Source organism: Roseburia sp. 1XD42-69, assembly GCF_003612565.1.
Taxonomy (GTDB): domain Bacteria; phylum Bacillota; class Clostridia; order Lachnospirales; family Lachnospiraceae; genus Roseburia_B.
The window spans coordinates 1-115,343 of record NZ_RAZG01000003.1 but is presented as its reverse complement, the minus strand read 5'-3'; the positions used below and the strand labels follow the sequence as shown (position 1 = coordinate 115,343).

95 protein-coding genes, 1 tRNA gene, 1 pseudogene and 1 CRISPR repeat array (1 of these 98 running past the window's edge) are annotated in these 115,343 nt (G+C 44.1%); of the genes and pseudogenes, 13 read left to right on the top strand and 84 right to left on the bottom strand.

From position 1 onward, the window contains the following. Positions 1 to 635, bottom strand: the start of a protein-coding gene (locus D7Y06_RS02690) for a glycogen operon protein GlgX (protein ID WP_147415569.1). 1,228 nt of this gene lie to the left of the window's left edge; only the first 635 of its 1,863 coding nucleotides appear in the window; the start codon lies at positions 633 to 635; its stop codon lies off the left edge, out of view. 205 nt (positions 636 to 840) lie between these two features. Between D7Y06_RS02690 and D7Y06_RS02685 the strand changes: the two genes are divergently transcribed. Then, positions 841 to 1,146 carry a DUF1292 domain-containing protein gene (locus tag D7Y06_RS02685; RefSeq protein WP_120406293.1) on the top strand — a complete coding sequence of 102 codons (306 nt, stop codon included), beginning with the start codon at positions 841 to 843 and terminating at the stop codon, positions 1,144 to 1,146. A 1-nt stretch (position 1,147) separates the two neighbouring features. On the opposite strand, the gene D7Y06_RS02680 is transcribed toward D7Y06_RS02685, so the two are convergent. The 8 genes and pseudogenes from D7Y06_RS02680 to D7Y06_RS02640 all read right to left on the bottom strand — a co-directional run bounded on the left by D7Y06_RS02680 (position 1,148) and on the right by D7Y06_RS02640 (position 14,057). After that, positions 1,148 to 2,980 carry an ATP-dependent helicase gene (locus tag D7Y06_RS02680; RefSeq protein WP_120406292.1) on the bottom strand — a complete coding sequence of 611 codons (1,833 nt, stop codon included), beginning with the start codon at positions 2,978 to 2,980 and terminating at the stop codon, positions 1,148 to 1,150. Between the two features lie 18 nt (positions 2,981 to 2,998). Then, positions 2,999 to 4,453: a glutamate--tRNA ligase gene (gltX, locus tag D7Y06_RS02675; RefSeq protein WP_120406291.1), complete on the bottom strand. Its 1,455-nt coding sequence runs from the start codon at positions 4,451 to 4,453 to the stop codon at positions 2,999 to 3,001. A 123-nt stretch (positions 4,454 to 4,576) separates the two neighbouring features. Further along, positions 4,577 to 6,813: pseudogene (gene feoB / locus D7Y06_RS02670) on the bottom strand (ferrous iron transport protein B). A 10-nt stretch (positions 6,814 to 6,823) separates the two neighbouring features. Continuing rightward, entirely contained in the window at positions 6,824 to 7,279 is a 456-nt protein-coding gene (locus D7Y06_RS02660; protein WP_199714609.1) for a C-GCAxxG-C-C family protein, read from the bottom strand. Between the two features lie 18 nt (positions 7,280 to 7,297). Further along, the gene (locus tag D7Y06_RS02655) at positions 7,298 to 8,497 is read right to left on the bottom strand and encodes a hypothetical protein (protein WP_120406287.1); all 1,200 of its coding nucleotides are present in this window, start codon (positions 8,495 to 8,497) and stop codon (positions 7,298 to 7,300) included. An 18-nt stretch (positions 8,498 to 8,515) separates the two neighbouring features. Then, positions 8,516 to 9,244 carry a hypothetical protein gene (locus tag D7Y06_RS02650; protein ID WP_120406286.1) on the bottom strand — a complete coding sequence of 243 codons (729 nt, stop codon included), beginning with the start codon at positions 9,242 to 9,244 and terminating at the stop codon, positions 8,516 to 8,518. A 19-nt stretch (positions 9,245 to 9,263) separates the two neighbouring features. Then, a complete protein-coding gene (locus tag D7Y06_RS02645; protein ID WP_120406285.1) occupies positions 9,264 to 10,484 on the bottom strand; it encodes a DUF5716 family protein in 1,221 nt (406 codons plus the stop codon). Between the two features lie 21 nt (positions 10,485 to 10,505). Then, the gene (locus D7Y06_RS02640; RefSeq protein ID WP_120406284.1) at positions 10,506 to 14,057 is read right to left on the bottom strand and encodes a DUF5717 family protein; all 3,552 of its coding nucleotides are present in this window, start codon (positions 14,055 to 14,057) and stop codon (positions 10,506 to 10,508) included. A 140-nt stretch (positions 14,058 to 14,197) separates the two neighbouring features. Here D7Y06_RS02640 and D7Y06_RS02635 point away from each other — a divergent pair, with 140 nt between their 5' ends. The 4 genes from D7Y06_RS02635 (at position 14,198) to D7Y06_RS02620 (ending at position 17,238) form a co-directional block, all read left to right on the top strand. Further along, complete coding sequence (locus D7Y06_RS02635) at positions 14,198 to 15,292, top strand: pyridoxal phosphate-dependent aminotransferase (protein ID WP_120406283.1); 1,095 nt, start codon at positions 14,198 to 14,200, stop codon at positions 15,290 to 15,292. 79 nt (positions 15,293 to 15,371) lie between these two features. Continuing rightward, positions 15,372 to 15,740, top strand: coding sequence for a GntR family transcriptional regulator (locus tag D7Y06_RS02630; protein WP_120406282.1), 369 nt, complete (start codon positions 15,372 to 15,374; stop codon positions 15,738 to 15,740). A 2-nt stretch (positions 15,741 to 15,742) separates the two neighbouring features. After that, positions 15,743 to 16,441: an ABC transporter ATP-binding protein gene (locus D7Y06_RS02625; protein ID WP_120406281.1), complete on the top strand. Its 699-nt coding sequence runs from the start codon at positions 15,743 to 15,745 to the stop codon at positions 16,439 to 16,441. Continuing rightward, the gene (locus tag D7Y06_RS02620) at positions 16,435 to 17,238 is read left to right on the top strand and encodes a hypothetical protein (RefSeq protein ID WP_120406280.1); all 804 of its coding nucleotides are present in this window, start codon (positions 16,435 to 16,437) and stop codon (positions 17,236 to 17,238) included. The genes D7Y06_RS02625 and D7Y06_RS02620 overlap by 7 nt, the downstream gene beginning before the upstream one ends. Before the next feature lie 60 nt (positions 17,239 to 17,298). Here the strand turns inward: D7Y06_RS02620 and gltA are convergent, their stop codons facing one another. The 14 genes from gltA to D7Y06_RS02550 form a co-directional block, all read right to left on the bottom strand. Further along, positions 17,299 to 18,684 carry an NADPH-dependent glutamate synthase gene (gene gltA, locus D7Y06_RS02615; RefSeq protein ID WP_120406279.1) on the bottom strand — a complete coding sequence of 462 codons (1,386 nt, stop codon included), beginning with the start codon at positions 18,682 to 18,684 and terminating at the stop codon, positions 17,299 to 17,301. Next, the gene (locus tag D7Y06_RS02610) at positions 18,684 to 19,571 is read right to left on the bottom strand and encodes a sulfide/dihydroorotate dehydrogenase-like FAD/NAD-binding protein (protein WP_120406278.1); all 888 of its coding nucleotides are present in this window, start codon (positions 19,569 to 19,571) and stop codon (positions 18,684 to 18,686) included. Before D7Y06_RS02610 ends, gltA begins: the two co-directional genes overlap by 1 nt. Before the next feature lie 51 nt (positions 19,572 to 19,622). Continuing rightward, positions 19,623 to 21,254, bottom strand: coding sequence for an N-acetylmuramoyl-L-alanine amidase (locus D7Y06_RS02605; RefSeq protein WP_120406277.1), 1,632 nt, complete (start codon positions 21,252 to 21,254; stop codon positions 19,623 to 19,625). A gap of 144 nt (positions 21,255 to 21,398) precedes the next feature. Continuing rightward, a complete protein-coding gene (locus D7Y06_RS02600) occupies positions 21,399 to 22,340 on the bottom strand; it encodes a TIGR03943 family putative permease subunit (protein ID WP_120406276.1) in 942 nt (313 codons plus the stop codon). A 20-nt stretch (positions 22,341 to 22,360) separates the two neighbouring features. Then, positions 22,361 to 23,506: a GTP-binding protein gene (locus D7Y06_RS02595; protein ID WP_120406275.1), complete on the bottom strand. Its 1,146-nt coding sequence runs from the start codon at positions 23,504 to 23,506 to the stop codon at positions 22,361 to 22,363. A gap of 263 nt (positions 23,507 to 23,769) precedes the next feature. Further along, complete coding sequence (locus tag D7Y06_RS02590; protein WP_120406274.1) at positions 23,770 to 24,234, bottom strand: hypothetical protein; 465 nt, start codon at positions 24,232 to 24,234, stop codon at positions 23,770 to 23,772. After that, positions 24,231 to 24,839: an ABC transporter ATP-binding protein gene (locus D7Y06_RS02585; RefSeq protein WP_120406273.1), complete on the bottom strand. Its 609-nt coding sequence runs from the start codon at positions 24,837 to 24,839 to the stop codon at positions 24,231 to 24,233. Before D7Y06_RS02585 ends, D7Y06_RS02590 begins: the two co-directional genes overlap by 4 nt. After that, a complete protein-coding gene (locus D7Y06_RS25600; protein ID WP_158591196.1) occupies positions 24,836 to 26,602 on the bottom strand; it encodes a hypothetical protein in 1,767 nt (588 codons plus the stop codon). The genes D7Y06_RS02585 and D7Y06_RS25600 overlap by 4 nt, the downstream gene beginning before the upstream one ends. A gap of 272 nt (positions 26,603 to 26,874) precedes the next feature. Next, positions 26,875 to 27,321 (bottom strand): mediterrocin family bacteriocin, encoded by a 447-nt coding sequence (locus D7Y06_RS02575; RefSeq protein ID WP_120406271.1) that lies wholly within the window; start codon positions 27,319 to 27,321, stop codon positions 26,875 to 26,877. Between the two features lie 326 nt (positions 27,322 to 27,647). Next, entirely contained in the window at positions 27,648 to 28,958 is a 1,311-nt protein-coding gene (locus D7Y06_RS02570) for an ABC transporter substrate-binding protein (protein ID WP_120406270.1), read from the bottom strand. Continuing rightward, the gene (locus D7Y06_RS02565) at positions 28,937 to 31,528 is read right to left on the bottom strand and encodes an ATP-binding response regulator (RefSeq protein ID WP_120406269.1); all 2,592 of its coding nucleotides are present in this window, start codon (positions 31,526 to 31,528) and stop codon (positions 28,937 to 28,939) included. The genes D7Y06_RS02570 and D7Y06_RS02565 overlap by 22 nt, the downstream gene beginning before the upstream one ends. A gap of 68 nt (positions 31,529 to 31,596) precedes the next feature. Then, positions 31,597 to 33,330 carry an ABC transporter ATP-binding protein gene (locus D7Y06_RS02560; RefSeq protein WP_120406268.1) on the bottom strand — a complete coding sequence of 578 codons (1,734 nt, stop codon included), beginning with the start codon at positions 33,328 to 33,330 and terminating at the stop codon, positions 31,597 to 31,599. A 43-nt stretch (positions 33,331 to 33,373) separates the two neighbouring features. After that, positions 33,374 to 35,143, bottom strand: a complete 1,770-nt coding sequence (gene argS, locus D7Y06_RS02555; protein WP_120406267.1) for an arginine--tRNA ligase — start codon at positions 35,141 to 35,143, stop codon at positions 33,374 to 33,376. A 19-nt stretch (positions 35,144 to 35,162) separates the two neighbouring features. Then, positions 35,163 to 35,468, bottom strand: a complete 306-nt coding sequence (locus D7Y06_RS02550) for a hypothetical protein (protein ID WP_120406266.1) — start codon at positions 35,466 to 35,468, stop codon at positions 35,163 to 35,165. Positions 35,469 to 35,586: 118 nt separating this feature from the next. Here D7Y06_RS02550 and sigG point away from each other — a divergent pair, with 118 nt between their 5' ends. Beyond that, complete coding sequence (gene sigG, locus D7Y06_RS02545) at positions 35,587 to 36,366, top strand: RNA polymerase sporulation sigma factor SigG (RefSeq protein ID WP_120406265.1); 780 nt, start codon at positions 35,587 to 35,589, stop codon at positions 36,364 to 36,366. Here the strand turns inward: sigG and D7Y06_RS02540 are convergent. From D7Y06_RS02540 to D7Y06_RS02440, 21 genes are all read right to left on the bottom strand, one after another. Then, positions 36,363 to 37,967: an MBL fold metallo-hydrolase RNA specificity domain-containing protein gene (locus tag D7Y06_RS02540; RefSeq protein WP_120406264.1), complete on the bottom strand. Its 1,605-nt coding sequence runs from the start codon at positions 37,965 to 37,967 to the stop codon at positions 36,363 to 36,365. The genes sigG and D7Y06_RS02540 overlap by 4 nt on opposite strands. A gap of 66 nt (positions 37,968 to 38,033) precedes the next feature. Continuing rightward, positions 38,034 to 38,771 (bottom strand): RNA polymerase sporulation sigma factor SigE, encoded by a 738-nt coding sequence (gene sigE, locus D7Y06_RS02535; protein WP_120406263.1) that lies wholly within the window; start codon positions 38,769 to 38,771, stop codon positions 38,034 to 38,036. Between the two features lie 21 nt (positions 38,772 to 38,792). After that, entirely contained in the window at positions 38,793 to 39,578 is a 786-nt protein-coding gene (locus D7Y06_RS02530; protein ID WP_120406262.1) for a sigma-E processing peptidase SpoIIGA, read from the bottom strand. Between the two features lie 153 nt (positions 39,579 to 39,731). Next, positions 39,732 to 40,967 carry a cell division protein FtsZ gene (ftsZ, locus tag D7Y06_RS02525; protein ID WP_120406261.1) on the bottom strand — a complete coding sequence of 412 codons (1,236 nt, stop codon included), beginning with the start codon at positions 40,965 to 40,967 and terminating at the stop codon, positions 39,732 to 39,734. A 194-nt stretch (positions 40,968 to 41,161) separates the two neighbouring features. Next, entirely contained in the window at positions 41,162 to 41,929 is a 768-nt protein-coding gene (locus D7Y06_RS02520) for a cell division protein FtsQ/DivIB (RefSeq protein WP_120406260.1), read from the bottom strand. A gap of 3 nt (positions 41,930 to 41,932) precedes the next feature. Further along, entirely contained in the window at positions 41,933 to 43,048 is a 1,116-nt protein-coding gene (locus tag D7Y06_RS02515; protein WP_120406259.1) for an FtsW/RodA/SpoVE family cell cycle protein, read from the bottom strand. A gap of 4 nt (positions 43,049 to 43,052) precedes the next feature. After that, positions 43,053 to 44,414 (bottom strand): UDP-N-acetylmuramoyl-L-alanine--D-glutamate ligase, encoded by a 1,362-nt coding sequence (gene murD, locus D7Y06_RS02510; RefSeq protein WP_120406258.1) that lies wholly within the window; start codon positions 44,412 to 44,414, stop codon positions 43,053 to 43,055. 11 nt (positions 44,415 to 44,425) lie between these two features. Then, on the bottom strand, positions 44,426 to 45,379 hold the full coding sequence (gene mraY, locus D7Y06_RS02505) for a phospho-N-acetylmuramoyl-pentapeptide-transferase (RefSeq protein ID WP_120406257.1): 954 nt from the start codon (positions 45,377 to 45,379) through the stop codon (positions 44,426 to 44,428). 143 nt (positions 45,380 to 45,522) lie between these two features. After that, the gene (locus D7Y06_RS02500) at positions 45,523 to 47,283 is read right to left on the bottom strand and encodes a peptidoglycan D,D-transpeptidase FtsI family protein (protein ID WP_120406256.1); all 1,761 of its coding nucleotides are present in this window, start codon (positions 47,281 to 47,283) and stop codon (positions 45,523 to 45,525) included. 67 nt (positions 47,284 to 47,350) lie between these two features. Further along, the gene (locus D7Y06_RS02495) at positions 47,351 to 49,387 is read right to left on the bottom strand and encodes a peptidoglycan D,D-transpeptidase FtsI family protein (protein ID WP_120406347.1); all 2,037 of its coding nucleotides are present in this window, start codon (positions 49,385 to 49,387) and stop codon (positions 47,351 to 47,353) included. Positions 49,388 to 49,478: 91 nt separating this feature from the next. Then, positions 49,479 to 49,988: a hypothetical protein gene (locus D7Y06_RS02490; RefSeq protein WP_120406255.1), complete on the bottom strand. Its 510-nt coding sequence runs from the start codon at positions 49,986 to 49,988 to the stop codon at positions 49,479 to 49,481. A 46-nt stretch (positions 49,989 to 50,034) separates the two neighbouring features. Continuing rightward, positions 50,035 to 50,973 carry a 16S rRNA (cytosine(1402)-N(4))-methyltransferase RsmH gene (gene rsmH, locus D7Y06_RS02485; protein WP_120406254.1) on the bottom strand — a complete coding sequence of 313 codons (939 nt, stop codon included), beginning with the start codon at positions 50,971 to 50,973 and terminating at the stop codon, positions 50,035 to 50,037. Positions 50,974 to 51,005: 32 nt separating this feature from the next. Further along, positions 51,006 to 51,437 (bottom strand): division/cell wall cluster transcriptional repressor MraZ, encoded by a 432-nt coding sequence (gene mraZ, locus D7Y06_RS02480; RefSeq protein ID WP_120406346.1) that lies wholly within the window; start codon positions 51,435 to 51,437, stop codon positions 51,006 to 51,008. 220 nt (positions 51,438 to 51,657) lie between these two features. Continuing rightward, positions 51,658 to 51,972: a DUF1540 domain-containing protein gene (locus tag D7Y06_RS02475; protein ID WP_120406253.1), complete on the bottom strand. Its 315-nt coding sequence runs from the start codon at positions 51,970 to 51,972 to the stop codon at positions 51,658 to 51,660. Between the two features lie 173 nt (positions 51,973 to 52,145). Beyond that, positions 52,146 to 54,110 (bottom strand): threonine--tRNA ligase, encoded by a 1,965-nt coding sequence (thrS, locus tag D7Y06_RS02470; protein ID WP_120406252.1) that lies wholly within the window; start codon positions 54,108 to 54,110, stop codon positions 52,146 to 52,148. 362 nt (positions 54,111 to 54,472) lie between these two features. Then, a complete protein-coding gene (locus D7Y06_RS02465; RefSeq protein WP_120406251.1) occupies positions 54,473 to 54,973 on the bottom strand; it encodes an SEC-C metal-binding domain-containing protein in 501 nt (166 codons plus the stop codon). Continuing rightward, complete coding sequence (locus D7Y06_RS02460; protein ID WP_120406250.1) at positions 54,936 to 55,133, bottom strand: hypothetical protein; 198 nt, start codon at positions 55,131 to 55,133, stop codon at positions 54,936 to 54,938. The genes D7Y06_RS02465 and D7Y06_RS02460 overlap by 38 nt, the downstream gene beginning before the upstream one ends. 119 nt (positions 55,134 to 55,252) lie before the next feature. Then, the gene (locus tag D7Y06_RS02455; protein ID WP_120406249.1) at positions 55,253 to 56,875 is read right to left on the bottom strand and encodes a spermidine synthase; all 1,623 of its coding nucleotides are present in this window, start codon (positions 56,873 to 56,875) and stop codon (positions 55,253 to 55,255) included. Then, complete coding sequence (locus D7Y06_RS02450) at positions 56,872 to 57,843, bottom strand: alpha/beta hydrolase family protein (RefSeq protein ID WP_147415567.1); 972 nt, start codon at positions 57,841 to 57,843, stop codon at positions 56,872 to 56,874. The genes D7Y06_RS02455 and D7Y06_RS02450 overlap by 4 nt, the downstream gene beginning before the upstream one ends. A gap of 59 nt (positions 57,844 to 57,902) precedes the next feature. Continuing rightward, the gene (locus D7Y06_RS02445) at positions 57,903 to 58,385 is read right to left on the bottom strand and encodes a Uma2 family endonuclease (RefSeq protein WP_243119044.1); all 483 of its coding nucleotides are present in this window, start codon (positions 58,383 to 58,385) and stop codon (positions 57,903 to 57,905) included. A 149-nt stretch (positions 58,386 to 58,534) separates the two neighbouring features. Then, positions 58,535 to 58,978, bottom strand: a complete 444-nt coding sequence (locus tag D7Y06_RS02440; protein WP_120406247.1) for an Hsp20/alpha crystallin family protein — start codon at positions 58,976 to 58,978, stop codon at positions 58,535 to 58,537. Between the two features lie 242 nt (positions 58,979 to 59,220). Here D7Y06_RS02440 and D7Y06_RS02435 point away from each other — a divergent pair, with 242 nt between their 5' ends. Continuing rightward, positions 59,221 to 59,421: a hypothetical protein gene (locus D7Y06_RS02435; protein WP_120406246.1), complete on the top strand. Its 201-nt coding sequence runs from the start codon at positions 59,221 to 59,223 to the stop codon at positions 59,419 to 59,421. Between the two features lie 294 nt (positions 59,422 to 59,715). Further along, positions 59,716 to 60,676: direct repeats of the CRISPR family, unit length 32 nt; unit sequence GTCACTCCCCGTGTGGGAGTGTGGATTGAAAT. A gap of 259 nt (positions 60,677 to 60,935) precedes the next feature. On the opposite strand, the gene D7Y06_RS02430 is transcribed toward D7Y06_RS02435, so the two are convergent. The 8 genes from D7Y06_RS02430 to D7Y06_RS02395 form a co-directional block, all read right to left on the bottom strand. Then, positions 60,936 to 62,231: an adenylosuccinate synthase gene (locus D7Y06_RS02430; protein ID WP_120406245.1), complete on the bottom strand. Its 1,296-nt coding sequence runs from the start codon at positions 62,229 to 62,231 to the stop codon at positions 60,936 to 60,938. 28 nt (positions 62,232 to 62,259) lie between these two features. Continuing rightward, the gene (locus D7Y06_RS02425; protein WP_120406244.1) at positions 62,260 to 63,135 is read right to left on the bottom strand and encodes a DegV family protein; all 876 of its coding nucleotides are present in this window, start codon (positions 63,133 to 63,135) and stop codon (positions 62,260 to 62,262) included. An 84-nt stretch (positions 63,136 to 63,219) separates the two neighbouring features. Beyond that, positions 63,220 to 64,812, bottom strand: coding sequence for a glucosyltransferase domain-containing protein (locus D7Y06_RS02420; protein WP_120406243.1), 1,593 nt, complete (start codon positions 64,810 to 64,812; stop codon positions 63,220 to 63,222). A gap of 48 nt (positions 64,813 to 64,860) precedes the next feature. After that, the gene (locus tag D7Y06_RS02415; protein WP_120406242.1) at positions 64,861 to 65,532 is read right to left on the bottom strand and encodes a flavodoxin family protein; all 672 of its coding nucleotides are present in this window, start codon (positions 65,530 to 65,532) and stop codon (positions 64,861 to 64,863) included. A gap of 93 nt (positions 65,533 to 65,625) precedes the next feature. Continuing rightward, complete coding sequence (locus tag D7Y06_RS02410) at positions 65,626 to 65,994, bottom strand: hypothetical protein (RefSeq protein WP_158591195.1); 369 nt, start codon at positions 65,992 to 65,994, stop codon at positions 65,626 to 65,628. An 11-nt stretch (positions 65,995 to 66,005) separates the two neighbouring features. Next, positions 66,006 to 66,200, bottom strand: a complete 195-nt coding sequence (locus tag D7Y06_RS02405; protein ID WP_120406240.1) for a hypothetical protein — start codon at positions 66,198 to 66,200, stop codon at positions 66,006 to 66,008. Positions 66,201 to 66,211: 11 nt separating this feature from the next. Further along, entirely contained in the window at positions 66,212 to 66,670 is a 459-nt protein-coding gene (locus D7Y06_RS02400; RefSeq protein WP_120406239.1) for a hypothetical protein, read from the bottom strand. Between the two features lie 69 nt (positions 66,671 to 66,739). Then, positions 66,740 to 67,096: a LytR/AlgR family response regulator transcription factor gene (locus D7Y06_RS02395; protein ID WP_243119043.1), complete on the bottom strand. Its 357-nt coding sequence runs from the start codon at positions 67,094 to 67,096 to the stop codon at positions 66,740 to 66,742. A gap of 206 nt (positions 67,097 to 67,302) precedes the next feature. On the opposite strand from D7Y06_RS02395, the gene D7Y06_RS02390 reads away from it, so the two are divergent. From D7Y06_RS02390 to D7Y06_RS02380, 3 genes are read left to right on the top strand one after another with little or no spacing between them, the layout of a single operon-like run. Next, a complete protein-coding gene (locus D7Y06_RS02390) occupies positions 67,303 to 68,001 on the top strand; it encodes a response regulator transcription factor (RefSeq protein WP_120406237.1) in 699 nt (232 codons plus the stop codon). After that, positions 67,998 to 68,234: a hypothetical protein gene (locus D7Y06_RS02385; protein WP_120406236.1), complete on the top strand. Its 237-nt coding sequence runs from the start codon at positions 67,998 to 68,000 to the stop codon at positions 68,232 to 68,234. Before D7Y06_RS02390 ends, D7Y06_RS02385 begins: the two co-directional genes overlap by 4 nt. Continuing rightward, on the top strand, positions 68,234 to 68,989 hold the full coding sequence (locus tag D7Y06_RS02380) for an ABC transporter permease (protein ID WP_120406235.1): 756 nt from the start codon (positions 68,234 to 68,236) through the stop codon (positions 68,987 to 68,989). The genes D7Y06_RS02385 and D7Y06_RS02380 overlap by 1 nt, the downstream gene beginning before the upstream one ends. A 114-nt stretch (positions 68,990 to 69,103) precedes the next feature. Here D7Y06_RS02380 and D7Y06_RS02375 read toward each other — a convergent pair whose 3' ends face one another. From D7Y06_RS02375 to D7Y06_RS02280, 19 genes are all read right to left on the bottom strand, one after another. Beyond that, the gene (locus tag D7Y06_RS02375; protein ID WP_120406234.1) at positions 69,104 to 70,597 is read right to left on the bottom strand and encodes a glutamate synthase subunit beta; all 1,494 of its coding nucleotides are present in this window, start codon (positions 70,595 to 70,597) and stop codon (positions 69,104 to 69,106) included. 13 nt (positions 70,598 to 70,610) lie between these two features. Continuing rightward, entirely contained in the window at positions 70,611 to 75,164 is a 4,554-nt protein-coding gene (gltB, locus tag D7Y06_RS02370) for a glutamate synthase large subunit (RefSeq protein WP_120406233.1), read from the bottom strand. A gap of 281 nt (positions 75,165 to 75,445) precedes the next feature. Continuing rightward, positions 75,446 to 76,195 carry a CAP domain-containing protein gene (locus D7Y06_RS02365; protein WP_120406232.1) on the bottom strand — a complete coding sequence of 250 codons (750 nt, stop codon included), beginning with the start codon at positions 76,193 to 76,195 and terminating at the stop codon, positions 75,446 to 75,448. A 140-nt stretch (positions 76,196 to 76,335) separates the two neighbouring features. Next, positions 76,336 to 77,355 carry a DUF6033 family protein gene (locus D7Y06_RS27845; protein WP_330566334.1) on the bottom strand — a complete coding sequence of 340 codons (1,020 nt, stop codon included), beginning with the start codon at positions 77,353 to 77,355 and terminating at the stop codon, positions 76,336 to 76,338. A 214-nt stretch (positions 77,356 to 77,569) separates the two neighbouring features. After that, the gene (locus D7Y06_RS02350; protein WP_120406231.1) at positions 77,570 to 78,355 is read right to left on the bottom strand and encodes a CPBP family intramembrane glutamic endopeptidase; all 786 of its coding nucleotides are present in this window, start codon (positions 78,353 to 78,355) and stop codon (positions 77,570 to 77,572) included. Position 78,356: 1 nt separating this feature from the next. Continuing rightward, positions 78,357 to 79,004 (bottom strand): HAD hydrolase-like protein, encoded by a 648-nt coding sequence (locus D7Y06_RS02345; protein ID WP_120406230.1) that lies wholly within the window; start codon positions 79,002 to 79,004, stop codon positions 78,357 to 78,359. 1 nt (position 79,005) lies between these two features. Further along, complete coding sequence (locus D7Y06_RS02340; RefSeq protein WP_120406229.1) at positions 79,006 to 80,301, bottom strand: hypothetical protein; 1,296 nt, start codon at positions 80,299 to 80,301, stop codon at positions 79,006 to 79,008. Next, on the bottom strand, positions 80,282 to 81,571 hold the full coding sequence (locus D7Y06_RS02335; protein WP_120406228.1) for a bifunctional folylpolyglutamate synthase/dihydrofolate synthase: 1,290 nt from the start codon (positions 81,569 to 81,571) through the stop codon (positions 80,282 to 80,284). The genes D7Y06_RS02340 and D7Y06_RS02335 overlap by 20 nt, the downstream gene beginning before the upstream one ends. Before the next feature lie 13 nt (positions 81,572 to 81,584). Next, positions 81,585 to 83,825 carry a DNA gyrase/topoisomerase IV subunit A gene (locus D7Y06_RS02330; RefSeq protein WP_120406227.1) on the bottom strand — a complete coding sequence of 747 codons (2,241 nt, stop codon included), beginning with the start codon at positions 83,823 to 83,825 and terminating at the stop codon, positions 81,585 to 81,587. Between the two features lie 76 nt (positions 83,826 to 83,901). Further along, the gene (locus D7Y06_RS02325; RefSeq protein ID WP_120406226.1) at positions 83,902 to 85,824 is read right to left on the bottom strand and encodes a DNA gyrase/topoisomerase IV subunit B; all 1,923 of its coding nucleotides are present in this window, start codon (positions 85,822 to 85,824) and stop codon (positions 83,902 to 83,904) included. A 141-nt stretch (positions 85,825 to 85,965) separates the two neighbouring features. Continuing rightward, a complete protein-coding gene (locus D7Y06_RS02320) occupies positions 85,966 to 86,463 on the bottom strand; it encodes a pyridoxamine 5'-phosphate oxidase family protein (protein WP_120406225.1) in 498 nt (165 codons plus the stop codon). 81 nt (positions 86,464 to 86,544) lie between these two features. Then, on the bottom strand, positions 86,545 to 86,742 hold the full coding sequence (locus D7Y06_RS02315) for a PTS ascorbate transporter subunit IIC (protein WP_120406224.1): 198 nt from the start codon (positions 86,740 to 86,742) through the stop codon (positions 86,545 to 86,547). 1 nt (position 86,743) lies between these two features. Then, positions 86,744 to 87,769 carry an SPFH domain-containing protein gene (locus tag D7Y06_RS02310; RefSeq protein ID WP_120406223.1) on the bottom strand — a complete coding sequence of 342 codons (1,026 nt, stop codon included), beginning with the start codon at positions 87,767 to 87,769 and terminating at the stop codon, positions 86,744 to 86,746. 80 nt (positions 87,770 to 87,849) lie between these two features. Next, complete coding sequence (locus D7Y06_RS02305; RefSeq protein WP_120406222.1) at positions 87,850 to 88,830, bottom strand: hypothetical protein; 981 nt, start codon at positions 88,828 to 88,830, stop codon at positions 87,850 to 87,852. Positions 88,831 to 88,884: 54 nt separating this feature from the next. Continuing rightward, positions 88,885 to 90,252, bottom strand: a complete 1,368-nt coding sequence (locus D7Y06_RS02300) for a sensor histidine kinase (RefSeq protein WP_120406221.1) — start codon at positions 90,250 to 90,252, stop codon at positions 88,885 to 88,887. Between the two features lies 1 nt (position 90,253). Beyond that, the gene (locus tag D7Y06_RS02295; protein WP_120406220.1) at positions 90,254 to 90,904 is read right to left on the bottom strand and encodes a response regulator transcription factor; all 651 of its coding nucleotides are present in this window, start codon (positions 90,902 to 90,904) and stop codon (positions 90,254 to 90,256) included. Between the two features lie 58 nt (positions 90,905 to 90,962). Beyond that, complete coding sequence (locus tag D7Y06_RS02290; RefSeq protein WP_120406219.1) at positions 90,963 to 91,382, bottom strand: hypothetical protein; 420 nt, start codon at positions 91,380 to 91,382, stop codon at positions 90,963 to 90,965. Positions 91,383 to 91,476: 94 nt separating this feature from the next. After that, positions 91,477 to 91,560, bottom strand: a tRNA-Leu gene (locus tag D7Y06_RS02285). Positions 91,561 to 91,646: 86 nt separating this feature from the next. Beyond that, entirely contained in the window at positions 91,647 to 92,300 is a 654-nt protein-coding gene (locus D7Y06_RS02280) for a YesL family protein (protein ID WP_158591194.1), read from the bottom strand. Between the two features lie 228 nt (positions 92,301 to 92,528). Between D7Y06_RS02280 and D7Y06_RS02275 the strand changes: the two genes are divergently transcribed. Both D7Y06_RS02275 and D7Y06_RS02270 read left to right on the top strand, forming a co-directional pair. Next, the gene (locus D7Y06_RS02275; RefSeq protein WP_120406217.1) at positions 92,529 to 94,508 is read left to right on the top strand and encodes a methyl-accepting chemotaxis protein; all 1,980 of its coding nucleotides are present in this window, start codon (positions 92,529 to 92,531) and stop codon (positions 94,506 to 94,508) included. A 24-nt stretch (positions 94,509 to 94,532) separates the two neighbouring features. Continuing rightward, a complete protein-coding gene (locus D7Y06_RS02270) occupies positions 94,533 to 95,000 on the top strand; it encodes an FMN-binding protein (protein WP_120406216.1) in 468 nt (155 codons plus the stop codon). Between the two features lie 34 nt (positions 95,001 to 95,034). On the opposite strand, the gene D7Y06_RS02265 is transcribed toward D7Y06_RS02270, so the two are convergent. The 8 genes from D7Y06_RS02265 to D7Y06_RS02230 form a co-directional block, all read right to left on the bottom strand. Beyond that, on the bottom strand, positions 95,035 to 96,084 hold the full coding sequence (locus D7Y06_RS02265) for a DUF5692 family protein (RefSeq protein WP_120406215.1): 1,050 nt from the start codon (positions 96,082 to 96,084) through the stop codon (positions 95,035 to 95,037). A gap of 418 nt (positions 96,085 to 96,502) precedes the next feature. Further along, positions 96,503 to 97,219: a DNA/RNA nuclease SfsA gene (gene sfsA / locus D7Y06_RS02260; protein WP_120406344.1), complete on the bottom strand. Its 717-nt coding sequence runs from the start codon at positions 97,217 to 97,219 to the stop codon at positions 96,503 to 96,505. Then, the gene (locus D7Y06_RS02255; RefSeq protein ID WP_120406214.1) at positions 97,216 to 97,602 is read right to left on the bottom strand and encodes a hypothetical protein; all 387 of its coding nucleotides are present in this window, start codon (positions 97,600 to 97,602) and stop codon (positions 97,216 to 97,218) included. The genes sfsA and D7Y06_RS02255 overlap by 4 nt, the downstream gene beginning before the upstream one ends. 31 nt (positions 97,603 to 97,633) lie before the next feature. Next, positions 97,634 to 97,972 (bottom strand): hypothetical protein, encoded by a 339-nt coding sequence (locus tag D7Y06_RS02250; RefSeq protein ID WP_120406213.1) that lies wholly within the window; start codon positions 97,970 to 97,972, stop codon positions 97,634 to 97,636. 3 nt (positions 97,973 to 97,975) lie between these two features. After that, positions 97,976 to 100,504, bottom strand: a complete 2,529-nt coding sequence (locus D7Y06_RS02245; protein WP_243119042.1) for a YfhO family protein — start codon at positions 100,502 to 100,504, stop codon at positions 97,976 to 97,978. 12 nt (positions 100,505 to 100,516) lie between these two features. After that, positions 100,517 to 102,286: an LTA synthase family protein gene (locus D7Y06_RS02240; RefSeq protein WP_120406342.1), complete on the bottom strand. Its 1,770-nt coding sequence runs from the start codon at positions 102,284 to 102,286 to the stop codon at positions 100,517 to 100,519. 81 nt (positions 102,287 to 102,367) lie between these two features. After that, positions 102,368 to 104,272: an FN3 associated domain-containing protein gene (locus D7Y06_RS02235; protein WP_158591193.1), complete on the bottom strand. Its 1,905-nt coding sequence runs from the start codon at positions 104,270 to 104,272 to the stop codon at positions 102,368 to 102,370. Between the two features lie 169 nt (positions 104,273 to 104,441). After that, positions 104,442 to 106,859 carry an Ig-like domain-containing protein gene (locus D7Y06_RS02230; RefSeq protein ID WP_120406211.1) on the bottom strand — a complete coding sequence of 806 codons (2,418 nt, stop codon included), beginning with the start codon at positions 106,857 to 106,859 and terminating at the stop codon, positions 104,442 to 104,444. Positions 106,860 to 107,082: 223 nt separating this feature from the next. On the opposite strand from D7Y06_RS02230, the gene D7Y06_RS02225 reads away from it, so the two are divergent. After that, the gene (locus tag D7Y06_RS02225) at positions 107,083 to 108,795 is read left to right on the top strand and encodes a methyl-accepting chemotaxis protein (RefSeq protein WP_120406210.1); all 1,713 of its coding nucleotides are present in this window, start codon (positions 107,083 to 107,085) and stop codon (positions 108,793 to 108,795) included. 42 nt (positions 108,796 to 108,837) lie between these two features. Here the strand turns inward: D7Y06_RS02225 and D7Y06_RS02220 are convergent, their stop codons facing one another. From D7Y06_RS02220 to D7Y06_RS02200, 5 genes are all read right to left on the bottom strand, one after another. After that, positions 108,838 to 109,512, bottom strand: a complete 675-nt coding sequence (locus tag D7Y06_RS02220) for a 3'-5' exonuclease (RefSeq protein WP_120406209.1) — start codon at positions 109,510 to 109,512, stop codon at positions 108,838 to 108,840. A 92-nt stretch (positions 109,513 to 109,604) separates the two neighbouring features. Further along, complete coding sequence (locus tag D7Y06_RS02215) at positions 109,605 to 110,933, bottom strand: MATE family efflux transporter (RefSeq protein WP_120406208.1); 1,329 nt, start codon at positions 110,931 to 110,933, stop codon at positions 109,605 to 109,607. 169 nt (positions 110,934 to 111,102) lie between these two features. After that, positions 111,103 to 113,142, bottom strand: a complete 2,040-nt coding sequence (locus tag D7Y06_RS02210; RefSeq protein WP_120406207.1) for an ABC transporter permease — start codon at positions 113,140 to 113,142, stop codon at positions 111,103 to 111,105. Then, complete coding sequence (locus tag D7Y06_RS02205; RefSeq protein ID WP_120406206.1) at positions 113,135 to 113,911, bottom strand: ABC transporter ATP-binding protein; 777 nt, start codon at positions 113,909 to 113,911, stop codon at positions 113,135 to 113,137. Before D7Y06_RS02205 ends, D7Y06_RS02210 begins: the two co-directional genes overlap by 8 nt. A 327-nt stretch (positions 113,912 to 114,238) precedes the next feature. Continuing rightward, entirely contained in the window at positions 114,239 to 115,132 is an 894-nt protein-coding gene (locus D7Y06_RS02200) for a tyrosine-type recombinase/integrase (RefSeq protein WP_120406205.1), read from the bottom strand. Between the last annotated feature and the right edge of the window lie 211 nt (positions 115,133 to 115,343).

The window sequence follows — 115,343 nt, the reverse complement described above, 5'->3', positions numbered from 1 at the left end:
TTAATTTTATCCCTTTTTTTCTCCTGCCATTCCAGATACTCTGGAAATTCCGGGGACTCCAGCCTTTCCAACTCCTCAAATTCATACACCGGCATAAATTCCACCGTTGTAACTCCCAAAGATTTCAAATAGGGAATTCTTCTGGTAAATCCCCGGAAAGTCCCCCTGTCCGGCACATGCTCCGGCAGTCCTTTCGTAAATCCCCGGACATGCAGCTTGTACAAAACCATATCTCTCCTGGCAATATTTACTTCCCTGTCACTGCGCCAGGAAAATCCCTGGTTTTCCATCCTGCACTTTAATCCCCTGCCTAAAAATTCCACTCTCTTCTCATCTGCCCAGGTCTCTCTTCCCACAATACGCCGGGCATAGGGGTCTAAAATCTCCGCCCCGTCTATCTCGAAGGTATAATCATACGCCTCCATATTTATCCCATATACTTTTACTGCCCGAAGATTCCCCCTGCTAAACTCCTGCGGCACCGGAATCTGCACCTTCTCCTCTGATTTCTCCCGGGGATACAAAAGGATGGCACACTCCGACTCTCTTCTGCACTCAATGCAGAAATTTACAAACCCCTTTCCCTTTACTGCTCCGATTGGTGAAAAATCACCTTTTTTTACGCTATACTCCATGGTCATCCCGCCTTTTCTTTCCTGTACACAGAGAAAACAATTCATTCTGCGCTCTCAACTAGCATTACTCTGTTATATTATAGCTTTTTTTTCCACATTTGTATATATTTTTCTTCATGCATTGACTTTTTTCCATGTCCCTGTTACTATTTAATTAGAAATAATGTAGAACCTGTCAGGATCTTTTTAGAGAAGGAGGCTGCTTATGGCAAAACCCGATAATAAAAATGACCAGGACGATATTCTTGTAACTCTTGATATGGATGACGGTTCCCAGGTGGAATGCGAAATTTTAACGATTTTTGAAGTGAAAGGCCAGGATTACATCGCTCTTTTGCCTTTGGATGAGGAGGGAAATCCCAATGCTGAGGGAACGGTTTACACTTACCGGTATTTTGAGGACGATGAGGGGAATCCCTCCCTGGAAAACATTGATAACGACGAAGAATATGAGGCTGTTGAGGAACGGTTTGACGAACTGTTAGACGAAGCAGAATGGGAGGAGGATTAATTTACTCCTCCTTTTTTCCTGCCTCAAAAAGAAACCGGGAAAGTTCTGTCTCATGGTTGTTGTAATACCTTACTGCATATAAATAAAGTTCCTCCCTTGCCCTGGTAAGGGCCACGTAAAACATGCGCCGCTCCTCCTCCATCTCCGGGAGCAGGGATGCCTTTTTATATGGGGTAATCCCTTCGTTTACCTCCATAATATGCACACAGTCAAATTCCAGGCCCTTGGCGCTGTGAAAAGTGGCAAGGGTCAATGCATCTTTTTTGTCCTGAGTGTTCTCCCACATACGCTCCGTTTCCCTCTTATAATTCTCGATATGCAAAAACCAGTCCTCAAAAGATAAAAACCCCCGGGTGCTCTCCTGCAGTTCCTCCATTACCCCAAAAAGGTCTTCCGCCCTGATATTCCTGTATTCTGCGTACTCTTTTAAAAATTCATCATATCCCACCGCTTTGCGAATGTAATTTATTGCTGCAAAGGGCCTTAAGGTCTTTATGGTATTGATATCCTGCCAGAGCTTGTCAATTCTGTCCATCATCCAGGACTGCTCACTGTAAAAGTTCTGCCATACGTCAAAGGCCACTGTGTCATTTTCCAGGCTTTCCCTGCTCAGATAGCGTTTGGGGCGGTTCATAATCATGAGAAAATCCCGCCTTTGACGGCTTCCCCGGGCAATTCTGATATAGGCGTACATATCTTTTGCAATCCAGTGCTCATAGAGATTCGGCACTCTATCCTTAGCAGTAAAAGGAATATTATACTCTAAGAGTTTTTCCATCAATGGCCTGGCCTGGAGATTAGTGCGAAACAGTACAGCTGTTTTATTCAAAGGGATTTTTTGATTTCTTAAACGTTTTATTAACTTTTTATTTTCCTCCCCCACCCGGTCAAAAACTTCAAAGGTTACAGCATCTTCCTTTCTTTTTCCGGCAGTTATATTTTTCTCAAACCGCTCTTTATTATTTGCGATAATTTTCGATGCAATTTCCATCACCCTGCTGGGACAGCGATAATTTATTTCTAATTTAATTATTGAAAGATTTTTATACTGTTCTGGCATATGAAGCATAATTTCCGGTCTGGCTCCCCGAAAACGGTAAATAGACTGGTCATCATCCCCCACCACAAAAAGATTGTTCTTTGGAGCAGCAAGCATTCTCACAATGTCATATTGAAGCTGGTTTACATCCTGGAATTCGTCAATTAAAATATAGCGGTATTTGTTCCGCCAGGCCGAAAGAATATCTTTTCTCTGGGAAAAAAGCTCATAGGTATAAACCAGCATATCGTCAAAATCTATCTTTCTGTACTTTTTTAAAAAATTGTGGTATTCCCTGTACACCTGCAAAAATACTTCTCTGCTGCAGGAGATGGAATAATAGTGGGAAAGGTCAATTCCCGTATTTTTTACCAGGCTGATTTCCCCTAAAATATTCTGGACAAGTTCATTCTCATCTTCACAGTCAAGCTTCATGGAATGAATGCTTTCCCGCATCCAGCGGAGCTTTTCTTCTTCTTTTATGACGCAGTCCCCGGAAAAATTATAAGCATGTTTTAATATCATAAAAAATACGGCATGGAAAGTGCCGAAAGTCACAGTGCTTCTCTCCCCAGGCATACGCCCTAAGAAACGCTGCTTCATTTCCCCTGCCGCCGCTTTTGTAAATGTAATCACCAAAATATGGGAGGGGTTCACCCCTCTCTCCCGTATCAGATATTCAATTCTTCTTGTAATCACGGTGGTCTTGCCGGAGCCGGGCCCGGCAAGGACCATCACCGGGCCGTCCCCATGGCGTATTGCCTGAAGCTGGCCCTCATTTAACTTTTGTTCCATACCTTTTCCATATCTCTATTAAATCTGGCTGAGTTTCTCAATCCCTGTGCGTATTCTTTTCAGAGACTCTTCCTTGCCTAAAATCTCCATAAGTTCCGTAGCCCCTCCCGGGGTCATCTGCTTTCCTGATACCGCTGTGCGGATGGGCCAGAGCACATATCCGTTTTTATATCCTTTTTCCTTTACAAAACCGGAAATCCCTTCATATAAAGCATCATTGCTGTAATCTGTCATCTCCTCCAAAAGGGGCAGGATTTCTTTTAATAGGGTAAGGCTGGTCTCCTCATTTGTCTTCATTTTTTTGTGGGTGTACATGGATGTGTCATATTCCGGCAATTCCTCAAAGAAATCAATATGTCCTTTAATATCCGGGAAAATCTCAATCCTAGTCTTTACCATGGCCGCAATTTTCTTTAAATCCAACTCTTTTGTAATGACTTCTTTCATATAGGGCTCGGCAATCTCATAAAATGCGTCAAAGTCCATAGCCTTTATATATTCTCCATTCATCCACTTTAATTTTGTGATGTCAAACACCGCTGAAGATTTGCTCATATGGCGGTAATCAAAGGCTTCCACCAGCTCTTGTAAGCTGAAAATCTCCTGATTATTTTCAGGGCTCCACCCTAAAAGGGCCACAAAATTTACCACAGCCTCCGTTAAAAAGCCCTGGGCGATTAAATCCTCGTAGGAGGAGTGACCGCTTCTCTTGCTAAGCTTTTGGTGCTCCTCATTGGTAATTAAGGGACAGTGGACATAGACCGGAACCTCCCAGCCAAAAGCTTCGTAGAGACGGTTGTATTTCGGGGAGGAAGATAAGTACTCACACCCTCTCACCACATGGGTGATGCTCATTAAATGGTCGTCCACCACATTTGCAAAATTGTAAGTTGGATAACCGTCGGATTTTATGAGAATCATATCGTCAAGTTCCTCATTGTTTACCGTAATTTCCCCGTAAATTTCATCCGTAAAGGTGGTAGTCCCTGTCCTTGGGTTATTCTGGCGGATAACATAGGGAAGTCCGGCATCAAGCTTTGCCTGTACTTCTTCTTTGCTTAAATTCAGACAGTGCTTGTCGTAAATCACAATCTCTTTTCCCGCAATGGTCTGTTTTAAACTCTCCAGCCTCTCTTTGTCACAGAAACAATAATATGCCTCACCTTTTTCCACAAGTTTTTTTGCATATTCCAGGTAAATTCCCTGCTTTTGCCTTTCGCTTTGGACATAAGGCCCTACGCCCCCGTCCTTATCCGGCCCTTCATCGTGGATTAAGCCTGTCTTTTCCAGGGTACGGTAGATAATGTCCACCGCTCCCTCCACATAGCGCTCCTGGTCCGTATCTTCTATTCTCAAAATAAAATCCCCCCCTGCATGTTTGGCAATGAGGTAGGCATATAAAGCCGTCCTTAAATTTCCCACATGCATCCTTCCTGTAGGGCTGGGGGCAAATCTTGTCCTTACTCTGCTCATTTTAGTTCTCCTCTGCTCTTTTAAAATCTTTTCGGCACTTTTCCGCCACATACTATACTAACAAAAACAAGACGCTTCGGCAAGGGAGAGTTTGGGATTTTTTGTAAATTGCAGGCCGAAAGTTTATATTCCCACAGCCAGACACAGCCGGTAGGCCAAAAAGGCTGCAACCCATGCCACGACGCACTGCATCACCACCACAAACACCGCCTGCCTCTTCCCTCCAAGCTCCCTTTTAATGGCCGCAACTGCAGCCACACAGGGGGTATAGAGAAGGGTAAAGATTAAAAAACTTATGGCGGAGGATAAGGTAAACATCCCGGATAATTCCCCGGCAAGATTCGCCGTGTTTGTGCCAAGCAAAATGCTCATGGTGCTGATTACCGCCTCCTTTGCAGAAAATCCGGTGATAAGGGAGGTGGAAATCCTCCAGTCCCCAAATCCCAAAGGCACAAAAACCGGTGCGATAAGCCTGCCCAGGGTGGCTAAAAGGCTGTCTCCGCTGTCCACTACCACGTTAAACCTTGCGTCAAAAGTCTGTAAAAACCAGATAAGGATAGTGGCCAGAAAAATAATGGTAAAAGCCCTCTGGATAAAGTCTTTTGCTTTATCCCACATTAAAAGCAGCACACTTTTTACTGAGGGCAGCCTGTAATTGGGAAGTTCCATCACAAAGGGGATGGAATTGCCCCGAAATGCCGTTCGGTTTAAAATCAGGGCCGCAAGAACTCCTACTGCCATCCCCAGACAGTAGAGGACAAGCATCATAAGGGCAGGATTCCTGGGGAAAAATGCCGCCGCAAACACTCCATAAATGGGAATTTTGGCGGAACAGCTGATAAATGGCACCAAAAGTATGGTCATTTTCCGGTCTCTCTGGGAGGAGAGGGTACGGCAGGACATCACAGCCGGAACGCTGCACCCAAAGCCTATCAGCATGGGAACAAAACTTTTGCCGGAAAGCCCGATTTTTCTTAACAGCTTATCCATGACAAAGGCCACCCTGGCCATATATCCGGAATCCTCCAGTATGGATAAGAAGAAAAACAGGGTGACGATAATGGGCAGGAAGCTAAGGACTGAACCCACTCCGGCAAAAATTCCGTCAATAATCAGGCTGTGCATCACTGGGTTAATCCCATAGGCCGTCAATGCCTGGTCGGTAAGATTGGTCATCCAGTCAATGACCCTGCTTAAAGCATCGCTTAATACCACCCCGACGACATTAAAGGTAAGATAAAAAATCATAAGCATAATTCCAATAAACACAGGGATTGCCAGATATTTATTGGTAAGGACGCTGTCAATTTTCACGCTTCTTACATGCTCCCTGCTCTCTTTACAATGAATAACGGTTTTATCGCAGACCTTCTCGATAAACTGATACCGCATATCCGCCAAGGCCGCATTCCTGTCCATGGAGTGGTCTGTCTCCATCTCCTCCACGCTGTGCTCCATCATCTCAAACTCGTTTTGGCTTAAGGACAGCCGTTCAATAATCTCCGTATCCCCCTCCACAATTTTCGTAGCTGCAAACCTGGGAGACATGCCGATATTTGCCGCATGGTCCTCCACCTGGTGGGACACGGCGTGGATACACCGGTGTACCGGGCCTTTTTCGCAGAAATCTTTAACTTTCGGCTTTATCCTCTTGCCGGAGACATTTAAAATCGCAGATATTAAATCTTCTATCCCCTCGTCCTTGGAGGCGCTGATTGGAATTACGGGAATCCCCAGACGCTTTGACATTTCCTCCACGTCTATGGAGCCCTTATTGTTCCTCACCTCATCCATCATATTAAGGGCCAAAACCATAGGGATATCCATCTCCAAAAGCTGCAGGGTAAGATAAAGATTTCTCTCAATGTTTGTGGCATCCACAATATTGATAATCCCTTCCGGCTTTTGATTTAATATAAAATCCCTGGTGACAATCTCCTCGTTTGTGTAGGGCCTCAAGGAATAAATTCCAGGCAAATCTACCACCTGGCAGTTCTTTTCCCCCCGGATAAAACCCGCTTTCTGGTCCACTGTCACACCGGGAAAGTTACCCACATGCTGGTTGGAACCCGTGAGCTGATTAAACAGTGTTGTCTTTCCGCAATTCTGATTCCCCACCAATGCAAATGTCATGACAAATCCTCCTCCACTTCAATCTCTTTTGCCTCCTCTTTCCTTAAGGTAAGCTCATACCCCCGAAGGCGGATTTCGATGGGGTCTCCCATAGGGGCAATTTTTTTCACCACTACTTTTGTTTTGGGGATAAGCCCCATATCCAAAAGACGGCAGCGCAAGGCCCCCTCTCCCCCCACTGCTGTGATAACTGCATCTGTGCCGATTGGCAGTCTGTCTAAGGTCATATTGTCTCTCCTATCTGTAAGGGTTTTCCCTGATATACTCCTCTAAGATATCCCCTGCCAGTTTTGCCATATCCGGGCAGGGACGCTTTTCATAATACTCTTTTGTGCGCTCACTTGGTGTGGGGGATGTATCTTTTCCCTCCAGCCCTAATAGTTCCCGGCACACAATACTTCCCGTCTCTTCCCGGAAACTTTTTGCCAGTTCCTGTATCCTTCCGTAAAGTTCCTTTTTTGCCTCAAAATTTTTCGGCTCATCGTAGCCGTAGAGTACCCCTGTCACAAAAAACATGCCGGAAACGGTTCCGCACACTTCCCGAAGCCTTCCCATGCCTCCTCCGAAGGAGGAAACCATCTTCACCACGGTTTTAAAATCCATACCCATTTCCTCTGCAAAGGCTCCCGCCACCGCCTGGCAGCAGTTGTAGCCTTCTAAAAACAGTTCCTTTGCTTTTTCTCCATGTGTCATAATCCACCTCTTATATTCTTACTGGGGTCCGCCTAACTGGTCAATAGAATCAATAATCTCTTTGATTTCCGGCGTATACAGATGTTCTTTCTGTAACAGTTTGTTAATCTGGGCCCTGCGCTCTTTTATGTTATTTGTTGTATACTCGATTCTGGAACGGAGTTTCTGCCTTCTCACCAAAAGGTTATGCTTTACTTCCACCATCTCCCGGTTGTCAACCAGGGCGGAGGACTGGTTCATCCACACCTGGGAATCATAAAGCCGGTAACGCTTTAACTGTTTGACCAGCTTGTCGGAAAAATAATCCAAATCCTCATTCATCTGCCGGAACTTCTCCCGCTTCTTCACCTCGTTTAAATACTGTTCCCAGAGATAATTCAGCTCGTAGGCATTTTTAACATGATATTTTTCTCTGGCGTAGTCCACAGCATTTGTCACATTCACATATTTAAATTTCATCTTATTTAACAGTACAATGGCATGATTGATATTGACTTCCGACTGCTTAATTTCCATCTGATTGGAATTCATCCGAAGAAAAATCAAAAACCCGCTTACAGCCGCCACAAAAATCACAAACATCCAGGCATACCTGGTATCCGCCCCGTATCCCATCTGCACCACAAGAAGCACTGCCGTACAAATTACAAAAATAGAAAACAGCATAAGGGAGAGGGTTTTTAAGATTTTCTGCTGATGCAATAAATCCATTTTATTATAATACCACTCCGTCTTTTCCCCCTCCAGGTAGTGCATATCTTTTTTCACCGCATTCTGATATGCCTCGTTGGCCTGAAGTTTTTTTATAGCTTCCGGTATCACGTCCTCCTCCTGCTGCATCTGGACAAACTGCATGTCAGAGATATGACGTTCCGCATTGTGGTACTCATCCCGAAGTTTATCCAGCTTCTGAACGCTCTCCGCGGCAGACTTAATCTCATTCATATCCTCCGCCGGCATCTCCTCAAGCATCTGGATATCATTTAGATATTCTGTCACGATGCGGTATTCCGCCTTCTCCTCCTCCAGCTCCTTGGATGCCTCAATAATCTCCTCGCAGCTCTGGATGATAAAGTGCTGGAGCTTTTTTCCGTCCTTCATCTCCTCAGGAGAGATTTCATAGCCGGAAATCCCGCTCTCTATGGCCTCCTGAAGCTTTTTCGCCTCCTCCTGCCGCTTTTCTTCTTTTCTCTTCCTCACATTCCTAAATAATGCCATTGTTATTCCCTTCCGCCGCTATCTGCAGCTTCTCCTGTATTCTTCTCTCCACTGGCCCAAAAGGTTATCTGCCACCGCCAGATTTCCAATACCCACCTGGAAAAACATTTCTCCCGGCTCCTCACCAGGGAGTACCTCCCTGTATTTTTCCAGCTCCCTGGCCGCTTTCGCCTGGGTTAAGGATTCCTTCCTGTTATTTTTCTCATAGGCCCTCTCAAAACACTGGGCCGCCTCCTGGAAGAAAAACAGCCCTGCGTAGGCGGTCCCTAAATTATGCCAGAGATTCCCCTCAAAGGCAATGCCCTCCTCTTTCAAATCCTCCCGCAAGAGAAGCTTTTTGTACTCTAATATGCATAGATAATACCTTTTTTTCATCAAAAAACGGTCCGCCCGGATTTTGGCACATTCCGCCTCGCTTTTATTCTCAAAATCCTCCAGGGCTTTTCGGATATCTAAAATCTCATCCTTTGTGCAGTAGTCACAGCCCTGTAAAAGAACGGTGATAAAAGCCACAAATCCCTGGCCCTCCTGTATAATCCGGGAAAGCTTATCCGCCAGGGAATTCATTTTAAGCTCCTGGCGTATCCACTCGCAGAGCTCCCCATCCATAAATTCCGGCTCCACCACCTCGATATTGTGTTTCAGGTAATAACAGATTTCCTCCAGGGAATACACATTCAGGGAAACCGTATCAATATAGTAAGGTATGGACGCCAGTTCCCGGCTGCAGAGCAACAATTCTCCCATAGATTCCTCCTATCCTTCCTTAAAAAGTCATAACATACTCCCATGTCTTTTCGGAACTTTTCACAATCTCCCCAAACCCCATATCTTTAATGGTTAGTTTTACTTTATTCCTGGCCACAGGCTCCGCCAAAATCCGCAGCCTGGTGGTTCTCCCCTCCCGCTCCGGAAGGTCATTTAATTCCAGACGGCGGACTGCTGTCTCCCTGGAATCCGGAGGCTGTAAATAAAAATCAAGGCAGGTATCCTCCCCCAAAATCACTTCGCATTCCCCTGTTTCCTCATACCAGCTCTCCCCCGCTGTAATCAGGGTAAAAAACTGGCTTTTTCCCCTGTGCAGCACTTTTAAACTGATATTCATGCGGATTTCGTTATCCCCCAGATACACATATTTCCAGGAGGAGGGATCCGCCTTTACAGACGCCCCGTAACAGGCTCCCTTACAAAATAAATTTTTCCCCATAAAAGCCCGTTTTCCCCGGCACACAACTGTGAGAGAACGTTTCATCCAATCCCCGTCAAATCCGTCCCCGATTAGGTACACCGAAGAAATAATCTTTCCCCCCAGGGTAGATTCCGCAAACTGGCAGAATGCCCCGTCCCGGTTTCCTGCGATAGAGTGATAATTTTTTTCCTCTATGGACACCACCTGGGGAAGGGTGCGCTTATCCCGGGTGAGATGCCAGAATTTCAGCTTTCCCCCTGCGTAATAATACAGGGCCGCCCCGTGCTGGTACAGCTCTTTGGGCTGGCTTAGGGCGTAATAGTAAAAGCTTTCCCTGTAATCCAATAGGGTGAAACGCTTGGGGGATATATCCATATATTCCCCAAAAAGCAGAATCAGCTTCCGGATTTCCTGGTTCATATGTTCTGTGACGATGGCCAGCCTGTCGCTCTCCTTTATTCCCCCGGCCTGGAGTGGCAGGGAGATAAGCCTTTTTAAATAGAGGAAAAAGAGCTTGGCGGTATCGTATATCCTTCCCTCCAATTCCACCTGCTCCCCGGCAAGGGCTTTTTTAAAAAGATTTTCCACGCATACTGTGCCCTTGGAAAGGGCATATTTTCTGGCGTCCTCCCCGTAAAGCCATTGTTCCATCCCCTTCCGCTTACAGATGCAGAGGGGAATCTGGTATACCTGGGAACCCGTCACCATACTGAAAGTACTGGGCTCCGACATTCCCTCCATATAATAACTTACCATTGCATATTTTTCACTTAAGTCTATTCCAATTGTTCTTCCCATGTACATTCACTCCGGTTCCGCTTAAAGTATGGTAAACATTTCCTCTGTCTTCTCCAAAAGGTTCCTGTAGTGCTGCATCTGTTGTGCCAGGCCCTTGGTGCTCCCCTGCTCCCTGAGATAAAACAGCTCGTTTAACCTTCCGTAGCGTCCCTCCTCCATAAAGCTGCCATGTTTCTCCCCTGAAATCGTGCCGCTTTGGGTGACAACCATCTCCCCGTCCTGTTTCTCTGAAATGTAATACTGGATACTCTCCCCAAAAAACAGGATAAATTCTTTTACATAAATCCCCTCATACATCTCCGCCATCTCTTCCGTCACATAAATATCCTGATTTTCCCTGGACTTGTAGCGCATCTGTACCTTTTTCCCCGGAATGCTTTTATATTCCAGAAAATATTTGTCAAACAACTGGTATTTCATTTTCATATGGGGGCTTAAATTCCCGTAAAAAGCAAAGGAAATCCCCTGGTACACATACTTTTGCAGAATGGACTCCAGTATCTCTTCCTCATCGCTTCCCCGGGTCCCCCCCTCCGCCAGGCGGCGCAAAAGGGCAAGCTCGCACACCATGGGAAGCTCCCCTTCTTTTTTCATCTGCTGCATTAATTTTGTAAAGAGATGGGCCGGCGGAACCATGTCATTGATAAAATTGGTGTAGGAAAAATAGTTCAGGTAAGCCCTCTTTATCTTTTTGTCCCCGGCAGCCTCATAACTTTCATATATTTCAGAACAGGAATCCAAAAACTCTGTTGTGTAAAGCATCTGGACTAAAATCCGCTCCTCTAAAGCCCCTGTTTCTAACCGAAGCTCTCTTGCCTGCCTCCAAACCGCTTCCATATTTTTTGTGGATCCCTCATAGTACCTGGCCAGATATTCAATGATTACAGAATCTTTCACATCCTGGAAGAAAAGTTCTGCGGCAAATTTTAATAATGCCTCATTTTCCCCAAATTTCATCTCCCTGATTTGATGGGAAACACATTCCCCCCAGCCGGGGAGGGGGCAGGATTCACTGCCGTAGACAACCATTAGCTTATATGCCTGGTCAAACATTTTATGGCTGATTAAAGTATCTGTGATACACTCCCTGTCCTCCCTGGGAAGCTTCCCATAATCGATTTTTTCCAGACAGCGGTTTATCTCCCCTGTGTTCCCCATGGTGTGGAGAAGGCGTATCATTTTTGCCCCCAGCCAAGCGTGGTAAGAATCGCTGACTTCCTTTGAACCCATAGCCAGACGGAAATAATCCAAATCCTTCTCCTCAAAGTAACGCACCGCCCTGCGGCTGGAAAAATAGTACAGAATATAGGAAAGTTCCTGGGGAGCTAAGGCCATGCAGTCCCTTAAATATTTTCCCGGATACATAAGCTTTTCCAACTGGTAAGAAATACTTCCGTTGTATCGGTTTCCTCTCCCATCCTCAATAAAAATGGAGTATTCATTGGAATACAGGTTGAAATACGCTGTTCCCCCCGTCAAGGGAATCACCTGCACTTCCTTCAGGGCGCTGTCGCTTACAATGACACGCAGGGCCCGGGGATCCAGGCAGGTTAGCTTGTGGACAAACATCACATTGGATAAGACCTCCGCCAGTTTCGGGGAATGTACCCCCTCCCGGATCACTTCATTGTAGATGACCGCCAGGTTATCGTCCATGTGGGAAAGCTCCATCTGCTCGTAGGCAAAAACTTCCATGGACTGGCGGTAAGGTTCAAATTCCTCGGGCTTTTTCTCCCTGTTTGCTATGAGATTTACATACAAAACGGATTTTCTCCTGTAATCTAACTGGCTGTTATACTTAAAGTACATAAGAATAATCTTAGGCACTTCCATTACCGACCTTAAGTCCATAGACAAGAGATACGCTTCGTAAAGCCCTGTCATCCGAAGCTTTTCCAGTACCCCTTTTTCATACCAGGGGAAATAGGCTTTTCCGTATTTCTGGTTTTTAATGAGGTAACTGCACACAGCAGTCAAAGCCCCATCGTCCCCCAACACATCATAACAGTCTTTTAAGAGCAAAAACACAGTGTGCTTATACCCCATCCTCTCAGGGAATATTTTAAGAATCTGCCTGGCAATGTCTCTGCTGATAAGATTTTGCTTTCTTCCCCAGTTTAACACCTCAAGCTCAAACTCCCCCATCCGTCCGAAGAGCAAAGGGTCGTTTCTCATAAGGCAAAAGCTTTCCGCATACAAAAGAGGGCTTTTATACCCCTCACGGACGCGTCCCTCCAGGGATTTTAACTTCCTGAAATCATCTTTTGAATACTCTCTCTCCATAAACAAAAGACAAAAGAACAGTATGGGGTTTTCCCTGTGCTTTACAAAAATCTTTTCAATTTCCATGGTAAGTTTATCCACATAAACTTCTTCCCGCTCCATAAGGGTGCAGATGTAGAGATAATACCCCCACTGGGGACTATTTTTATCCTTCCACTCCCTTTTAAACTCATTTAAGATCCATTCCGTCTCCTGCCTCTGTCCGTTTAGGAAAAAGACCTGTGCCTTCATCAGGCCATACCAGGATTCCTCCGGGAGTTTCTCCCCCAGTTCATCCAAAAGGGCAATCGACGCTTTCGCCCACTTACCCGTTACAATCTTTTTCAAACGGTAATCCGTGTAAAGTTTTATAAGTTTTACATAAATCTCTTTGATTTCCCGGTGCTCCCCCCCTGTGGAAATCCCCTGGGGTTTCCGGGAGGCACAGATTTTTACCTCAATGCGCTGGCTCACGCTCTCAAGACTAAGGACGGCAAAATTTTTCCCGGGATGCATCTTTTCCGGCACAATATAATAATTTACGATACAAAGGCTTCCCACAAAATCCTGGGTGGTAATTTTTGCTTTTTCCGGCTGAAGAAAAGCACAGTCGCTTTTTACCGTAAATTCCAGATATCCCCAGGTATTTCTTGTTAAATGTACCTGGTACTTTAAGTCCTCCGAAACTTCATAGTAGGAAGCCTCATTGGTATCGCAGGTACACACCGCCTGCTCCTTTAAATGACAGGCCAGGAAAAATTCTTCCATATTCAGGTCACTTGGCCTGCCCTTCGAGAGCCCTTGGTAGAGGAGGGACTTATTTCCCGCCTTTTCCCCCAGGATATTTTTAAAACAGGAGGAATAAAATATTTTTTTTGCCTCCTCCCAGTTTTCCTGGGCAAGGGCTGTAAAGTCCTTAAGGTTCCTCACAGGCCCCATGGAGGTGTCCGCATAGAGCTTTACAATAGTCACAACAAAAGAAAGGTTATATTCTGCCTGGTTTAAGACGATAAAAAAATCGCCTTTTTGAATATCCCCTTCCATTAATCCTTCACTGTGGAATTCATATTTTATCCGAACGGATTCTCCTTCAAACTGGGGTGTGAGACATTCCATCCTGGAATTGGAGGAATAGACCCTTCCCCTAAGAGGAAGGGAATTTTCGCTTTTCATCTCAAACTCGCCCTGACAGGTTCTTCCCTCTAAAACCTGAAGCTCTACTCGGTCTGTGGAAAATGCCATCATCGGTTCTGCACAGGAAAACCTGCCTCTGGCAAGCTCATCAATCCTTTTTCGCACGATGCCACCCATTTTCACTTTCTATTGCTTTTTCACTGATTATGATTATAATGATTATAAATTATAAACTATTTAAAGTACAAATTCAACATTTTTAAGACAGTTGTGCCAAAGGGCAAAACTGGCTATCTTTCAGAAACGAGGTATCTATTATGATTAAACACAAAGACCATTTTCACGGAAGTGATTTGGAAAAAATTGAGGAAGTTTATAAAATCCCAAAGGAGAGTATTATCAGCTTTTCCGCCAACGTAAACCCCCTGGGCATCTCCCCCAGCTTAAAAAACACTTTGTCACAGCACTTAGACGCCATCACCGCCTACCCTGACAGGGAATATACTTCCCTGCGCACCTGCATTGCAAATTATGTCCGCTCGGAGGCGGAAAATATTATTGTGGGAAACGGCTCCACGGAGTTAATCTCCCTCTTTATTCAGATAGAGCGTCCCAAAAAGGCCATGATTATCGGCCCTACCTACTCTGAATATGAACGGGAAATCTTTTTGGGAGGCGGCACTACCCACTACTATCCCTTAAAGGAAAAAGATGACTTTAGGCTGGATTTAGAAGATTTTAAAGAGCACTTAAACGAGAGCATTGACCTTTTAGTTATCTGCAACCCCAACAACCCCACTTCCTCCGCCATAAGCAGGAAGGAAATGCGGGGAATTTTAGATGTGTGCAAGCAGTACGATATTTTTGTGATGGTGGATGAAACTTATGTGGAATTTGCAGACAATGTAGGGGACACCACATCTATCCCCTTAACCAACTACTACAACAACATTATAATCTTAAGGGGAACCGCCAAATTCTTCGCAGCCCCGGGACTTAGGCTTGGTTACGCCGTAACGGGAAACCACGATTTAATCAAAGCCATTAACACCAGGAAAAATCCTTGGACTATAAACTCCCTGGCTGTGATTGCAGGGGAATTAATGTTTACAGACCAGGAATACATCGAAAAAACAAGGGAATTAATTTTAGCGGAGCGGAAACGGATTTATAAAAAATTTGCTGAAAGCGGCATGTTTAAAGTCTACCCTCCCAACGCAAATTTTCTCCTGGCAAAAATCTTGAAAGACGATATCAATTCCCAGGACTTATTTGACCGGGCCATCCGCAGGGGAATGATGATAAGGGACTGCTCCACCTTCCCATTTTTAGACCAGAAATACATCCGTTTTTGCTTTATGATGCCGGAAGATAACGACAGGCTTTCCCTCTGCCTGCTGGAAAACCTGTAAAAAGTCTTGCCTTTTCTCCCTGTATGTGATATTGTATTATTAATCTAATACAGTAGTTAATATGGAAAGAGGTGATAAAATGCCATGGAATCTCACAAGTGACCGCCCTATTTTTTCCCAGATTATGGATATCATTTTCCAAAACATTATTTCAGGGAAATATGCCCCGGGAGAAAAGCTTCCATCGGTAAGGGATTTGGCCGCCCAGGCTGCCGTGAATCCCAACACTATGCAAAAAGCCCTCTCAGAGCTGGAAAAAACCGGAGTGGTATTTGCAAAACGCACCAGCGGAAGATATATTACGGAGGACACTGCCATGATACAGGAGTTAAAATCCCATATGGCCTTAGAAAAGATACAGGAGTTTTTAAAGAGCATGGAAAACCTTGGGATTAGCAATGAGGAGACAGCAGTTTTGCTGACAGAAATTTTGGAAGGGGAAAAATAAGCATGAGTACACTTTTAGAATGTAAGGGCCTTTTTAAGTCCTACAGCGGCAGGCCCGCCCTTAAGAATGTAAACCTAGCCATTGAAAGCGGCCACATTGTAGGGCTTTTAGGCCCCAACGGAAGCGGGAAAACTACTTTGATAAAGCTGATTAACGGGCTTTTAACCCCAACCCAGGGAGAGCTTTACATTAATCAGAACCCTGTGGGAGTGGAGAGCAAAAAGATTGTGTCCTATCTTCCTGACCATACATATTTGGATATGAACCTTAAAGTTCGGGATATTATCAGCTACTTCATGGATTTTTATGAAGATTTTGACGAAAAGAAGGCATATGACATGCTCTCGAAGTTAAGGATTAACCCCGGGGATAAGTTAAATACCATGTCCAAGGGTACAAAGGAAAAGGTGCAGCTTATCCTTGTAATGAGCCGAAGGGCAAAACTTTATGTGTTAGACGAGCCCATTGCCGGGGTGGACCCGGCAGCCAGGGATTACATTTTAGACATTATTTTAAGCAATTATGAGGAGGATGCCACAATTTTAATTTCCACCCACTTAATTGCGGATATTGAAAATATTTTAGACCAGGTGATTTTCTTAAAACATGGTGAAATTTCCCTGATATCTTCTGTAGATGATATTAGGAGCGGCCAGGGAAAATCGGTAGACGCACTGTTTCGGGAGGTATTCAGATGTTAGGAAAATATATGAAACATGAATTTAAGGAAACGGGAAAATTGATGATTCCCTTAAACCTTGTAATTTTAGTCTTTACCCTGCTGGGGATGGTTATGCTGGGAAGCCGTCTTCTCTCAACCCCTGCTATGGCATTGATTGGCATTGCCTCCCTGACACTTTACATTTTAACCCTTTTTGCCATTTTTATTGTGGTCTATGTGTATTTTACGGTGCGGTTCTACAAGACGATGTACCAAAGCCAGGGATATTTGACCCACACACTCCCCCTGTCCACGGGAAGCATTGTAAACACAAAAGTGTTTGTATCCCTGTTCTGGGTAACGGTCACTGTCGTATTTACAACTTTATCCATCATCGCTTTGGTTTACACTGCAATGGGGCAGGAATGGGGAAAAATGGCCGTAGACAGTGATATATCTTTCCTCAAAGAACTTTTATTCTCCTTCTTGCTCCCCTGTTTCTCTCTCACTATATTGGGGTGCTTAGAGCAGCTTCTTATGATTTATGCCTCCCTGGCCATCGGACAGCTTTTCAGACAATACCGGGTACTGGCATCCATTGGTACATTTTTTGTCTTTTACATTGCTCTTCAGATATTGGGAACCCTTACTATGTTTTTTACACAGTTTTTTTCCATGGACAGACTTTTCCACATATCTGAAAATATATCAGGTGATTCCTTTATCCCGTTTTACCGGCAGCTATTCTCCGTGTCCACCATAGAGGTCATTGTATTTTGTATTGTGTTCTATATCTTGTGCTACTGGCTAACTGACAAAAAATTAAATTTAGAATGAATATTGTGTTCTATATAAAAAAGGAATCTCTCCTGGGAGATTCCTTTTTTATATCAGGATTTATTTATTTGACAAATACTCATGTATTCCCTTTGCCGCAGCCTTTCCTGCCCCCATGGCAAGAATAACCGTTGCCGCTCCTGTCACAGCGTCCCCTCCGGCAAATACTCCAGGTTTAGATGTGGCGCCATTTTCTTCCTCTGCCACAATACATTTTCTCCTGTTTGTATCAAGCCCTTTGGTGGTGGAAGAAATTAAGGGGTTTGGAGAAGTCCCCAGGGACATAATCACCGTATCCAGCGCAATGTCAAACTCGGAGCCTTTGATTTCCACAGGGGAACGCCGTCCGGATTCATCCGGCTCCCCCAGCTCCATTTTAATACAGGTCATGCCCTTTACCCAGCCTTCCTCATCCACATGGATTTCCACAGGATTGGTGAGAAGGTTAAAGATAATGCCCTCCTCTTTGGCATGATGCACTTCCTCCACCCTGGCGGGAAGCTCCTCCTCGCTTCTCCTGTACACAATATGTACCTCTGCCCCTAACCTTAAAGCAGTTCTGGCCGCATCCATGGCAACGTTTCCGCCTCCCACAACAGCCACTTTCTTTCCCCGCATAATGGGGGTGTCATACTCTTCTTTAAAGGCTTTCATCAGGTTATTTCTGGTTAAAAACTCGTTGGCTGAAAATACGCCGTTGGCCTGCTCCCCAGGGATTCCCATAAACCGGGGAAGCCCTGCCCCGGAACCGATAAATACTGCCTCAAATCCCTCTTCCTCCATAAGTTCATCTATGGTGGTGGATTTTCCGATTACAACGTTTGTCTCGATTTTCACCCCAAGGGCCTTTACATTTTCCACTTCTTTTGCTACCACATCCCCTTTGGGCAGACGGAATTCCGGAATACCATAAATCAATACTCCTCCCGGCTCATGAAGGGCCTCAAAAATCGTAACTTCGTAGCCTAATTTTGCCAAATCCCCTGCACAGGTAAGGCCTGCAGGGCCGGAACCGATAACAGCCACTTTATGTCCGTTCACCTTCTCCGCTTTCTTGGGCTTTATGCCATTCTCCCTTGCCCAGTCAGCCACAAAACGCTCTAACTTACCGATGGATACCGGCTCTCCCTTAATACCCCGGATACATTTTCCCTCACATTGGCTCTCCTGGGGGCAAACCCTGCCGCACACTGCGGGAAGGGCGGAGGATTCACTGATAATCTGATACGCTTTCTCAAAATTACGGTTCTTTACCTCATTGATAAATGCGGGGATATCGATAGATACAGGACATCCCTTGATGCACTGGGCATTTTTACAGTTTAAGCATCTCTCAGCCTCGGCAACCGCTTCCTCCTCATTATATCCCAGACACACTTCCTCAAAGTTTTTTGCACGGACTTTGGGGTCCTGCTCCCTCACCGGCACTTTTTCCAATATATTCATTATTCGTCACCTCCGCAATGTCCGCATCCGCCGTGGTGAGTATCCCCCTCCACAAGCTTTAACATAGCTCTTCCTTCCTCTGTCTTGTAGGTCTGCTGGCGTTTCATGGCCTGGTCAAAATCTACCAGATGCCCGTCAAACTCCGGCCCGTCCACGCAGGCGAATTTCACTTCCCCGCCTACGGTAAGACGGCAGGCGCCGCACATGCCGGTTCCGTCCACCATAATGGGGTTCATGGACACAATGGTGGGTATCCCCAGCTCTTTGGTGAGCTTGCAGACGAATTTCATCATAATCATAGGCCCGATGGCGATACACAAATCATAGTGTTTCCCCTCATCTACCAAAGCCTGCAGCTGATTTGTGCCCATGCCGTGGAATCCGTAGCTGCCGTCGTCTGTAGTGACATAGAGGTTTGTGGCTACTTTTTTCATCTCCTCCACATAGATTAAAAGGTCTTTTGTCTTAGAGCCCATAATCACATCACAGTCAACACCGTGGTTATGTAACCATTTTACCTGGGGATATACCGGGGCGGTTCCCAATCCCCCTGCAATAAAGATGATTTTTTTCTTTTTCAGCTCCTCTAAATCTGTGTGGATCATCTCAGAGGCACATCCCAAGGGGCCCACAAAATCCATCAGGTTCTCCCCCGCCTGTAATTTTACCATGCGCTCCGTAGATGCCCCTACGGTCTGGATCACTATGGTGACACTGCCCTTTTCCCTGTCATAATCGCAGATGGTAAGTGGAATGCGCTCTCCCACTTCATCTGTTTTTACGATTACAAACTGCCCTGGCTCACATGCTTTTGCTACTCTTGGCGCCTCGACCTCCATAAGATAAATCTTATCCGCCAATTTTTCGCTTCTTAAAATTGGGTACATCTCTTTCCTCCTGTTTTCTATCATGATTATTTACAAAAGACTTTTAAAAATCTACTGTAATATATCCGTGTACAATGCAAATTCATATCCTAACTCCCTTGCCTTGTCAATAAACTGCCCCAGCACATTAGTATTTGTCCAGGACTCTGCGTGGAGCAGATAAATTGCCCCAGGATGAAGTTTATCTATCATTTTCTGTAAGGATTCCGCCTCGTTGGGCTGGTTGTTTACATCATAGTCCAGATATGCAAAACTCCAGAACACGCTGCGGTAACCACAGTTATTTAACACGGCCAAAGACTGCTCGCTGAATTTTCCCGCCGGGAAACGGAAGAGGAACATATCATAGTTAAAATTCTTCTTGATAAACTCATGATTTCCCATAACCTCCTGCTCCTGGTCAGCCAAAGACAGACTTGGAATCCCTGCAGAGGGATGGGTGACAGAATGGTTTCCCAGGATATGCCCGTCGTCTATAATCTGCCGCACCAAATCCGGGTCTTTCTCCGCATAGGGCTTTGTGACAAAAAACACTGCCTTAACATCTTTTTCTTTTAAGGTACTTAAAATGGAGGGGGTGCATCCATACTCGTACCCTTCGTCTAAGGTGAGATATATTTTTTTGTCTGAGGTTGCAGTGGGAATAATAAAATCGGCGGAGTAATCTTTATATTTCTCCTGATAGCTTAAGGTTCCCGCCGGGCGGTTAAACTCATCCACATTGCTGCCCTGCCCCCAGTTTAAAATTTCAGAACTTAAGGCGCTTACGTTGTCAATCTTAGGATTATTCAGAGTCATTCCTGTAAAGAGGCCGTCTCCCCCCTCTTCCGTGCTCTCTAACTCCTCCGTGGAAAGCTCGCCGGTGGGGCCGTAGGCGGAGTAGGTGTCTTTTACCGCCTGGGTGATTGCCTTTGCATACTCCTCCATTTTGCTGTCGTAAAGATTATTGTCCTCCCCATTATTGATAAATCCGATTTCCAACAGACAGGCAGGCATATTCGTATTGTTCAGCACATAGTAGTCGGAATCCTCACCGGTGTCTGTCCCCGCCTTGATGCCTCTGTCCCTGGAAACTCCCGCTTCCACCACCGCATTATGGACATTGCTGGCAAGGTCGTCTACAATTTTGCTGGAATTCGCCGCTTTCCATGTCTCATTGCCGTATCCGTCCCCCAGATTTCTGTGAAGGGAGATATAGTAATCTGCGTCGGAACTGTTGGCAATGGCCACACGCTCTTTTAAAAATACCTTTGTGTCATTGTCCTCCCTTGTCATCACCACTTTAATTCCTTGGGCTTCCATCTCTTTTTTCACCGCCTGGGCTAACGCCCAGGTATCATCTTTTTCTAATCTTCCATCAGAATCACACCCGGGGTCCGTGCCTCCATGCCCTGGGTCTAAACAAACTGTAAGCACATGGGGCTCTATCATGGGCTGGGTTTCCGTCTCCGGCACCTTTTCCCCTGTATCGCCTTCCTCTATGTTGGACACAGTACTCACAATCTTATCCATTAGCTTTCCGTCATCCAGCTTTTTATCTAAAAATATGCACAAAAGAACCGTTAAGCACAGTACGCTGATACATACCGACCACTTTAACACCGCCTGGATCATCCATACCCTGGTGTGCTTTTTCTTTTCCACAATTATGCGTTTTCCGTCTTTTTCCCTGATATATTTCATTTTTCCTCCTTATGTTGTAACGCCCCCTCTCACCCTAGGTTCGGCGGCACTTGCCACAAGAAGGGACCCGCTTGCGGGAAGATTTCTTGTGGCTCTAAATCGTCAGAAGGCATCCTAAGAAATGCTTCGCATTTGCCTTCTTCCTCAGGAAAAATAGACCAACTCATCCATTGGCTCTTTGGCCTCCTCTATGGAAATGGGATAGAGCACCGGTCCTTTTCCCCTGTATTCTTTTGCAAACTCTACCCGGATTTCTGCCAGAATCTTTATCCACGATTTGTGGGGAATACTCTTGGAATCAGCATATTTGCACTTAAATCCCAAAAACTGTACATCCTCAATGCAGCAGGTCATAGCAAACCTTCCCGGTACCATAATTCCCTTTTTCATCTTCTCTGGATTGTATACCAACCCTAAAAATTCAATTTTCTTCCCGTCGTATTTCTTATAATTTTCCTGGGCATCCATATACCAAATGGCATAGTCCGCATCGGAAATCTCAATCACATCCTGATTGATGTCAAAGGGAAGTTCCTCCTCCCTCTCATCAATGCTCCCATCGGCCCTCTCATATACAATTTGGGCCGGACGGTTCACCGCTTTAATGGCACGGCGGAATTTTCCCCTGGGGGTATCGTCATCACAGCGGTTAATTATTACAACATCCGCCCGAAAGAGCTGTTCCATAATCATGGCCCGCATATTGCTTAAATACATGTCAAAAGTTGTGCCGTCCACCGTTGCTAAGGACTGGACGAAAATCCACCCTTTTGGCAGCTTCATCTCCAGCAATTTATCCATTTTCCAGGTTCCGTTGTACTCAATAAAAACCTGGTCCGGAAGATACTGAACATTGATGTTTTTAAGGAGGGTTTCGTTAAAATCTTCCTCCTTTTCCACCATCAGCATTTTTGTATTTGCCTCTTTCAGTTCCTCCTCATCATACTCCTCATCCCCGTCCTCGCAGACAATTAAAAGGGTTTTTGCCCCGTCTCCGAAGTTTTCCTCCAATAAGGTCTGACGAATCAGGCTTGTCTTGCCGCTGTCCATAAAACCGGTAAACAGATATACTGGTATCTCTTCCATGTGATTTCCTCCGCTATCTCTTATGCAATGCCAAATAACTTCTCTAATTCATGCTCTTTTATATCTGTGCCAATCACGCAGAGACGTCCGGTGTAATCCGGCTCTCCCTGGCGGATTTCATACTCCCCGGGAACCATGTCAAAATAAATCCAGCCCCCTTCTGTACTTTCCACCATGCCCTTTGCCCGCAAAACAGAACCGTACTCTTCCGTTTCCGCCAAAGTTTTAACCGCTGTCTCTATCTGCTCTTTTGTGAATTTCCGGGGCGTCTCTTTCCCCCAGCTTGTAAAGATGTCGTCCGCATGGTGGTGTCCATGGTCGTGATGGTGATGTTCATGGCTGTGCCCCTCATGCTCATGGCCGTGATGTTCGTAATCATGTTCTTCGCTGTCGTGATGATGGTCGTGCTCATGCTCTTCATGGTCGTGCCCGTGATGGTGGCCGTGCTCATGCTCTTCATGGTCGTGCCCGTGATGGTGGCCGTGCTCATGCTCTTCGTGGTCATGATGGTGGTGCTCCGCCTCATGCCTTCTGTGCTCTTCCTCCGCCAATACTTTCATCTCCAGGGAATCCTGCCCTTCCACCACTTTCAAAATCTGCTCCCCGGATATGTCGTCCCAGGGGGTGGTGATAATTGCCGCCTTTTCGTTTAATTCCTGCATCTTTTTTACACAAAGCTCCAACTGCTCCGAAGAAGTATTCTGTGTCCTGCTTAAGACAATGGTGGTGGCAAATTCAATCTGGTTATTAAAAAACTCCCCGAAAGCCTTCATCTGCTTTAAAGTCTTTTTTGCATTCACCACTGTCACCAGGGCATTTAGCTTTACGTCCTGCTCTTTTTCAATGTCGATAACAGACTTCATCACATCCGAAAGTTTCCCCACGCCGGAAGGCTCAATGATAATCCGATCCGGGTGGTAAGTGGAAATCACCTCATTTAAATTCCTGCCGAAATCCCCCACCAGGGAACAGCAGATACACCCGGAATTCATCTCTGTAATATTCACGCCGGAATCCTTTAAAAACCCTCCGTCAATCCCCACTTCTCCAAACTCATTTTCTATGAGGGCAATTTTTTCATCTCTATATACTTCATCTAACATTTTTTTAATAAAAGTCGTTTTTCCTGCCCCTAAAAAGCCGGAAATAATATCAATTTTTATCATGACTGCTCCTTCTTTCTTTTTGCTGATTAATATATTGATTTTTTTATGGACATACGGTTTTATTATAGACATAAAAAGAAGGTTTGTCAAACCGCAGATATGTGGAAATTGCTGTTAAACGCTTACTTTTTATAAGTTTTTTTATTTTTAAGAAAATCTTAAAGAATACGACCCGGCCTTCTTTCGTATAAAAAGGGGGGTGCACACTAATTACCCAGTGCGACACCCCCATCTATTCACCATAAAGTGATTTTTATATGTATTTAATCCATCAAACAGTCAAAATCTTCTCCCCATCTCTCAGAAGCTTTTTGAAATAAATTTTCTATTTCTTCCTTGTATTCCTCTGTTGCTTGTTTTTCATATTCCTCTAAGGCAATCCCGTTTTTATCAATCATTATACTTTGAATTGAATTTCCCACGGCTGGAAGCATAACCCCAAATTCTGTTTTTTTAAATCGGGAAGGCCATATCAATAATGAAATATCATTATCTCCCACTTTCGCAGATACAGCAAGATTTCCGGTAAAATAGAGATAAGCAGGAAACATCACATCATATATATAGCCATCTTCAAAAGCATCATAATACGAAAATTTTTTGGTTTCCTCCATTCCTTCCGTAAATTTTGTATACAATAAAAAGTTGTAAATCCAACATCCATGATAAATAATAATAAATATCCCTACAAATGCAATAAACATTTTTTTTACTTTCTTTTTCTTCATAATTCAATCACCCTCCCTCCCTGCTGTTTTAATTCTTCGCTGTGGGTGACAAGAATAATGGTAGTTCCCTTCTCATTCATCTGTTTTAGTATAGACATTACCTTTTTAGCATTCTTTTCATCTAATGAACCTGTAGGTTCATCCGCCAAAATCAAATCACATTTTTTCACCATAAGCCTGGCTAAAGCTATTCTCTGCTGCTCTCCGCCTGAAAGGGTATATACTTTAGCGTTTACAAAATCTGACATTCCTACTTTTTCCAGTGCTTCCTGAATTGATATCGTAGAACGATTGCCTTTGCGAATCATATTTAGATTTTGATATACTGTTTTCTCTTCCAAAAGAACAAAGTTCTGAAACAAAAAACCCACCGTGTTCCGATAGTAGCTTAACTGATTCCTTCTTCGCATAATATCAATTCCCTCTACAGTAATCTGTCCAGAATCAATACGTTCCAAGGCTCCTATCATATTTAGAAGCGTTGTTTTTCCACTGCCGCTTTCCCCTGAAATTACCACAAATTCTCCTTTTGCAATGTGTAGATTATAATTGGAAAACAAAACTTTATCTCCATACTTTTTATTTACATTGTTTAATTCTATCATAATATACCGCCTTTAAAAACTTTGCTTATGTTTACATGATCCAACTTGTGAGAATATTCTGCTACAAATAAATGTTCCATTACTAGAATAAAAATTCCTCCCGCCATAACATAAAAAGTAGAAGAGAAACTCATGGCAATACATAATAAAACAGAAATGGCCAAACTGAGCCAACCACCTATTAAAATAGTAATAGCCTTTCTTTGACGAAATACAAAAGAATCTCCATGAATTTTACTTAATAATAACTCCTTTGCATTTATTTGATATTCGTATTTCAATATATTTTTCAAAACAAGCCCTTCCAGCAACATAAGAATGATAAAAAACAAAATACCCATAATCATACTACGTTTTGTAGTTTCCCATGTATAAAGATAAGTCTCATAGGCATTTGTTTTATAATGTTGCTCGTGAAAATCATTTTCCAATGCAATGTTTTCAAACTCTTCATCAGAAAAAGAAAACAATGTACCATAACTTATATAAAGAATATTTTGAATCGGCACTTCCTTTGTAATGCTGGGATTAAAGATAACTACCGGATTTTTTTTCAAACTGCTGTTTACCTGCCCAGTATCGGAAATCGCCATCACCCACCTGTTCCGTTCATATTCTACTATTTCATATTCTTCCATTTCTAAATAAGAAAATCCAATGTCTTCTAAATCCTCCAGAAAACCGGCTTTCCTTTGATAGCCTTTTGGAACTAAGCAATACATTCTATCTTCCCATGATTTTCCCTGTATTTCTGGTATTATAGTGGATAAATAATCGTAAGCTCCCTTGTCTGCAAATATGTATTCCACCTCCGTACCCCAGTTCCCTAAATCTACCAGTGAAACAGTTTTTCCTGACTGAAGCCCATTCCTGTAATATGCTTGCATTAAATTCTTATCCTCTTCAAAATCTGCACCTCCTACCACCACATAAAAGTAATCTTTTTTTGTCTCAAAAAAATCTCTTTGTCTGTAACAGTCTATCCCCTGGAAGATTAATTCCATACATCCTGTCATAAGAATCACGACAAAAATAGATGTCACCATTTTAAAAACATAGCTAATCTTTAAAATATTTTTTGCACTTACTTTTGTCTGAATGTCTTTTTTATAATCTGTAAATAACATGCTAAAATATGCCAGTGAATTGACAGCCAAAAAAGTCAAAAAAATAATTATTGAAATCTGTTTCAGATAAAATGCATTGGTATAGATACTTAAAATTCCTAAGATAAAAAGAAACATTCCACTATACACCAATATATCCCATAAAATCTGCTTCAAAACATAATACAATATTTGTTCCCCTATAGTAATCCGCAATACTATATTCTTTTTCTTCTGTGCTATCTCATAAAAAGTTAAAAGCAACAAAAACAAAGTAACACAAATCCACACCACTCCAATGGATCGCCTGCTGTTTATCTCCTGATATCCTTCCTTAGGAAATGCACCTGCATATTTATCAACCAGATTCTGTTTAAATTTTGTGATACATTCTTCCTTTCCTATCACATAATAATTCTCTATTTTCCCAATCTCTGGTATCTCTTCCCAAGGATGAAATAGAACATATACATTTCCCAAAAAAATACTTTTAAATTTTCCTTCTCTTATATCAGATTTTTTTGCAAGAGATTCAAAAGCAGATTTGCTAGTAGCATAAATATCTAACTTTTCAGAAAATAAAGATGTTACTTCACAATTTACAATAAAAACCTCCACCTTTTCTTTTTCTGCTTCTTTTTGGATATCTTTCATCATTTCTGATTCTGTGGTATCTTCCTGTATATAAAACGTCACATACTTATATTCGCTTTCAAAACTGTCCAAGTTCCATACATAAATTTCTCCTACAAAAGTAAATGCCAGGAGAAACAATAAAAAACCCGTTACATACTTAATTTGTTTCACAATATCCTCCGTTACTTTATAATACTCTAAATTGCTTTTAAAATATTCCGAAAGCTTTTTCGGTAAAATAAATAAAGAAGAGTAAAGTCTGGTAAAAACCAAATTTTACTCTTCCAATTAGATTAATACCCTGTATTTTGATATTGTATATAACTTCCTTTATGCCTTACTTCTATTTTAGCTGTTTTCTTTTTTTTCTTTTTTGAAGACATAAAAGCCCCTCTTTTATTACTCACAATGGCAGAATGTTCTCTTTTTGAATGATAAGCCCATGCAAAATCTTCGTTTATCAAAACAGTATTATAACCATATGTTAATTTAGAATCTTTGCCATATTTCGTTAATTTCCAATCAGATTTAAATGTTTGTTCACCATTATCAACATAAATATATCCTTTTATACCACCAGCACCTTTTGGATTCACTCTTGATACTGTGCCTGTTGTTGACGTTGCAACGGGAGTTTTTGATGCCGTTTTTGATGCCGCAAAAGTATTAAATGGTGAACTGCAAATTACAGTCCCTGCTGTTAAAAGCATTATAAATCCTGTTTTTACTCTTTGATTCATTTCATATCTCCTTTTATTATTTATGTTTGATGCTTAATCTTCCAATTCTAATTTTGAAATATAGCTTCACCTCTTCCCAGCAATTTTTCAAACAATAAAAGTATATGATTATATGTATAACTTTGCAATACATCTTGTATGAACGACATTTTTTTGTATGAACGACATTTTGTTATTGTAATCTAAACACTATATTCCGCAAAATATATACCTCTTATGACAAAATAAAGCATATAAATTTTAAACAATATGCCTTAATGTTTTCGTTATAATTAGTTTGTCAAACCGCAGATACGTGGAAATTGCTGTTAATACAGGGCTGTTTCTTAATTCTTTTTTAAGGTTTCTTCCTGAAGCCTGTCAAACTCCGCCATACAATCATCCACAGTATCACCCTTTAGGAGCTGCTGCACAATCAGGCAGGTATTTCCCCACTGCTCCAGCTTCATGCCCGCATTGGAGCCAAGAACATAAACATTTTCCTTGATTCTGTCATTTAAGGGTTTTAATGCGGGAACACAGTCCCCCTCCACATTTTTGGAGGGGGAAATCACCTTATTTGTCTCCGTGTACACCTGCAGTGCCTGATCGGAGGTCATAACATCCAGAGCCTTCATGGCATCCTCCCTGTGCTCTGCGTTCACACCTACCCCAAAACCCGTAATTGGCACAACAGGCATTTGTCCCCGGCTGCTGGGAAATCCGATGACAAGCATCCTAAAATCCGTTTTCCCGTAAGCTGTCTCCGTGTTTGCCGCACCCCAGTAGGCCATGACAATCGGCGTCTTCTGGTTTAAAAAATCTTCCCCTTCCCCCTCAATGGCCTCGCTCACATAGGCTTTTTTTGCATCAATGTATCCCTTGTCAATCATCTCCTGTAAAAATTCAAAACCGGGGCGCATATAGTCGCTGTACTTCCTCTCCCCGCTGTTTAACGCCGCTATCTCCTCTTTGGTATTTCCCCCGTTATAAAGGTCTGCATAGGCCTGGGCCAGCACAAAAGTCTCCAGCCACCAGCGGTTTGCCCCCACCGGCGTCTCAATGCCCTTCTCTTTAAAAACCCTGCAGCACTCCAAAAATTCCTCCGGCGTCTCCGGCAGCTCTAATTTATACTCATCAAACATATCTTTATTAATAAAAAGGCCGTAGGCCACCACCTCCTGGGGAATTGCCACCAGTTTCCCGTCTATGGTATTTGCCGTCTTTACCACATCCCTGAGATTTTTTGCGCTGTCAAGGCCGGAAAGGTCCATAAGCTTTCCCTCCTCCCCAAGAGTTTTAATGGTATCCGGATTTAAAAGATACAGATCGTCCATATCATTTCTCGCCCTGTCAAGAGTCACATCATCGTAGGTTTTCTCCTGGTAATTCTCCGCCGTATAGGTTCTGTAAGCCATTGTAATGCCAAGATCCTCCTCCGCCATAATCACGGTTTTATCCGATGCGCTTCTGGCCGTATTCTCCACCCCCGGATCTGTCTTTTCCATAGGGCTGAAAAGATTTACCACCTTCTCATTTTCCTCCCCGGAGGTGATAAGATTAAATTCTTTCTCCTTGAGCCCGCAGGAAGAAAGCATACTTGGAGCCAAAAGGCCCAGCAGCAAAACAGCCAGCCCTATTCCCTTTCTCTTCCCCATATCCTATCCCCTTTCTTTACATGCTCCCTAATAACCCTTTTTAATAATTCCATGTCAATGGGCTTTGCCACATGGACATTCATTCCCGCATCCAGTGCGGCTTTTTCGTCTTCCGCAAAGGCATTGGCGGTCATTGCAATAATGGGAATCTCCCCTGCATCCTCCCTGTCCAAAGCCCTGATGTTTCTGGTGGCTTCATAGCCGTTCATCACCGGCATCTGCACATCCATGAGTATTGCATCAAATTCCCCTTTTTCTGATTTTTCAAATCGTTCCACCGCCAGACGGCCGTTTTCCACAATCTGGCAGCCTGCACCTTCCATCTCCAAAATTTCCTTTAGAATTTCCGCATTAATCTCATTATCCTCTGCGGCAAGGAAATTAAGGCCTGACAGGCCGGAACTCTCCTCCTCTTTCTGCGCACTCTCTTTCTCTGATCCTTCCAACAAATTTTTTACTTTCTCCTTTAAGGCAGACACAAAGAAGGGCTTTGTCATAACTTCCCCATTCTCCATCTCAAGGGCTTTCTCTAAAAACTCTGCATCCCAGGATGCCAGAAATACAATGGGAATTTCCGGCAGCAGTTCCCTGATTTTTTCCGCCCCATGGATACTCTCCTGATTCGGCAGGTCAAAATCCAGAAGGACAATCTGATAAGTCTCTTCCGTATCCCTTAAAAACTCCATGGCTCTGGCAATTCCAGACACCGTATCCACAGTAACCCCGAAATCTTTCATAGATATCTCAATATTCCTGCAGATTTCCTCATCCGCCCCCACAGCAAAAATCCGGGTAATCCCTTTTTCTTCCCAGAAAAGCATATCTTCCCTGTCTTCCGGTATCCTGCACTCTAACTCCACCTGAAAAACAGTCCCCTTATCCACCTGGCTGGAAACTTCTATGGTTCCCCCCATAAGTTCCACAATGTTTTTTGTAATAGCCATGCCAAGGCCGGTGCCCTGGACCTTGTTGGTAGTACTGTTTTCCGCTCTGGTAAAGGCGTCAAAAATCGTCTCAAGATATTCCGGCGTCATTCCGTAACCGTTGTCCTCCACCTCAATCCGAAAATGTTCGTACTGGGGAGAGCGCTGTTTCAACCCAAGGATACGGAAATAGATACGCCCTCCCCTCTGGGTATATTTAACCGCATTGGAGAGAAGGTTAATTAAAATCTGGTTTATCCTGGTCTCATCCCCCACAAGAATCTCATGGGCAACCCCTGTTACCTCCACATAAAAATGCTGTTCCCTTTCCTGGGCCATAGGCCGTATAATGGCATCCACGGAAGACACCAGGTCACTTAAGGTAAACTTTTCATAGTTTAAAACCACTTTTCCGCTCTCAATTTTAGACACATCCAAAACATCGTTAATCAGGCTCAAAAGATGCTTGCCGGAAGCCGTAATTTTTTTGGTGTATTCCCTGACCTTCACAGGATTTTCCGCATCCATGGCAAGGAGGGTGGTAAAACCTAAAACAGCATTCATAGGGGTCCTGATATCATGGGACATGTTGGAGAGAAATGTTGTCTTGGACTCACTTGCAATCTGGGCAGCCTTAAGGGCCTCCGCAAGCTGTTTATTGTGCATCTCCCGTTCCGTCTCCCGCTCTCTTCTAAGTTTTTCCTGCTGTCTCTGATTTAAATAATACAAAATGAAACAGAGGAAAAAGGCTATGAGCATGGAGAGGACCACAAGGAAGATATTCTGGTTTACCGATCTGCCCTCCTGCTGGATTTCCTCCACAGGCACATAACCGATGAGATAAATCGATCCCCCGTTTAGGGCCCACATATAATTTAAAGCGCTTTTTCCCAGGATATCATGGTAGAACATAATATTCTCCCCATTGGAAATGCACAGGGAAACTTCTTCCTTAAGCTTTTGTTCCGTGATAGCATTTGCCCGGTAAAAATCCTCCAAGTTCAAATGCCCTGCGCTGCGCTCTCCCATTCCCTTGGGTTTTAGCACAAGTTTCTGGCTCCTTGCATCCATCACATAGAGCATGGCTTTTTGATTGTAAAAACCCTTAGGCAGGGACTTGTCAAGGGAATCATACACATATTCCACATAGAGCATTCCTATTTTTTCCCCACCCCTCTCCACAGGGCACACCATGGAATAAGCCCATGTTCCCATGTAATTCAGATAGGACTGGGAAATTTCCAGTCCCTCCGCTGTCCCCTGGGAGGAAAAATTCAACTCTTCCGCAGTGAAAATTTCCCCGGTATTGGAAATTCCTTTCTCCTCACCTGCAGGGATATAAGAAATTTTTGTCATAGACGGACTTTTCTTATAGGTGAGAATATATTCTTTTGGATCATCCTCCCGGGCAATTTCCCCCGCCATAAGTTTTTGATATTCCGCATCCTTTTTTAACATGGACTCTATGGTACATTTTATCAAATCCAGGCTTTCGCTTAGATTCTGAATAGCCGATGCGGACATGTCCGCAGAGATTCTCCGTGCAACGGAAAATACAATCACTCCTAAAACACTAAATAGAAGTATCATAGAAAGAAGCAAATGTATTCCTTTGTCCTTTCTGCTTCTGTTCTTTTTTTGTTTCATCCTTACTCTCCCATTCCCCTGTCTGTCCCAAAGACAGGGGCACCCCTTAAATCTCAATTTATCATACGCTACATATTGTGCATATGATACAGTTTTTCGTAAATTCCTCTTTTGGCTAAAAGTTCCTCATGGCTTCCCTCTTCCTCAATCCCCTCCTCTGTGAGCACAAGAATCCTCTTTGCGTTTTTGATGGTGGTAAGCCGGTGGGCAATCACAAAGGTAGTGCGGTTCCTTGCCAGTTTTTCCAATGAGTCCTGAACCACTTTTTCACTTTCATTGTCCAATGCAGAAGTAGCCTCGTCAAATATCAGTATGGGGGGATTTTTTAAAAATACCCGGGCGATGGAAAGCCTCTGCTTCTGCCCTCCGGAAAGCTTTATGCCCCGCTGGCCGATGTCCGTGTCATACCCTTTTGGAAGGGACATAATAAAGTCGTGGGCGTTGGCGTTTTTGGCAGCCGCAATCACCTCGTCCCTTGATGCCTCCGGTTTTCCGTAACGGATATTGTCATAAATTGTCCCCACAAAGAGATACACATCCTGCTGGACAATGCCGATGTGATCCCTTAGGCTCTTTAACTGGATCTTGCGCACATCCACGCCGTCAATGAAAATCTTTCCACCGGTCACGTCATAAAACCTGGGAATCAGACTGCACAGAGTACTCTTTCCCGCCCCGGAAGAGCCCACAAGGGCCACATACTCCCCGGCGTCCACATGGAAGTTAATGTTACTTAACACCGTCTCCGTGTTATCCTCATATTGGAAGGAGACATGGTTAAAATCAATCACGCCTTTCACTTCCTCTAAAGCCACGGCATCCTTGTCATTTTCAATATCAGGCTTTATGGCCATAATCTCCCGGAACCGCTCAAACCCTGTGTAGCCGTTTTGAAACTGCTCTGTAAAATCAATGAGAGTCTTAATGGGCTCCGTTAAGATGTTAATGTAGAGAAGGAAGGTGATTAAATCCGTCACCCCAACACTTCCACGTGAGATGCCAAGTGCCCCTGCCACAAGCACCACCACGGTAATAAGCATGGAGAAAGATCCAAGGCCCGCATGGTATCCTCCCATATAAAAATAACTGTTTTTCTTGGCCTTTAAAAATCCCTGGTTTCCCGCCTGAAACTTCTGCTCTTCTATCTCTTCATTTGCAAAAGATTTCACCACCCGGATTCCGGAGAGATTGTCCTCTATCTGGCTGTTAATTTCTGCAATCTTCACCCTGTTTCTCTTAAAAGCCCCCTTCATCTTCTTAAAAAACAACAGGGCGTACACAAACATCACAGGCACTAAAAGAAAAGCCGCCAAGGTAAGCCTTGGGCTGATACACAGCATAATCACCAAGGCCCCTATGATCTTAATAAGAGATATCACAATATTTTCCGGCCCGTGGTGCAAAAGTTCTGTAATGTCAAATAGATCCGTGGTAATCCTTGACATTAAGGCCCCCACCTTCTGGTTATCGTAAAAGGCAAAGGACAATTTCTGGAAATGGGCAAAAATCTCTGCCCGCATATCGTACTCGATTTTCGCCCCCATCACATGGCCGTAATTGGAAATAAAATAGTTACAGTAACAGGAAATCCCCACCAAAACAACCATAAGGCTTCCCAGGTACAATACCTGCCTTACCATTTCCTCCTGCTCCATATAGATAACGGTTGAAGTGACATACCGCACAATTAAAGGTATCACAAGGGCGATAAGGGATGCCAGCATAGCAAAAAACATATCCGCAAAAAATACCCTGCGGTAGGGCCTGTAGTAGGAAATCATTTTCTTTAGATTCTCACTCATTTTTTTCTCCGTCTAATGATAAAACAGCAGCGGACAGAGCATATCACATGCGGTCAGGAGCGGAAAATCCCAAAAGTCCGATACATTTTTCCAAAACTCCCTTGGTAAGCTTTAAAAGGGAGATATAACCTGCCTGTCTGTTTTCGTCTTCCTCCGCCATAATTTTTGTACCGTGATAAAAACTGTTGAAAGCATTGGCAAGGTCATACATATAGGCGCAGACTTTGTGGGGGGCAAGCTCCTCCCAGGCAAGCTCCATTGCCCCGGAAAACCTGCTAAGCTCCAACATTAATCCTTTCTCATGTTCCGTCTCCGCAGGAAGCAGCTTCGCATCTCCCGCCTTTTTTCCCAAAGCTTCATACTTTGCCAAAATAGACTTCATCCTCACAATGGTATATAAAATATAAGGCCCGGTATTCCCCTCAAAAGAAGTAAACCGCTCCACGTCAAAAATATAATCTTTCGACGCCTGGTTGGACAAATCTCCGTACTTTACAGCGGAGAGGGCCACAGTTTTTGCTGTCTCCCTTGCCGCACCCTCCTCCATGGTGTGGTTCTCGGAAATCTTTTTGTACATCTCATCGTTAATCTCAGCCAGAAGGCTCTCCAGGCGCATCACGCCGCCTTCCCTTGTCTTAAAAGGCTTTCCGTCCTTGCCGTTCATGGTTCCAAAACCTAAAAAGGTAAGCTTAGTCCCATCCTCCACCAAGCCTGTCTTTCTGGCGCACCGGAAGACCTGGGTAAAATACAGTTCCTGGCGCTTGTCCACCACATAGATAATATGGTCCGGGTGATAGTCCCTCATACGCCACACAATGGTAGCCAGATCCGTGGTATTGTAAAGGGAGGCCCCGTCAGATTTTAATATCATGCAGGGGGGAATTTCCTTTGTATCCCCCTCCTCCTTCACATCCACCACAAGGGCCCCCTCACTGATGTAGGCATGTCCCTCCGCCTTCATCTTTTCCACCATATCCGGAATAAATGGCTGGGCATCGCTTTCCCCTTTCCACAAGTCAAAGGACACATTTAACTTCTCATAATTTTTCTTAAGGTCCGTCACTGACACATTTAAAATATGGGACAAAAGGGCCTGGTAACCTTTCCGTCCATGCTGAAGCTCAAAAGTGGCCTCCATAGCCGCATCTTTATACGCTTTATCCTCCTTGGACTTTCCGCTGGCAGTTGGATAAATTTCCTCCAGTTCCGAAATGGTAAAAGGTGGATCCAAAGGATAGTCCCCGGTATAAGTTTCATCAAAATACACTAAATCCGGTTTTCTCTCTTTTAATTCCGTAATAATCAGCCCCATCTGAAGGCCCCAGTCCCCCAGGTGCACATCCCCAATCATTTCATAGCCCATAAAACGCCCCATGCGCTTTATGCTCTCCCCGATAATGGCGGAGCGCAGGTGCCCCACATGGAGGGGCTTTGCCACATTGGGGCCGCCGTAATCAATCATAATCCTCTTTGTTTCCTCCGCTTTTTCACAGCCGAAACGCTCTTTATCCTTTAACATATCAAAGAGATATTCCGCAAGAAAAGCCTCATTCACTTTTAAATTCAAAAAACCTGGTTTCACAGACTCCACAGAGGAAAAAACGCTGTTTCCCTTTAAGGCTTCCGCCACTTCATCAGCAATCAGAAACGGTGCCTTCTTGTACGCTTTTGCCGCAGCCAAGGCACCGTTGCACTGGTATTCACATAAATCCGGGCGGTTCGATAAGGTAACACGCCCGTAACTTTCCTCATATCCCTGGGATGCAAATCCCTTCTTCACTTCTTTTGTGATAATATCAAGTATCTTTTCCATTTCCTGTAAATCCTTTCCACTACTGCTGTTTTATCTCATCCAACATCTGGTTGTACTGCTCTTCCCTCTCCCCTAAAATTTTTGCAATCTGCTCCTGGGTTACAGGGTCAGAAGAATCCTGTTCCTCCCCCTCTAAAGTCTCCGTCTCCTGGGCTTTTTCCGGCTCCAAAACAGGGGCGGGGGCAGCTTTTTGCTCTTCTTTCTGCATTTTTTGCCTCTCCCGCTCCGCTAACTCCTCCGGTGTCATATAATGCACATTATATCCCTTTACAATACTCCGGCTGCTGCGTTCTCTATCATTTCTTTCGTCAATCATATCTCTCATACAAATTTTCCTACCCTTTCTGTTTCTATTTTCTGGCAAATGATACATGAATAAAAACCATGAAAATAGAGAATGATTTTAATATCAAATTATTACTTAAAGAAACTGGAGGTCCCTTATGGCTGTCTACAAAGTCGAAATCTGCGGTGTAAACACTTCCAAACTCCCTATCTTAAAAGAGGAAGAAAAAGAAGCTCTTTTTAAACGTATCAAAGCTGGCGATACCGCCGCCAGGGAAACGTATATCAAAGGCAATCTCCGCCTTGTCCTAAGCGTAATCAAACGCTTTTCCGGCAACAACGAAAATGTAGACGATCTGTTTCAGATTGGCTGCATTGGCCTCATTAAATCCATTGACAACTTCGATGATACCATCGGAGTAAAATTTTCCACCTACGCAGTTCCCATGATTATCGGGGAAATCCGCCGCTACCTTCGGGATAACGCCTCCTCCATCCGTGTGAGCCGTTCTCTGCGGGATACTGCCTACAAGGCTATCCACGCAAAGGAAGAATTGTCAAAAACTTCCTTTAAGGAACCCACCATTCAGGAAATCGCCGATTCCACAGGAATCCCCAAAGAGGATCTGGTATTTGCCTTAGATGCCATCCAGAGCCCCCTTTCCCTCTATGACCCTGTGTACACCGACGGAGGGGATACCCTCTATGTCATGGACCAGGTAAAGGACAAGAAAAACAAGGAGGACAACTGGGTGGAATCCTTAGCTGTAAACGACGCCATGAAGCGTCTCAACGAACGGGAAAATTATATCATAAAACTCCGTTTTTTTGAAGGAAAAACTCAGATGGAGGTTGCGGAGGAAATCCACATCTCCCAGGCCCAGGTCAGCCGCCTGGAAAAATCCGCCTTAAAAAGCATGAGGAATTATCTCTCTTAGCGTTCCCATTTGTCACACAGGGAATTCACCTGGTCTGCAAACCTTCCCAGTTCTTTGTTGGGCATCCCTTCACAGCGGTGAATAACAGTAATAAGACGCTGTCCCGCTGCAAGGAGCCTTGCAAAAATATTGGAGGATGCCCGCATGGGTTTTTCTTTCCGCTTTTCCGCCAGCATACGGCTTCCCTGCTCCACCTGCTCCCCGGTGAACAAGTCAAATCCGTCCCCGCTGTAGGGAGCATAAGCCTCCACCCCAAGCTCACTGCTTACATACTCCGCAAAGGCATCGCAAACCTTGTCGTCTCCGTGGACCACAAATATTTTTTTCGGTTTTTTCCGAAAAGCTTTTGCCCAGGCCAAAAGATGGTCTCTGTCCGCATGCCCGCTGATGCCCGGCATATTTCTGATTTCCGCCTGGACGTTGATTGTCTCACCAAAGAGCCTCACCTCCTTGGCTCCCCCCAAAAGGGCGTTGCCCAGAGTACCAGGCACCTGAAATCCCACAAAAAGAATGGTGGATTCCTTTCTCCAAAGGTTATGCTTTAAGTGGTGCCTGATACGCCCTGCCTCACACATACCGGAGGCGGAGATAATAACGATGGGTTTTTGGATAAAATTCACCATCTTTGACTCATCGCTTGTCACCGCAACTTTAAGCCCCTCAAATCCAATGGGATTGATACCTTTTTTCACCAACTCCAAGGCTTCCCCGTCAAAACATTCCGCCACGCTTTTGTGGAATATATTGGTGGCCTCGATAGCTAGCGGGCTGTCGATATACACCTCAAAATCCAAAAAGCGGTCCAGAAGTTTATCCGTCTTGATTTTCCTCAGGAAATACAAAAGTTCCTGTGTCCTGCCCACGGAAAAAGCAGGAATCACAAGATTCCCCCCCCTTGCAAAGGTCGTCTCTATGGCCTGGGCAAGTTCCCTTGCAAAATCTACGGAAGCAGCATGATTTCTGTCTCCATAGGTGGATTCCATCACCACAAAGTCCGCCTCTTCTATGTAGGTGGGATTTTTAATCAAAGGCTTTCCCTCATGTCCGATATCCCCGGAAAAGACGATTTTTACTTCCTTCCCCTCTTCTCGCACCCACATTTCAATGCTGGAAGAACCCAAAAGATGCCCGGCGTCCACAAACCGCACCGCAAGATTTTCTTCCACCTGCACTTTTTCATCGTAACTGCAGGGAATGAAGTGTCCCAGTACCCCCATAACATCATCCATGCTGTACAAAGGCACAACTTCCGGCAGCCCGGCTCTTTTCGCCTTCCTGTTTTTCCACTCTGCCTCAAACTCCTGGATATGGGCACTGTCCTTTAACATAATGTTACACAGTGAAACCGTGGCATTTGTGGCAAACACCTGGCCTCTGAACCCATGGCTGTAGAGAAGCGGCAAAAGCCCGGAGTGGTCGATATGTGCATGGGTGATAAACACATAGTCAATATCCGAGGCATTTACAGGAATTTCCTGATTTACATATAAATCAGGCCCCTGTTCCATGCCGCAGTCTACCAAAAGATTTTTGTCCCCAAATTGCATAAAATGGCAGCTTCCAGTTACCTCATGATCTGCCCCTAAAAAATTCAGCCGCATCCCTTATCCTCCTTTGTGAAAGACTTTTTTTTATTGTACCATATATTGTGGTAAATTTCATCCTTTTTATTCCAGACGCACAATTTCTTTTTTCAGCCGGCGCATGATTTTTTTCTCAAGCCTTGAGATATAGGACTGGGAAATTCCAAGCTTATCCGCCACCTCTTTCTGGGTCAGTTCCCTGCCCCCCCTGTTTCCAAGGCCGTAGCGCATTTCCACAATCATCCTTTCCCTGCCGGAGAGTTTATCAATAGCTTTCCCCAAAAGATGATGCTCCACCTCCGTCTCAATGTCTTTGTAGATGACATCCTCATCCGTTCCCAAAATATCCGAGAGCAGAAGCTCATTGCCGTCCCAATCCACATTTAAGGGCTCGTCAATGCTGACCTCCATGCGGGTCTTGCTGTTTCTCCTCAAATACATTAAAATTTCATTCTCAATGCAGCGGGAGGCGTAGGTAGCCAGTTTAATATTTTTTTGGGGATTAAAGGTGTTAATGGACTTAATCAGCCCAATGGTCCCTATGGAAATCAAATCCTCCACGCCGATACCCGTATTGTCAAATTTTTTTGCTATGTACACCACCAGCCTTAAATTGTGCTCTATCAGCCGATTTTTTGCTGCATCTTCCCCGTCTTCCTCCAAGCGTTTGATGCACTCCGCCTCCTCACCGGCATCTAAAGGCGGGGGCAAAACTTCCGCGCCTCCGATATAGTGAACTTCCTCCGTCTCCTCCTGACGTTTTTTTAAAGACGCAAGAAAAGAGATTCTCATCTGTTTCGGAACATTGACTTTTAAATACATAATAACCTCCAAATTTTAATTTTACTCCCTGTGATTCGCCACGCTGCCGTGCAATATCATCTGATAGCTCTTATTTTGAAACAAAACATTCTCCCCAAGACCCACCACCGCCGGGGAAATCACCGTATCCTCTTTGCTGCGGCGCACCCGTAATTTCTCTACGGTGAAAACTTCTATCATGCCCTCAGGTTTCCCCAGGGAATGAAACGGGACCAGCCTTCCCGGCATCTCTATTCCAAGCTTCTCCCTCATTCCCTCCGCCAAAATATGTACCGGCTCTTTTGTGTAAGGATCCACCAGACGGTTCCCTGTATCCAAAAGGGCACATACCTTTACCTCCCTGCCCTTGTGGGAGACAAAAGCATCATAGTGAATCTTCACACTTTCCCTTTTCCTGCGTATGATATAAGTAAACACCAGAACGGGAATGCCGGTGAGAAGAAGACAGATTTCATAATATCTCCCCCCTGTTAAGGTGCCGTATAACCATTGCATACTTCCACCAAGCATCAGCAAAACAAAGTACGTGAGCAGATATGCGTGAAAATAACTTCTTTTTTCCGCCGGAAAAAAACAGAACACTGTGATTACCGGATTTACTATAAAATGTATACTTAACAAATAAATATCATAATGGCTGAGTGATAGAAAGAGAATACAGCCAATGAGGCTGCTTATGGCAGCCCCTGACAGAAAACGGAGTATCCGTTTTTTCTTTCCCAGGATTTCACTTACCGCGTAGAATGCCAGAAAATCTAAATAGAAATTGGTCAGGAAAAATACATCCGCATAAAATTCATACTTCACTTTTCACCTCCCAAAGATTTGCTGATGCTATTATAAAAGAAACCAGATTAGTTTTTTGTCAAAGAAAGTTCCGATTTACCATAAATTCATCCTCATAAAAAGACAAAAAAAGACCCTGAAAGCCATGCTTTCAAGGTCTTTTGTCTTTCGTCCTTAACGTTTTGTATTTTTCAAAAATTCTGGAATCTTAATGTCCCTCTGGGGAACGCTGCTCTCCGGTTTCTGAGGCTTTTTAATACCGCCGTAATTAAAAGGAGTTGCATTTGTATTCAACCCTGCTCCTGCCTGGGCAGTTCCCGTATTAAGCCCGGCGCTGTGTAATCCGCTTCCTGTTCCCGCTGAAGGGGTTGGAGCAGGCCTTGACACCGAAGACATGGGCCTGTTTGGAGAAGTATTGCTCTGATATTTCATCCCTGGTATAATTTTATTTGTGTGAGCCGGGCTCTCAAGCCCTGTGGCAATTACCGTAATGGTAGCCTCATCCGTCATATTCTCATCAAATTTTGCACCAAATATAATATTGGCATTGTCCCCTGCCAAATCCTGGACATAGCTTGCCGCATCATTGGCATCCATAAGGGAGATATCCCCGGAAATATTGATAATGACATGGGAAGCACCAGTGATGGTTGTCTCCAAAAGTGGACTTGCAACGGCAAGTTTCACCGCCTCGATAGCCTTGTCGTCCCCGTTTGCACTTCCGATTCCGATATGTGCCATACCCTTGTCCTTCATAACGGTCTGCACATCCGCAAAATCCAAGTTGATAAGTGCGGGAACATTAATCAGATCCGTAATACCCTGCACCGCCTGCTGAAGCACCTCGTCCGCTTTCTTCAAGGCGTCGGGCATGGTTGTCCTTCTGTCCACAATCTCTAAGAGCTTGTCGTTTGGAATGACAATCAAGGTATCTACGCTCTCTTTTAAACGGTCTATGCCGGAAATAGCATTTACCATTCTTGTTTTTGCCTCAAATTTAAAGGGTTTTGTCACAACCCCTACCGTGAGGATTCCCTGCTCTTTGGCAAGCTTGGCCACCACAGGAGCAGCACCTGTCCCTGTTCCTCCTCCCATGCCGCAGGTAACAAATACCATATCCGCGCCTTTCACTGCCTCCGCCAAATCCTCTGCGCTCTCCTCTGCGGCTTTCTGGCCCACTTCCGGCTGGGCTCCCGCCCCAAGTCCCTTTGTGAGTTTCTCCCCAATCTGAATCAATGTGGGAGCCTTGCAAAGCATCAGAGCCTGCTTGTCCGTATTAATCCCCACAAACTCCACGCCGCCGATGCACTCGTCAATCATTCTATTTACCGCATTATTCCCAGCGCCCCCCACACCGATCACAATAATCTTTGCACTGGAATCACTCTCTGTATTCATTATCTCAAGCAAGGTATTTCCTCCTTTTTTCTCTACCCTTTTTTGTCTGAATTCCAATCTAACCAAATATATGTAAAAAGTTTCTATGCAATCCACAATATCTTGTATCATTCAGAGCACAAACAAACTCATATAGACTATAATATAATCTTTTGCAAAATTAATCAATAAGAAAATCAAAATTTTTTCATGAAATCTCCAATTTATTACTTTTCCTGGTCAAAAATAATGTCGGTGGTGTTCTCTGTCCAGTTTTCCACATGGAGAACGCCTTTTTTTCCCTCAATCTGTGGAAGTATGTAGGAAAGCCGCAAAATTTTATTGGTGAGCTTGTCCCCTCCCCCCAGCAAAACTTTAATATTTCCATAGGTAAGGCTCAAATCCCCGTTTTCCCCAAACTGGATTTCATCCGGCACAATCCCGTTTTTCTTTAGGGACTGGCTGGCGGCAAGAAGGCTGCGCAGGATATCCTTGTCCTTAATGGGAAGTTTCTCATACAAAACTACCTGGTCGCAGTTTAACCCGTCCACTCTGGGAATCCCTTCTATCATCTCCTTGGAGGTCTCCACCACAAATCCGTCCTTGTCAAAAAAAACGTTCTGATCGATGGAGGCAATGTAGAGATACCCGATAATCTCTTTCTCATAGACAAATATTTTAAGGGTTTTAGGGTTTTCCAGGGAAACCTCCATAGTATCCACAAAGGGAATCTGCTCCATTTCCATAAACCGGTATTTTAAATACACGTATAAGGAATTCCAGGAGTACTTATCATCCAGGACAAATTTCTCTATCTGCTCCTTGGAATAGTGCTCATTTCCCTCCACCTTCACTTCCCCCACCCGGTAAACCTGCCAGATAATCAGGGCGGATAATCCTGCTGTGAGCAGAAAAACCAAAAAAACCGCAAACCTTATCTTTCGTCTCTTTTTCTTTCTGCGCTTTTCCCGCAGCAGTTCCTTGTCTCTTGCCATAAATTACACCACCTCTAGTTTAATTCCTCTGGAAACGCTTAAGGCCAGCCCCATTTCCGTTAAAAGAATGGCCACGGAGGTTCCCCCGTAACTGATGAAAGGAAGGGTGATTCCTGTGTTTGGAATACTGTTGGTGACAACGGCAATATTTAGAATTACCTGAATGGCAACATGGGCCATAATCCCTACCACAATCAGGGCCCCAAAAAGATCTGAGGCATTGTTGGCAATCACAAGAAATCTCCAGATTAAAAGAAGGAATAAAAGAATCACGCACACCGCCCCGAATAACCCCAGTTCCTCGCAGATAATAGAAAAAATCATATCGTTTTGGGCCTCCGGGAGAAAGCCGAGTTTTTGCATACTCTCCCCTAAGCCTTTTCCAAAGAGCCCTCCGGAGCCAATGGCATAAAGTCCCTGGAGGGTCTGATATCCCTTTTCAAAATCTTCGGGATGCCGCCAGATTTTAATACGTTCCGCCCGGTAGCCTTCCTTCATAATAAACATTGCGCCAAATCCCACCACCCAAAAAGCCATAAGAAAAAAAGGCTTATATTTGGGACTTGCCACAAAGGTAAGGCACACGGCAATCCCCAGAATAATAATGGCGGTACTTAAGTTTGTCTTTGCCACCACCCCGACAATTGGAACCGTTAAAATCATAATCTTCATAATGGTAGACATTTTTCCCATCTGCTTTGGCATCTTATTTATAACAGTTGCCAGAAAGAGGATGGTTGCCACCTTGGCAATCTCCGAAGGCTGCACGCTCAAAGGGCCGATTTTCAGCCATCTGGTGGAGCCGTTATAATTTTCTCCGCTAAAAATAACAAGGACACAGAGAAAAAGGGCAAAAACATAGGCAAGGCCGCTTAATTTCATCCAATAGTGATAGTCAATATGGGCAGCCACAAACATTCCGAAAAAGCCCACAGCTGTGGCAAACACCTGTTTCTTTAAATACCATGCGGAATCTTTGAATTTCAGCTGGGCATTGTAAGAACTGGTGCTGTAGAGCATCACAAGGCCGAAGCCTACCAAAAATATTATGATAAACAGCATGGTATAATCAAAATATTTAATTGGCTTCTCCCTGTTCTTTTCCGGTCTTCGGCTCATGCCCTCACTCCTTTAAGCTATTTACTATCTCTTTAAATACTCTGCCCCGCTCCTCATAGTCGGTAAACATGCCCCAGCTTGCACAGGCGGGGGACAAAAGCACCGCATCCCCGCTCTTGGCATGTTCATAGCACAACTTTACTGCCTCTTCTAAGGTATCTTTTAAAATAATATTGGTAAAGCCGTGTTTCCTGGCAGTCTCTGCAATGGCTTCTCTCGTCTGTCCGATAAGAACCAGCTCTTTTACTTTCCCCTCAAAGGCATCAATCCACTCCCCGTAAGCAGACTGTTTATCATAGCCTCCCCCGATTAAAAATGTGGGGCGCACCATGGCACGAATCCCCTGTATGGCGGCATCGGGGTTTGTTCCCTTAGAGTCATTGTAAAATTTTACGCCTCTTTTTTCCGTCACATATTCAATTCTATGCTCCACTGCCTGAAAATTGCAAAGAACCTTTCTTATTTTTTCCAAATCCACCCCAAATCCCAGAGCCATGGCGGCGGCAGCCATTACATTTTCATAATTATGCCTGCCTAAAAGGTTTAATTCCTTTACCGGAAGGATTTTCGTCACCTTCCCTTCCTGTGCCAGGTAAATACAGTCGTCTTTATAAAAAAGCCCCTCTTCCAACTCTCTCCTGCTGGAAAAATATATGACTTTTAAGGGAAGGCTCTCCCCGAATTTCCGCAAAACCTCATCCTCATAGTTTAATACGCAAATTCCGTCCCTTCCCTGGTTTTTTGTAATGGATTCCTTTACAGCCGTATAGTTTTCCATGGTGTGGTGCCGGTTTAAGTGGTCCGGGGTAATATTTAAAATCGCCGTCACCTTGGGGGCGAAATTTTCTATGGTCTCAAGCTGGAAACTGCTGATTTCCGCCACCGTCACCGTATCCTCTCTGGTGTCAAGTGCCACGCTGGTATAGGGAATCCCAATGTTTCCCACCACTTTCACATCAGAAAAACTGCTTTTCATAATTTCCCCAAGAAGGGATGTAGTGGTGGTCTTGCCGTTTGTCCCGGTAACAGCCAAAACCTTTCCCTTGGAAAAGGCATAGGCCAGCTCCACTTCCCCCCACACAGTGATCCCCAGATTTCTCATGTTCTCTACCATGGGAATATCCGTGGGAATCCCCGGACTTAACACCAGAATGTCAAAACCTTTCATCTCCTCTGCAGAAAGCTCCCCCAAAAGTATTTTCACATCATTTAACTCAGGATGTTTCTCATAAAAGCCCTGGATATCCAGATTTTCATTTCCATCGTACAGCGTTACGTCCATCTGCTGTTTTTTTAAAAGACCTGCTGCAGCGGCACCGCTTTTTCCAGTTCCCGCCACCAGGTATCGTTTTTCTTTCCTGTTCATTTACCTGCCTCCTACAATGCCATAAGTGCCACCAGGGCCAAAAGTGCCGTCACAACGGAGAATACCGCTACAACCCTGGTTTCAGACCATCCTCCCAGTTCAAAATGATGATGGATGGGAGCCATGCGGAAAATCCGTTTTCCGTGGGTAGCCTTAAAATAGGACACCTGGAGCATAACAGAAATCACCTCTATCATGTAGATAAATCCCACAATGGGAATAAACAAAGGCATCTGCAGCATGTAAGCCGTTGCTGCCACAAATCCTCCCAAAGCCAGGGATCCGGTATCCCCCATAAACACTTTGGCGGGATATACGTTAAATAGGAGAAATCCCAAAAGCGCCCCTGCCACTGCACAGGTAATAGGCTCTATGCCGCTTTTTGTCCCCACCGCCACCACAGTAAAAAAGGTGGCCACCAGCACTGTCACGCTGGAGGCAAGGCCGTCTAAGCCGTCTGTAAAATTCACCCCGTTTACTGTGCCGATAACCGCCACAAACATAAGAGGTATGGAAAAGACGCCAATGTCCAAATATTTTCCCCCGGAAAAAGGAATGAGCATGGTAAGGGACACATCGGTATAATTCATAAGATAATAGGCGAACACACCCGTTACCAGAATCTGCAGTATCATTTTCTGCCAGGCCAAAAGACCGTCTGACCTGCGCAGGACCACTTTCAGGTAATCATCCAGAAAACCAATGACCCCAAATCCCACAGTGAGAAACAAAATGGGAATGATTTTGGGATAATCCTTTACAAACAACAGGGAAGTGCCCAGAGTGCCGGCAAGGATAATCAATCCTCCCATAGTCGGGGTCCCCGTCTTCTTTAAGTGGGACTTCAACTCCTCCCGCTCTGTCTGCCCTACCTTTAATTTCCTTAAAAAAGGAATAATTACCGGCCCTAATACGGCGCTGATTACAAATGCTATCAGCACCGGAGCTGCTACATGACTTGTCATAACCTCTACCTCTTTACTTCTGCGAAACCGCATGTATATTTGTATGGCGTCCATACTTTCCATTTCCGCGGCAGTACAGGCAATCCATACTGCCGCCTGATTCCAAATATTTAGTATACGTTATTTTTTCTTATGGCGCAAGTTTAATTTTCCCCTTCCTCCCCTTCTTTTGCCGCATTCTCATCAAAAGGTATTCCCAGATAAGGCAGGATATCCTCAAAAATCTCCCTTGCCACAGGGGCTGCAATGGTTCCGCCGTAATAGATTCCCTGGGGATTGTTAATAATTACCAAAAGTAAAATCTGGGGGTTATCCGCCGGGGCAAACCCCAAAAATGAAGAGATATATTTGTGGGCGCTTCTAGGCAGTGTCTGGGAGGTGGCCGTCTTACCTCCAATGGAATATCCAGGGATTTTTGCATTTTTCCCTCCGCCCTCAGACACCACCTTTTCCAATAAAAAGCGTATTTTCTCCGAGGTCTCCTCAGACACCACGGACTCTTTTGTGTCATACTGAAATGTCTTTATCACATTTCCCTCACTGTCCTTTACACTTGCCCCGAAGTGGGGCGTTACCCGGTTCCCCCCGTTTATCATGGCGGAAACTGTGGTGAGTAACTGCATGGGGGTAATCTGGAAGGACTGACCGAAAGACATGGTGGCCAGCTCTACAAGGCCGATTTTTTCTTTGGAGTGCATAATGGTTGCCGCCTCCCCGGGAAGGTCAATCCCCGTCTTTTTTAACAGTCCGAACTGACTGAAATAATCGTAATAATGCTCCGGCCCCACCCGAAGCCCCACCTCGATAAATACAGGATTACAGGAATTCATAATCCCGTGGATAAAGTCCTCCGAACCATGGCCGGAAACTTTATGGCAGTGTATATTTCTGTCCTCCACCGTATAGTAACCCCTGCAGTAAAAGCTGTCTGCAAGATTCACCACACCCTCTTCCAAAGCCGCCGCAGTGGTAATGATTTTAAAAGTGGAACCCGGCTCATAAGTATCATTGATACACTGGTTTCTCCACATCTGGTTTAAAAGCTCCTGCTTTTTTTCCGCGGACACTTCCTCCCCCACTTCATAATTTAAGGTAAAAGGATCGTTTAAATTGAATTCCGGCACATTAACCATGGCCTTAATCTCCCCGTTCTCCGGGTTCATGGCAATCACGGAAACGCTGTCCGCCTGTTTTTGCTCCAGCGCTTTCCCTGCCGCCTGCTGTGCGTACATCTGTATATTATAGTCCAGGGTAATGTGAAGGTCGTTGCCGTCCACCGGGTCGAGCCTGGACTCCCCGGCATTCTCAATCTCCACTCCCCTGGCATCGGTAAGTGTTAAAATTTTGCCGTTAGTGCCCTGCATATATTCATCGTATTTGACTTCCAGCCCCACAATCCCCTGATTGTCCCCCCCGGTAAATCCTAAAACTTTGGAAGCCAAAGTGTCATAGGGGTAGTACCGTTTGTAATCTTCATCCACTTTTACCCCCGCAAGGCCGTAAGAGCGGATTTTATCCCCGGTCTCCTTGTCTACATTGGATTTTATCCGCTCAATGGAACTCACCTTTTCCACCCTTGCCCGCACTTTTTCCTCAGGCATGCCAAGTTCTTTTGTCAAAACCGCAATGACTTCCTCTTTATCTTTTACCTGGTTGTAAATAACCGAGATGGTACACACCGTTTTATTTGCCGCAAGGACAGTTCCCGTGGCATCGATAATCCTGCCTCTGGCCGCCTTGATATCCCTCTCCCGCTCGTGAAGGTCCTCGGCCTTTTTCCCATAATATTCAGAACAGAACACCATAAGATACACCAGCCGTCCAATGAGAAACATTAGGATAAACAGGACACAGACAAAAATCACCATGGTTTTCTGCCGGTTAAATGTCTTATACCGAAACATAGACAACGCCCCACAAAAGACTTTTAGTTTATTTTATTCCCTCTTTTGCAAGGTTATGTTAGCGGTTTTACTCCTGGCCCGGCTGGGGCTCCTGTCCTTCTACCGGCTCCTGGCCCTCTTTTGGCTCTTCTCCTTCCTGTCCATCCTGCCCCTGCCCTAATTTTTCATCAAAATCATCTTCATAGCCATCCTCAAAAATGTCCCCCCATACCATGGAATCCTCCGGCTTTTCTCCTTCTTCCCCCTCTTGGGGTTCACCTCCATCTCCCTCCTGCCCCTCTCTCTGATTTTCAGGCTCTCGGATAACGGCTTCATCGGGATAGAGGTTCATATAGGGAAGTACTTCCTCCATAATACTTTTTGCCAGCTCCTGGGCATAATTGCTGTGGGCCTGGTCTTCTACGTTGGGCTCATCCACCACCACATACACAAGAACCTGGGGATTGTCCGCCGGGGCATACCCCACAAAGGAGAGGAGATACTTTTTATTCTCCACCGGACGTTTCTGTGCCGTACCGGTTTTTCCTCCCATGGAATAGCCGTTTACTTTTGCCGTATTACCGGTCCCCTCCGCCACAACCGCTTTTAAATAGGTCTTTAAAGTCTCGCTGGTCTTTTTGGAAACCGTCTGCTTTAACACCGTAGGCCGGATCGTCTCTATGGTATTCCCCTGAGAATCCAGAATTTTCTTCACCACATGGGGCTGATAAAAATTCCCTCCATTTATCAGGGAGGAAAAGGCGCTGGCAAGCTGTATCATACTGCAGTTAAAACTTTGTCCGAAAGAGTTGGTGGCCAAATCGATAGGTTTCATCGTCTCCCCCGTAAACATAAGTGCGTCTGTCCTCGCCTCCCCGGGAAGGTCAATATTTGTCTTTTCCCCAAATCCGAAAATACTCTGATATGTGGTAAAATCTTCAATTCCTATAGTTTCCGCCATCTGCATCAAAGCGTCGTTGCAGGAATCCATGAGGGATTTTTCCACCGTCTCCTCCCCGTGGCCGGCCCTGCTCACGCAGTGGATATGGATATCTCCCGGAAATACCTGCTCCCCATCACAGATATAAACTTCATTTCCCGTTATTTTTCCAGTCTCAAGTCCTGTGGCCACTGTAAAAGGCTTAATGGTGGATCCCGGCTCAAAGGTAGAATTCACACAGAAATTTCCCCACAGCTGATTGAGCAGGTCCATTTTATCCTCCTCGCTTTTCCCCTCCAGTTCTTCCTCCGTATAAAAAGGGGTTAAATCCCTGGGATTATTTAAGTCAAAACTGGGGTAATCCGCCATGGCAAGGATTTCCCCGTTCTGAGGATTCATAATCAGAGCCGCCGTGTGTAAGGTTCCAGGCCCCTCCACATAGCCGTCTTTATGCTTTTCATTGAATTCTGCAATTTTTTCCTCCGCCACGGACTGAATATTCACATCCACGGTAGTTACAACGGTATTGCCGTCCCTGGGGTCTTTAATGGTTTTTTCAAAATTATTGTCAGAGTTTAAATATCCGTACTGCCTTCCGTTCACTCCGTTTAAGGTACTGTTATAGTAATTTTCCAGTCCCGTGGTTCCCACATTTCCTGATGAGACAAAACCGATAAGGGAGGATGCTAAGGTCTTGTAGGGATAGTTTCTGATATACTCTTTTTCAAACCACACGGCGTTTCCATTAATATTGGGGTATTTTTCCGTATCCGCCTGCATCTGCACAAAGGGCTGGATCTCTTCGTAGGAAAGACGCTTAGCCAGCACAGTATACTGGCTGGCTGGATGTTCCTCTAACTCCTTTAACAAATCCCCTTTATCTAAATCAGGAAAACAAGATACCAGTGCGTCTATGGTATCGTTTTTATCCTTCTCTTTCTGGTTTAACACTTTACAGTCTAAAATCACATTGTAAACATCAATGCTGGTAGCTAAAACCGTTCCTTTGGTATCTACAATATCCCCTCTCTGGTATGGAATGGTGCGGCTGTTATACTCCTGCTGGGACAGTACGATTTTTTCGTACTTTTCCCCGCTGGTATACTCGATATACATCAGACGCCCAATGAGCCCCACCAACACTAATGTGATAATTAAAAATTCTACCAGAAGTTTTTTCTGCATTTTCTTATGGAATTTTTTTACTACCCGCTTTTTTCTTCTTCTCACACTTCTCTCCTGCTATTTTGGAATATGGCTTCAATCATACAGGCTATCAGGGAATATCTGAATACTGATTCATATAATCGCTGTCCTCCACTGTGTAGTACACAATCTGTCCCGGCCCTGCATATTTCATCCCCAGCTCATGGATTGCCTTATACTTTACATCCTCCAAATCTGTGGACAAATCAATTCGCTTAATTGCCGCATCATTGTCCGCCTTCAAGTCTGTAATCTGGCTCTCTAAAGTTGAGATGTGTTTCATCCTGCTGGTTATATCGGACTGTAATTGAATATATGTTACACACACAACGCAGGAAATTAAAACTGCCATGGTGCAGAAACTCACGTATCCCATACTCATTCTAAGGGCTTTTTCCTGATTTCTCCTGGCTACACGGCGGTTCTTCTTCTGACGTTCTTTTCTCTCTTTTTCCAGCTGCTTTCTCCGGCGTTCTTCCGGCTCACCTTCCAGCCGCCTTACTGTATTTCCGTCCACATAATAATTTGTCTTAAATTCAGGCTGTCTTCTTCGGGCGTTTGAGTTTGCTTCTCTTTTCATCCTCTTCTCTCTCTCTTTCCGTCACATATTTGCTGTCATAAGTTTTTTATCTTCTCTCAAAAACACGAAGTTTCGCACTTTTTGATCTTTTGTTCTCTTTCATTTCCTCTTCCCCCGGCAGGATAGGTTTTCTTGATATCACCCTTCCCTTCGACACATTTCCACAGACACACACAGGAAATTCCTTTGGGCACACGCAGGGGTTTTCGTTCCTCTTAAACACATTTTTCACAATTCTGTCCTCCAGGGAATGAAATGTGATGATACACAGCCTCCCCCCGGGATTTAACAGGTCAATCATATCCTCCAATCCCTCTTTGAGCACATCCAGCTCATGGTTTAACTCAATGCGGATCGCCTGGTAGGTCCGCTTTGCCGGGTGGCCTCCTGTGGCCTGGATTTTTTTGGGAATAGCGGCGGAAATTACAGCATTTAATTCCCCTGCCGTCACAATCCGTTTCTTCTGTCTCTCCCTGACAATATGCTTTGCAATGTTTTTTGCAAAACGGTCTTCCCCGTAATCACGGATTATCCGGTAAAGCTCCATCTCACTGTACTCATTTACAATATCCTCCGCCGTCAGCTCCCCCCTTTGATCCATGCGCATATCAAGAGGTGCATCCTCATTCCGGTAAGTAAACCCACGCTCCGGGGCATCTAACTGAAAAGACGACACCCCAAGGTCAAGGAGTATCCCATCGGCCCTCTCTATTCCAAAACCTGAAAGCACCTGCCTCATGGCCCTGTAATTGCTTCGCACAATGGAAACCCTGTCCTTAAAGGGTTTTAATCTGTCCGAGGCTGCTGCAATGGCATCCCCGTCCTGGTCGATTCCAATGAGCCTACCCTTCCCGGAAAGCCTTTTTGCAATGTGGGAGGAATGCCCTCCTCCCCCCAGGGTTCCGTCCACATAAATCCCATCCTGACGGATGTTTAAATATTCAATTATCTCCTCCAGTAAAACGGACTTATGTTCAAATTCCATAGAATCCCCTCTTTATTTCTTACTGCATTTTATCAGATGCTAAGCCCAAGCTCCGCCATATGCTCTGCCACTTCATCCATATCCTCATAGGAATTGGTATCCTGCCATCTCTCCTTGCTCCAAATCTCAATTCTGCTCAAAACACCCACTAAAACCACATCTTTGCTAAGGTCTGCAAATTCTCTTAAAACCTGGGGCAGAAGGATTCTCCCCTGCTTGTCCACTTCACAGCTGGCTGCTCCCGCGAAGAAAAATCTGGAGAATTTTCTGGCATCTTTTGTAGTGAGAGGAATATTTCGGAATTTTTCTTCAATGTTTTTCCATTCTTCATTGGGGTACACAAAAAGACACCCATCCAATCCCTTCGTTACAACAAACTCATTTCCAAGCTGTTCTCTGAATTTGGATGGAACAATCAGCCTGCCCTTGGTATCGATTGTGTGACTGTACTCTCCCATGAACATAATGGACACCTGCTTCCCCAGAAATGGCATTTCAAACCACTTTTAACCATTTCCATCCACTTTCCTCCACTTGTATGTCTATTCTATCTTAGAACAAGATAAAATGCAAGGGCAATGGACAAAAAAATGCATCAGAAAAAAATAATCTGATGCATTTTTCAAAATATAGTGCCATTTTTTCTTTTTTGGCACAATATATAGTTGTTTTTTTTAAATCCTTTTACTTACAGCAGAATGTCATACACTCTGTCTCCTGACAGTGACATGCATGGCTCCCTCCGATACCGATTTGGTCGGCAGTACAACGGCAGTCCTCATTGTATTTACAGCGGCAGGCTTGACAATCAATCTCAATGTCACGATTTGGCTCCATTGCCGCATTTCTTCCAGCTTCCCCTTTTCTCTCCCGGAAACTTTTACAGCAGGTAGCATTGGAAGTGGTAGCGCCTTCGCCGTCAATCTGGATATCTCCCTTGCAGCAGTACCTGTCGTCGTTGTAAAGACAATTTGTGGCAGAACATACTAATCTTGTCATAGTGGTTTCTCCTTCCTGATTTTTGAATTGAGCAGAGAAAATTTTCCTCTGCCCGCCCTGCGGCCCACATACCGTATCAGCGGTAAACTTCCATATGCGGGCCTTGACATAAAAAGTCCGGCCAAACTTCAGCCGGACTTAGTATCTGCAATTTAATTATTTTTATACCTCTGCTATTTTGTTTCTTCTGCCGCTTCTTCTTTTCGGATTTCCTTTGTGTCAATTTCTTTTTTAATAAATGAAATAAAATCATTTAATTTTTTGCTTCCCTCATCTCCTGCAAAGCGGCTTCTCACAGAGACAGTCTCCTCTTCCTCCTCTTTTTGTCCCACCACAAGCATATAGGGAAGTTTGTCAAGGCGGGCCTCCCTGATTTTAAATCCGATTTTCTCCGAACGGTTATCCACCGTTACGTCAATGCCGTTCTTTTTCAGTTCCTCACATACTTTATTGGCATAATCTTCATATTTATCGGAAATAGGAAGAATCCGCACCTGCTCCGGGCAAAGCCATGTGGGGAATTTCCCCGCATATTTTTCAATAAGCCAGGCTAAGGTTCTCTCATAACATCCGATGGATGTTCTGTGGATAATGCAGGGACGAATTTTATTCCCCTCTTTGTCAATATAATACATATCAAACTGTTCCGCCAAAAGTGCGTCCCACTGAATGGTAATCATGGTGTCCTCTTTGCCGTACACGTTCTTTGCATTAATGTCTACTTTTGGTCCGTAGAAAGCGGCTTCCCCCACATCCTCCACATAATTCATGTGAAGCTCATCCATAATATCCCGCATATGCTGCTGGGTTTCCTCCCAGACTTCCGGCTCTCCAATGTACTTATCCCTGTTGTCCGGATCCCATTTGGAGAGATGGTATGTCACATCCTCCTCTAGCCCCAAAGTGGTAAGGCAGTGTTTTGCCAAGGCCAGGCAGCCCTTAAACTCTTCTACCATCTGGTCCGGCCGCACAATGAGATGCCCCTCTGAGATGGTAAACTGGCGCACCCTGGTAAGCCCGTGCATTTCCCCGGAATCCTCATTTCTGAATAAAGTGGACGTCTCGCCGTAGCGGATAGGCAGGTCACGGTAGGAATGCTGTTCGCTTTTATAGCAATAATACTGGAAAGGACAGGTCATGGGACGCAGGGCAAAAACCTCTTTATCCTTTTCCTCATCCCCTAAGACAAACATGCCGTCTGTGTAGTGATCCCAGTGCCCGGAAATCTTATATAAGTCAGATTTTGCCATAAGGGGAGTTTTTGTGCGCACATATCCCCACTCCTTATCCTCCAAATCCTCAATCCACCGCTGCATTTTCATAACCATTTTTGTCCCCTTGGGTAAAAGCAAAGGCAGTCCCTGGCCAATTACATCCACAGTGGTAAAAAGTCCCATCTCACGGCCAAGCTTGTTGTGGTCCCGCTTTTTGATATCCTCCAGATGATCTAAATGGGCTTTTAACTCTTCTTTCTTATTAAATGCCGTACCGTAAATCCTCTGGAGTTTTGCCCGGTTGGAATCCCCCCGCCAGTAAGCCATGGAGGAAGAAATCAGTTTATATGCCTTAATTCCCTTGGTGCTCATTAAATGAGGCCCAGCGCAAAGGTCTACAAAGCCGCCCTGGTCATAAAATGAAATCTGGGCATCCTCCGGCAAATCCTGTATCAGCTCCACTTTAAAAGGTTCCCCTTTTTCCTCCATAAATTTTATGGCCTCATCCCTCGGAAGGGTAAATCTGGTAATTTCATGTCCCTCTTTAATGATTTTTTTCATCTCCCCCTCCAGTTTATCCAAATCTTCCCTGGAGAAAGGCTCAGCGTCAAAATCATAATAAAACCCTTCCGCAATGGCCGGGCCTATTGTGATTTTTGTCCCTGGAAACAGGCGTTTTACCGCCTCCGCCAAAACATGGCTGGCCGTGTGGCGGATGACTTTCAGCCCTGCCTCATCACTACTTGTCACAATATTTAAGTTCACGTCCCTGTCTATCTGGGTGCGGAGGTCTACAATTTCACCGTCAATCTCCCCGGCACACGCCACCCTTGCTAAACCTTCGCTTATGTCTTTTGCAATTTCATACACGGATTTTGCTTCACTGTACTCCTTTACGGAGCCGTCTTTCAATGTAATTTTCATGGTTAAACTCCTCTCATTTGACTTAATTTTGATAGAAAAAATCCCTGCTATAATTTCTTACAGCAGGGACGATATTTACCGTGGTTCCACCCAATTTTCTTTCCTTTGCAGTATATGAAAGGAAATCTCATTCTGACGATAACGGAATCACCGGGCTCTATTAAAAGCCGCTCCAAGATGGTCTTCGGATGCTTCCTGCAAAGATGCTTCCACCGCTTTTAAAATCCTCAAAAGGCATCTCTCTCTGATACATTCCACAGCTTACTGTTCTTATCCACGCATTTTCTCTATAAATCTTAAGATATTGTTATAGTACTCCAAACTTTCTCATATGTAAAGGATTTTTTTAAATCCCTCACATATTATCTCCCGCAGCACTTTTTATATTTCTTGCCGCTGCCGCAGGGACATGGGTCGTTTCTCCCCACTTTCTTGCCTGTCACAACAGTGCCTGACTTTCTCTGCTCCAAATACAGCCTGTGCCTTGTTTCCTGGTCAAAGATTTCTTCCCACGCAGGAAGCTCATAGAGCCAGTCAGCCCTTGCCTCCACCATATTTTTGTAGAGTTTCTCTTTATCAAAATTTAAGTTCACCACCGTGTCTTCTTCCATGGTATCAATGGGATTGGGGGTAATCAGGCTCTCATTGATCCCATCTAAGAATCCGGTCATATCCATAATACTAAGTTCGTATTTTTCCGCAAGCTCTTTCACCGTTCCCTCCACATGCTCGTCGGGATTCACCAAAAGCTTTTCATACACGCCTTTTTCCACTAAGAAATATCTCTGCCAAAATCTCTGCAATTCCTGTTTGTTTGTCTTTTCATTATAGGCAACCTTTTGCCAGCTCTCTAATAATGCCATGATTTACTCCTTCTTTTTCTTCTGGGGATAATGCATATCCACGCAAATACAAATGTATTATAGCAAATACCGGGGCATATTTCAAATATTTTTTGCGGCTGTTAAAAACATAAATTTTAAAAAATATAAAAAAGTGTATAGAACTATTTTTTTGTGCCATACTATTATTGTTCCTAAAGAAACAACCCCCACCTGTTTCTTAGGAATTTCAACGAAAGATGCAAGAATACTTATCCTCCCCTAAAAACCCCGGCAAATGCCGGGGTTTTTTCTGCGGACTTATTTCAAATGATTTAAAAGTCCCTGGATTCCTTCTTTTTTAAAAATATCTTTATAATACCCAATTTCTCCCTGAATCAAATCGTCAATTACCTGCATCCCCAAAAGTTCCACCGGCGCCTTGTCATCTGTCATGAGATACTTTCCGGGCACATAGCGGTTCATCCCTGCATAAACCTGTTTAAGCATTTCCGCCAGATCTGTACCTCCAGTGGTTTTCTCCTCTTTTAAAGTTTCCTGGTTTGTCTTAAGCACAGAAATCATATTTGGATTGTCTGAAGCAAACAATTCCCGGTTTGTAGTTCCCGGTACATCCGCAGTATAGATTTCAGAAAACACATGGGAAATAGTGTCAGCAAGATACTGGTTAATATTCCCCTCTTTTTGTCCCCGCATATTCATATTTACCACCATAACCCCCTCTTCTTTCAAATGCTCCTTCACCAGAGTAAAAAACTCCAGAGAAGACATTTGAAAGGGTATGGTAATGTCCTGGTAGGCATCCACCATAATCACGTCATACTTTCTGTCAACCACATTCAGGTATGCCCGCCCGTCATAGGTTGTGACTTTTATTTCCTCCGGCATCTCAAAATACTGTTTTGCCAGTTCCGTGATTTTCCCGTCAATCTCCACCCCTTCCACACTGGCATGGGGAAAATATCTTTTGCACTGCCTGGCAAAGGTCCCCGTCCCGTTTCCAAGCACTAAAATATCAAAGCCCTCCTTCTCCTTCACCCCTGCCATTAAGGGTGCGGCAAGGGCATAGTCATAATACATCCCGGTAAAACTGTCGTCCTTCTTTAAAATGGACTGCACGCCGAAAAGCACATTTGTGGACAAAACCACCTGCCTCTCGTCCTCTTTTACCTGAAGATAATTGTATATGGATTCCCCCTCAAAAGTCAAATTATGTTCCCAAAAAGCAAAACTGTCAGAATATCCCGTAAAACAGCAAATCAGAAACAGGACAGTCCCTATTACAGATTTTTTCGCCCCCCTTCTTGTGCTGATAAAATAAGCCAATGCCAAGCCCAGCAAAATTCCTGCAAAAATAAGAAACGTAATGGAAGTTCCCACAGCCGGGATGGTGACAAAGGTGGGAAGAAACGTTCCGAGGATACTTCCCAGTGTATTGGAAGCATTTAACTGCCCCACCGTCTTACCGCTGTCCTCCAATCTGTCCACTGTATATTTTACCAGGGACGGCGTGACAGTGCCCAGAAGAAACAGTGGAAATACAAAAATCACCATGCAGGCTAAAAATCCCGCCCAAATTAAAAAATTCGTATTTACCGCCAGAATCAAAACACCGGAAATCCCCAGAATAATATATTTCCCCAAAACCGGAATTGCCCCAATCCATATGGCCGCAATCAAAATCCTGCCGTAAAGCTTATCCGGGTTGGGATTTCTGTCGGCATACCTCCCCCCGTATATATTCCCCAGAGCCATTGCAATCATAATCGTCCCAATGATAATCGTCCACACAATCTGGGAGGAGCTGAAATAAGGGGCTAAAAGCCTGCTCGCCCCAAGCTCCACCGCCATTACCGACATCCCTGCAAAAAATTCCGTGAGGTAAAGATAAATTTTATTGGTTAAAATGTTCTTTTCTTTCATAAAACCTTCCTGCCTGTATTTTTTATTTCATTATTATTCGCACAAAGCCACTCTATGATATCACAGAATCTTTCTTTTGTTAATGCGTGGCCGCCCGGATATTGATTGTGCTGCAAATTGTTCAAAGCGTCTAATTTCCCATAGATTGAACTGGCCTTTTCCACAATATAAGATGCATCTCTGGAATCTTTATCCTCTTCACCGGAAACAAGAAGCAGCCGTCTTGGAGCAATACAGGAGACCAAATCATAAATATCATATTTTCCATGGAAGTTTGGAATTACGCTTGCCATTTCAATTCCTACATTGTTTTTTATACGATTTTCAAAGGTACAGGCACTGCCGCTTGCGCAGCTGTAGGCGATTCGCTGGTCTAACGCAGATAAAAATAAAACCGTATTTCCACCATAGGAATGTCCCAGAGTTCCAATTCTTTTGGGATTGACGCCATCCAGATGAGAAAGCAATGTAATGCCCGACATGGCATCATTTATTACTTTCTTCATCAAATAGTCTCCTTTTAAAATGCGGTAACACATCTCATCAAAATGCTGCCAAAAGTCAAATCCCTGCACCGATGTATCTTTCCGCCTGTCTTCAAAACATATGGAATCCGGCGCCAATACTACAAACCCTTTTTTTGCCAGTTCCGGCCCAAACGCCTGTAACGGATCTCCTGCCAAACCGCAGACTTCACTTTTTCCCAGATGATGTTCTCTGTTATGCTGGTGATGGATAAGAATTGCCGGATTATGATCAAGAATTTCCGGGAAAAGCAGATAGGCGCTCACTTTATCTCCATAAGAATCATATTCGATGCAATGTCTCGTATATCCATTCTCCTGTACAGACTCTAACACTTCGTATTCCACATTTAATGCAGGTTCCGATAATTCTATCCCTATCATCCCTGCTATTTCCTGACGCATCAATTTTTCCGATTCCGTTTCTATTACTGAGCCACCCATAATTTTCACCAGTCTTTCCCCATTTTCGTTCCCATCTGTGATATGTGTGATTATCGTATTTACATATACCTTGAAATCCTCAAAAAACTTTTATAATCCTCATCCTCTTTATCTTCCTGCAAAACATAACCCTGTTCCAAAATATATCTTCCATCCTGGAGATAATATATTTCTAAAGAGCCATGAGGGGTGACAATCCAGTATTCCTCCACCCCTGCGGCTTCATAAATATCTTTCTTTTCCCTCCTGTCCCGTCTGGCTGATGAGGGACTTAAGGTCTCGGCAATAAACTTGGGCACTCCGCTGTAAGTGCCCCCTTTTAGATATTTCCGGTCACAGATCACCATGATATCCGAGCATACATAATCATCGTTTACATCGGGATGATATTTAAAATCAAGGTTTTCCATGGTAACAAGGCATATGCTGTCTTTCAATCCTGTTTTTATCTTCGTATGAATATTGCTATTGATAATTCTGTGCTGGTATCCGGGCGCCGGGTACATGTCATATATCACCCCGTTTATTTTCTCGTCCTCCAATATTCCCTTGCTGCCAATGCCATAGCATCACATCCTTTCATCTCTTGGATTATAACATGACTTAATACAGAAAGAAAGATAATTTTATTTTCCCTGACAGCACAGTAAAAAAACCTGCAGGCATTGCCCACAGGTTTTACTAATTTTACTTACCCCTCTATGGAAATATAATGTCCCTTATCCTCCACAGCTTTCGGCTGTGCCTTTGGAATATGGAATGTGAGAATTCCATTTTCATATTTGGGATGGACATCCTGCTCTGTCACATGGTCTCCCACATAGAAACTGCGGCTCATGCTGCCGGCATAGCGTTCCCGCCTGATATAACTGCCCGCCTCGTTTTTCTCATCCCGGTTCATGGATTTTGCCGCATTTACGGTGAGATATCCGTCCTTAAGCTGCATTTTAATCTCGTCTTTCTTAAAACCGGGCAAATCAATATCAACCTCGTAACCTCCGTCTTTCTCCTTCACATCGGTTTTCATAAGGTTCCTTCCGTGGTTTCCGTACAGAATCTTATCCATATCGGGAAAGGCAAAGCCCTCCATAAAGTTATCCAATAAATTTTCTCCAAAAATACTAGGCATCATCATACGTCATATCCCCTTTCATGAATGATAATATTTTCAGCACTATGGAAGAAATCCAGGTGTCGTTGTTTCTCAAAGGATTTTTTGTTTCATTTCCTTTGATGGTTATACTATATCACCTTTATTAGCACTCGTCAATAGTGAGTGCTAATAATTATTGTGAATTATTTGTGTCCTCTCTCTATTTTTCTATCTATTCTTGTGTTATAATAATACTTATCATTTTATGCAAAGGAACAAATCTTATGAAAAACCTGAAACGAATATCAGCCCTTCTTGGAATTATACTTTTAGCCGGGCTTTACCTCACCAGCCTGGTTTTAGCTTTAACCAGTAATGCCCACACCTTTGAATTCTTCGTGGCCTCCATTGCCGCTACCGTAATTATCCCCATTCTGCTTTGGATTTATACTGCCATGTATAAATACCTTACCAAACACAAATAACTTCAAAATTCAACATTTGCGTGTATCCTGTACCCTTCACAGTTGGTTATGGAAGATAAATTCATGTCAATTATTTATGAAAAAAAAGAAGGCCTATATCCTATGATGCAAAAGGAATACAAATAACATAGGCTGTGCGAACCTTAAGTGAACATCATTTTCCAGGGAGGTTCGCACCAAGTTTAGGGTGAAAATAACACTATAATTTCAACAAACTGGGTATATTATGTTGCAGTTTTGTTGGAATCAGACAAATCAGAGTGCAAAGTTTCCGATAAATTCAGTAATTTTGCTGTCACTCCCCGTGTGGGAGTGTGGATTGAAATTTTGAAAATTTAATAAAGAAAATCAATGAATTAAGTCACTCCCCGTGTGGGAGTGTGGATTGAAATGATATAGACAACGACATCAAAGTGTTAGAAGAGGTCACTCCCCGTGTGGGAGTGTGGATTGAAATCCTATTACCATCATTTAAGTCATAAGTAACAATGTCACTCCCCGTGTGGGAGTGTGGATTGAAATCGAGTTAAAAAAATCCCTAAATCAGTACGAAAATGTCACTCCCCGTGTGGGAGTGTGGATTGAAATGATGTAAATACCCGTTGGCGTCCGTATAGTCCTCGTCACTCCCCGTGTGGGAGTGTGGATTGAAATCCTGGTACGCATCTATTGCCTGCTGCAGCCAAACGTCACTCCCCGTGTGGGAGTGTGGATTGAAATTTACTATTGGCCAGGAGCAGCCCACAGTGCTTGCGTCACTCCCCGTGTGGGAGTGTGGATTGAAATATCATATCTGCCTGTCTTGCAGGAGTGTTAGATATGTCACTCCCCGTGTGGGAGTGTGGATTGAAATTCGGATGAAATATCCGATGCAAAGAAGTACTTACAGTCACTCCCCGTGTGGGAGTGTGGATTGAAATCATCAACTCAACGAACCGTCTTGCATCGCCACTTGTCACTCCCCGTGTGGGAGTGTGGATTGAAATTGCGATGTCCTCATACTCATTCTGGGGGTCAACGAGTCACTCCCCGTGTGGGAGTGTGGATTGAAATGAAAAATGAAGGAATTCCGTGCGAATCGGCATCCGTCACTCCCCGTGTGGGAGTGTGGATTGAAATCTTCTGCCGCTTTACATATCAGTCGTTTTTCCCTTGTCACTCCCCGTGTGGGAGTGTGGATTGAAATATAGATATGCTGACGATGTTTGACACGTTCCTGCAATGTCACTCCCCGTGCAGGAGTGTGGATTGAAATAAAGTTTAACTGTAATTTCTTTTACAAAAAAGGAGCTGTGCACCATTTTCGTGCAACAGCCCCTTTCCTAATTTCCATAGAGTCGCTGATTAATCCAGCCTTTCCTAAGGAATTGTTATTAAATCTTTACATTTGGCTTGGCTTGATTCGCACACAACTGCCTTGTCGTCAGTTGCCGCAGCCCGCTACGGTGTCATCCTCCGCCTTGCATGTACGAAACAATCCGGCGCCAAATTGCAAAATTTTTCATTAACAGTTCCTAATTTTTCTTCAATTTTGAACTGCGGTATATAATATCGTCCCTTCCCGGTCCGTTTGATACCATGGTGATGGGATAGCCAATCTGCTCCTCCACAAACTCTACATATCTGCGGCAGTTTTCCGGAAGATCCTCAAACTTCCGAATTCCCAGAATGTCTTCTTTCCACCCTGGAAGTGTCTTTAACACCGGTTTTGCCTTTTCCAGTTTTCCTGTGGTGGGAAACTCTGTGGTAACTTCCCCGTCAATCTCATAGCCAACGCAGACGGGAATTTCATCCAGGTATCCCAAAACGTCAAGCACTGTAAAAGCCACGTCTGTGGTTCCCTGGAGACGGCATCCGTATTTACTTGCCACACAGTCAAACCAGCCCATACGCCTAGGCCTTCCAGTGGTTGCCCCAAACTCTCCGCCGTCGCCTCCCCGGCGTCTCAGCTCGTCCGCCTCCTCACCGAAAATCTCGCTGACAAATGCTCCTGCTCCCACGGAGGAAGAATATGCTTTGCACACGGTGATAATCTCCTTAATCTCATAGGGCGGAATCCCTGCTCCTACGGCGCCGTAAGCGGCCAGGGTGGAGGAAGATGTAACCATGGGGTAAATTCCGTGATCCGGGTCTTTTAACGTTCCAAGCTGTCCCTCTAACAGAATATTTTTTCCCTCTTTTAAAGCCTTATCCAGGAAAGAGGAAACATCACACACATAGGGCTTTACCATATCCCGGTATTCATGCATGGTATGCAGCAGATCCCCTTTATCAATCAGAGGTTTATGATAGAGGTGCTTAAGCAGCACATTTTTCATATCGCATACCCGGTCTATTTTTTCCTTTAAAATGTCTTCCTCAAATAATTCGTTGACCTGGAAACCGATTTTTGCATATTTATCGGAATAAAAAGGTGCAATTCCCGACTTGGTGGAACCAAAGGATTTTCCTCCCAGACGCTCCTCCTCATACTGGTCAAACAAAATATGATAGGGCATCACAATCTGGGCCCTGTCGGAAACAAGAATCTTTGGAGCCGGCACTCCCCGCCCTGTAATGGACTTTATCTCATCAAAAAGTACCGGTATGTTTAATGCCACTCCGTTTCCGATAATACTGGTGGTGTGGTTGTAAAACACACCGGAGGGCAGTGTATGTAATGCAAACTTACCATAATCATTGACTATGGTATGTCCTGCATTTGCCCCTCCCTGGAAACGTATCACAATGTCCGCTTCCCTGGCAAGCATATCTGTAATCTTACCTTTTCCCTCGTCTCCCCAGTTTGCACCGACTACTGCTTTTACCATTCTATATTCCTCCTGTTGTGATTCTAAACTATTTTTCCAGTTCCGGAATTTTCTTTGAGCAGGCAACTGCCAAAGCTCCCGGGCCAATGTGACAGGAAACGCTTAAGGACAGAGGGTCTAACACAATCTCACTGTCCGGGAAAATCTCCTGCACGTCATTTTTAAAGGATTCCGCCGCCGCCAAATCATAGGTATATGCCATGGAAAGATGCATATTTTCTCCCTTTGCATCATGAAAACGGTTGGCAAAATCATTTTTTATGGCGTCAATCATCAAGGATTTTGCCTGTTTCACAGTCCTTGCCTTTGCAAAGGCATCTAGCTTTTCCCCCTGAATCTGAAGTACCGGTTTTAATTTCAGCAAAGTTCCCAAAGCTGCGGCCGCAGGGGTAATCCTTCCGCCCTTTTTCAGATAGGCCAACGTGTCCACCATAATATAAATCGTGGACTCAAATTTGTCCCTCTCTAAAATATTCTTAATTTCCTCTGCGCCCTTCCCTTTCTCTGCCAGGGCCTTTGCATCATAGACAGACTGTTTCTGGGTGACAGAAATTCTCTGGTTATTTACCACCTGCACCTTCCCCTCGTATTCTTGGGCCAACATGTAAGCAGTTTCACAGGAGCTGCTTAAGCCGCTGGACATGGGAATATGCACAATTTCCTCATAAGAACCTAAAAGTTCATCCCATAAATCTGTCACATTTCCCACAGAGGGCATGGATGTGGAAATATCGCATCCGCTTTTCAGTTTTTCATAAAACTGCTCCTGGGTCAGGTCCACTCCCTCATAAAAAGTTTCCCCGTTAATAAAAAATGGCATGGGAAGAATGTGAACGCCTGCCGCTTCTGCCTCCTTTGACGTAATCCCGCTGTTACTGTCGGAAACAATCGCAATTTTGTTCATGTCATCTCTCCTTTTTGGTATGGTTTTCTAAATAAAATGCTCACAAACATATATAGTATACCATAATTTAAAAAGAAATCTACATTAATTTTTTCTGAAATGCCACAATTTCCAGGAATCCTGTGACTTTCTAGGCTTTCTGGATTTGCTGCTGGGCACTTCCGACAATTTAATTACCACATACTTATCCTGAACGGAAATATATCCCTTTTGGGGAAAATAGGGCATATTCTCTGCTGCCTTTAACGCTTTTTCAGAAAAACGGCTTCCGTCCTCAAGTTCAATCCCAAGGGTATTCATAAACCCAAGTATCCTCCAGGTTGCCCCGGTGGGGTTTCCATCTGAATAATCCCATTTAAAAAAAGAATATCCGTACAAATCCGCCTCCAGGCACGCCCCGTTTAACTCCGCATCCTTCTCCCCGACAAATATGACAGGAAGCTCCCTATATCCCTCGGTCTGATACAAATCCGAGGCAATCATCCTTGCCGTGTTCACATCGTCCCGATACCGGATATCATCTGTATAAACAAATGCCAAAATCACCGCCATGCCTGCCCATACCATAATCCCTCCGGCAAACATGCTGACCCATTTTAATATGCGAAGCTTTTTTTCCTCCCAGGTACTTAAAAAGCCCCAGAACAGCATACATGCAAATGCCGCCACAACGGGGAGAGCCGATTGTGAGCGCCCCAGGGCCTTATTTCCAATGTAGATTGACATGAGAAACGGAGCAATCAAAAGCCCCGCCAATCCTAGGAAAAGGGGAACACTGTTTTTTTTACTCTTAAAAACATACAGGCAAAACAGCAGGGACACGCAGATAAGTGCCAGGGGATATGCAGAGACATTATCCGGCCGGTACCAGTTTAACAGACATTTCACATGGTCAAAAATCAACGCCAGATTTTGGCTTAAGGGCCACACGCCCCATTTCATCTGGCCTTTAATATACCATCCGTTAGACAGGGTTGGCTTTACCGCGAAGGTATATGATAGATACACAATGCCAAACCCAAGGATTAACCCGGCAATTTTTTTAAAATACACACTCATTTTTCTGTCCGGCTCCCGGAAAAAATCCAAAAGATAGCAGATAATGCACAGGCTGATATACAAAAATGCACAGGCCTGATAGGAGGAAAAACACCACATCCCAAATAAAAGGCAGATGAGAAACCAGTAAATTTTCCTCTGGTTTAAAAACACAATCTGAAAAAGGGCAAACACAGAAATCACCCCATAAATCATGCCCAAAACCACCTCCGCCCGCTGGAGGGCGAAATAAAACTGCATCATCCACACGGGACAGGTGGAAAATAGAACAGAAAAAAATCCATATGGATATTTGTCATTTCTCCCGCTGACAATAAAGCACAAAAAAGAAACCATGCTTCCCAGCAGAATAAAACCTGCCAGAAACAAAGCTCCGTTGAAATAGGGATTATAATTGATTACCCCGAAAAGATTTTTCGTGTACAAAAGTCCCTGCCTGCCTACAGTTTCCCACTGCATGGACACACCGGGATGGTTAATCACATGTTCCGTATCAATTCCCACATTCTGGGAAAATGCCATGTGACCGTAACATATGACACAAATCACTGCATTTACAATCAAAGCCGCTTTATGCCTGAAGACAAATTCCTTTGCATCCTTATATAATTCTCTCAAAATAATTCTCCTTTTCCTGCGCCGAAATCCTTCCTTCTTTCCGGCGTTTTAAATCCAGCCCATGCGCTTATAGTATTCTCTGTCCGCCGGATTCAATCCACCCTTTTTATTCATTATGCGCATCAAATGGAAAAATGCTTTTGTCTTAAAGCCCGGTTTCACCTTTCCCGCATTGCTTTTTATCTTAGCGGCTATCCGGGTTGTTTTTCTATCTATTTCCCGTCTCTTTTTTTCCGAAACTTCTCTGTAGGAAGTGGCAAAAACGGCAAAGCCGCATGTATAAATTTTCGGGATGCCCCAAAAAAATAGGCTGTCCGCCATATCCTTACAGGCTGACTTCATCCCTGCCCCCGCCGCCGTCGCAATGCACACGGCCTGTTTCTGAAACATAGCAGGATTTGGCCGGTGCACCATCCACTGGTATCCATAGTGGTCCAGCCAGGCTTTCATTGACCCTGTGGCATGAAATACATACACGGGGCTGGTAAGAATAATAACATCCGCTTCTGTTATGGCATCTGTCAGAGGTTTCAATTTTTCATAGTGAGGGCATTTCGTTTCATTTTTCATAAAGCAGGTGGTACAGCCCACACAATATTCCCCGAAATCCTTGGGCAGGAAAAATTCCTTTACCTCGCCTATTAATTTTTTTGCCAGCATCCTTCCCACCCGGCAGGTAGTCCCTTTGTGGTTCTGGCCGTGAATCATAGCAATTTTCATGATTATCCTCTTTTCCCATTTTTTGCAAACCCATTATACAATACTTTGGAAAAGAGTTCAACTACAGCATAATACTTTGGCGTGCACGAACTGTTACAGTAACGGCAGAATTTCCTCCATCTTCCACTTTTTTGCTGAAAGAATCCTCCCGTTTCTCCCCAAAACATGTTCTATAATCTGAAGTTCCAGCTTCTGCCTTCGCTTAAAATGATCTATCAAATCTTCAAAACTTTTACACCCATGCTCTGCTCCATATGGGGAATTGACAAAATATTCCCTCATAAGAGGATACCACAGCTCATTCCCCTGATTATCACAGCGCTCTTTCCGAATCACCTCAATACACTCCTTTGTCCTGTCGCTGCAGAGATATAGCAGCAGAAAATCTTCCCGATTCATGCCCCAAAAGAGTTTTTCATAGAATGACAAAATTTCCTCATCACTTAACAGATGATACAGCATGAACTCTTCTATCATATTCTGAAAAATAGAGCACTCAAAAAGACATCCCTGTATTTGCTTTCATTCATCCATGTACACCAGGCAAGCTCCACCGGGGAATAATCTCCTTCCCGAAATATGCGGTATTCCGGTTTTTCTGTGTGAATTGCATTTAGCAGAGTAGATTTTCCCATTCCCGGAATACCCTCGATAAAAATATTTTTCATTTGGCTTTTCCTTATTCTTTTCTTTTCCTTCCAGAGCAGGCCGCTTTCTTTTTTGCCCCTGACAGGAGATACGCCCTCCGAAGGTAATCACAGGTATTTACGTTTCTCACATACTCTTTCTCTGTAACATTCTCTGGCAAATGCTTTTCCCTGCCCGTGTCCTCCACCAAAAAATTGTGCAGCCTGTTTGCCCCAGCAGCCTGGATTTTTGCATGATTCTCCTGCTCTATCCGGCTCATCTCCCCTCTGCGCTCTGCGTTGAGATTTGCCTGAGCCTTTAACCTTGCCCGGATGATTTTTTGACGCTTATCAAACCAGGATTCCTCCTTTTTTCCACATTTTTTCTTTTTCTTCTTTTCCCCCATTACCCGGCGAAAATCCCTGTCCGTATTCTCCGTCTTTTTTTTGTCTAACTTATCTTTAAAAATGTTTCCTGCGTTTTCATAAGCCTGTATCTGCTCTGCCGGCATAATCTTCCCTCCCAAACAAAAATACAAAAAAACAGAAAGTCCTCCTTTGCGATTCCTTTCTGCCCATTGTCAATCCTTTGATTCTTCCAAATACTGCTGATATTCTTTTTTTACCTGAGGATATCTGGCCTTCGGCACCGAAAGCTCCTGACCGGTGGTAAGCGTCATAATATAACTGCTGATTTTTTCCACATACTGCATATTCACCAGAAAACTCTGATGGATGCGCACGAAGCCAAAGTCTTTTAATTCCCCTTCAATCTCACTTAATTTCTTATAAATACTGTAAGTCTCCTCTTTTGTATAAAAGGTATTTTTATGTTTGCTTGTCTCGATATAAATTATGTCCTCCGTATTCAGGGAGACTTTGCCCTCCACAAAAACATACTCTATCATTTCCCCAGGACGGATTGTATTTTGTTCCATGCTACTCTCCATTTCCAAATTGTTTCTATTGTACTAACTATTAAATTATTTATAATAAGTATCGGAACATTTTTGCAATTCGTAAGGAAGTTGGCACGAAACGACTATAAAATGTCATGAAAGTTAATCTATGGCAGAGGAGAACCTAAAACCATTGATATTATTCGCCTATACATCTAAAATAAAACCTATAAGGAGGTTTTTGCATGAAACAAAAAATATTGATTATAGATGATGATGTGGATTTATGCAGACTGCTTCGGCATCATTTGGAACAGGAAGGATATGACGTCTGCACCTGCCATGACGGGGTTATGGGATTACATGAGCTGCAAAGCGCAGAATATCAACTTGTGGTTTTGGATATTATGCTTCCCATGATAAACGGATACGAGGTATTGGAGAGAATCAGAAAAAAAAGTTTTATTCCTGTTTTAATACTCACCGCTAAAGACAGTGAAGGCGACAAAGTGTCCGGGCTAAGGATGGGCGCAGATGATTACTTGACAAAACCATTTGCTAATAGCGAATTTCTTGCCAGGGTATCCTCCCTGCTGCGGAGATATACCATTTTCAACACCGCTGACGGTTCCCCGGAAATTATTACTGTTGGTGGAATGTCCATCGACAAAGCGGGACGTGAAGTCCGAAAAGACGGTATGCTCCTTGAACTCACAGCAAAGGAATTTGATTTACTTTTGCATTTTGCAGAAAACCCAGGAAAAGTTTTTACCAAAAGGCAGATATACCAAGCTGTATGGAAGGATGCGTATGCTTATGATGACAATAATATCATGGTACATATCCGCAGGCTGAGAAAAAAGATTGAGGATCATCCAGAACACCCAAAATATATTTTAACGGTATGGGGTGTGGGATATAAATTAGGCGGTGAAACAACATGATGGTGATGGCATTTGGTATTATTTTACTGTTTCTCTGTATCGGAGAATTTATCTATATTCTCCATATCCAAAAACAGTTGGCAGAGTGGCTTGACTTTCTAAAAAGCCTGCATCATGCACCTAAACGAAATTCATTTGTAAAGGGAAATGATATTCTCGCAGATATTAATTTTGAATTAACAAGGGAAGTAATCATTGCACATCTTCCTGTGTTGGAAGAAAAGAATATTTGATGGGATTGGCTGATCTTGTGTATTGCGAATGGATGAAATTAAAACGCTCAAAAATTATTTTAATTGGAGTTTTGGGCTCATTCATAGTACCCTTTTTAGTTACCGTAAACGATGTTAGGATTTGCATATCAAATCCAGAGGCAATTTTAAGCCTTGGCTGGATTTATGAAGATACCATTATGTTTCTTATGCTGTTATATGGCCTCCTTGTTATGGCGGTAGTTGCAGTATTTCTGATCAGCAGGGAGTATACGGAAAAAACATTGAAAACCATTTTTGTAGTTCCCATAGGGCGCAGGCAATTTATAATGGGTAAATTTATCATTCTGTTTATTCTTATCCTTTTGTTTATGGTTCTTTCATGGTTGGACATTGTTGTGATATCTATGATTTTTAATATATTTATGCATGTTTCCCAGATAAACCTGTTGTCAGCAGTTTATATCTTCATACAGATGATAAAGGGCGGTATACTCCTCTTTGCGACGCTGACCCCATTTGTATATCTTACAATACGTGCAAAGGGAATCCTAATACCATTTATTGCCATTGCAACCGTCAGTTTGTTAAATGTTGTGTTATCAGGTTCCCCCATAGCAGGATTTTACCCATGGACTGCAGCTTATCTGCTGTTGACTGGCAGGCTGGCACAGTCTGGATGTCCCCTTTTCCTTGGATTGTTCATTCTTTTATCCCTATGGGTGTTTGGCATCTGGGCCAGTATAATAAGATTACAAAAAGAAGATATCGCATAAATTTCATGATGGATCAAAGGGCGGAATAAAAAACACAGGCAGGCTTAAGTTCCGAAATAGATTTACCTTAAAAGCGCTGCCTGTGTCATCCTGTGCCTATTTTAATTGTTTTTCCTACTGCACCGATAAGCTGGAATACCCTAAAAGCTTTTCATCCACCTCGTGGGCGGCTTCCCTTCCTTCCCGGATGGCCCACACCACCAAGGACTGGCCTCTGTGCATATCCCCTGCGGTAAACACATTTTTTACATTGGTGCTGTATTTTCCTTTTTCTGTGGACACGTTCGTCCTCTCATTTAATTTGACTCCAAAAGCGTCCGCCACATATTTCTGGGTTCCCAAAAAGCCTGCTGCAATGAAAACAAGATCTGCGTCAATTTTGCTCTCGGAGCCAGGGACTTCCCCCATAACCATGCGCCCTGTCTTCTCGTCTTTTTGGCTCTCAAGCTTTACGGTTTTCACAGCGGTAAGGTTCCCGTTTTTATCTTTCAAAAACTCTTTTACCGTTGTCTGGTAAATCCTGGGGTCATGGCCGAACACGGCAATGGCTTCCTCCTGGCCGTAGTCTGTCTTTAAGACTTTGGGCCACTGGGGCCAAGGGTTATCCTCCGCCCTTGTCTTTGGGGCAGGGGGCATCATCTCAAGCTGGGTAACGCTTACGGCCCCCTGGCGGATGGCGGTTCCCACACAGTCGTTTCCCGTGTCCCCCCCGCCGATAATCACCACTTTTTTCCCCTTGGCGGAGACAAATTTCTGGTCTTTGAAATCAGAATCCAAAAGGCTTTTCGTGGTCTGGGAGAGATAGTCCACCGCAAAATAAATTCCCTTTGCATCCCTTCCAGGGGCATTTATATCCCTGGGATTTTTTGCCCCGCAGGCTAAGATAACAGCGTCAAATTCTTTTAAAAGCTTTGCCGCCTTTACATCTTTTCCCACATTTGCCCCTGTGACAAATTCCACCCCTTCCTCTTTCATAATGTCAACCTTGCGGTCAATCACCTGTTTTTCCAGTTTCATGTTGGGGATTCCATACATTAAAAGCCCCCCAACCCTGTCGTCCCGCTCAAACACCGTCACCTTATGGCCCCGGCGGTTTAACTGGTCTGCCGCCGCAAGCCCTGCCGGGCCGCTGCCCACAACAGCCACGGTTTTCCCTGTGCGGGTTCTTGGGGGCTTTGCCTTGGCATATCCCTCCTCATAGGCCCTTTCAATAATGCCGTGCTCATTTTCCTTTACGGTGACGGCATCTCCGTAATGTCCGCAGGTGCAGGCGTTTTCACAGAGGGCGGGACACACTCTGGAAGTAAATTCGGGAAAATTATTTGTCTTTTTTAACCGGTTATATGCCTGCTCCCAGTTTCCTGTGTAAACAAGATCATTCCACTCCGGCACCAGGTTGTGCAGGGGGCATCCGCTGGTCATTCCCATAATGTCCATCCCTGCCTGGCAGAAGGGAACGCCGCAGTTCATGCACCTGGCTCCCTGCTTCTGCTGCTCTTCCTCAGACAAATAGATATGAAATTCCTTATAGTTTGTAATGCGCTCTTTCGGCGGTACAGAGGCTGCAGCTTTTCTGTCATAATCCATAAATCCTGTTGGTTTTCCCATTGCTCTCTCCTCCTTAATCCCTTGTACTTGCATAAAATGCTTCAATCTGGGCCTGCTCGGAGGAAAGGCCTTTCTCTTCCATCTGAACAATAGCCATCATCATGCGGTTGTAATCGTAGGGCATAATCTTTTTAAACTTAGGCAGATATTCGCTGAAGTTATCTAAGATTTCCTTGCCCTTTGCGGAATTTGTCAGAGCCACATGTTCCTGTATCATCTCTTTTAATTCCATCACGTCATATTTATTGGAAATGCTCTCGGAAAAGACCATCTCTTTGTTTGTCCTGGTGTAAAGGTCATTGTCCTCGTCCAAAACATATGCAATTCCGCCGCTCATTCCCGCCGCAAAGTTTTTCCCGGTTTTTCCAAGAATTACCACACGGCCCCCTGTCATATACTCACAGCCGTGGTCCCCCACGCCTTCCACTACCGCTGTTGCCCCGGAATTTCTCACGCAGAAGCGCTCTCCCGCCACGCCGTTGATAAAGGCTTTTCCGCTGGTTGCCCCGTAAAGGGCCACGTTTCCGATAATGATATTTTCATCTTGTTTATAATTTACTCCGGTAGGGGTGCATACCACCAGTTTTCCCCCGGAGAGTCCTTTTCCAAAGTAATCGTTGGAATCCCCCACAAGCTCTAAGGTAAGCCCCTTGGGGATAAAGGCGCCAAAACTCTGTCCCCCGGCACCGGTACATTTTACAATAAAAGTGTCGTCCTCTAAGGTATCGTCGTACTTTCTGGTTATCTCAGAGCCGAATATGGTTCCAAAGGAGCGGTCGATATTGGTAAGCTCCACATCAATAATCCGTTTCTGCCGGCTCTCTAAGGCACTCTTTAACTGTTTTAACAATACCTTTTCATCCTTTGTCTTTTCCAGTTCAAAGTCGTATACCTGTTTTTTGTCAAAGGTGACTTTCTCTTTCGGTCCTGCAAAGGGATTGTTGAGAATCCGGGACAGGTCAATCTCTTTCTCCCTGCCGGATAAATCCTCCCTCACTTTTAACAAATCGCTTCTCCCCACCATCTCGTCGATGGTGCGGCAGCCCAGTTTTGCCATATATTCCCTTAACTCCTCTGCGATAAACCGCATAAAGTTTTCCACATATTCCGGCTTTCCTGCAAAACGTTTCCGAAGCTCCGGGTTTTGGGTGGCAATTCCCGCCGGACAGGTATCCAGGTTGCACACGCGCATCATTACACAGCCAAGGGTTACTAGGGGAGCCGTGGCAAATCCAAATTCCTCCGCCCCAAGGAGGGCTGCGATGGCTACGTCCCTGCCGCTCATCAGCTTACCGTCTGTCTCAATCCTCACTTTATTTCTAAGGCCGTTCATAATTAAGGTCTGATGCGTCTCCGCAAGGCCAAGCTCCCAGGGAAGCCCCGCATTGTGGATGGAGCTTGAGGGGGCGGCTCCTGTACCTCCGTCGTAACCGGAAATCAGAACTACCTGGGCTCCTGCTTTTGCCACACCTGCCGCCACAGTTCCCACACCTGCCTCAGACACCAGTTTTACGGTAATTCTGGCCTGGCGGTTGGAATTTTTTAAATCATAGATTAACTGCTCCAAATCCTCGATGGAGTAAATATCGTGGTGAGGGGGCGGGGAGATCAGAGATACTCCCGGTGTGGAGAGCCTTGTCTTTGCAATCCAGGGATACACTTTTTTCCCCGGCAGATGGCCTCCCTCCCCCGGTTTTGCCCCCTGTGCCATTTTTATCTGTATTTCGTCTGCGCTGACTAAGTAGCGGCTGGTGACGCCGAAACGACCGCTGGCCACCTGTTTGATGGCGGAACATTTATTCTTTCCTGTGTTTTTGCTTGCAATGCGCTCTGCATCCTCCCCGCCTTCCCCGGAATTGGATTTTCCATGGAGACGGTTCATGGCAAGAGCCAGTGTCTCATGGGCCTCCTGGGAGATGGAGCCGTAAGACATTGCCCCGGTTTTAAACCTGGTGACAATGGAATCCACACTCTCCACTTCTTCGATTTCAATGCCTTTTTTGGGGAAGTTAAAGTCCATCAGTCCCCTTAGGTTGGCATTTTTCTCCTCCTCACTTACCAGTTTTGTGTACTCCCTAAACAGGTTGTAATCTCCCCGCTTTGTGGACTCCTGCAAAAGATGTATGGTGGCAGGGTTGTAAAGGTGGGGATCCGCCCCGCTTCTCATCTTGTGGCGTCCTTTGCTGTCCAGGGTTAAATCCGTCTCAAATCCCAAGGGGTCGTAGGCGGTGGAGTGCAGCTCGTTTACATCCTCCTCAATATCTTTTAAGGTAATGCCCCCGATGCGGCTTACGGTATTGGTAAAATATTTGTCAATCACCTCTGCGTCAATGCCGATTGCCTCAAAAATTTTAGAACCCTCGTAGGACTGGATGGTGGAAATCCCCATTTTGGAGGCGATTTTTACGATACCTGTGATAATGGCATGGTTGTAATCGTTTACCGCCGCATAGTAATCCTTGTCTAACATATGCTCATCCACAAGCTGTTTCACGGTCTCCTGGGCCAGGTAAGGATTGATGGCACAGGCGCCGTAGCCAAGAAGGGTGGCAAAGTGGTGCACTTCCCTGGGTTCCCCGGACTCTAAAATCATGGCAAGGCTGGTTCTCTTCTTTGTCCGCACTAAATGCTGCTGCAGGGCCGAAACTGCCAGCAGGGAGGGAATGTGCACATGGTTTTCATCCACTCCTCTGTCGGAGAGAATCAAAATATTTGCCCCGTCCCGGTAAGCCCTGTCCGCCTCCATAAACAGACGGTCGATAGCCTTTTCCAAACTTGTGTTTTTGTAGTAGATAATGGGCAGTACAGCCACTTTGAACCCGTCCACTTTCATGGATTTTATTTTCATTAAGTCCGTATTTGTCAAAATGGGGTTGTTGACTTTTATTACCTGGCAGTTTTCCGCTTTTTCCTCTAAGAGGTTTCCGTCCTCCCCCACATAAATGGTGGTGGAAGTTACAATTTTTTCCCGGATGGAGTCAATGGGAGGATTTGTCACCTGGGCAAAAAGCTGCTTAAAGTAGTTAAACAGGGGCTGGCGGTCATTTGCCAAAGCTGCGAGAGGCGTATCGATTCCCATTGCAGAAGTCCCCTCCCCGCCGTTTTTTGCCATGGGAAGAATGGCATCCCGCAGTGATTCATAGGTGTAGCCGAAAGCTTTCTGCATCCTCTGGCGCTCTTCCTTTGTGTACTCCGGCACACGCTGGTTTGGAATTTTTAAATCCTCAAGCTTAATTAAATTCCTGTCTAACCACTCGCCGTAGGGCTGTTTTCCCGCATAGGTGTTTTTCAGCTCCTCGTCGTCAATTACCCTGCCCTGTTTGGTATCCACAAGGAGCATTTTCCCTGGGCGGAGCCTCTCTTTCACCAGTATTTTCATGGGATCGATATCCAACACCCCAACCTCGGAGGAGAGAATCAGGTAATCGTCCTTTGTGATATAGTACCTGGAAGGGCGCAGACCGTTTCTATCAAGGACTGCCCCCATCATATCCCCGTCGGAAAAAAGAATGGAAGCCGGGCCGTCCCAGGGCTCCATCATGGTGGCGTAATATTGGTAGAAGTCCCGTTTTTTCTGGGGCATCGCCTTGTTGTTTGCCCAGGGCTCCGGAATCATAATCATAACTGCCAGGGGCAGATCCATGCCGCTCATTACCAGAAATTCTAAGGTATTGTCAAGCATTGCGGAGTCGGAACCCTCGCTGTTTATCACCGGAAGGACTTTCTGCAGCTCCCCCTTTAAAAATCCCGTCTCCATGGTCTCCTCACGGGCCAGCATCTTATCCGCATTTCCCTTGATGGTGTTAATTTCTCCGTTATGTACAATAAAGCGGTTGGGGTGGGCCCTCTCCCAGCTGGGATTTGTGTTGGTGGAAAAACGGGAGTGTACCGTGGCAATGGCGGATTCATAATCCTTATCCTGCAGGTCCCCGAAAAACAGCCGAAGCTGCTCCACTAAAAACATTCCTTTGTACACAATGGTACGGCTGGAAAGAGATACCACATAGGTGTCGTCGTTGGACTGCTCAAAGACACGTCTGGCTACATAGAGCTTTCTGTCAAAGGGAAGACCCTTTTCCACATCCTTTGGCCGTTTCACAAACCCTTGGGTGATATAGGGCATACAGTCCACTGCCTTCTGGCCTAGCTTGGAGGGATCTGTGGGCACATCCCGCCATCCTAAGAATTTCATGCCCTCTTTCTCCACAATAACCTCAAACATTTTTTTTGCCCGGTTTCGCTTTAATTCATCCTGTGGAAAAAAGAACATGCCCACGCCGTAATCCCTCTCCTCCCCTAAATCAATCCCCAGGGGTTTTACCGCCTTTGTAAAAAATTTGTGGGAAATCTGAAGGAGGATTCCTACCCCGTCCCCGGTCTTGCCGTCTGCATCTTTGCCTGCCCTGTGCTTTAAGTTCTCCACAATTTTTAGTGCATTGGCTACCGTCTCGTGGGTTTTGATGCCTTTGATATTTACCACTGCGCCGATACCGCAGTTGTCATGTTCAAATTCCGGGGAATAAAGGCCCTTAAGCTCTGTCCCTTTTCCATTCCATTTATCTCTCATAACTTTTATCCTTTCTACTACAATATAGTTCAACTATGCATGCAAAATTTTTCTAAGCCACATGATACTACTTTTTCTCCCGCTTGTAAACAACTTTTTTCTTTCTATTGTCTGATAGTATGATTATTTTTAATTTTTATTTAAATTGTCTGATAATATCTATTGTTTTTTTCTAAAAATGGCGGTATAGAAACAATTTGTCTCAAAAAAACACAAAAAAAATCAGCGGAATGTTTTCCTTTTTTAGAAAAATATCCGCTGACTCTCTTATAAACAGTTCTTTAATTTGTAAAAAGCTGGGTATAGTAAATGTCCCCGTTAGATGCCACGGCAATTCCAATGCCGATTTTCCCATAACTGCTGCTTAACATATTGGCTCTGTGGCCTGGGGAATTATACCACATCTGGCTGACAACCTTCGCATTTACCCCATAGCCTTTTGAGGTGTATGCGATATTTTCCCCGGCAGCCATATAATTTACTTTATACACCTTCAAAATCGTAAAACAGCTGCTCCCGTCGGGCCTGGTGTGGGACATTTTCTTTGTCTTTGCCATCTCTAAGGAACGGTAACAGGCAGCCCGGGTGAGATTGGTATCCAATACCAGTTCCTTCTGCCCCGCCGCCTTTCTGTACTGGTTCGTATATTTCAATACCTGCTCTATCTGCTTCTTATACTTTTTGGCATTGTCTTTTGCCTGGGCCTTCATATCCTTCTTTTTTACAGTAACTTTGCAGGAAACGGATTTCCCCTTTAGCTTTGCCGTAATCTTTGCCGTTCCCGGTTTTTTCGCCGTCACCTTTCCCTTAGAAGTTACGGTGGCTATTTTCTTATCCGAACTCTTCCAGGACACCTTACCCTTAAGGCTGGTAGTGACCTTAAGGGTTTTCGTGTCCCCCACTGTAAGGTTTAAGTTTTTGTGGCTGATTTTCAATGTCGCCTTCGCCGCCTGCGCCGGGATGGGAATCCAGATTGCGGTAATAAATACCGCCAACGCTAATAGAATTGCCATTGGTTTTCTTCGTTTCATTTGAAGTACTCCTTTCTACCTAACCTGTTTTTACCCTTGCCTTTCTTTAGTATACACAAAATACTACGCTAAGGCAACTACCAGCTACAGCGAAATCCGTTACTTTGAGCGGCCCTCCAGGCCGTGAAAAGTAACTATTATCAGATTTTCAAGTCCACCCCCGCTTTTTTCAGAAGTTTTTCCATCCTGTCAGCTTTTTTCAGCCTTTTTTCTTCTAAAACCTCTTTGGCTTTCTTCTTTTCCCGCTTTTCTTTTATCTGCTTTTGCACCTTCTCCTTGTATGCTGTGCCGGGGTTTTCCACTTTATCCCTGCTTCTGCCCGCCATCCAGTAGGAAACTTTCCCGTTTTTATCAATCACGGCTCCTGCGGAAAGAATCTCGTCCCCTGTCTCCTGTGCAAATTTTTCCACACGGGCTGCATTCCCGGACATTTCCCTAAAGACCTTCTCATATTTTGCCGCCGCACCCGGGTCATTTGCCATCTTCGCCAAAATGCTAGGCGAAACCGCCAGGTTGTTGTATCCCCTGCATCCCAGCATATAGGCATCTTCCTGTCTTCCACTGTTAAAATCCACTGCCGTCACATTTACTCCCGGATACTTTCTTTTTAATTTATTGAAATAATTCCCAGTGGACGCCTGGAAGGTGCTTTTGCCTGTCCCTCTGGTTTTTTTCCCTTCTGCCAGGGAAGTGATGCTCTCATCGGCAAAAATTTCATCCAATACCCCTGCAGGAATAGATTTTCCCGCCGACCACCCAGGTATCTTCTCTTTTAAAGCACTCGTGACTTTTCCTGATATTTCAAGGTGCAGCTGATTTAAGGTCCAGCACGCAGACAAACGGTCTTCTTTCTTCAATGTTTTATAGTATTCGTTATTTTTCCGGTAATAGGCATCCCATTCCGCCTCATTATCCCCGGACATGCCGTTGTATTTGTAATAGCTTCTCTTAACATCCTCAAGGACATGCTGTTTCATCTCCTGAGAAACGGGAATTATTTTTTTATAATCGCTTCTTCCCGTAATGCACATGCCCTCCACCCCGTATGAATTCTTATAATGCCCGGTGAGCAAATCCTCCAATGTGTTCCTTCCCCCAGAGTGAAAGCGCCTGCCGGATGAAGGGACGCCAAAATAGTAATTTGAATTTCCTATACGCATAACCAATTCCTCCCTGTTCTGTGGATTTTCATCTATATCTCTTATATCGGCGGAAAATTTCCACTTTTGGGCAGAATGGAATGAAAAGGGTGTTTTACGGGAATAAAAGGCAGAGGCAGATTTCAGGATCCCCTGTTGTCTTTCATATCGTAGGAATTTTAATTTTTCTGAAAGAATTTGAAATAAAATAAGTTATGCTTCGGAAAAGATTATATTACAGGATATAATCCCTTCCTCCTTTAGATAAAAAATGTAAAGCCCCAAAAACAAGCCCCGCCGCCAATAAAAACAGCAAAGCCGTCATTATAACCATCACAGGTAAACTTTTGTCCATAAAAGAAAAGAGTTCCGTCTCCCCCCGCAGAAGGGATGTGAGGTTCGCCGCCGCATGGGCGGCTATTGCACTGTGCAGTTTCCCGGTTTTTTCCACAAAAAGCCCAAGAAAAATCCCAAAGACCCCGGCATAGACAAACTGCACCAGATTCATATGCACAAGTCCGAACATAACTGCGGAAACAATAATTCCAGGCCAGATGCCCAGCCAGTCCTTCGCCCTTTTATACACAATTCCCCGGTATAACAATTCTTCTGCCATTGGAGCTAAGAGGCACACCACGCAAAATTCCATAAAAAATTTTCCCACATAAAAAGTTTCCCGGATTCTGTTATAGCTGACGGAGTAATCCGAAATATGTACCATGGAAAGCACATTGTTCCAGGCAAGGGCAAAGCATCCCCCTGCCAGAAACAGTAAAAATACCGTCCCCGCCTCCCTTTTTGTTAAAAGAAACTCCTTTTTTCCCAAGGGTTCTCCCCGCCAGAAAGAATCCTGACGGTAAAAGGAATACAAAAAAGGCAGAACCGAGAGGGAGGTAATCCCCTGCCGAAAGAGATGGCTGCCCTTTGTATCGGGCAAAACAAAGTCCAGAAGAAACAGCAGAACCGCTGTCACCACAAAATAAATGCCCACCGGATAAATCAAATTCCATGCCCGCATCATTTTAGATTCTTTTAAGATAAGCCCCCACCTCCTCCGGTGTATCCATTACTGCCGCTGACCCTGCGGCCTCAAGCTCCTCTCTTGTCCCAAAGCCATATGTAACGCCGATACAGTCTATACCTGCCTCTTTTGCCCCCAGGACATCAAATTTCGTATCCCCGATTAAAACAGTCTCCTCCTCAGAAGCCTGCAGTTTGCTCAGGCAGACTTCCAGCACCTGTTTTTTGGTGGAAATTTTTCCATCTTTAGTGGCACCAAAGATTCCCGTAAAATTGGATTCCAGATGGAAATGCCTTAAAATCCTGCCGCATGCCTCCTCATGCTTGGAGCTTGCCAGGGCAATCCGGTATCCCTCCCGGTGCAAATCTTCAATCAATTTTTGAATTCCCGGATAAAGTTCGCACTCATAAAGCCCCAGCTTATCAAACCGCTCCCGGAATACATGGACAGATTTTTCCGCCTTATCAAAATCCCAGCCAAAGACTTCCATAAACTGCTCCCTTAAGGGAGGGCCGATAAAACATAAAAGCTCTTTTTGGGTGGGATGTGCCATTCCCCAGTAATCCAGCACATACCGGACACAGTTGGTAATGCCCTCCTCCGAATTAATAATGGTTCCGTCCAAATCAAACAAAACTGTTTTTTTCATCCTATCTCTCCTTTATATCCTCCATGACTCCGTTGATATAATTGTTTTTATATTTATCTAAGATTTGTTGGCTATACCGGCATTGGGAATATAAAATCTTATTCTCCTGGAAGGAGAGCAATTCCCTTACAGGATACGCTTTGGGGATATACCCCTTTTCCTCTCCCTCATCATCCATATAAAATTCCTTCATTTCCCCCAAAAGCTTTAACGCCCTCTTCCGGTATCCTATTTCTTTTTCCCAGAAATCAAGTTCCGCCGCCCGCTGGTGGAGCAAAATCCGCCCTTCCCCTTCCCGCTCCCCCTCACTGACTTTTTTCCCCGTTTCCAATATCTGGAAAATCCTGTATGCTATCAGAAGATGGATAAAAATCAAATCCTCTTTTGCCACTCCTACGCAGCTCATAAGGTTTAAGTCCAACATCCGCAGCTCGATATGGTTTACGCCCTGGTTTTTCAAATTTTCCAGCGTATTTTCCCCCTTAGGCTTTAAGCGGAGAGGGTAATAGAGTTCATGGACACAGGAGAGAACCCCTTGCTTTATATACTCCTCTACAGAAGAAAGATACCGGGTAAAATCCCTGTAAGAAAGGCAGGGGATAAAAGGATTCCAGTACCCGTATTTGCTGTTGCGAAAAGATGCATAATGATTCCATTCCTCCCTGGGCACCCCAAGTCCTGTTAGAAACTCCGGCTCCGCCACAGGGCTTGCAGAAGTTAATGCTACAAGAAGCCAACTGTCATCCATGAGACAGTCCAAAAGATTTAAATACCATTCATTTTTCAGCGTCTGTATCTCTTCCCCTGTGAGTTCCCGAAGGAGCACAAAAAATTCTTCCGGCATGGAAAAATTTAAATGCACCCCGGAAAACAACATTTTCACCCTCCCATACTTTTCTGAGAGATAATGGCGATAGGTATTTTTCCCTTCCAAATCCTCTTTAAATTCTGCAATACGGATGTTTTTCTCCCCGGAAAAGCCAGGGGGATTGGAATAAGTCCACACATATTCCCTGCCTGTTTTACGGTTTCTAATTTCCTCCTCCACAAGGCTCTGCAAAAAACAGATTTCCTGGCAGGCGCTATCCACCGTGGTATGCACCCTGCTCACAAACTCAAGCTGGCTCTCTGCAAAATCTCTGCTGATCTGCTCCTCCATATGATACCCTGCCATGTCGGGATGATTGGTTAATGCCAGCGTGCCCTCCCCCGTAACGCGGAGAGATTCTTTTTCTATCCCAAACTCTCCAGATAGTATATTTTCTCTTAATTTTTTCTTAATCTCCTGTGATGTCATGCAGTGCTTCTTTCACCTCCAATAGATAATACAGCGAGCCAAAAACCATTACCATAGCCCCTTCCCTTAACGCCAAGGTATACGCCTCACTGACGGCATCCTTGATTTGGGGCACAAAAATCCCGGTCATCCCCTGTTTCCTTATCTCCCCAGCCAGTATTCCTCCCGGCAGGGACCTGGGATGGTCCGGGGTCACAGTAAATATCTGAGAAAATAACGGCCCCAGGGTCTGAATCATACGGGAATACTCTTTATCCGCCATCACACCCATAATTCCAATTTTCTTTTTATCTGGAAAATTCTCCATTAAAGTTTCTTTTAATTTTATTGCCCCATCTAGATTGTGTGCACCGTCTAAATAAAATAAGGGCTCCATGGAAACACACTCAAACCTCCCTGGCCAGGACGCCCTAAGAAGTCCCTGTTTCATCTCCTCCAGGGAAATCTCTATATTACCCATTTTCTTTAACACAGATATAACTTCCAAGGCAAGAGAAGCATTTTCTAACTGATACCCTCCCAGCATAGAAATCTTAATCTCCCCAAACTTTGGATGAAAAGCATGGCGGACCCCCTGAAACACCCTGTCATTTTCCAACTTTTCAGCCCTAAAAACAGGGGATTGCTTTTCCCTGGCAAAAGCGCTGATTACCCTGTCTGCTCCCTCTCTCTGTGCTGTTGTCACCACAGGGCACCCTTCTTTGATAATTCCCGATTTAATTTTTGCAATATCCCCGATAGAATCTCCAAGATATTTCATATGGTCTCTGCTGATGGAAGTAAACACGCTGCAGAGGGGCTTTTCAATCACATTCGTAGCGTCGGTGCTCCCTCCCATCCCCACTTCCAGAATTACAAAATCACATTTTCTCTCATAAAACCACTGAAAGGCTAAAGCCGTTTCAATCTCAAATACCGTGGGGTGCGGCTCCCCTCTTTCCACCAGGGCTTCACAGGCGGATTTTACTTTTTCCATACAGGAGGCATAATCCTCCCTGGTAATTTCCTCCCCGTTTATCCGGTAAATTTCCCGCTGTGAAAAAACTGCCGGGGAATTATACTGGCCTACCCTGTATCCCGCCTCTTTTAACATAGAGGCAAGAAAACAGCAGACAGAGCCTTTCCCGTTTGTCCCGGCTACATGGATAATACTTAAAGTCTTCCACACATCCTTAAGTTCATACATTAATCTGCGGATATTTGAAAGCCCCAGAATACTTCCATATGCCTTCGCTTTTTCATGAAACGCTATTGCCTGCTGATAATCCATGGCTCTTTCTCCCTTACGTATGTTTTACACCTTTTGTATCCCGGCTGCCCACCCTAAGCCTGGAAAGTTCCAACTCTTTTTCCGCTAGTTTTACCGTTTTGCTTTCCCCTGGAAGCAAAAGGTGCACATGCTCTAATTCATCCTCCGGGCCTAACCGGATGCCTCTGACTCCCACTGCGCCTTTTTTCTTCTCCGGTATTACATTGGCCTCAATGCGAAGGAACATCCCTTTCTTTGTGTGTAGAACCAAATGCTGCTCTTCCCTGTAAAATGCAATTTTAACAACTTCATCTTCCCCGTTTAACTTGGTGGCTGCCGTGGTTCTCTTGGCCACGTTAAACTCGCTGCCTGCCACCAGCTTTAACATTCCGGTTTTTGTGGCAAACATCATTTTTTCCCCGGACATCTCCTCTAAAGAGGCCACAAATATTACATTTTCCACACTGCTGTCATAATTGCTCATATTGTCGATGGGCTGCCCCTTGTCCCTGAACTTGCCGTAGGGCAAATCCGCCACCTTCAAGAGATGCATCTGTCCCTTATTGGTGAAAATCCCGATTTTATCCGTATTTTTGCAGGTAATGACATAGCGGTTCTCACTGTCCGCCGCCTCTTTGTTTCTCTCATAGACGGCCACATCAATAATTCTGGCATAGCCAAAACGGTCCATAAGAAAGACCACATCCATCTCTTCCATTTTCGGCTCTTCCAAAACAATCTCTTTTCCGTTTTCAATAACGGTTTTTCTCTCCTGCCCATATGCCTTTTTGATAGCGTCTAACTCCTTGATGATTACCTTTGCCATCACTGCCCGGCTGCCTAATATACTCTCATATTTTTCGATGTTTTTCAAAGTCTCCTCATGGTCTTTCATCAGGGCCTCAATTTCCAGGCCGATTAATTTGTAAAGACGCATTTCCAAAATCGCCGACGCCTGTTTTTCCGTAAAATGAAGCTTTGCCGCCTCCTTTCTGGATTTCTCACTTTTAAATTTAATATTTCCTGTCTCCCCGGATACCAGGCAGGATTTCGCCTCTTTTACATTCTTGCTCCCTCGGAGGATTTCTATAATCAGGTCGATGACGTCGCAGGCTTTTATCAGTCCTTCCTGAACTTCTTTTTTCTCCAGCTCCTTTGTTAAAAGAGTATTATATTTTCTCGTTGCAAGCTGATATTGAAAGTCTACATGGTGGCGAATCACCGGAATCAGCCCCATGGTTTCCGGCTTTCCATCCGCCACCGCCAGCATATTCACCCCAAAGGTATCCTCAAGCTTTGTCTTCTTATATAAGAGGTTGCAAATCTGTACCGGGTCCGCCCCCTTTTTTAGCTCAATTACAATGCGGATTCCCTCTTTGGAGGACTGGTTGGAGATATCTGTGATATCAGTCGTTTTCCTGGTTTCCACCAAATTATAAACATCATTTAAGAATTTTCCAATATTGGCCCCAATCATGGTGTAGGGAATTTCCGTGATTACAATCTTATCTTTTCCCCCTTTGCCCTCCTCGATTTCCACTTTTCCCCTGATTTTAACTTTCCCTGTGCCTGTGGAGTAAATCTGTAAAAGCTCGTCCTTATTTACCACAATACCCCCAGTGGGAAAATCCGGGCCGGAAATATATTTCATCATCTGCTCCGTGTTGATATCAGGGTTTTTCATATAGGCTTTTACCCCTTCAATCACTTCCGCCAGATTGTGGGGGGGAATGCTGGTGGCCATACCTACGGCTATTCCCTCCGCCCCGTTGACCAAGAGATTCGGCACTCTCACCGGCAGAACCAAAGGTTCTTTTTCCGTCTCGTCAAAGTTTGGGCCAAAGTCCACCACATCTTTATCCAGATCAGAGAGATATGCCTCCTGGGTCACTTTTTGAAGTCTTGCCTCAGTGTAACGCATGGCGGCGGCCCCGTCCCCCTCAATGGAGCCGAAATTCCCGTGACCGTCCACTAAGGGCATTCCCATTTTAAAGTCCTGGGCCATGACCACCAAAGCCCCGTAAATGGAACTGTCCCCGTGGGGATGGTATTTACCCATGGTATCCCCCACGATACGGGCGCACTTCCGGTAAGGCTTATCGTACCTTGTGCCAAGCTCATACATATCGTAAAGGGTTCTTCTCTGCACCGGCTTTAAACCGTCCCGTACATCCGGCAGCGCCCTTGCCACAATGACACTCATGGCATAGTCAATATAAGATTTCTGCATCAAATCCGAATACTCCGTCCGGATAATCTGTTCTGTCTCGTTCATTTTCTATCCTTCCCGTCTTTCCCTGGCAGTTCCCTGTCAAAAAACATACGTCCTGCAGCTTCACCTGCAGACTGCCCTACACATCTAACTCTGCATCTGTGGCATGTTCGTAGATAAATGCCTTTCTTGGGGGCACATCCGTCCCCATAAGCATCTCCGTCACATCCGAGGCCATCCTTGCATCCTCAATCTCCACCCGCTTTAAAATTCTTGTGGCGGGGTCAAGAGTAGTCTCCCAGAGCTGCTCTGCGTCCATCTCCCCCAGCCCTTTATACCGCTGGAGGGTAAAACTTCCCTTATGCCTTTTCCTGTATTTTACCAGGGCAGCGTCGTCATAGAGATATTCCTCCTCCCCCTTAGAGGGAATGGCTTTATAGAGCGGGGGCATGGCGATGTACACATGTCCCTCAAATATCAGCTCCGGCATAAAACGGTAAAACAAGGTTAAAAGCAGGGTGGAAATATGGGCTCCGTCCACATCTGCATCCGCCATAATAATAATTTTGTCATACCTTAGCTTTGTAATGTCAAAATCATTGCCGTAGCCTTCGGAAAATCCGCAGCCAAAGGCATTTATCATAGTCTTGATCTCCGCATTTGCCAAGACTTTATCAATACTGGCCTTCTCCACATTTAAAATTTTCCCCCGGATGGGAAGGATTGCCTGGAAATTCCTGTCCCTGGCCGTCTTTGCCGAGCCTCCGGCGGAATCTCCCTCCACAATAAAAATCTCACAGATAGAAGCATCCCTGCTCTCGCAGTTTGCCAGTTTTCCGTTGGAGTCAAAAGAAAATTTCTGTTTGGAGAGCAGGTTTGTCCTGGCTTTCTCCTCTGTCTTTCGTATTTTTGCCGCTTTCTCCGCACAGCCAATCACAGATTTTAATGTTTCCAGATTTCTGTCAAAAAACAACAGAATCTCATCCCCCACCACTTTTCCTGCGGCCCTAGCCGCATCCTGGTTATCCAGTTTCGTTTTTGTCTGCCCCTCAAACCTGGGGGCAGGGTGCTTTACGGAAACCACCGCCGTCATGCCGTTTCTCACATCCGTGCCGGTAAAATTGGCGTCCTTTTCCTTTAAAATTCCAAGCTCCCTGGCATACTGGTTAATCACTGTGGTAAAGGTGGTCTTAAAGCCCGTGAGGTGGGTTCCCCCCTCCGAATTGTAGATATTGTTGCAGAAGCCAAGGACATTTTCATGAAACTCGTTGGTATACTGAAAAGCCGCCTCCACGGTAATCCCCTCAGATTCCCCCTTGAGGTACACCACGTCATGGATGACTTCGGCTTTTTTGTTGATATCTTTTACAAATCCGATAATCCCCTCCTCCTCGTGGTATTCAATATGTTCTGTCTCCTCCCCCCGTCTATCCTCATATATAATCGTGAGCTGGGGATTTAGGTACGCAGTCTCATGAAGCCTGCTCTTTACCTCATCCCCTTTAAATCTGGTTTTTTCAAAAATTTCCGGGTCAGGAAGGAAATTTATCTTTGTCCCTGTCTTTTTGGTTTTCCCAAGTTTGGGCAAAAGCCCGTCCTCTAATTCCACCACAGGGATTCCCCTCTCATAACCGTCATGGTGGATAAAGCCTCCGCTGTAGATTTCCACGTCCATTTTCGTGGACAGAGCATTGACCACCGAAGAACCCACACCGTGGAGTCCCCCGCTGGTCTTATATGCCGAATCGTCAAATTTTCCCCCTGCATGGAGCGTAGAAAAAACCACCCTGGCGGCGGACACCCCCTTTTCGTGCATCCCCACAGGAATTCCTCGTCCGTTGTCCAAAACGCTGCAGGAACCGTCCGCCTCAAGGGTTACAAAAATCTTGTCACAAAAACCCGCCAGATGCTCGTCCACCGCATTGTCCACAATCTCGTAAATCAAATGGTTTAAACCTTTTCTCGACACGCTTCCGATATACATGCCCGGCCGTTTCCTCACAGCCTCCAATCCCTCTAAAACCGTAATGCTGCTCGCATCATAGGTATTGTTCTTCGCCATGTTCTGCTTCCTTTCCGGCAGAAAAGTTTTAAATCTCTTTTTTTAAATTCTTCTCTGCAAATAAATCCAGGTACTATCATAGCATAAGAACACACATTCTGCCAACCATTTTTTTCATAAAAATACTTACTCTTTTTTAAACTATTGTTCCGTCCCTGCCATCGCCGCAGGCAGTGGGCGTTTTTTTGCCGTAAGCTCCGTCACATCAATCCGCACTACATTTACAATCGATACCATTTTATCCTCGAAGGTGAAATCCTTTCCCGTCTGAGTTTTCATCAATATGGACAGTGCCTTCTTTTTCTCTTCCACATCCTCCAAAATATACGCCTTTCCCCTTGCACAGACACTCTCATAACTGGTGCCGTACTGACAGGGCAGTTCCCCCTCGAAAGGCTTCACATTGGCCTCAATGGAAAAAGCCGCATTGGAATTGTTTTTTATCAGTTCATACTTGTATCCTTTAACTGCCCCATGAATATAAAATGTATACCTTCCATCTATATAGGTATATCCGTAATTCATGGGCAGCACATAGGGAATTTCCCTGTCACAAAGCCCAAGATGAAGGACTTTTCCCTCATCCAAAATGCGTAAAATCTCTTTTTCCTCTGTCACTTCCCGTTCTCTTCTGGTCATTTCTCTTCCTCCTAGTAAGGCAGGAAAGATTCTTTCCTGCCTGCGTACAATTCTCAAATCTGCTCCCGCAGATACATAGTTTTATGAAAGATCCAGTTCCGGAGGAACATCTATCTCCTCCGAAACATATTTCCCGTTCTTTTTCCTCTGCCTAACGCATTCGGTGAGCAGATATTCAATCTGCCCGTTGACTGAGCGGAAGTCGTCCTCTGCCCATGAGGCAATGCTTGCATAAAGGCTCTCGGATAGTCTTAAGGGCACCTGCTTTTTTTCAGCCATATCAGTAAAGGCTTCCTGAATTTACTACAGGCTGGGCATCCCGGTTTCCGCACAAAACCACCAGAAGATTTGAAACCATAGCCGCTTTCCGCTCTTCGTCCAGATTCACTACCTGTTTTTCACTTAACCGCTCAAGTGCCATCTCCACAGTGCCCACGGCGCCGTCAACAATGGTCTTTCTGGCATCCACGATAGCAGATGCCTGCTGTCTTTGCAGCATAACAGATGCAATTTCCGGCGCATAGGCCAGATAGGTAATCCTCGCCTCCACAATCTCAAGGCCTGCATCCCCCACTTTGCTCTGAATCTCGCTGCGAATCTGGTTCGCCACCGCCTCACTGCTCCCTCGGAGACTTCCCTCGTCCGCCATGCCGTCCCCTGTGGTGTCTACGTTTGGCGAAACGTCATAGGGATAAATCCTTACGATATTTCTTAAGGCACTGTCGCACTGGAGAGACAGGTATTCTTTATAATTATCCACATTGAACACGGCTTTGGCGGTATCCTTCACTTTCCAGATAACGGCGATGCCGATTTCCACCGGATTTCCCAGACAATCGTTAATCTTCTGCCTGCCGTTATTTAAAGTCATGCTCTTTAATGAAATCTTTTTGGAAAGATCATCCACAGATACACCGGTATTGTCCCCCATGGAAATCTTAAATCCTCCTTCCCCGGAAGACCTTGCCGTGTCACCGCTCTGTGCAAGCTTTGTGCGGGCTGCCGGATTTACGCTGGTGCAAAAAGGATTTACAAAATAAAATCCCGGCTCTTTTAAAGTCCCCACATAATTTCCAAATAAAGTTAAGACAAGGGCTTCCTGGGGTTTTAACACCTTAAGTCCACAGTAGGGAATCCAGCTTACAAGAAAAAGAATCACGCCGCACAGGACAGACAAAACCCACATCCCCGGCAAATCCGATGCCAGCCCCCATATAAACCCTGCCAGTAAAAGTACCTCCCAAAGCAGAGTCAAAAGCATCACTGCCATACCATTTTTTCTTCTGGTTAAAATTTTTTCTTCCATAATCTTTTCCTCCTGCATTTATTTGATATCATTATGATATCATAGAGAAATGATTATGTCAAGCCCATGGGAAATATTTCTCATGGGAATAAATTTATTCCCGGTCTGCTCACATCGAAGCCGACAAAACTGTTGGTTTCCACATCAAAAAACAGATAAAAACACAAATTCTCTTCCCACCCTACAAAGGTTACAGCATATCTCTCAACCGTATCATTGTAAAAATCAGATTCTTCCACCCCGTAGGATGAATAGAAATCATATACTCCGCTGTTTTTCACCAATTCCATTTCCTCCAATTCCTCAGAAGTATACACAAGTTTCAGCAAATCATATCCGTAAATAATATCAAAGGCTTTATCCAGCCTTTGCCCCCGGGTAAATTTTTCTTCCGGTTTACCGTATACATTTTCCCCCGGGGCCATCTGACGTTTCTCACAGAAAAGCCATCTCCCGGTAACTGAGCTAAACTCAAAGGAATAACTGTAATTGTATTTTAACGCTGTCCGGTCCGCATCTTTGTGCCACTCATCCAAAAATATAAGCTGTCCTGCCCAGATACTTTCTTTTGCACTTCCCTGCTCTTCCATCTCAGTATCCCGGTAAAGACCAAGTTCCAGAGTCATTTCCTCCATATGTTTTTCCCCGAAAATCCTGTAAATTTCTTTCAGCCCCTTTAAGGCTGCCTCTTCCCTGGAAATTTCATTTTCCCTGGGCTTCTCCTCCGTCCTAAATCCCATGGGGCTTTTACCGTCCTCATAATCATACCCGGTAAGATGATATTTTGTTTCTTTATCAATTACAAGAACCTTACTGTAATCCGGTTCCCTGCCGTTTCCATTTTCCGCCCCCTCCCCTGAATTTGCCGGCAAAACTTTCCATGGGGCATCTTTCTCCGTCTCATCTTCTAAACTTTCTGCCGTTTCTGTCCCCGCCGCCTCATGTAACTGGGTGTTCTGCACAGATGCCGCATATAAATGCATTCCGGCAAGCAGCGCCCCTCCCATAAAAATACATGCGAGCGCTGCAAACAATATGGTTTTTAACGTTCCTTTCTTCATACTGACCTCCTGTTATTTGAAATTTTCTTTGTCAGGTAACATAATAATCCCATGTTATGTTCCTCTTTTCACCGACTTGTCAGGAAGTTGTAAAAAAACAAAAACTTTTGTTCCTTTCCCTTTTTCCGAAGAAAAACTGATTTTTCCCCCAAATTTTTCCACAATAAGTTTTGCCACGGAAAGCCCAAGCCCTGCACCCCCTTCTTTTCTGCTCCTGGATTTGTCTGCCCGGTAAAAGGGTTCCATAATATGGGAGAGTTCCTCCTGTGTCATCCCCACTCCCTTATCTTCCACCGTAAAAAGGCCGTACCCATCCGTTTCCCCGCTTCCAATAAAAATCTCCCCCTGGGTTTCGCTTGCCCGAAGAGCATTTTCCAGAAGATTGCGAAACACATTCACAAGTAGTTCCTCCCGCCCCCAGGCCTCACTAACCTTATAGTCCTCCTTTAAAATAATTTGTTTTTCCTTCATTTTCCCAGCTAAAATCTGTTTTACATGGGCAAAGACCTGCTCCATGTCCACCCTTTCTGCCAAAAGCTCCTCCCTCTGAAACAACCGCATGGAAAGCATGGTTTCCCCCATCCCGGAAAGCCTTTTACTCTCCTTCATAATGTAGGATAGAGCCTGGTATCTTTCCTCTTCGCCGGCTTTCGCCCGCGTTAAATATTCCGCATATCCGTAAATCGAAGTCAGAGGCGTCCTAAGTTCATGGGCCATATTGTCCAAAAGCTGCTGCTTTTTCTCATTTTCCGTCTCCAAAAGTTCCATCTGGCTGCGAATCGTCTTCCCCATCCTGTCCACATTTTCCCATAGTTCCCCAATCTCATCCGCCCTGACCCTTCCAGGCATTTCTCCCCCATATTTTTCCCTTCCCTGGGCAATCAACATTACCCTGGAATTCAAAAGAGAAAGGGGAAGTAACAGCTTTTGCAAAAGCAGATACAAAAAAATCCCAAGAATCAGAGAAATTCCAATTCCCACACAAAAAAATACCTGTTGGATATTCTTCCACAGGCTGTCAAACCCTTTCAGCTTCTTTTCATAGATAAGGGTGTAATCTTCAAAAGGAGCCGGCAGCACACTGGCAAAAGCCGCCACGGTGTCCCCATCTTCCCGAAAAATCCCCGTCTGATAGGAACCTTTCCGGATAAGATCCACCCTCACCCCTTTTTTCTTATAACTCTTTTTATAGCTACTTAGCAATTTTTCCATCACCTCCTGCCGGAACTGACGATTTTCCTGCATCCTTTCAAAATCCCTGGCAAGATTCCTGCTTAAAAAGTAACATTCCGTCTCCGCCTGGCTCTCTTCCTGGGAAAGATTCTGACGATATAAAAAACCGGAGGCAAAAAACAGCCCCAGGTTTACCGTAAAAAGAACCAATATAAGCACAGCCAAATACACTTTCTGCCAAACCTTCATGCTACACCTCCAATCGATAACCCATTTTGTAAACTGTTTTTATCACATCCTCAAAATCCAGCTTCTTCCGAAGCTTATTGATATGTACATCCACAGTCCGGGTATCCCCCATATAATCTATTCCCCAGGCAAGTTCCAATAGCTGTTCCCTGGAAAGGGCAATATTGCGGTTTCGCACCAAAACTTCCAAAAGTTCAAATTCCTGGGGGGTAAGTTCCACCTCTCTGTCAGAAATAAACACACTACGGGCGCAAAGGTTTATTTTTGTCTTTCCGATTTTAAGCGTATCCACCTCTTTTTTTGTTTTCTGCAAAATCAGGTTTACCCTGGCAAGAAGCTCCAGCATCTCAAAAGGCTTGGTGAGATAATCCCAGGCCCCGGAGGTAAGCCCTGCAATTTTATCGGAAATCCCATCTTTTGCCGTAAGGAAAATCACCGGATTATCTCCCGTATCTCTCATAAGTTCCAGCCCATTTACACCAGGCAGCATAATATCCATAATAATCACATCATAAGAGGGCTTTTTTAATAAATGTCTCCTTGCCTCTCCCCCGTCAAAAATCTGGGTGCAATGGTGGCCGGATAACATAAGGTTTTGTTTTATCAACTGGTTAATGGACTCCTCATCTTCCACAATTAAAATATCTGCCATCCTTTTTCCTCCCTGTCATATCATACCACCCACTTGTTAGGAAGTTGTAAAAAGTGCATCAATACTCTTCCCTGTTTCTCTTTTTCCGGATCCGGTATAACTTCTTTATCCCGTGATACACTCCCCGCACAAGGGAAAAAAGAAAAAACATCACCAAAAAGCCAAAGATTCCAAACACTATATCTGCAAAATCCATATTTCCCGTATGGGTGATTTTCTGCCCAATTTCAATGGCAAAAGTTATCACAATAATCAGAGTAAACACATAAATCCAGGCAATCACCATCACATGGCCGCTCTGGGCCAATGCCTTAAAAAAAGGGTACACCACAAAAATAAACAGCATTCCCAGCACTCCAATCACAAGAAAGTGGAGTTCTTTGTCCGTAAAATTGTATTCGTAGGCATCATTTAACCGCATAATATAATTATGTATCTTCGCCACCATACCCACCAGTGCATACAAAAATTTGCTCATAAGCGCCTCCTTTACAAAATCAAATCCAGTTTTTTATCACAACAATAAAATTGGCGGTATCATCAAGATACCGCCAATCACTGATTTACACAAGTGCCGGTGATGGGACTTGAACCCATACGTTGTTGCCAACAACAGATTTTGAGTCTGCCTCGTCTGCCAATTCCGACACACCGGCCAATGTCCGAACCAATCACTCGAACAAATAAGATGATAACACATAAATAGACAAAACACAAGTACTTTTTTTATTTTTTACCATTTTTATCTTTTTGCCTCCATTTCCAGCTCCTTTTCCCTCTCAATATCCTCCGGTGACATATATTTCTGATACACCTTCTCCAGAGTGAGATTAAAAGCCAGACACAAAAGCGCCGGGGCAAAAATACTTAAGACAGGGACAAAAAAGAAAATCAACACAAAAACAACAAGCTCCAGAAAAATCAAACATGTTCTGGGCAGATTCGCCACAGCTATAATCCCACAGTTTTTCATGGTCTGCTTGATAGAATCCTCAAATCTGGCCACATAAGAAAAGAGGTATACCATCCACAAAATTAAAAATACAATCATCACAAGAAAGATATAATAAAAGACTCCCAGTTTTTCTCCGTTCCCCAGCATGTGATAAGTGATATAGGCATCCACTCCCAAAATTCCGCCTACCAAAAGACAAATCAGCCACATAAGGGTGGACTGCTTAAAATTAGACTTAAAGGAATCCCAAAAACTTCTCCACACATACCCTCTGTTTCCCTTAATTGCCTTATTCATCGTATAATAAGTGGCAGTACATGACGCCCCTGCGGTAATTATGGGAATGCTGAACAAAACCCACAGTACACTTAAAAAGAAACAATCTGCAATTTTATTGATTGCCTGAAAAAATTTGTTATCATAACTAAATAAGCTGTTCATTCCTAAAACCTGCACTTTCTTTTGCATTAAAATATTTTACTAAAATATGATATTTTATAGCATAACACATTTACAAAATAATGTCTATTGCAGTATAATAAAATGCAGCGGCAAAAAGCCGATTTTATATTTTTTTTATATTTATTCCCGGAATCTATTCTATGGCAGATTTTGTGTCAAAGTCCCTTCGGGAAACACGATTATAATTAGAATATGGAGAAATGAAACATGAAGAACAGAGAAAAAAGAATCAAATCAAAAAAAAGCATACGTTTTAAAATCATGGCGATTACCGTTATCATAGTCATCGGTATTATGCTGGTTTCATCAGGAATCTTACACTATTCCATGCAGAATTTGACTGAATCAATTCTCTTAGACGTATTAAAACCAATGGCTGGCCAGTCGGCTAAAACAGTGGAATCCAACATTCACCTTCTGGCGGACAGAATGAGCGATCTCTCCCTGGACCAACGGTTTACCAACGCAGACGCATCAAAAGCAGACCATGACCAGGTTTTAAAAGAAGCCAGAAATACATATGAATTTTACGGCATTGCCCTGTACAGCTTAGAAGGCAGCCTCCTTTCTTCGGATGGAGAAAATTACGGGACAGATATTAAGGAGACCTCCCTTTTGTCCCTTATGAGAGAGACAGACAACCTCACGATTGCAGACCCAATGGTTACACAGGATTTTGTGGGAATCCCTATGGGGATACCCGTCAAATCCCAGGGGGAAACCTGGGGCTATCTGGTGGGAATCTACAAATATGATCTTTTAAGCGATGTGCTGGGAGCTATTCACATCGGCCAGAATGGAATGGCCATTTTAGTAAACCAGGACGGCAAGATCGTGGGACATCCCACCACAGATATGGTACGCCAGGAGTTAAACATTTACGATTTGGACACTTCCGCCTCCGCCCACAGTATTTTTGACAGGATGGTAAGCAGGGAAACCGGCCAGGCACTGGGCTTTATCAACGGCCAGGAATCCTATGTGGCCTTCTCCCCTGTCCGGGGAACCCGTTGGTCCTTTGCAGTGGAAGTGCCGAAAACGGATTATATGGCGTCAACAAACCTTGCCCTCTTAAACACTTTGGTGGGGACTTTCGGCACACTCATTGTGGCACTGTTTCTCATCTGGATAACCACCACCATGATTTCCTCCCAGTTAAAGAGTGCGATTCTCCGGGTAAACGGACTGGCCCAGGGCGATTTAACCTCCCTGGTGGAAGTGAAAAAAACCGGGGATGAAGTGGAAATCCTATCCGCCTCCCTGGACAGCACCGTACAAAGTATCAACGGATATATTATGGAAATACAAAGGGTGCTGGACAATATCTCCAAGGGAAATCTCAATGTAACGGCAGAGGGGGAATACAAAGGAGACTTCCATGTGCTCAAAGAGTCATTGACCCAGATTATCACCTCCATGAATGAGATGATGAAACAGACCAGCAACACGGCTCTCCGCCTAACGGACACCGCCCAGAGCATGAGCTCCCAGTCTGAGGAATTACAGCAGGCAGCCCTGACCCAGACAAATGCTATGGACGACCTGAACAGTAAAGTGGAAAATATCCAGGGCAATTTAAATGACGTTTCAGACAATACAAAAGAGACAAAGCAGAGGGCCGCTGAAATTGCAGAACAGATAGCAGACGGCAACCAGAAAATGCAGGAACTGACACAAGCTATGGAAGCCATCTCCCGCAACGCCGCAGATATCACGAAAATCAGCAAACTTATGGAAGATATCGCCCAGCAGACTTCCATCCTGGCGTTAAATGCCTCTGTGGAGGCCCAGAGAGTAGGGGAAGCCGGCAAAGGTTTCGCCGTGGTGGCGGAGGAAGTGCGGACTCTTGCGGGACAGAGCACCGAAGCCGCACAAAATACAGTGGAAATTATTGACACCACCAGCCATTTAATCCGAAAAGGCGTAAAATTAACAGCGGAAACTTCCAGAGCCCTGTCAGAAATTAATAAAGGCTCTGACGCTGTCACAGCAATCTCCAACCGCCTGTCAGACACTGTGGATATCCAGGAGGAATCCCTAAGGGGCGTATCCCAGAGAATAGAGGATCTCTCTTCCATCACCAGGCAGAATCTCCAGTGTGCGGAAAACACTGCAGCTGTAAGCCTTTCGCTGGATGCGGAATCCAAAAAACTAAAAGAGCTTTTAGACAAATTCAAGTTTCACTAAAACTTATCCGGGAGGAAAACAATCATGAAAAAACAATTTGTAATCTTGCTGCTGTGTGTCCTGTTCGCCATGACATTTTGCGGCTGTGGAGAAAAAAAGACAGAAGGTATGCAGGACGGCACTTACACCGCCCAGATGTCCGACTTTTCTTTTGGCTGGAAAGAATATGTTACCATAACCGTAAAAAACGGGAACATCACCACAACAGAGTACAATGCAGAAAATGCCAGCGGCTTTATCAAAAGCTGGGACAACGTATATATGAACAATATGAAATCTGTAGCCGGCACCTATCCCAACGAATATACAAGATATTATGCCGCACAGCTTACGGGGCAGAGCACCCTGCCGGAGATTGACACCTTATCCGGCGCCTCATCCTCGGGAGGCAACTTTAAAAAGCTTGCCCAGTCCGTGGTAGAGCAGGCAATAAAAGGAGACTCCACCATCGCAACGGTTCCGTCGGACCCCGATGCTCACGGGGAAAAATAAAAAAACAGGCTTAGCCTGTTTTTTTATTTTTCCCCTATTCTATCTCAGCCCTTTTTGCTGAATCTTTATAATATTTAAATTCTGTAAAAATCTCCCCGGTATATGGATTGGTCTTTGTGGTAACGGCTTTGTAAACAATGTAACCAAAAGCAATGATATTTACAATCAGCGCCGCTGCGCTTACCACGGTCATAGCTGTGGGATCTGCATTGGCGGAAGTCCCCTCCACAATGGTATTTACTGTGCCGTCGGCATACTGTGTGGTAATGGTGGCCCAGGGGAAAAACTGGGTACCGTCATGGAATGTCTCCTGGAACAGTGGAAATACCTGGGCAAACATACACCAGATACACAAGGTATTGGCCCGGTTCATAATCCACCCTCCTTTATTCCACAAAAGAGCTGCAATGGTGGGAGCCAAAAGAAGCGCCACGCCGCAGAACCAGGAATGAGTGGGCAGGCAGTTATATGTATAGGCAAAATTCCAGACATCATAAACAACGATATACACCCAGATCATATCCGGCCAAATCATATCTTTTTTATCCTTGGAGGAATAGACACACCACCATCCTGTCATACAAAGAATATTTAAAATTCCTGCAATTCCGTTCATCACATTGTGCCAGCCGCCGTAGAGCCACACCCCTTCCGAGGAAAGCCACCAGGTATTCCATCCGTTGATGGCGGACTCAAAATCACTCACCACCGCAATAAGGATATTGATGGCCACAATGGCAAATGGAAAGGCTTTAAACCAGTGGGTTTTTCCGATTCCCCACTCATACTTAATCATCATAAAACCGATACATCCCGCCAACGCCGCATACAATTTTGCATAATGGAACCATCCGTTCATATAAACATAAGTCTGGTTCTCAAGGGCCCACTGGGCTCCCCCCGCTGCCGATATCACAATCACAATAAAATACACTGTCAGCACCGCCGGAATCACCCCGAACATCAACAGCCCTCCTGCCTTTGTCCTTCTGGCAAATTCGTTTAGCAGAATCAATGCAAGAAGCACACAAAGCATGGCTGCCCACTGGCTTAAGGCATGATCCCCATACACATGAAACAACATACTCTTTCCTCCCATTCTATTGGTTAAACCAATTCACATTATTTTATACATTGTACTATTATATGTACATTTTGTCAATTATATACCGCATTTTTCCCTATGTTTCCGGAATATTCTCTTTTTCTTTCCATTTATTGACCATTTTCTATGTTGGTATCTGGTATAACCAATATCATTTTTCCTGGCATAATAAAACCAAAAAATGCCCATGAATATCGGAGGGGAACTCCTCCCCTCCAGACTACTCTTCCATCATATATTCTCTGTAATCTGCCTCATCTGCGAACAACATATATTTTCCATCCACATATCCCATATAACCATTTTCCACTACATATCCTTTCATAAAAAACACTCCCTTCAGATTTTTTGTTCTGAATAGAGTGTATCTCTTTCTATGTCCCATATGTGGGACATTTTACAGCATATTTTTTTCTTCCCGGATTTCTGTAATCTCCATGGATTCCTCTGTCACTTTACACATAAGGTATAGTATATGTACCCCTGCATTTTTTGCCCTCAAAAGAGCCTCTCCAAACTCCGGGTGCGTATCCACATTGGGCTCTACCACAGAGATTCCTTCCATTTGAATGACAAAGGCCAGATAACATTGGTATCCCATGTCCAAAGCCTGGGTTAATTCCTCCAGATGCTTGACCCCTCTTAAAGTAGGGGCATCGGGAAAATAGCCAATCCCTTCCCGTTCCAAGGTCACGCCTTTGACTTCCATCAAACACTTTTCTTCCCCCTCCTCCAGATAAAAATCCAGCCTGGAACTTCCGAATACGTACTCCGGTTTAAAGAAATCCAAGTTTGGATAAAGCAGAAGCTCTTTTGTGACATTCTTTGAAAGCTGGCATACAAGCCATTCCTTCACCACCTGATTTGGGGCCTGGCTGTCTATGTTAATCCACCCTACCCCCGTTTTATACACACACACCAAATCATATTTGGTTTTTCTTGTAGCCTTTTCACTTTCACTGAGAACCACTTTTACCCCGGGTATCAAAAGTTCCCTGCACCTCCCGGTATTTTTTACATGTACTGTCTCCTCTTTCCCATTCAGTAAAACCTTTGCAATAAAACGGTTGGGCCGGGACAAAAATTCTGCCTTCAGAGTTTTTTTGTACCTCATATAAATTCCTGCTCTTTCCATATCCTGATAATTTCCTGCTCCAAATCCAGCTCCCTGTGATAACAAATACACCCCAATACATTCTTGTGGCCCAAGAGCTGCATTGGCACTGTAGAACATACGATAACAGGAATCCCCCCGTATCCCAGCCGGTTCATCTCCTTTAAAAATTTCAAACCGCATTCCGGATATATGACTTCTCCATACTCCAATGGAAAATACATATCCAGAAAAATGAAATCTATCTTCTCGCTGTAATTTTTAAGTGTCTCCATACCGTCGGCAAAATCCTTTTCCCACAGTATTTTTCCCGGATACACATGCTTCAGAGCCCTTTTTTCGTGACTCCCTTTAAATACATCATCCTCCACCAGTAAAACCATGCCATCACCCTTTATCCTTTTGCATTTTTTATTATATGGTTACCTTCCCCTTAATATCCGTGGGATTTAATAAAATAAGTTTTGCCTCCGACAAGTCCAAAAGAGCATACCGCTGTTCCTGGGACAAATCCTCACTGTAAATCTGATTTTCATAATCTACCAGAACACATTTTAATTTTGCGGTGAGATAAAACAGGGGAGAAATATTCTCCGGCACCTCATTTAAATACTTCTCGTCACCGCTAATCTGAATTAATGTGTCCAAATGACAGTCTTTACATTCATGCACCTGCCCCTCCCAGTCAATCACACAGGGACAGTACTCGCTTAATTCTGAATGAAATGTTGCTACAAATTCTTTTGATGTCATAATTTACCTTTCTTTTTCATACTTCTTTTTCCATATAAAAATCCCCCCAAATATTCCAATGCCGCAAAGACTTAGCCCAGCCCCCAAAATAAGCCCCGGTGTCCGGTACGAAAGAAAAATCTCATGCTCTCCCTCACTCAATGGAATCTCTATAAAACTCTCCATAAAAGTACTGCACTCTGTCTCTTCCCCATCCACGTAAACCCTCCATCCGGCCTCTTTGGGTATCGACAAAATCAAGTTTCCCGGCCAGTCAACCCTGATTTTTCCTCTGATTTTTGTATCCGAAAAATACTCCGGCTCAAAGGTCTGGCGGTTTAGCGTCTCATAGGCTTCCCCCAACGCATATAAATTTAACACATATGGGGTCACCTGTAAATCCTCAACTTTTGACGTATTGGTAATTTCCACCGTATCCCCGGCCTGAAACCAGCCCAAATCCAAAAGATACCCGTGATCGCACTTGGTAAATCTCCTGGTGCGCTCCCCACAGGCCACTGTAATCACTGGGGCGGATTTGTCCCCGTACAAAGCATAGAGGTATCCGTCTTCCTTCACGTGAATTTTTGTGGTTTGGTCTTCCACTGTAGTGGCCCCGCTTAAAGGCGTAAGAAGTTCCTCTTTGGCGCCTAAACAATATACCATGCGGTTTAAATTGTATATGGGACTCCCCTTCTGGGGCGCCCAAAGGCTTTCAAAATCCTCCTCCACCATAAATCCCAAGGGCAGGGTATAAAGATTCCTGTAAATGTAATTCTCCCCGTCCTCCGCCGCAAGAGTTCTTAGGGGACTTGTTTCATAAGGACTTTTGGAAATCAGGTATTTCACAGAAAGCATTGCGGAATTTAGGGGCGTGGAACCGCTGTAACTGTAAAAATTTTTTCCGCCCTCCATTCCCATTTTCCGGTAAAAATTTCCCACACCGATATTCATAAGAGAAGAAAAAATTGTGGAGGAAGAATAATTGTAAAGGGCAGCGTCATTTTTGGTGAGGCGCTCCATTTCCTCCACCCGGTAAAACTGGGAAGCTTCCATAGACTCCACCTCCCGGAGAAGCCCTTTCACGGAATCCCAGTTTTTTGTATAAGCCGTGCGGCTTGTAACATCAAAACCTGTGAGGCTGAAATTTGCATAAACCTCCATAACAGCCAGCGCCGCTACTGTGAGGGAGGCTGCTTTTTTCCACTCTTTCTTTCCCAAATGCCACAGAAAAAACAAAGCCCCGTATCCCCCTGCCAAAACCCCCGTGAAAAGCAGTGACTCAGCCGTAACCATACCAACATTTACCACAAAGGCGCACAATGCTAAAAATCCCCAGATAAGCGCCAGAGCAAATAGTACATGGTAAGTCTCACTGCCCTCACGTTTATGATATGCTTCATAGGCCAATGTGAGCAGAAGAAAAATATACAGAAATGACTGCCGCCCGGGAAGAGAGTCGGGAAAATGAAACCCATGCCAGATAAAGTCCAAAATATTATTAGAAAAACTAAACCAGAAAAAGATAATAAACAGGACCCGCACCACTTTCTTTTTCCATGAAATTTTCCCGTTCATAAAATACAAGATAACCAGCAGCAGAGTTCCCACGCCGCAGTAAAGATTGGGCCAGTGGTCCCGCCCGGTGTACACCTCCACCTCAAAACAGTGTCTTGCAAGCTGGGAAACAAGGTCAAAATACATCTCCATGCCCTCCGGGAAGGAAAAACCGGAAGAACCGCTGTAGCTTAAAATAATTGCCTCTGGTATAATTAAAACCGCCCCCATAAGCCCCGCCAAAAGGGAGTAAAGTGCAAATCTGCCAAGGGTTATTATTTTCCCCCGGAAGTTCTCTTTTTCCTCAAAAAAAAGAATTAAGAAATAGAGAAAAGAATAGATGCAAATCATTATGGCAATATAAAAGTTGGAAAGTATGGCGATGCCCAGGCTGATACAATAAAGCCCTGTCTTTTTTTCCTTTACCAAAATCTCAAGTCCCCAGAAAATAACAGGTGCCAAAACAAGACAGTCCAGCCACATAATATCCCAACTGTAGGCCGCCATATACCCGGACAGGGCATAAAAACATCCCAAAAGAGAAGCCATATAATCCTGTGTATGAAAATGTTTCCCAATATAAAAGGCAAAGCTGCCGCCGCAGAGTCCAATTTTGATTACGATTAAAATTGTCATAAATTCTATCACATAATCCTTGGGACAAAGAATTAAAAACCAGTTGAGCGGGCTTGCCAGGTAATAGGCAAAAAGAGATACAAAATCCGATCCCAGGCCTATCTGAAAAGAGTACAGAAGGCTTTCCCCATGTTTTAACTTATCCATCAGCTCCGTAAAAAAGGGGGCATACTGATGGTACATATCAATGTGCAAAATGCAGTTTTCCCCAAAGGGAAACACATCATTGTGAATCATAATTGCAAGGGAAATACACACAGGGAGAAAAAAGGCCAGCAAATGCATACCTGCCCCAGGTGATATCCTGTATTCCTTTTCTCTGTTTCTCTCCTTGATTCTGCCCAATTTATACCGGCTCATGAAAATCTCCTTCTATTCAAACATCTCATAATACTGCAGTTTCTGGTACTGTTTTAACTTCTCCCCAAAATTCTTCTTCTCTGCCCTCTCCCCTTTGCTGTCCGCTATTCTCTGCCCGGAAATCACCGGATACTCCTCTTTCAGTTCCTGCAAAAAGCTGTGGTAAGCAGGCAGGGGCAGGCCTGCCCGCCTCATCATCTCCCCTGCCAGATAATTCGCACTGGTATCCATCTTTCCCCCCTCCGACTCATAATTAGTCCAGATTACATAAGGCACCTGATAACGCTTATCCCTCATATCCTGGGACAATGTCTTATAAGTGGTTCCATTTAACTCCAGAATCGGCTCCGCTACCGTATCACTTGGCTGGTGGTCTCCAAAAAACACTACCATCACCGGGTCTTTTTCCAAGGAAAAATATTCTATCATATCCCGAAACGCCTGGTCCGTCTTTTGTACCAGGGAGAGATACATCGAAAGGGAGAACGAATTTTTTCCCTCAACGCTTATATGTGGAGTAAAATTTTCATAGCTTTCTGAATAAGAACCATGGTTCTGCATCGTGACGGCAAAAATAAAAGCCGGCGCCTGCCTATTTTCATAGATATCGATTATTTTATTAAAACAGGATGCATCATCCACATATTTCCGCAGATATGATGCCCGGGTAAAATCCGGCAGAAACAGAGAATTTTCAAAACCCAGCAATGGATAAACCTTATCTCTGTCCCATCCCCCTGCATGGTAGGGATGTATCCCGTAAGTCTCATACCCAAGACTTTTCAAATACCTGGGAACAGCATCTGTTTCCTCTTTTACATACTGCTGGTAGGGAATAGATCCTTGGGGAAGAAAGGCCATTGTGTTTCCTGTTAAAAATTCAAACTCCGTATTGGCTGTATTTCCCCCGCAAACAGAAACGTTTAAATATCCTGTCAATAGGTTTTTTTCCGTTTTTTGCATTTCATGGAAGTAAGGCATAGCATCCTCACTGGCAGAAAATCCCCCCAAAACAGATAAATCGGAAAATGCCTCGTCCATCACCACTATAATATTGGGCATTTCCCCTTCTTTTAAAACAATTTCAGATTCATTTTCATATTGTGCCAAAAGCTCCTGGGCCTCTCTGCTGTTATATCCGGAAGGTTTGTCCACTGTGAGAAATGGCATATCCATCACCCAGGTGAGCACAAGACCGTTCACCTGCCACATAAAAACCGGAGTAAACAACTTATTGTACATCCGATGCCGGTTCTGGAAATCTTCTTTCTGCAGAATATTGGTAAACGTACAGGTAAGCGCTAAAAGAATACATGCCCCTATCAGGCATCCTTTCCACTTTGATTTTTCCAGCTTCAACTTACAAAATCCCTCTAAAAAAAGCAAAAGCACAAAGAGCAGTGCCACCATAACAATACGGGCTGTGGGGGTAAAATCGTAGTTGTCCGCAACAGAGACCGCCGTTTTTAAGGAAAGCAGATCCCAGGGAACCAGGGGCAGGGAACGGAAGGTGTACACATAATAATTTATAAGCCCAAACACCATAAGTACTCCTGTCTCCGTGCGAAGGGCTGCCGCCACGCTCCTAAAGACAAAAAATAGAATCCATGCAAATAATTCTAACAGAAGTATATTAAAAAACTGTGACCAGTGGCGAACTTCTGTAAACCCGTTATGGGTATAACCTTCCAAGAGATAAAAATTTACTATGGGACACAGGATTAACCCTGCATAAGAAAGAGCCTTTTCCCACTTTAAAATCTGCTTTACTTCTGAATCCATATCACATCCACCCCAGAGATAAACGAGGAACAAGGCAGAATCGAAACGATTCTGCCCCTTTCCCATTTTCATCTGTTTCCTTTATTTCTTTACTTTTACACTCTTTGTCCTGCTCCAGGAACCGTACTGTTTTTTGCCGCTTACGGAATCCTTCTGATACATGCGCACCTGAACATAATAGGTTTTGTTCTTTTTCAGCTTTGTGATCGTCGTACTGTTTGTGCTGATATTCCTTGTCTTTGCAGACTTCATACTTTTGTTCAGGGAATATTTTACCTGATAACCGTTTGCCGAGCTGACCTTTTTAATCGTTACCGTAAGCTGTCCGGACTTGCTGCTCTTTAACTTGGAGATAGAAGTACTCTTAGGCTTCATCTTTGCCCAGTGGGCATAAAGAGTCGTGCTGCCCGTAACTTTGGATGTGGAACTTATCAGTTTGCCTCCGGATTTTTTCGTGTACCATCCCAGAAATGCATAGCCGCCCTTTCTCTTTGGAGTGTCCAGTTTGCCGTAAGTATCCCCTCTAAATAAAGATTTGCTTTTAGACTTTACGCTTGTTTTGCCGATATAACCACCATTAGCATTTAATTTTACTGTAACTTTTTTAACTGTCCTTTGTGCCACGGGGCTGTCAATATATCCGCTTGCTACACCAACTGCCCGAATAGTTGCTGCAGATGACAATTTAAAAGGTCCCGTATAACGAATGGATCTGGTATAAGAATCTTTTGGATCATCGTTATTTAAAGTGTAATAAATATTTACTCCTGGCTGAGCCTGTATCGTTACCTTACTTCCTGAAACAGTAATTACCGGTGCTGTCAAAGGAGTCACATTCCCATTGATAGATCCGTAGTCTATTAGACTTGCCCCGGAGTCATGCACGTCCAAATTAGGCAGATATGGATTAAAATAACTCTCCGGAACATGATGCACATAATCCTGGTCACTCATATAAAATGCCTTACTACGGTTAAAATAATTATAAACCACTTGAATCTCCGGATGACCCTGAATCTTTCCATCTGTATCATCCCATGTAAGATCTACATAATACCAGGTATTATTTAACTTAATAATATTCCACTGATGATCAAAACTGGTAACTGTTCCACAGTCAATCCCTGCCCCATTCATTAAAAGAGCCATAGCCTGTGTATACCCTGCACAAACAGTAACTTTGTCTATAAATGTAGAATAAGCAGACTGATTGTACTCGTTTTGTTTTATGCCAGGATTTGCATAACCAGGGTCATATTGCACATTCGTGCATATCAAATCATGAGCCTTTTTCTCCTTTAATAGTTCATTTGGCTGACTGTTTATTTCTGCCATCCAGCTATTTACAACACTAAACATATCCCGGGTTGCCGCTGCTCTTGCGGCACCATTTCCAAAGTTATCGTAAATGGATAGTGCAATCAGCCCGCCATTTACCCCTTTGGAAGCCGGTGCCAGCAGCTGCAGAAAATAGTACTGTGGATTAGAATACCGAAATAAAGCAGCCACATTCCACGCCCGTTCACGGCTCATATTTGAATAAGCAACAAATTTTGTAACATAGTAGTCAAAATTCATTCCATCCTCATTATACGAGTCTCTGCTTCTCAATGTTTCAGTTCCTGTAAGATAACCGAAACACATTGAATCAAACTTATCCCATAGTGCCTTTTCATTACTGTTTAACTGATTGTAATAAAAATTAGTGGAATAGGCATCATAAGGGGAACTGTACGATTTAGAGCCTTTGCTTTTTCCACTTCTGGTCCCCTTATAAATTTCTGATTCTTCCGGCTGTTCTGCCTCCATACGGATTAACTGCATTGCACCGCCGGTGTTCTTAGGAATATCATACTCCGGAAAAACTTCTTCCTGAACATATTCTTTTCCGTCTCCGCTGCTTATCTGCGCCGCTGATATCCCTTCTGCCCTCCCTGCAAAAAACAAAATTCCTACAAGGAGAAATGCACTTAGTTTTTTTCTCATAGTATCCTCCCTTTTCTCATGTTTTCCTCTCTCCATTGTAATGGAAAATATACTGTTTGTCTACTCTGACTTTCTTTTTTGGCATGGATATTTACATTAACAAAGCGAATAAATAAACCTTACTGATTCTCTGTTGTCAATAAAAAATCAGTAAGGTCGGTACACATTGCTATTTTTTCTTTATTAAAATTTTTACAGTTGCCTTTTTATTCGTTCCATCTGTAGATAAGGCGGTTATCTTCACGCTTTTCCCTATTCCAGCCTTCTTAACTTTTAATTTTCCTTTTTGGCTTATGGTAGCATATTTTTCATTACTGCTTTTCCAATTTAGTTTTTTATTTGCCGACTTTCCATTTGTTTTTACAACAGCCCGCAATGTGGCACTTTTTCCTGCCGCTAATTTTTTCGGTGCATCTTTAATTTTTATCCCAGTTACCCCATGTTTCATCAACTTTAATTTAATAGAAGAGGAAACACCGCTTCCATCCGTGGATTTCGCTGTAATCGTCACCGTTTTTCCTGCTCCGGCTTTTTTCGTAGTGACAATACCTTTTGCGTTTACCGTTGCATATTTTTTATTGTTGGTTTTCCATGTAACTTTTTTATTGTCAGCATTCTTTGGAAATACCTCTGTCTTAAGATTCACTTTCTTTCCTGCTGCAATCTGCTTGGAAATGGCCGTTATCGTCAGCTTTCTGACTTTCATCGGTTCTTCCTCTTCATCCTGGTCTTTCTCAGGGGCCGGAATAGGATTACCCGTTCCCAGACTACGGACAAGCTCTGCCAATAAAGAAATATCTTCCACATAATCAGTGGAATAATACACAATCCTGCCTGTGGAATCATATAAGAATATTGCCGGGAAATATATCTCATCCAATAAACCGACTTCTTCTAAATTGTCCCATAATAAACCATAGTCCCCATACGTAAAATGCATGGAAGGATACAATCTCCTAAGTTCTTCTAAATCCTCCTCTTCCTGCGCATCCATGATAGAAATAAGAACCTCAGTGCCGGACTGATACAACCCGGGGATTTCACTTTGAAGACGGCTAATGGCGCTGAGAGTATTGTAACATTCTGAATTCCCCATAACCAGTAACACTGCATTTCTATATAAGTAATTTGATGAGTCAAAGTCACCTTCCGGACCATTCAATATAAATTCATTTCCCATAACAGGCTGTGGCATAACCTGAGGCTTAAAATTATCTTTTGCAACCACCACTTCAGCAACCGGACTGTCAAAATACCCACTAGCTGTGGCAACTGCCCGGACAGTTCCCTCTGCTGTCATTTGAAAAGGTTTTGTATAACGTATTGATCTGGTAAAGGAATCCCTGGGATCCTCTTTATTTAAAGTATAATAAATATTAGTTCCCGGCTGTGCGGTTATCGAAACCTGCCTTCCAGAAACTGTTATCATCGGCGCTGCCAACTGACCAATTGTGCCGTATATTGTTCCATAATCAGAAAATGTTGCCCCGGAATCATGAATATCCAGATTCGGAAGGTATTTATTCCAAAAGTTTTCTGTGACATGATGAATAAAATTAGTATCTTTTAAAAATTGGGACTTACTTCGGTTAAAATACTGATACATTACATCATATCCCTGATTTCCATCCATGTCGTCCCAGGTACAATCCACATAGTACCAAGTATTATTCAACTTAATGATATTCCATTCATGGTCATCACTTGTAACAACGCCGCAATCAATCCCCGCCCCATTCATCAACAACTGCATTGCCTGGGAATATCCGGCACACACTGTTACTTTTTCTATAAAAACTGAATATGCCGACTGATTATATTCATTCTGTTTTATATTGGTGTCTTCATATCCCGGATCATATTTCACATTTTTACAGATTAAGTCATGTGCCATTTTCTCTTTCAAAACCTCACTGGACTGACTGTTTATCTGAGACATCCAACTGTTTACCTCACTAAACATATTACGGGTTGCCGCTGCTCTGGAACTTCCGTTTCCAAATGCATCAAACACTGTCAATGCAACCATCCCGCTGTTATTTCCCACATATGCAGGTGACAGCAGCTGAAGAAAATAGTATTGAGGATTTGAATAACGAAACAAATCCACCACCTGCCATGCTTCATTTACACTCATATTAGTAAATTCCACATATTTTGTAGTATAATAATTGAAAGATAAACCATTCTGATTATAAGTCTCCCTATCTGTAAGGCTCTCTGTCCCAGCAAGATACCCAAGACACATATTATCTAACTGGTCCCACAGCACTCTTTCATTACTATTCAACTGGTTATAATAAAAGTTTGTGGAATAAACATCATACACAGAACTGTATTCTTTGGAACGCTTGCTTTTTCCACCCTCTGATTTCCTGTAAACCTCTTTATTTTCCGGTTTATCCACTTTTACATGTATAAAGGGCTTAAGTCCTCCTGCATTTGGGGAGATATCACCCTCGTCAGAAACCGTATCCTGAATGATTTTCTCACTGCCGGATCCTGCCTGTGCCGCTAATACCCCCTCTGTTCCCCCTGCAAAAAACAAAATCCCCGCAAGGAGAAATGCGCTTAGTTTTTTTCTCATAGTATCCTCCCTTTTCTCATGTTTTCTTCTATTGTAGTGGAAAATTTACTGTTTGTCCACACTAACTTATAATTTCCCAGGTTCACCCCAAATCCCTATTGAATATTTGAAAAAAAGGGCTATAATAAATATAAATAATATTTTCGGCAAAATGCTGCTATCAAGTCTTCCGGCTTTAAGGCAGCATCCTTTGCGTAAAAACAAGAAGGGATGTTTAAGGGTCATGAACAAGAGAAACAACAAAGAAAACATTGAAAAAAAGCTTACCCGGTCTTTTTTCATTGTATCCTCCATTACTGCTGTGGCAGCCATCGTAGGATTAATCGCAATTATTGTTATCTGTAACCGTTATTCCTATGCACTTCACAATTTCGGCTTTGCCCAGGGGGATATCGGAAAAGCAATGTTTGAATTTGCAGATATCAGGTCCTCCCTGCGGGCGGCGATCGGATATGATGAAAAAGATGCCATTGACACTGTGGTAACACAGCACAAAGATGGAAAAGCTGCATTTGAACAAGCCTTTGACAATGTGAAAAATACCATTGTCTCCAAAGACGGAAAAGAAACCTACGAGGCCATCCAGGCAGAACTTGAAAACTATTGGATGCTGGACGAACAGATTATGCAGCTGGGAGCAAGCACAGACAGAGAACTCTGCAAGCAGGCACAGGAAATGGCCCTTAACGATTTGACGCCTGCATACAACAGCATCTATGACAAGCTAAACGAACTTCTGGAAGTTAAAGTAAACGAAGGCAATAAATTGTCCCAAATCTTAGTTATAACAAGCTGGATTTTGGCCGTTCTGATCCTAGGAGTCATTGCCACTGCTATGTTCATCTCCATGAAATTCGGCAAATTTACCGCCAAAAACATTGCCACCCCCCTCAAAGAACTGGGAACAAGGCTGGAATCCTTTGCCAAAGGCGACCTCTCCTCCCCCTTCCCCATGGCGGGCACCGGGGATGAAGTGGAAGATATGGAGAGACACGCTATACATATGGCGGATATTCTCAGCGCAATCATCTATGATATGGAGCAGCTCTTAGGTGAAATGGCCAAAGGGGATTATACCGTAAAAACCCAAATCCGTGAAAATTACACCGGGGATTTCGATAAAATGTACCAGTCCATGCGCGGCCTAAAACATCAGATGACAGATACTCTCCGGTCTATCGGCGAGGCATCCGAACAGGTGCAGGCAGGTTCCGGCCATCTGGCAGAGGCATCTCAGGATCTTGCAGAGGGTGCAACGGAGCAGGCCAATGCTGTGGAAGAACTTCATGCCACCATCAGCGATATCACCCAGACCATGGAAAAAAGTGTGGAGAGGGCAGAGGAATCTTATCAGAAAGCACAAAATTATGCCCTTGAGGCAGACAACACCCATAAGGAGATGGACAGCATGATGGCAGCCATGGGCCGGATCAATGATACTTCCGCCAGAATCGGGGATATTATTTCTGAAATTGAAGCCATTGCGGCACAGACCAATCTTCTCTCCTTAAACGCCTCCATAGAGGCGGCAAGAGCCGGGGAAGCAGGCCGGGGCTTCTCGGTAGTTGCAGATGAAATCAGGGATCTGGCAGACCAAAGCGCAAAAGCTGCCGTTGACACAAGGGAACTCATAGAAAATTCCATCCGGGAAGTGTCAGAGGGAAACCGCGCTGCCCAGAAGGTATCGGAAACCATTACATACGTTGTAAACGGCATTGGGCAGATTGCAGAATTCTCCCAGAACTTAAAGAGTATCGTAAGCAGCCAGACAGAAGCTATGCACCAGGCAGAAATCGGCGTAAACCAGATTTCAGGGGTTGTCCAGGACAATGCGGCAACCGCCCAGGAAGCCTCCGCCACAAGCCAGCAGCTATCTGCACAGGCATTGAACCTGGACGAGCTTATCGGTCAGTTCCAATTAAATTCCCAGACATGAGAGAAAAAAGAACCGGCACTTGCCGGTTCTTCTTTTCTTTCTTTAATTTTCCGTGTAACGGCATCCCGGATAAGAAGTACATCCCCAAAATTCCCCGAAACGCCCATTCCTCTTTGTAAGAAAGCTGCCGCACCGGGGACAAATCCGATGTCCGCTCTCTTCTTTCCCCGGAGGTATCTCTTTTGCCAGATATTCAAATACCTGCTGGTTCATCCGACAGTCATTGAGGGCGCGATGCGCTCCCTCTGCACAAATCCTATAATGCTCCGCCAAATCCACCAGCTTGTAATGGGATAACCCTGGCAGGACAGTCTTTGCAAATTTCAGGGTATCCACATAGTCATTGTCTGGAATTTTCCCGTAAAACTTTAGGGCATCCCGGTAAATAAACTTCATATCAAAGGTATGTATATTATGTCCCACAAGAACCATATTTCCTGCAAAGTCCAAAAACTCCTTTAGCACAATGGAAAATTCCGGAGCAGATTTCACCATATGGTCTGTTATCCCGTTCACTGCACTGGCCCCTTTGGGAATGTGCCTTCCCGGATTTACCAGGGAGGTAAATTCCTCTGTCACCTTTCCGTTTTGTACTTTCACCCCGGAGATTTCTATTACCTCATCGGAATTTGTATAAATACCCGTCGTCTCCAGGTCAAACACCACATAATCCTTCACATATTTTACTAAACTTTTTCCATTGGAACTTCCCAACATTTTTCTTCCCGCCTTATCTTTTCATCTGCACTTCTTTCCCCACTATTATATATGGTTTATTTTCTGCGCACAAGAGAAAAACTATAAATTCATCAGTTTTTCAGCCCATGATGATAGATGCATAATGAGAAAACTGCCGTTACAAACTCCGTAAAACAAAAGGCAGTCCACACACCTGCCGCCCCTGCAAACCTGCTGAATACCCAGGCAGCCGGCAAAATAACCCCCATATAACGAAGAAGGGAGATAAACAGGGAATGACTCCCTTTCCCAAGCCCCTCTAAGGCGCCGGAACAGGTGACGGAGACTGCAGAAACCACAAATCCAAGGCTAATGATATGAAGAGCCATAACTCCCATCTCTATGGTCGCCGTATTATCTGTAAAAAGCCCAATCAATTTTCCCGGAATTACCCAGGAGAGTACTGTTCCAAAAAACATAATTCCCATATTCATAAAAAGAGCCGTGCGAAAAATCTTTTTCACCCTGCCATGCTCCCCTGCCCCGAAATTATACCCCATTAAGGGCCGAATGCCCTGAATAATTCCGTTGGCAGTAAGGTAGATAAAAGTCTGAAGTTTGTAATACACCCCAAGCACCAGAACATATTTTTCCGAAAATCCCGTCAGGATACCGTTTAATGCAGAAATCAAAAGAGACGGCAAAGCCAGGCTCAGTGTTGCGGAAATTCCCACGGAATAGAGTTTTTTCAATATCTTACCGTCCATTTTTAAGGATGTTTTCCCAATTTTCACAGGAATTGGCCGAAACACATAGAACAGGATATAAACCAGAAGTGAAATACACTGACCGATACCTGTGGCGTAGGCCGCCCCCCTAATTCCCAACTTCGGAAACACCCCCACTCCAAAAATCATCAGTGGGTCTAAAATGATATTTGCCAGACATCCGCAGAGCATACTGAACATGGACACTTTCATATGGCCTGCAGCCTGAAAAATTTTTTCAAAGGACAGTCCCAGTGATATAACGGCAGAAAACAGAAATACCCTGTTGGAATACATAAGGGCCAGACTTGTAATATCCTTATCCGAAGAAAAAATTTTTAAAAACCAGGGCATCCCCAGGAGACACACCGCCATAAGAATCATCCCGTGAAGGAAACTGAGAAACATTCCAAGGGTGGCTGCCATATCTCCCCGCTTTTTATCTTCCGCTCCCAGATAATAGGAAATCACTGCGTTAATGCCGATTCCAAAACCAATGGCAATGGCATTTACCAGGTTCTGCATAGGATACACAAGCGCCAGCGCCGTCATGGCATTTTCACTGACTTTTGCCACAAAATAGCTGTCAATAATATTGTACAGGGAATTCACCGCCATGGAAATCACCATTGGCAGCGACATTGAAAGCACTAAAGGCAAAATTTTTTTCTCTTTCATAAATGTTTGTTCCATACCCTTTTCTCCTCTCGTCAAAAACTTCTCTGGAGTGCCTGCTCACAAAAAAAGCCACACAACTAAAAAAGATAGTTGTGTGGCGAAAAAAGATTTCTCTTGAAAAATCCACTCCTGTAAAGGTTTTATAGAACATTTATATCATACTTGTTCCTAAAGGTCAATAGTTTTAAAACTGCTCTCCTACAATCTTATAATATGTCCTGGATGTAACCTTAAACACTGCAAAATAAATCACTCCAAATACCAGCAATGTTCCAAGAAGGCACAGGGCAAAAAGACTGCTGTTATACAGATTCAGCATGGCAAGAATCCTTCGCAGCATGGGAAATGCCGCTGCCAAGTGAATCGCTGCTGTGACCAGGGGAAGGAAGAATACAATTCTTACCTGAGACTTAATGGCATCTTTTACCTCCCTGTCACCCATCCCTACCTTTTCCATTATGGCAAAGCGTTCCTTGTCCTCATACCCTTCGGAAATCTGTTTATAGTAGATGATTAAGACCGTTACCATGGAAAACATCAAACCTAAAAACAGTCCCAGGAAAAGAAGTCCTCCGTTTAAACTTATATAATCGTCATACCCTTCCTGTTTGGAACGCACCGTATACCCCTCAATATCATTTGGTTTACGGATGCCTGTTTCCACAATGCCCATGATCCGCTCCCGTATCTCCTTTGTACAGGCAATTTTTTCTTCCTTTGTCCCGTCGAAACTCAGGGCGATATGATATCCCACATGAGACTCCGGAGCATTCTGACGATTCCCTGCCAAAGCTTTTCTCTCCGAAAAGATATCCTCAAGCGTCTCCTCATCACTGACCACAAAGCACATCTCTCCCCCTTCTGCAATCTTGCCAAACATGGCATCGTCATAGTTTATTTTACGGCTTTCAGTCACCTCAAATTCCCTTCCTAACAAGGAAACGGTATCATTTGTATACTCCGGGTCAGCGATAATTGCTGCCTGCCCTTTTTTGATATCGGAGAGAGTGGTATTTTCCCTTTCCTCATAGTCATCTTTTGTTAAAACAGACAGCACGCCGAAGTTTTCCATTCCAATCTCAAACATCTCCACTGTCTCTATCACGTCTCCACTGCGCACCATAATTACTTCCATGGAAACATTTTCTTCCATATCTTCGATATATCTCCCAGAATCCTTTACAGATTTTTTTATCTCCGACAAAATTGTCTCCCTGTAATCCTTATCCGGCACATGATTAAGGTACAGTTCAATCTCCGCATCCCCGTCATATTGGCTTTCCACTTCATCTCTCACCCCCATATATAAACTCACGGTAGTGGAAACCATAACCAGAACCATAGTGGAGAGGATACAGATACTTGCCAATCCCGCCGCATTCTGTTTCATCCGGTACAAAAGCCCGGAAACTGCCGTAAAATGTTTTGTCCTGTAATAATATTTTTTATTGCGGCGCAGACTTTTCAGCAGCGCAATGCTCCCCGCTGTAAAGAGGGCATAGGTTCCAAAAATCACCAGTAAAACTGCCAGTAGAAATAACGTAAGCACCTGCATGATATTCTCCGTGGTAAATGCAATGTAATAAGCTGCCGCCAGGCAGACTCCCCCAAAAAGAGCAAGAAATAATTTGGTCTTCGGCTCTCTCTCCCCGGCATTTCCTCCGCGCAAAAGTTCTATGGGATTTGCCAGTTTTACCTGCATAAAATTGTAACACAAAGCCAGAAGGTAAATCACTGTGAAAAGTAACATGGTCTGCAAACATCCCTTTTGGGATACGTAAAAGGAAATACTCTCAGAAAGCCCCGTTATCCGGTACAAAAACATCATAAAAAATTTGTTAAAGATGATCCCGACTGCCAGACCACCGGCCACCGCAAGAAAAAGAGTAAATAAATTCTCCCAGAATAAAATCTTCGCAATATGCCTTTTTTCCATCCCGAGAATATTGTATACCCCAAGCTCCCTTTTTCTCCGCTTCATAATAAAGCTGTTTGCATAAAATAACAGGACGCAGACAAAAATACCGATTACAAAGGAACCCATGCCCAAAATCATTTTAAGATCGGCGCCCCCCCGGACATTTGCCAGACTTTCGTTTTCCCACATAGCCACCATAGAATAAAACATCATCACGGACAGCCCTCCCATGAGGAGATAAGGAAGATAAAACTGACTGTTGTTTTTCATGTTTGTAAAAGCTAATTTCCTGTAAACTTTATTCATCTCTTTCACCACCTGCTGTAAGTATTGTCAATGTATCGGATATTTTCCCATATAGTTCCTGATTTGTCAGATTTCCTCTGTAGAGCTGATGGAACACCTCCCCGTCTTTGATAAAAAGAATACGGTTTGCATGGCTTGCCGCCTTGATGCTGTGTGTCACCATCAGAATCGTCTGTCCCTCTTCGTTAATCTCATGAAACAGGCGAAGCAGGCTGTCCGTTGTTCTGGAATCCAATGCCCCGGTGGGCTCATCCCCCAAAATCAACTGGGGTTTGGTAATTAAAGCCCGGGCTGCTGCCGCACGCTGCTTCTGCCCTCCGGATACCTCATAGGGATATTTTTGTAAAATATCATGTATCCCCAATTTCTTTGCCACAGGCATAAGCCTGGGTTCCATCTCCTCCGGCGGCACCTGCTCTAATACCAGAGGAAGGAGAATATTATCCTTTAATGAAAAATTGTCAAGAAGATTAAAATCCTGAAAAATAAACCCCAGGTTATCCCTTCGGAATGCGGCAATCTCTTTTCCGTTTATGGACACAATATTTTTCCCGTTTAAAAGCACCGTGCCGCTGGTAGGTTTATCCAACGCCGCCAAAATATTTAAAAGCGTGGTTTTCCCGGAGCCGGACTCCCCCATAATGGCCACATACTCCCCCTCCTCCACGGAAAAATTAATATCCGACAGGGCCTGCACCTGATTTCCCCCAAAGCGGGTGGTATATATTTTTTTTAAATTTTTCACCTCTAACAATGCTGCTTTTTCCATATCTGTATCCTCCTGATTCCTTCTTCACCATTTATCTGTTCCCTTTGAACAATATCAGTATAACAAAACAGGGAAATGTCAGCCATTGTTTTACCTTACATTTCCCTTTGGTATCTTACAGTTTTGTAAGATTAGGTGCTCTATTTTCAATTTGTTATAAGTCTACATAAGTCTACAAAGCCTTATTTTTCGGGCTTTTTCAGAGTTTCGATTTCACCACTGTTTCACGTAAGTTGTTATAAATCTTCATATTTTTATAAACGATTGGTGTAAAATTGGTGTAAAATCTGGTTCTCTTTCTCAAAAAATTGGTGTATAAATTTTTCCCTACAAAGCCTTATTTTTACGCCTTTCCACGACATTTGCAACCTCATCCGCTGCCCTGTCTTCGTTCACATGGTTGTAAAAATTGTTGGTAATTTGTGTATTGGAATGGCCCATAAGGTACTGTAAGACTTTTATGTCCATACCGTCCTCTGCATCCCGGGTACATCCCGTATGCCGCAGTATATGTGCAGATATAGATTCAATTTCATACTCTGCTGTCTCATTATATTTCTCTACAGCTTTTTTTAATTCATAATCAAAAGAAGCTACATTAAGCAAATTTCCGGATTTGCATGTAAACACAAAATCCTTTTTCCCGTCAACACAATGTTCTGTATGCAGAATAAAGTAATAATTATGTAATTCACGTAAAACTTTATAAACCTCCTCCGTCATTGGGATTTTTCTTGTATGTGTGTTTTTCGTTGGGGTAATATGATATCCTGTTTTTTCACCATCAAACTTTTTATACAATAATTGATGGTCTACCGTTATGATCCTGTTTTTCATGTCTATGTCTTCCCAAGTCAATCCTGCAAATTCACTTATCCTACACATTGTTCCTATTAAAAAGGCTACCTTCCTATACATATCTCTGTCCTGCTTATACAGATAGGAAAGAAATTCCTCCTGCTGTTTCTTAGTAAGGGATTCTTTTCTCTTATGCGAACCCTCAATAACGTCTAACGCCCTTTTTGTGGGATTATTCCTTATAATGCCATTATCCAATGCCATATTGAATATAGAAGAAAACAACTTCTGATAGAATGTGACAGTTCCATATGACTTACCATTTTCCTGTAATCCCTGATAGAAATATGATATATTCGTCTTTTTAATATCCACAAGCTTCATATGCCCAAGCACACTGTCCCTCACGCTTCTATTATACATAGCCTTATAATTATTAACTCAAACTTCGCACATAGATTTAGCCTATGCACCTTGAAAAATCAACTACCCCGGTGCAAGCACTCAAGCACTGTGCTCGGCTCCTACGTCGCCGCTCACAGCACTTGCCTTTCATTCCTGCTAAAGCGGGAATGAAAGCGGGGTATGAAAGTTTCTTTGTCTCTTCCTCTACACATAATCGTACATACTTAGC

Excerpts from the sequence above, each read along its gene's own strand:
- D7Y06_RS02685 (WP_120406293.1), top strand. The coding sequence starts at position 841 with ATGGCAAAACCCGATAATAAAAATGACCAGGACGATATTCTTGTAACT.
- D7Y06_RS02680 (WP_120406292.1), bottom strand. The coding sequence starts at position 2,980 with ATGGAACAAAAGTTAAATGAGGGCCAGCTTCAGGCAATACGCCATGGG.
- gltX (WP_120406291.1), bottom strand. The coding sequence starts at position 4,453 with ATGAGCAGAGTAAGGACAAGATTTGCCCCCAGCCCTACAGGAAGGATG.
- D7Y06_RS02660 (WP_199714609.1), bottom strand. The coding sequence starts at position 7,279 with ATGACACATGGAGAAAAAGCAAAGGAACTGTTTTTAGAAGGCTACAAC.
- D7Y06_RS02655 (WP_120406287.1), bottom strand. The coding sequence starts at position 8,497 with ATGGCATTATTTAGGAATGTGAGGAAGAGAAAAGAAGAAAAGCGGCAG.
- D7Y06_RS02650 (WP_120406286.1), bottom strand. The coding sequence starts at position 9,244 with ATGGGAGAATTGTTGCTCTGCAGCCGGGAACTGGCGTCCATACCTTAC.
- D7Y06_RS02645 (WP_120406285.1), bottom strand. The coding sequence starts at position 10,484 with ATGGGAAGAACAATTGGAATAGACTTAAGTGAAAAATATGCAATGGTA.
- D7Y06_RS02640 (WP_120406284.1), bottom strand. The coding sequence starts at position 14,057 with ATGGGTGGCATCGTGCGAAAAAGGATTGATGAGCTTGCCAGAGGCAGG.
- D7Y06_RS02635 (WP_120406283.1), top strand. The coding sequence starts at position 14,198 with ATGATTAAACACAAAGACCATTTTCACGGAAGTGATTTGGAAAAAATT.
- D7Y06_RS02630 (WP_120406282.1), top strand. The coding sequence starts at position 15,372 with ATGCCATGGAATCTCACAAGTGACCGCCCTATTTTTTCCCAGATTATG.
- D7Y06_RS02625 (WP_120406281.1), top strand. The coding sequence starts at position 15,743 with ATGAGTACACTTTTAGAATGTAAGGGCCTTTTTAAGTCCTACAGCGGC.
- D7Y06_RS02620 (WP_120406280.1), top strand. The coding sequence starts at position 16,435 with ATGTTAGGAAAATATATGAAACATGAATTTAAGGAAACGGGAAAATTG.
- gltA (WP_120406279.1), bottom strand. The coding sequence starts at position 18,684 with ATGAATATATTGGAAAAAGTGCCGGTGAGGGAGCAGGACCCCAAAGTC.
- D7Y06_RS02610 (WP_120406278.1), bottom strand. The coding sequence starts at position 19,571 with ATGTACCCAATTTTAAGAAGCGAAAAATTGGCGGATAAGATTTATCTT.
- D7Y06_RS02605 (WP_120406277.1), bottom strand. The coding sequence starts at position 21,254 with ATGAAATATATCAGGGAAAAAGACGGAAAACGCATAATTGTGGAAAAG.
- D7Y06_RS02600 (WP_120406276.1), bottom strand. The coding sequence starts at position 22,340 with ATGGAAGAGATACCAGTATATCTGTTTACCGGTTTTATGGACAGCGGC.
- D7Y06_RS02595 (WP_120406275.1), bottom strand. The coding sequence starts at position 23,506 with ATGATAAAAATTGATATTATTTCCGGCTTTTTAGGGGCAGGAAAAACG.
- D7Y06_RS02590 (WP_120406274.1), bottom strand. The coding sequence starts at position 24,234 with ATGAAGAAAAAGAAAGTAAAAAAAATGTTTATTGCATTTGTAGGGATA.
- D7Y06_RS02585 (WP_120406273.1), bottom strand. The coding sequence starts at position 24,839 with ATGATAGAATTAAACAATGTAAATAAAAAGTATGGAGATAAAGTTTTG.
- D7Y06_RS25600 (WP_158591196.1), bottom strand. The coding sequence starts at position 26,602 with ATGATGAAAGATATCCAAAAAGAAGCAGAAAAAGAAAAGGTGGAGGTT.
- D7Y06_RS02575 (WP_120406271.1), bottom strand. The coding sequence starts at position 27,321 with ATGAATCAAAGAGTAAAAACAGGATTTATAATGCTTTTAACAGCAGGG.
- D7Y06_RS02570 (WP_120406270.1), bottom strand. The coding sequence starts at position 28,958 with ATGGGGAAGAGAAAGGGAATAGGGCTGGCTGTTTTGCTGCTGGGCCTT.
- D7Y06_RS02565 (WP_120406269.1), bottom strand. The coding sequence starts at position 31,528 with ATGAAACAAAAAAAGAACAGAAGCAGAAAGGACAAAGGAATACATTTG.
- D7Y06_RS02560 (WP_120406268.1), bottom strand. The coding sequence starts at position 33,330 with ATGAGTGAGAATCTAAAGAAAATGATTTCCTACTACAGGCCCTACCGC.
- argS (WP_120406267.1), bottom strand. The coding sequence starts at position 35,143 with ATGGAAAAGATACTTGATATTATCACAAAAGAAGTGAAGAAGGGATTT.
- D7Y06_RS02550 (WP_120406266.1), bottom strand. The coding sequence starts at position 35,468 with ATGAGAGATATGATTGACGAAAGAAATGATAGAGAACGCAGCAGCCGG.
- sigG (WP_120406265.1), top strand. The coding sequence starts at position 35,587 with ATGGCTGTCTACAAAGTCGAAATCTGCGGTGTAAACACTTCCAAACTC.
- D7Y06_RS02540 (WP_120406264.1), bottom strand. The coding sequence starts at position 37,967 with ATGCGGCTGAATTTTTTAGGGGCAGATCATGAGGTAACTGGAAGCTGC.
- sigE (WP_120406263.1), bottom strand. The coding sequence starts at position 38,771 with ATGTATTTAAAAGTCAATGTTCCGAAACAGATGAGAATCTCTTTTCTT.
- D7Y06_RS02520 (WP_120406260.1), bottom strand. The coding sequence starts at position 41,929 with ATGGCAAGAGACAAGGAACTGCTGCGGGAAAAGCGCAGAAAGAAAAAG.
- D7Y06_RS02515 (WP_120406259.1), bottom strand. The coding sequence starts at position 43,048 with ATGAGCCGAAGACCGGAAAAGAACAGGGAGAAGCCAATTAAATATTTT.
- murD (WP_120406258.1), bottom strand. The coding sequence starts at position 44,414 with ATGAACAGGAAAGAAAAACGATACCTGGTGGCGGGAACTGGAAAAAGC.
- mraY (WP_120406257.1), bottom strand. The coding sequence starts at position 45,379 with ATGACAAGTCATGTAGCAGCTCCGGTGCTGATAGCATTTGTAATCAGC.
- D7Y06_RS02500 (WP_120406256.1), bottom strand. The coding sequence starts at position 47,283 with ATGTTTCGGTATAAGACATTTAACCGGCAGAAAACCATGGTGATTTTT.
- D7Y06_RS02495 (WP_120406347.1), bottom strand. The coding sequence starts at position 49,387 with ATGCAGAAAAAACTTCTGGTAGAATTTTTAATTATCACATTAGTGTTG.
- D7Y06_RS02490 (WP_120406255.1), bottom strand. The coding sequence starts at position 49,988 with ATGAAAAGAGAAGCAAACTCAAACGCCCGAAGAAGACAGCCTGAATTT.
- rsmH (WP_120406254.1), bottom strand. The coding sequence starts at position 50,973 with ATGGAATTTGAACATAAGTCCGTTTTACTGGAGGAGATAATTGAATAT.
- mraZ (WP_120406346.1), bottom strand. The coding sequence starts at position 51,437 with ATGTTCATGGGAGAGTACAGTCACACAATCGATACCAAGGGCAGGCTG.
- D7Y06_RS02475 (WP_120406253.1), bottom strand. The coding sequence starts at position 51,972 with ATGACAAGATTAGTATGTTCTGCCACAAATTGTCTTTACAACGACGAC.
- thrS (WP_120406252.1), bottom strand. The coding sequence starts at position 54,110 with ATGAAAATTACATTGAAAGACGGCTCCGTAAAGGAGTACAGTGAAGCA.
- D7Y06_RS02465 (WP_120406251.1), bottom strand. The coding sequence starts at position 54,973 with ATGGCATTATTAGAGAGCTGGCAAAAGGTTGCCTATAATGAAAAGACA.
- D7Y06_RS02460 (WP_120406250.1), bottom strand. The coding sequence starts at position 55,133 with ATGGCACAAAAAAATAGTTCTATACACTTTTTTATATTTTTTAAAATT.
- D7Y06_RS02455 (WP_120406249.1), bottom strand. The coding sequence starts at position 56,875 with ATGAAAGAAAAGAACATTTTAACCAATAAAATTTATCTTTACCTCACG.
- D7Y06_RS02450 (WP_147415567.1), bottom strand. The coding sequence starts at position 57,843 with ATGGGTGGCTCAGTAATAGAAACGGAATCGGAAAAATTGATGCGTCAG.
- D7Y06_RS02440 (WP_120406247.1), bottom strand. The coding sequence starts at position 58,978 with ATGATGATGCCTAGTATTTTTGGAGAAAATTTATTGGATAACTTTATG.
- D7Y06_RS02435 (WP_120406246.1), top strand. The coding sequence starts at position 59,221 with ATGAAAAACCTGAAACGAATATCAGCCCTTCTTGGAATTATACTTTTA.
- D7Y06_RS02430 (WP_120406245.1), bottom strand. The coding sequence starts at position 62,231 with ATGGTAAAAGCAGTAGTCGGTGCAAACTGGGGAGACGAGGGAAAAGGT.
- D7Y06_RS02425 (WP_120406244.1), bottom strand. The coding sequence starts at position 63,135 with ATGAACAAAATTGCGATTGTTTCCGACAGTAACAGCGGGATTACGTCA.
- D7Y06_RS02415 (WP_120406242.1), bottom strand. The coding sequence starts at position 65,532 with ATGAAAATTGCTATGATTCACGGCCAGAACCACAAAGGGACTACCTGC.
- D7Y06_RS02410 (WP_158591195.1), bottom strand. The coding sequence starts at position 65,994 with ATGCTGTATCATCTGTTAAGTGATGAGGAAATTTTGTCATTCTATGAA.
- D7Y06_RS02405 (WP_120406240.1), bottom strand. The coding sequence starts at position 66,200 with ATGAAAAATATTTTTATCGAGGGTATTCCGGGAATGGGAAAATCTACT.
- D7Y06_RS02400 (WP_120406239.1), bottom strand. The coding sequence starts at position 66,670 with ATGCCGGCAGAGCAGATACAGGCTTATGAAAACGCAGGAAACATTTTT.
- D7Y06_RS02395 (WP_243119043.1), bottom strand. The coding sequence starts at position 67,096 with ATGGAACAAAATACAATCCGTCCTGGGGAAATGATAGAGTATGTTTTT.
- D7Y06_RS02390 (WP_120406237.1), top strand. The coding sequence starts at position 67,303 with ATGAAACAAAAAATATTGATTATAGATGATGATGTGGATTTATGCAGA.
- D7Y06_RS02385 (WP_120406236.1), top strand. The coding sequence starts at position 67,998 with ATGATGGTGATGGCATTTGGTATTATTTTACTGTTTCTCTGTATCGGA.
- D7Y06_RS02380 (WP_120406235.1), top strand. The coding sequence starts at position 68,234 with ATGGGATTGGCTGATCTTGTGTATTGCGAATGGATGAAATTAAAACGC.
- D7Y06_RS02375 (WP_120406234.1), bottom strand. The coding sequence starts at position 70,597 with ATGGGAAAACCAACAGGATTTATGGATTATGACAGAAAAGCTGCAGCC.
- gltB (WP_120406233.1), bottom strand. The coding sequence starts at position 75,164 with ATGAGAGATAAATGGAATGGAAAAGGGACAGAGCTTAAGGGCCTTTAT.
- D7Y06_RS02365 (WP_120406232.1), bottom strand. The coding sequence starts at position 76,195 with ATGAAACGAAGAAAACCAATGGCAATTCTATTAGCGTTGGCGGTATTT.
- D7Y06_RS27845 (WP_330566334.1), bottom strand. The coding sequence starts at position 77,355 with ATGCGTATAGGAAATTCAAATTACTATTTTGGCGTCCCTTCATCCGGC.
- D7Y06_RS02350 (WP_120406231.1), bottom strand. The coding sequence starts at position 78,355 with ATGATGCGGGCATGGAATTTGATTTATCCGGTGGGCATTTATTTTGTG.
- D7Y06_RS02345 (WP_120406230.1), bottom strand. The coding sequence starts at position 79,004 with ATGAAAAAAACAGTTTTGTTTGATTTGGACGGAACCATTATTAATTCG.
- D7Y06_RS02340 (WP_120406229.1), bottom strand. The coding sequence starts at position 80,301 with ATGACATCACAGGAGATTAAGAAAAAATTAAGAGAAAATATACTATCT.
- D7Y06_RS02335 (WP_120406228.1), bottom strand. The coding sequence starts at position 81,571 with ATGGATTATCAGCAGGCAATAGCGTTTCATGAAAAAGCGAAGGCATAT.
- D7Y06_RS02330 (WP_120406227.1), bottom strand. The coding sequence starts at position 83,825 with ATGAACGAGACAGAACAGATTATCCGGACGGAGTATTCGGATTTGATG.
- D7Y06_RS02325 (WP_120406226.1), bottom strand. The coding sequence starts at position 85,824 with ATGGCGAAGAACAATACCTATGATGCGAGCAGCATTACGGTTTTAGAG.
- D7Y06_RS02320 (WP_120406225.1), bottom strand. The coding sequence starts at position 86,463 with ATGACCAGAAGAGAACGGGAAGTGACAGAGGAAAAAGAGATTTTACGC.
- D7Y06_RS02315 (WP_120406224.1), bottom strand. The coding sequence starts at position 86,742 with ATGGCTGAAAAAAAGCAGGTGCCCTTAAGACTATCCGAGAGCCTTTAT.
- D7Y06_RS02310 (WP_120406223.1), bottom strand. The coding sequence starts at position 87,769 with ATGGAAGAAAAAATTTTAACCAGAAGAAAAAATGGTATGGCAGTGATG.
- D7Y06_RS02305 (WP_120406222.1), bottom strand. The coding sequence starts at position 88,830 with ATGAAGAAAGGAACGTTAAAAACCATATTGTTTGCAGCGCTCGCATGT.
- D7Y06_RS02300 (WP_120406221.1), bottom strand. The coding sequence starts at position 90,252 with ATGAAGGTTTGGCAGAAAGTGTATTTGGCTGTGCTTATATTGGTTCTT.
- D7Y06_RS02295 (WP_120406220.1), bottom strand. The coding sequence starts at position 90,904 with ATGGCAGATATTTTAATTGTGGAAGATGAGGAGTCCATTAACCAGTTG.
- D7Y06_RS02290 (WP_120406219.1), bottom strand. The coding sequence starts at position 91,382 with ATGAGCAAATTTTTGTATGCACTGGTGGGTATGGTGGCGAAGATACAT.
- D7Y06_RS02280 (WP_158591194.1), bottom strand. The coding sequence starts at position 92,300 with ATGAACAGCTTATTTAGTTATGATAACAAATTTTTTCAGGCAATCAAT.
- D7Y06_RS02275 (WP_120406217.1), top strand. The coding sequence starts at position 92,529 with ATGAAGAACAGAGAAAAAAGAATCAAATCAAAAAAAAGCATACGTTTT.
- D7Y06_RS02270 (WP_120406216.1), top strand. The coding sequence starts at position 94,533 with ATGAAAAAACAATTTGTAATCTTGCTGCTGTGTGTCCTGTTCGCCATG.
- D7Y06_RS02265 (WP_120406215.1), bottom strand. The coding sequence starts at position 96,084 with ATGTTGTTTCATGTGTATGGGGATCATGCCTTAAGCCAGTGGGCAGCC.
- sfsA (WP_120406344.1), bottom strand. The coding sequence starts at position 97,219 with ATGAGGTACAAAAAAACTCTGAAGGCAGAATTTTTGTCCCGGCCCAAC.
- D7Y06_RS02255 (WP_120406214.1), bottom strand. The coding sequence starts at position 97,602 with ATGGTTTTACTGGTGGAGGATGATGTATTTAAAGGGAGTCACGAAAAA.
- D7Y06_RS02250 (WP_120406213.1), bottom strand. The coding sequence starts at position 97,972 with ATGACATCAAAAGAATTTGTAGCAACATTTCATTCAGAATTAAGCGAG.
- D7Y06_RS02245 (WP_243119042.1), bottom strand. The coding sequence starts at position 100,504 with ATGAGCCGGTATAAATTGGGCAGAATCAAGGAGAGAAACAGAGAAAAG.
- D7Y06_RS02240 (WP_120406342.1), bottom strand. The coding sequence starts at position 102,286 with ATGGATTCAGAAGTAAAGCAGATTTTAAAGTGGGAAAAGGCTCTTTCT.
- D7Y06_RS02235 (WP_158591193.1), bottom strand. The coding sequence starts at position 104,272 with ATGAGAAAAAAACTAAGTGCATTTCTCCTTGTAGGAATTTTGTTTTTT.
- D7Y06_RS02230 (WP_120406211.1), bottom strand. The coding sequence starts at position 106,859 with ATGAGAAAAAAACTAAGCGCATTTCTCCTTGCGGGGATTTTGTTTTTT.
- D7Y06_RS02225 (WP_120406210.1), top strand. The coding sequence starts at position 107,083 with ATGAACAAGAGAAACAACAAAGAAAACATTGAAAAAAAGCTTACCCGG.
- D7Y06_RS02220 (WP_120406209.1), bottom strand. The coding sequence starts at position 109,512 with ATGTTGGGAAGTTCCAATGGAAAAAGTTTAGTAAAATATGTGAAGGAT.
- D7Y06_RS02215 (WP_120406208.1), bottom strand. The coding sequence starts at position 110,933 with ATGGAACAAACATTTATGAAAGAGAAAAAAATTTTGCCTTTAGTGCTT.
- D7Y06_RS02210 (WP_120406207.1), bottom strand. The coding sequence starts at position 113,142 with ATGAATAAAGTTTACAGGAAATTAGCTTTTACAAACATGAAAAACAAC.
- D7Y06_RS02205 (WP_120406206.1), bottom strand. The coding sequence starts at position 113,911 with ATGGAAAAAGCAGCATTGTTAGAGGTGAAAAATTTAAAAAAAATATAT.
- D7Y06_RS02200 (WP_120406205.1), bottom strand. The coding sequence starts at position 115,132 with ATGTATAATAGAAGCGTGAGGGACAGTGTGCTTGGGCATATGAAGCTT.